The organism is Actinomycetospora lemnae (assembly GCF_028737315.1).
Classification (GTDB): domain Bacteria; phylum Actinomycetota; class Actinomycetes; order Mycobacteriales; family Pseudonocardiaceae; genus Actinomycetospora; species Actinomycetospora lemnae.
The window spans coordinates 1-114,613 of record NZ_JAQZAO010000014.1 but is presented as its reverse complement, the minus strand read 5'-3'; the positions used below and the strand labels follow the sequence as shown (position 1 = coordinate 114,613).

General features: G+C 75.0%; 104 protein-coding genes and 2 pseudogenes (1 of these 106 cut by a window edge). 55 read left to right on the top strand and 51 right to left on the bottom strand.

Annotation, left to right across the window (positions count from 1 at the left end; translation table 11 throughout):
• From PGB27_RS25330 to PGB27_RS25310, 5 genes are all read left to right on the top strand, one after another.
• Positions 1-141 carry the 3' end of an alpha/beta hydrolase gene (locus tag PGB27_RS25330; RefSeq protein WP_274203213.1) on the top strand. 1,668 nt of this gene lie to the left of the window's left edge, so 141 of the gene's 1,809 nt are visible here — the last part of the coding sequence; its start codon lies beyond the left edge, outside the window; its stop codon occupies positions 139-141.
• The gene (locus tag PGB27_RS25325) at positions 138-908 is read left to right on the top strand and encodes a CPBP family intramembrane glutamic endopeptidase (protein ID WP_274203212.1); all 771 of its coding nucleotides are present in this window, start codon (positions 138-140) and stop codon (positions 906-908) included. Before PGB27_RS25330 ends, PGB27_RS25325 begins: the two co-directional genes overlap by 4 nt.
• A 27-nt stretch (positions 909-935) precedes the next feature.
• Positions 936-1,964, top strand: coding sequence for a magnesium/cobalt transporter CorA (gene corA, locus PGB27_RS25320; RefSeq protein ID WP_274203211.1), 1,029 nt, complete (start codon positions 936-938; stop codon positions 1,962-1,964).
• Positions 1,961-2,722 (top strand): class I SAM-dependent methyltransferase, encoded by a 762-nt coding sequence (locus PGB27_RS25315; RefSeq protein ID WP_274203210.1) that lies wholly within the window; start codon positions 1,961-1,963, stop codon positions 2,720-2,722. Before corA ends, PGB27_RS25315 begins: the two co-directional genes overlap by 4 nt.
• 144 nt (positions 2,723-2,866) lie before the next feature.
• A complete protein-coding gene (locus PGB27_RS25310) occupies positions 2,867-3,289 on the top strand; it encodes a hypothetical protein (protein WP_274203209.1) in 423 nt (140 codons plus the stop codon).
• Here PGB27_RS25310 and PGB27_RS25305 read toward each other — a convergent pair.
• On the bottom strand, positions 3,274-3,564 hold the full coding sequence (locus PGB27_RS25305; RefSeq protein WP_274203208.1) for a DUF1540 domain-containing protein: 291 nt from the start codon (positions 3,562-3,564) through the stop codon (positions 3,274-3,276). The two genes, PGB27_RS25310 and PGB27_RS25305, sit on opposite strands and share 16 nt — an antisense overlap.
• 275 nt (positions 3,565-3,839) lie before the next feature.
• Between PGB27_RS25305 and PGB27_RS25300 the strand changes: the two genes are divergently transcribed.
• From PGB27_RS25300 to PGB27_RS25270, 7 genes are all read left to right on the top strand, one after another.
• On the top strand, positions 3,840-6,239 hold the full coding sequence (locus PGB27_RS25300) for a xanthine dehydrogenase family protein molybdopterin-binding subunit (protein ID WP_274203207.1): 2,400 nt from the start codon (positions 3,840-3,842) through the stop codon (positions 6,237-6,239).
• A 103-nt stretch (positions 6,240-6,342) separates the two neighbouring features.
• Complete coding sequence (locus tag PGB27_RS25295) at positions 6,343-6,753, top strand: excalibur calcium-binding domain-containing protein (protein ID WP_274203206.1); 411 nt, start codon at positions 6,343-6,345, stop codon at positions 6,751-6,753.
• A gap of 203 nt (positions 6,754-6,956) precedes the next feature.
• Positions 6,957-7,580, top strand: a complete 624-nt coding sequence (locus PGB27_RS25290) for a class F sortase (protein ID WP_274203205.1) — start codon at positions 6,957-6,959, stop codon at positions 7,578-7,580.
• A 41-nt stretch (positions 7,581-7,621) separates the two neighbouring features.
• On the top strand, positions 7,622-8,527 hold the full coding sequence (locus PGB27_RS25285; protein WP_274203204.1) for a 5-oxoprolinase subunit B family protein: 906 nt from the start codon (positions 7,622-7,624) through the stop codon (positions 8,525-8,527).
• 34 nt (positions 8,528-8,561) lie between these two features.
• Positions 8,562-9,530 (top strand): 5-oxoprolinase subunit C family protein, encoded by a 969-nt coding sequence (locus PGB27_RS25280; protein ID WP_274203203.1) that lies wholly within the window; start codon positions 8,562-8,564, stop codon positions 9,528-9,530.
• Between the two features lie 9 nt (positions 9,531-9,539).
• The gene (locus PGB27_RS25275) at positions 9,540-9,782 is read left to right on the top strand and encodes an acetyl-CoA carboxylase (RefSeq protein ID WP_274203202.1); all 243 of its coding nucleotides are present in this window, start codon (positions 9,540-9,542) and stop codon (positions 9,780-9,782) included.
• A complete protein-coding gene (locus tag PGB27_RS25270) occupies positions 9,779-11,179 on the top strand; it encodes an acetyl-CoA carboxylase biotin carboxylase subunit (protein ID WP_274203201.1) in 1,401 nt (466 codons plus the stop codon). The genes PGB27_RS25275 and PGB27_RS25270 overlap by 4 nt, the downstream gene beginning before the upstream one ends.
• Here PGB27_RS25270 and PGB27_RS25265 read toward each other — a convergent pair.
• On the bottom strand, positions 11,139-11,996 hold the full coding sequence (locus PGB27_RS25265; protein WP_274203200.1) for a methyltransferase domain-containing protein: 858 nt from the start codon (positions 11,994-11,996) through the stop codon (positions 11,139-11,141). The genes PGB27_RS25270 and PGB27_RS25265 overlap by 41 nt on opposite strands.
• A gap of 50 nt (positions 11,997-12,046) precedes the next feature.
• Here PGB27_RS25265 and PGB27_RS25260 point away from each other — a divergent pair, with 50 nt between their 5' ends.
• The gene (locus PGB27_RS25260) at positions 12,047-12,838 is read left to right on the top strand and encodes an alpha/beta fold hydrolase (RefSeq protein ID WP_274203199.1); all 792 of its coding nucleotides are present in this window, start codon (positions 12,047-12,049) and stop codon (positions 12,836-12,838) included.
• A 569-nt stretch (positions 12,839-13,407) separates the two neighbouring features.
• On the opposite strand, the gene PGB27_RS25255 is transcribed toward PGB27_RS25260, so the two are convergent.
• Genes PGB27_RS25255 through PGB27_RS25245 form a run of 3 tightly spaced genes read right to left on the bottom strand, consistent with a single transcriptional unit; the run spans position 13,408 to position 18,769 of the window.
• Positions 13,408-14,172 (bottom strand): LamB/YcsF family protein, encoded by a 765-nt coding sequence (locus tag PGB27_RS25255; RefSeq protein WP_274203198.1) that lies wholly within the window; start codon positions 14,170-14,172, stop codon positions 13,408-13,410.
• An 11-nt stretch (positions 14,173-14,183) separates the two neighbouring features.
• A complete protein-coding gene (locus tag PGB27_RS25250; protein ID WP_274203197.1) occupies positions 14,184-15,467 on the bottom strand; it encodes an aminotransferase family protein in 1,284 nt (427 codons plus the stop codon).
• Positions 15,464-18,769 (bottom strand): BTAD domain-containing putative transcriptional regulator, encoded by a 3,306-nt coding sequence (locus tag PGB27_RS25245; protein WP_274203196.1) that lies wholly within the window; start codon positions 18,767-18,769, stop codon positions 15,464-15,466. The genes PGB27_RS25250 and PGB27_RS25245 overlap by 4 nt, the downstream gene beginning before the upstream one ends.
• 148 nt (positions 18,770-18,917) lie before the next feature.
• Between PGB27_RS25245 and PGB27_RS25240 the strand changes: the two genes are divergently transcribed.
• Entirely contained in the window at positions 18,918-20,570 is a 1,653-nt protein-coding gene (locus PGB27_RS25240) for a phytoene desaturase family protein (RefSeq protein WP_274203195.1), read from the top strand.
• Here the strand turns inward: PGB27_RS25240 and PGB27_RS25235 are convergent.
• Both PGB27_RS25235 and PGB27_RS25230 read right to left on the bottom strand, forming a co-directional pair.
• Positions 20,525-21,967 carry a lipase maturation factor family protein gene (locus tag PGB27_RS25235; protein WP_274203194.1) on the bottom strand — a complete coding sequence of 481 codons (1,443 nt, stop codon included), beginning with the start codon at positions 21,965-21,967 and terminating at the stop codon, positions 20,525-20,527. The genes PGB27_RS25240 and PGB27_RS25235 overlap by 46 nt on opposite strands.
• A 123-nt stretch (positions 21,968-22,090) precedes the next feature.
• Positions 22,091-24,427, bottom strand: coding sequence for a transketolase-like TK C-terminal-containing protein (locus PGB27_RS25230; protein WP_274203193.1), 2,337 nt, complete (start codon positions 24,425-24,427; stop codon positions 22,091-22,093).
• Between the two features lie 152 nt (positions 24,428-24,579).
• Between PGB27_RS25230 and PGB27_RS25225 the strand changes: the two genes are divergently transcribed.
• Complete coding sequence (locus PGB27_RS25225; RefSeq protein ID WP_274203192.1) at positions 24,580-25,050, top strand: Lrp/AsnC family transcriptional regulator; 471 nt, start codon at positions 24,580-24,582, stop codon at positions 25,048-25,050.
• A gap of 45 nt (positions 25,051-25,095) precedes the next feature.
• Here the strand turns inward: PGB27_RS25225 and PGB27_RS25220 are convergent, their stop codons facing one another.
• The 3 genes from PGB27_RS25220 to PGB27_RS25210 are packed head-to-tail and all read right to left on the bottom strand — an operon-like array spanning position 25,096 to position 28,576.
• Positions 25,096-26,568 carry an aldehyde dehydrogenase gene (locus PGB27_RS25220; protein WP_274203191.1) on the bottom strand — a complete coding sequence of 491 codons (1,473 nt, stop codon included), beginning with the start codon at positions 26,566-26,568 and terminating at the stop codon, positions 25,096-25,098.
• A 42-nt stretch (positions 26,569-26,610) separates the two neighbouring features.
• Complete coding sequence (locus PGB27_RS25215) at positions 26,611-27,498, bottom strand: hydroxymethylglutaryl-CoA lyase (protein ID WP_274203190.1); 888 nt, start codon at positions 27,496-27,498, stop codon at positions 26,611-26,613.
• Between the two features lie 16 nt (positions 27,499-27,514).
• Positions 27,515-28,576, bottom strand: a complete 1,062-nt coding sequence (locus PGB27_RS25210) for a hypothetical protein (RefSeq protein ID WP_274203189.1) — start codon at positions 28,574-28,576, stop codon at positions 27,515-27,517.
• Between the two features lie 216 nt (positions 28,577-28,792).
• Between PGB27_RS25210 and PGB27_RS25205 the strand changes: the two genes are divergently transcribed.
• From PGB27_RS25205 to PGB27_RS25180, 6 genes and pseudogenes are all read left to right on the top strand, one after another.
• A complete protein-coding gene (locus tag PGB27_RS25205) occupies positions 28,793-29,950 on the top strand; it encodes a lysylphosphatidylglycerol synthase transmembrane domain-containing protein (RefSeq protein WP_274203188.1) in 1,158 nt (385 codons plus the stop codon).
• Positions 29,951-30,390: 440 nt separating this feature from the next.
• Positions 30,391-31,494: pseudogene (locus PGB27_RS25200) on the top strand (hypothetical protein); the annotation flags it as partial.
• Positions 31,495-31,963: 469 nt separating this feature from the next.
• On the top strand, positions 31,964-33,874 hold the full coding sequence (locus PGB27_RS25195) for a dynamin family protein (protein WP_274203186.1): 1,911 nt from the start codon (positions 31,964-31,966) through the stop codon (positions 33,872-33,874).
• A gap of 242 nt (positions 33,875-34,116) precedes the next feature.
• A complete protein-coding gene (locus PGB27_RS25190; RefSeq protein WP_274203185.1) occupies positions 34,117-35,571 on the top strand; it encodes a dynamin family protein in 1,455 nt (484 codons plus the stop codon).
• Between the two features lie 89 nt (positions 35,572-35,660).
• Complete coding sequence (locus PGB27_RS25185; protein WP_274203184.1) at positions 35,661-36,617, top strand: ICP22 family protein; 957 nt, start codon at positions 35,661-35,663, stop codon at positions 36,615-36,617.
• Positions 36,618-36,686: 69 nt separating this feature from the next.
• Positions 36,687-38,489, top strand: coding sequence for an Hsp70 family protein (locus PGB27_RS25180; protein WP_274203183.1), 1,803 nt, complete (start codon positions 36,687-36,689; stop codon positions 38,487-38,489).
• A gap of 9 nt (positions 38,490-38,498) precedes the next feature.
• On the opposite strand, the gene PGB27_RS25175 is transcribed toward PGB27_RS25180, so the two are convergent.
• On the bottom strand, positions 38,499-41,159 hold the full coding sequence (locus PGB27_RS25175; protein WP_274203182.1) for a LuxR C-terminal-related transcriptional regulator: 2,661 nt from the start codon (positions 41,157-41,159) through the stop codon (positions 38,499-38,501).
• Between the two features lie 352 nt (positions 41,160-41,511).
• Between PGB27_RS25175 and PGB27_RS25170 the strand changes: the two genes are divergently transcribed.
• The 5 genes from PGB27_RS25170 to PGB27_RS25150 all read left to right on the top strand — a co-directional run bounded on the left by PGB27_RS25170 (position 41,512) and on the right by PGB27_RS25150 (position 48,552).
• Positions 41,512-43,746: a serine/threonine-protein kinase gene (locus PGB27_RS25170; protein WP_274203181.1), complete on the top strand. Its 2,235-nt coding sequence runs from the start codon at positions 41,512-41,514 to the stop codon at positions 43,744-43,746.
• A gap of 71 nt (positions 43,747-43,817) precedes the next feature.
• Positions 43,818-44,591, top strand: a complete 774-nt coding sequence (locus tag PGB27_RS25165) for a (Fe-S)-binding protein (RefSeq protein ID WP_274203180.1) — start codon at positions 43,818-43,820, stop codon at positions 44,589-44,591.
• A complete protein-coding gene (locus PGB27_RS25160; protein ID WP_408630120.1) occupies positions 44,588-46,075 on the top strand; it encodes a LutB/LldF family L-lactate oxidation iron-sulfur protein in 1,488 nt (495 codons plus the stop codon). Before PGB27_RS25165 ends, PGB27_RS25160 begins: the two co-directional genes overlap by 4 nt.
• A complete protein-coding gene (locus PGB27_RS25155) occupies positions 46,062-46,703 on the top strand; it encodes a LutC/YkgG family protein (RefSeq protein ID WP_274203179.1) in 642 nt (213 codons plus the stop codon). The genes PGB27_RS25160 and PGB27_RS25155 overlap by 14 nt, the downstream gene beginning before the upstream one ends.
• A 208-nt stretch (positions 46,704-46,911) precedes the next feature.
• Positions 46,912-48,552 (top strand): DICT sensory domain-containing protein, encoded by a 1,641-nt coding sequence (locus tag PGB27_RS25150; protein ID WP_274203178.1) that lies wholly within the window; start codon positions 46,912-46,914, stop codon positions 48,550-48,552.
• A 42-nt stretch (positions 48,553-48,594) separates the two neighbouring features.
• On the opposite strand, the gene PGB27_RS25145 is transcribed toward PGB27_RS25150, so the two are convergent.
• A complete protein-coding gene (locus PGB27_RS25145; protein WP_274203177.1) occupies positions 48,595-50,115 on the bottom strand; it encodes a class I adenylate-forming enzyme family protein in 1,521 nt (506 codons plus the stop codon).
• Positions 50,112-51,083, bottom strand: coding sequence for a phosphotriesterase family protein (locus PGB27_RS25140; protein ID WP_274203176.1), 972 nt, complete (start codon positions 51,081-51,083; stop codon positions 50,112-50,114). Before PGB27_RS25140 ends, PGB27_RS25145 begins: the two co-directional genes overlap by 4 nt.
• 101 nt (positions 51,084-51,184) lie before the next feature.
• Between PGB27_RS25140 and PGB27_RS25135 the strand changes: the two genes are divergently transcribed.
• From PGB27_RS25135 to PGB27_RS25125, 3 genes are read left to right on the top strand one after another with little or no spacing between them, the layout of a single operon-like run.
• Complete coding sequence (locus PGB27_RS25135) at positions 51,185-51,556, top strand: ArsR/SmtB family transcription factor (protein ID WP_332843875.1); 372 nt, start codon at positions 51,185-51,187, stop codon at positions 51,554-51,556.
• The gene (locus PGB27_RS25130) at positions 51,553-52,077 is read left to right on the top strand and encodes an SRPBCC family protein (protein WP_274203175.1); all 525 of its coding nucleotides are present in this window, start codon (positions 51,553-51,555) and stop codon (positions 52,075-52,077) included. Before PGB27_RS25135 ends, PGB27_RS25130 begins: the two co-directional genes overlap by 4 nt.
• The gene (locus tag PGB27_RS25125) at positions 52,074-52,610 is read left to right on the top strand and encodes a class I SAM-dependent methyltransferase (RefSeq protein WP_274203174.1); all 537 of its coding nucleotides are present in this window, start codon (positions 52,074-52,076) and stop codon (positions 52,608-52,610) included. Before PGB27_RS25130 ends, PGB27_RS25125 begins: the two co-directional genes overlap by 4 nt.
• Here PGB27_RS25125 and PGB27_RS25120 read toward each other — a convergent pair.
• The 4 genes from PGB27_RS25120 to PGB27_RS25105 all read right to left on the bottom strand — a co-directional run bounded on the left by PGB27_RS25120 (position 52,585) and on the right by PGB27_RS25105 (position 56,597).
• Positions 52,585-53,058 carry a DUF6010 family protein gene (locus PGB27_RS25120; RefSeq protein ID WP_274203173.1) on the bottom strand — a complete coding sequence of 158 codons (474 nt, stop codon included), beginning with the start codon at positions 53,056-53,058 and terminating at the stop codon, positions 52,585-52,587. The genes PGB27_RS25125 and PGB27_RS25120 overlap by 26 nt on opposite strands.
• A 33-nt stretch (positions 53,059-53,091) precedes the next feature.
• Complete coding sequence (locus PGB27_RS25115; RefSeq protein ID WP_274203172.1) at positions 53,092-53,511, bottom strand: hypothetical protein; 420 nt, start codon at positions 53,509-53,511, stop codon at positions 53,092-53,094.
• Positions 53,512-53,621: 110 nt separating this feature from the next.
• A complete protein-coding gene (locus tag PGB27_RS25110; RefSeq protein ID WP_274203171.1) occupies positions 53,622-56,342 on the bottom strand; it encodes an ATP-binding protein in 2,721 nt (906 codons plus the stop codon).
• 39 nt (positions 56,343-56,381) lie between these two features.
• Positions 56,382-56,597, bottom strand: a complete 216-nt coding sequence (locus tag PGB27_RS25105) for a hypothetical protein (RefSeq protein ID WP_274203170.1) — start codon at positions 56,595-56,597, stop codon at positions 56,382-56,384.
• A gap of 129 nt (positions 56,598-56,726) precedes the next feature.
• Between PGB27_RS25105 and PGB27_RS25100 the strand changes: the two genes are divergently transcribed.
• A complete protein-coding gene (locus PGB27_RS25100) occupies positions 56,727-57,842 on the top strand; it encodes an SPL family radical SAM protein (RefSeq protein ID WP_274203169.1) in 1,116 nt (371 codons plus the stop codon).
• 43 nt (positions 57,843-57,885) lie between these two features.
• Here the strand turns inward: PGB27_RS25100 and PGB27_RS25095 are convergent, their stop codons facing one another.
• Positions 57,886-58,671: an SDR family NAD(P)-dependent oxidoreductase gene (locus PGB27_RS25095; protein ID WP_274203168.1), complete on the bottom strand. Its 786-nt coding sequence runs from the start codon at positions 58,669-58,671 to the stop codon at positions 57,886-57,888.
• A gap of 118 nt (positions 58,672-58,789) precedes the next feature.
• Here PGB27_RS25095 and PGB27_RS25090 point away from each other — a divergent pair, with 118 nt between their 5' ends.
• A complete protein-coding gene (locus PGB27_RS25090; protein ID WP_274203167.1) occupies positions 58,790-59,389 on the top strand; it encodes a TetR/AcrR family transcriptional regulator in 600 nt (199 codons plus the stop codon).
• Positions 59,390-59,422: 33 nt separating this feature from the next.
• Here the strand turns inward: PGB27_RS25090 and PGB27_RS25085 are convergent, their stop codons facing one another.
• Both PGB27_RS25085 and PGB27_RS25080 read right to left on the bottom strand, forming a co-directional pair.
• Positions 59,423-60,451 (bottom strand): aldo/keto reductase, encoded by a 1,029-nt coding sequence (locus tag PGB27_RS25085; RefSeq protein ID WP_274203166.1) that lies wholly within the window; start codon positions 60,449-60,451, stop codon positions 59,423-59,425.
• A gap of 213 nt (positions 60,452-60,664) precedes the next feature.
• The gene (locus tag PGB27_RS25080) at positions 60,665-61,147 is read right to left on the bottom strand and encodes an Lrp/AsnC family transcriptional regulator (RefSeq protein ID WP_274203165.1); all 483 of its coding nucleotides are present in this window, start codon (positions 61,145-61,147) and stop codon (positions 60,665-60,667) included.
• A 196-nt stretch (positions 61,148-61,343) separates the two neighbouring features.
• Here PGB27_RS25080 and PGB27_RS25075 point away from each other — a divergent pair, with 196 nt between their 5' ends.
• Positions 61,344-64,892, top strand: coding sequence for an indolepyruvate ferredoxin oxidoreductase family protein (locus PGB27_RS25075; RefSeq protein ID WP_274203164.1), 3,549 nt, complete (start codon positions 61,344-61,346; stop codon positions 64,890-64,892).
• Between the two features lie 30 nt (positions 64,893-64,922).
• On the opposite strand, the pseudogene PGB27_RS29505 reads toward PGB27_RS25075, so the two are convergent.
• Positions 64,923-65,369, bottom strand: a pseudogene (locus PGB27_RS29505) (OsmC family protein); the annotation flags it as partial.
• A gap of 51 nt (positions 65,370-65,420) precedes the next feature.
• On the opposite strand from PGB27_RS29505, the gene PGB27_RS25070 reads away from it, so the two are divergent.
• On the top strand, positions 65,421-66,263 hold the full coding sequence (locus tag PGB27_RS25070; RefSeq protein WP_274203163.1) for a formate/nitrite transporter family protein: 843 nt from the start codon (positions 65,421-65,423) through the stop codon (positions 66,261-66,263).
• Positions 66,264-66,268: 5 nt separating this feature from the next.
• On the opposite strand, the gene PGB27_RS25065 is transcribed toward PGB27_RS25070, so the two are convergent.
• From PGB27_RS25065 to PGB27_RS25025, 9 genes are read right to left on the bottom strand one after another with little or no spacing between them, the layout of a single operon-like run.
• Complete coding sequence (locus PGB27_RS25065; protein ID WP_274203162.1) at positions 66,269-66,661, bottom strand: DUF3224 domain-containing protein; 393 nt, start codon at positions 66,659-66,661, stop codon at positions 66,269-66,271.
• Positions 66,662-66,697: 36 nt separating this feature from the next.
• Entirely contained in the window at positions 66,698-67,525 is an 828-nt protein-coding gene (locus PGB27_RS25060) for an SDR family NAD(P)-dependent oxidoreductase (protein ID WP_274203161.1), read from the bottom strand.
• Positions 67,526-67,529: 4 nt separating this feature from the next.
• A complete protein-coding gene (locus PGB27_RS25055; protein WP_274203160.1) occupies positions 67,530-67,712 on the bottom strand; it encodes a hypothetical protein in 183 nt (60 codons plus the stop codon).
• Positions 67,713-67,750: 38 nt separating this feature from the next.
• Complete coding sequence (locus tag PGB27_RS25050) at positions 67,751-68,032, bottom strand: antitoxin (protein WP_274203159.1); 282 nt, start codon at positions 68,030-68,032, stop codon at positions 67,751-67,753.
• Positions 68,033-68,042: 10 nt separating this feature from the next.
• Positions 68,043-69,545 (bottom strand): carboxylesterase/lipase family protein, encoded by a 1,503-nt coding sequence (locus tag PGB27_RS25045; protein ID WP_274203158.1) that lies wholly within the window; start codon positions 69,543-69,545, stop codon positions 68,043-68,045.
• The gene (locus tag PGB27_RS25040; RefSeq protein ID WP_274203157.1) at positions 69,542-70,660 is read right to left on the bottom strand and encodes a DUF3500 domain-containing protein; all 1,119 of its coding nucleotides are present in this window, start codon (positions 70,658-70,660) and stop codon (positions 69,542-69,544) included. The genes PGB27_RS25045 and PGB27_RS25040 overlap by 4 nt, the downstream gene beginning before the upstream one ends.
• Positions 70,661-70,698: 38 nt before the next feature.
• On the bottom strand, positions 70,699-71,025 hold the full coding sequence (locus tag PGB27_RS25035) for a putative quinol monooxygenase (RefSeq protein WP_274203156.1): 327 nt from the start codon (positions 71,023-71,025) through the stop codon (positions 70,699-70,701).
• A 57-nt stretch (positions 71,026-71,082) separates the two neighbouring features.
• Positions 71,083-71,673 (bottom strand): DUF308 domain-containing protein, encoded by a 591-nt coding sequence (locus PGB27_RS25030; RefSeq protein ID WP_274203155.1) that lies wholly within the window; start codon positions 71,671-71,673, stop codon positions 71,083-71,085.
• A 10-nt stretch (positions 71,674-71,683) separates the two neighbouring features.
• Entirely contained in the window at positions 71,684-72,178 is a 495-nt protein-coding gene (locus PGB27_RS25025; RefSeq protein ID WP_274203154.1) for an inorganic diphosphatase, read from the bottom strand.
• 171 nt (positions 72,179-72,349) lie between these two features.
• Between PGB27_RS25025 and PGB27_RS25020 the strand changes: the two genes are divergently transcribed.
• Together PGB27_RS25020 and PGB27_RS25015 are read left to right on the top strand one after the other, a co-directional pair.
• Positions 72,350-73,342: a YihY/virulence factor BrkB family protein gene (locus PGB27_RS25020; protein WP_274203153.1), complete on the top strand. Its 993-nt coding sequence runs from the start codon at positions 72,350-72,352 to the stop codon at positions 73,340-73,342.
• A gap of 96 nt (positions 73,343-73,438) precedes the next feature.
• Positions 73,439-74,806 carry a hypothetical protein gene (locus PGB27_RS25015; RefSeq protein WP_274203152.1) on the top strand — a complete coding sequence of 456 codons (1,368 nt, stop codon included), beginning with the start codon at positions 73,439-73,441 and terminating at the stop codon, positions 74,804-74,806.
• Between the two features lie 97 nt (positions 74,807-74,903).
• Here the strand turns inward: PGB27_RS25015 and PGB27_RS25010 are convergent, their stop codons facing one another.
• Together PGB27_RS25010 and PGB27_RS25005 are read right to left on the bottom strand one after the other, a co-directional pair.
• Positions 74,904-75,458, bottom strand: coding sequence for a YceI family protein (locus tag PGB27_RS25010; protein WP_274203151.1), 555 nt, complete (start codon positions 75,456-75,458; stop codon positions 74,904-74,906).
• A 111-nt stretch (positions 75,459-75,569) separates the two neighbouring features.
• Positions 75,570-76,022 carry a hypothetical protein gene (locus PGB27_RS25005; RefSeq protein ID WP_274203150.1) on the bottom strand — a complete coding sequence of 151 codons (453 nt, stop codon included), beginning with the start codon at positions 76,020-76,022 and terminating at the stop codon, positions 75,570-75,572.
• A gap of 175 nt (positions 76,023-76,197) precedes the next feature.
• Here PGB27_RS25005 and ilvD point away from each other — a divergent pair, with 175 nt between their 5' ends.
• The 3 genes from ilvD to PGB27_RS24990 all read left to right on the top strand — a co-directional run bounded on the left by ilvD (position 76,198) and on the right by PGB27_RS24990 (position 79,176).
• Positions 76,198-77,892 carry a dihydroxy-acid dehydratase gene (gene ilvD / locus PGB27_RS25000; protein WP_274203149.1) on the top strand — a complete coding sequence of 565 codons (1,695 nt, stop codon included), beginning with the start codon at positions 76,198-76,200 and terminating at the stop codon, positions 77,890-77,892.
• Entirely contained in the window at positions 77,889-78,305 is a 417-nt protein-coding gene (locus tag PGB27_RS24995) for a GNAT family N-acetyltransferase (RefSeq protein ID WP_274203148.1), read from the top strand. Before ilvD ends, PGB27_RS24995 begins: the two co-directional genes overlap by 4 nt.
• A 136-nt stretch (positions 78,306-78,441) precedes the next feature.
• Positions 78,442-79,176, top strand: coding sequence for a hypothetical protein (locus PGB27_RS24990; protein WP_408630119.1), 735 nt, complete (start codon positions 78,442-78,444; stop codon positions 79,174-79,176).
• A gap of 21 nt (positions 79,177-79,197) precedes the next feature.
• On the opposite strand, the gene PGB27_RS24985 is transcribed toward PGB27_RS24990, so the two are convergent.
• On the bottom strand, positions 79,198-79,512 hold the full coding sequence (locus PGB27_RS24985; RefSeq protein WP_274203147.1) for a protealysin inhibitor emfourin: 315 nt from the start codon (positions 79,510-79,512) through the stop codon (positions 79,198-79,200).
• Positions 79,509-80,609 carry a M4 family metallopeptidase gene (locus tag PGB27_RS24980; RefSeq protein WP_274203146.1) on the bottom strand — a complete coding sequence of 367 codons (1,101 nt, stop codon included), beginning with the start codon at positions 80,607-80,609 and terminating at the stop codon, positions 79,509-79,511. The genes PGB27_RS24985 and PGB27_RS24980 overlap by 4 nt, the downstream gene beginning before the upstream one ends.
• 259 nt (positions 80,610-80,868) lie before the next feature.
• Here PGB27_RS24980 and PGB27_RS24975 point away from each other — a divergent pair, with 259 nt between their 5' ends.
• The 4 genes from PGB27_RS24975 (at position 80,869) to PGB27_RS24960 (ending at position 86,338) form a co-directional block, all read left to right on the top strand.
• Complete coding sequence (locus PGB27_RS24975; RefSeq protein ID WP_274203145.1) at positions 80,869-82,419, top strand: DEAD/DEAH box helicase; 1,551 nt, start codon at positions 80,869-80,871, stop codon at positions 82,417-82,419.
• Positions 82,420-82,689: 270 nt separating this feature from the next.
• Positions 82,690-83,214 (top strand): 2Fe-2S iron-sulfur cluster-binding protein, encoded by a 525-nt coding sequence (locus PGB27_RS24970; RefSeq protein ID WP_274203144.1) that lies wholly within the window; start codon positions 82,690-82,692, stop codon positions 83,212-83,214.
• Positions 83,211-84,230 carry an FAD binding domain-containing protein gene (locus tag PGB27_RS24965; protein WP_274203143.1) on the top strand — a complete coding sequence of 340 codons (1,020 nt, stop codon included), beginning with the start codon at positions 83,211-83,213 and terminating at the stop codon, positions 84,228-84,230. The genes PGB27_RS24970 and PGB27_RS24965 overlap by 4 nt, the downstream gene beginning before the upstream one ends.
• Positions 84,227-86,338: a xanthine dehydrogenase family protein molybdopterin-binding subunit gene (locus PGB27_RS24960; protein ID WP_274203142.1), complete on the top strand. Its 2,112-nt coding sequence runs from the start codon at positions 84,227-84,229 to the stop codon at positions 86,336-86,338. Before PGB27_RS24965 ends, PGB27_RS24960 begins: the two co-directional genes overlap by 4 nt.
• Positions 86,339-86,479: 141 nt before the next feature.
• Here PGB27_RS24960 and PGB27_RS24955 read toward each other — a convergent pair whose 3' ends face one another.
• Positions 86,480-86,995, bottom strand: coding sequence for an Hsp20/alpha crystallin family protein (locus PGB27_RS24955; RefSeq protein WP_274203141.1), 516 nt, complete (start codon positions 86,993-86,995; stop codon positions 86,480-86,482).
• A 160-nt stretch (positions 86,996-87,155) separates the two neighbouring features.
• Positions 87,156-88,553 carry a xylulokinase gene (gene xylB, locus PGB27_RS24950; protein WP_274203140.1) on the bottom strand — a complete coding sequence of 466 codons (1,398 nt, stop codon included), beginning with the start codon at positions 88,551-88,553 and terminating at the stop codon, positions 87,156-87,158.
• 124 nt (positions 88,554-88,677) lie between these two features.
• On the opposite strand from xylB, the gene PGB27_RS24945 reads away from it, so the two are divergent.
• Positions 88,678-89,154: an SRPBCC family protein gene (locus PGB27_RS24945; RefSeq protein WP_274203139.1), complete on the top strand. Its 477-nt coding sequence runs from the start codon at positions 88,678-88,680 to the stop codon at positions 89,152-89,154.
• Positions 89,155-89,230: 76 nt separating this feature from the next.
• On the opposite strand, the gene PGB27_RS24940 is transcribed toward PGB27_RS24945, so the two are convergent.
• On the bottom strand, positions 89,231-90,229 hold the full coding sequence (locus PGB27_RS24940) for a LacI family DNA-binding transcriptional regulator (protein WP_274203138.1): 999 nt from the start codon (positions 90,227-90,229) through the stop codon (positions 89,231-89,233).
• A 216-nt stretch (positions 90,230-90,445) separates the two neighbouring features.
• Between PGB27_RS24940 and PGB27_RS24935 the strand changes: the two genes are divergently transcribed.
• The 5 genes from PGB27_RS24935 (at position 90,446) to PGB27_RS24915 (ending at position 96,176) form a co-directional block, all read left to right on the top strand.
• Complete coding sequence (locus PGB27_RS24935) at positions 90,446-91,822, top strand: ABC transporter substrate-binding protein (protein WP_274203137.1); 1,377 nt, start codon at positions 90,446-90,448, stop codon at positions 91,820-91,822.
• On the top strand, positions 91,819-92,760 hold the full coding sequence (locus PGB27_RS24930; RefSeq protein ID WP_408630118.1) for a carbohydrate ABC transporter permease: 942 nt from the start codon (positions 91,819-91,821) through the stop codon (positions 92,758-92,760). Before PGB27_RS24935 ends, PGB27_RS24930 begins: the two co-directional genes overlap by 4 nt.
• Complete coding sequence (locus tag PGB27_RS24925; RefSeq protein WP_274203136.1) at positions 92,760-93,641, top strand: carbohydrate ABC transporter permease; 882 nt, start codon at positions 92,760-92,762, stop codon at positions 93,639-93,641. Before PGB27_RS24930 ends, PGB27_RS24925 begins: the two co-directional genes overlap by 1 nt.
• A gap of 12 nt (positions 93,642-93,653) precedes the next feature.
• Entirely contained in the window at positions 93,654-94,745 is a 1,092-nt protein-coding gene (locus PGB27_RS24920; protein ID WP_274203135.1) for an ABC transporter ATP-binding protein, read from the top strand.
• A 264-nt stretch (positions 94,746-95,009) separates the two neighbouring features.
• Positions 95,010-96,176, top strand: a complete 1,167-nt coding sequence (locus PGB27_RS24915) for a macrolide family glycosyltransferase (RefSeq protein WP_274203134.1) — start codon at positions 95,010-95,012, stop codon at positions 96,174-96,176.
• 51 nt (positions 96,177-96,227) lie between these two features.
• Here PGB27_RS24915 and PGB27_RS24910 read toward each other — a convergent pair whose 3' ends face one another.
• The 4 genes from PGB27_RS24910 to PGB27_RS24895 form a co-directional block, all read right to left on the bottom strand.
• On the bottom strand, positions 96,228-96,611 hold the full coding sequence (locus PGB27_RS24910) for a VOC family protein (RefSeq protein WP_274203133.1): 384 nt from the start codon (positions 96,609-96,611) through the stop codon (positions 96,228-96,230).
• Between the two features lie 88 nt (positions 96,612-96,699).
• The gene (locus tag PGB27_RS24905) at positions 96,700-97,674 is read right to left on the bottom strand and encodes an aldo/keto reductase (RefSeq protein WP_274203132.1); all 975 of its coding nucleotides are present in this window, start codon (positions 97,672-97,674) and stop codon (positions 96,700-96,702) included.
• A gap of 44 nt (positions 97,675-97,718) precedes the next feature.
• Positions 97,719-98,150: a CBS domain-containing protein gene (locus PGB27_RS24900; RefSeq protein WP_274203131.1), complete on the bottom strand. Its 432-nt coding sequence runs from the start codon at positions 98,148-98,150 to the stop codon at positions 97,719-97,721.
• A gap of 75 nt (positions 98,151-98,225) precedes the next feature.
• Positions 98,226-99,332, bottom strand: coding sequence for an MFS transporter (locus tag PGB27_RS24895; protein ID WP_274203130.1), 1,107 nt, complete (start codon positions 99,330-99,332; stop codon positions 98,226-98,228).
• 175 nt (positions 99,333-99,507) lie between these two features.
• Between PGB27_RS24895 and PGB27_RS24890 the strand changes: the two genes are divergently transcribed.
• Positions 99,508-100,152, top strand: a complete 645-nt coding sequence (locus PGB27_RS24890; RefSeq protein ID WP_274203129.1) for a class I SAM-dependent DNA methyltransferase — start codon at positions 99,508-99,510, stop codon at positions 100,150-100,152.
• A 16-nt stretch (positions 100,153-100,168) separates the two neighbouring features.
• Positions 100,169-102,160, top strand: a complete 1,992-nt coding sequence (locus tag PGB27_RS24885; protein ID WP_274203128.1) for an acetoacetate--CoA ligase — start codon at positions 100,169-100,171, stop codon at positions 102,158-102,160.
• A 7-nt stretch (positions 102,161-102,167) separates the two neighbouring features.
• Here PGB27_RS24885 and PGB27_RS24880 read toward each other — a convergent pair whose 3' ends face one another.
• From PGB27_RS24880 to PGB27_RS24840, 9 genes are all read right to left on the bottom strand, one after another.
• On the bottom strand, positions 102,168-102,839 hold the full coding sequence (locus PGB27_RS24880) for a PAS domain-containing protein (RefSeq protein WP_274203127.1): 672 nt from the start codon (positions 102,837-102,839) through the stop codon (positions 102,168-102,170).
• A 307-nt stretch (positions 102,840-103,146) separates the two neighbouring features.
• The gene (locus PGB27_RS24875; protein WP_274203126.1) at positions 103,147-103,809 is read right to left on the bottom strand and encodes a CoA transferase subunit B; all 663 of its coding nucleotides are present in this window, start codon (positions 103,807-103,809) and stop codon (positions 103,147-103,149) included.
• A 1-nt stretch (position 103,810) separates the two neighbouring features.
• Positions 103,811-104,596, bottom strand: a complete 786-nt coding sequence (locus PGB27_RS24870) for a CoA transferase subunit A (RefSeq protein ID WP_274203244.1) — start codon at positions 104,594-104,596, stop codon at positions 103,811-103,813.
• Positions 104,597-104,607: 11 nt separating this feature from the next.
• Complete coding sequence (pcaD, locus tag PGB27_RS24865) at positions 104,608-105,372, bottom strand: 3-oxoadipate enol-lactonase (protein ID WP_274203125.1); 765 nt, start codon at positions 105,370-105,372, stop codon at positions 104,608-104,610.
• A 51-nt stretch (positions 105,373-105,423) separates the two neighbouring features.
• Positions 105,424-105,705: a muconolactone Delta-isomerase gene (gene catC / locus PGB27_RS24860; RefSeq protein ID WP_274203124.1), complete on the bottom strand. Its 282-nt coding sequence runs from the start codon at positions 105,703-105,705 to the stop codon at positions 105,424-105,426.
• A 75-nt stretch (positions 105,706-105,780) separates the two neighbouring features.
• Positions 105,781-106,881, bottom strand: coding sequence for a mandelate racemase/muconate lactonizing enzyme family protein (locus PGB27_RS24855; RefSeq protein ID WP_274203123.1), 1,101 nt, complete (start codon positions 106,879-106,881; stop codon positions 105,781-105,783).
• Complete coding sequence (locus PGB27_RS24850; protein WP_274203122.1) at positions 106,878-107,888, bottom strand: LysR family transcriptional regulator; 1,011 nt, start codon at positions 107,886-107,888, stop codon at positions 106,878-106,880. Before PGB27_RS24850 ends, PGB27_RS24855 begins: the two co-directional genes overlap by 4 nt.
• 70 nt (positions 107,889-107,958) lie before the next feature.
• On the bottom strand, positions 107,959-108,840 hold the full coding sequence (locus PGB27_RS24845) for a dioxygenase family protein (RefSeq protein WP_274203121.1): 882 nt from the start codon (positions 108,838-108,840) through the stop codon (positions 107,959-107,961).
• On the bottom strand, positions 108,837-110,027 hold the full coding sequence (locus tag PGB27_RS24840) for an FAD-dependent monooxygenase (RefSeq protein WP_274203120.1): 1,191 nt from the start codon (positions 110,025-110,027) through the stop codon (positions 108,837-108,839). The genes PGB27_RS24845 and PGB27_RS24840 overlap by 4 nt, the downstream gene beginning before the upstream one ends.
• 220 nt (positions 110,028-110,247) lie before the next feature.
• Between PGB27_RS24840 and PGB27_RS24835 the strand changes: the two genes are divergently transcribed.
• The 3 genes from PGB27_RS24835 to PGB27_RS24825 all read left to right on the top strand — a co-directional run bounded on the left by PGB27_RS24835 (position 110,248) and on the right by PGB27_RS24825 (position 112,550).
• Positions 110,248-110,742 (top strand): flavin reductase family protein, encoded by a 495-nt coding sequence (locus PGB27_RS24835; RefSeq protein ID WP_274203119.1) that lies wholly within the window; start codon positions 110,248-110,250, stop codon positions 110,740-110,742.
• Positions 110,739-111,935: a CaiB/BaiF CoA transferase family protein gene (locus PGB27_RS24830; RefSeq protein WP_274203118.1), complete on the top strand. Its 1,197-nt coding sequence runs from the start codon at positions 110,739-110,741 to the stop codon at positions 111,933-111,935. The genes PGB27_RS24835 and PGB27_RS24830 overlap by 4 nt, the downstream gene beginning before the upstream one ends.
• Positions 111,936-112,043: 108 nt before the next feature.
• Positions 112,044-112,550 carry an SRPBCC family protein gene (locus PGB27_RS24825; protein WP_274203117.1) on the top strand — a complete coding sequence of 169 codons (507 nt, stop codon included), beginning with the start codon at positions 112,044-112,046 and terminating at the stop codon, positions 112,548-112,550.
• Here PGB27_RS24825 and PGB27_RS24820 read toward each other — a convergent pair.
• A complete protein-coding gene (locus tag PGB27_RS24820) occupies positions 112,547-112,981 on the bottom strand; it encodes an SRPBCC family protein (RefSeq protein WP_274203116.1) in 435 nt (144 codons plus the stop codon). The two genes, PGB27_RS24825 and PGB27_RS24820, sit on opposite strands and share 4 nt — an antisense overlap.
• A 42-nt stretch (positions 112,982-113,023) precedes the next feature.
• On the opposite strand from PGB27_RS24820, the gene PGB27_RS24815 reads away from it, so the two are divergent.
• Positions 113,024-113,278, top strand: a complete 255-nt coding sequence (locus PGB27_RS24815) for a DUF3253 domain-containing protein (protein WP_274203115.1) — start codon at positions 113,024-113,026, stop codon at positions 113,276-113,278.
• Positions 113,279-113,392: 114 nt separating this feature from the next.
• On the top strand, positions 113,393-114,463 hold the full coding sequence (locus PGB27_RS24810; protein ID WP_274203114.1) for an alpha/beta hydrolase: 1,071 nt from the start codon (positions 113,393-113,395) through the stop codon (positions 114,461-114,463).
• Positions 114,464-114,613: the final 150 nt, after the last annotated feature.

Below are 114,613 nucleotides of genomic sequence, written 5' to 3'. Positions count from 1 at the left end.
CTGACGAACTCGCTGTCCGTGCCCGACGGGCACGGCCACCAGTACCGCGCGGTGATGGTCGAGGGCTGGCTCATGATGGGTATGCCCCCGGGGTGGACCCCTGCGGACACGGAGAGGGTGGCAGGCATGCTGGGGCTGTGACCGCTCCCCAGCACACGGCCACGGACGCGCGCCCGCCCTCGGACGACACCGGCACCGGCACCGGCGGCACTCCGACGGCGAAGGCACCCCACTGGCGGCGCCTCGCCCCGCCCGCGGTCGTCGCGCTCCTGCTGCTCGGGTGGAGCAACGTCGCCCTCCCGGCGCTGCCCGCCGACCCGGTGCTCAAGGCCCTGTTCAACCTCGGCGGCGTCGCCGCGCTCGTCACCGTCGCCCGCCTGCTCGGGCTCACGTGGGCCGACCTCGGCATCGGTCGTGGCACGTGGGGCGCGGGCGCGCGCTGGGGCGGCGCGGCGATCGGCGTGGCGATCCTCGGCTACGGCGTGGTGCTCGCGGTCGCGCCCGACCTGCTCGAGAACCCGCAGCTCGCCGGCGCCTCGCCCGGGGCGCTCCTCCTGCGCGGCCTCGTCCTCATCCCACTGGGCACCGTGCTCGCCGAGGAGCTCGCGTTCCGGGGCGTGCTGCAGGGGCACTCGGTGCGCTCGCTGTCCGCCCGCGTCGCGCTGAGCACCACCGCCGTGGCCTTCGGGCTCTGGCACCTCACGGTCGCGCTCGGGCCGTCGGCGGTGCCGCTGCCGCCGACGCTGCAGTGGACCTCGGCGCTCGCGGTGCTCGTGGTGACGGTGCTCGGTGGCTTCGCGCTCGGCTGGCTGCGCCACCGCACCGGCTCGGTGCTCGCCCCGATCGGGCTGCACCTCGGCACCAACGCGGTCGGGCTCGTCGCCGCCGGTGTGGCCCTCGCGCACTGACGTGGGCCGGGGCGCGACAATGCCCTGGTGACCGTCGTCGACAACGCGGTGTACGTCCACGGGGAGCGCTCCAGCGAGCCGGACTCGCTGGACCGCACCCTCGAGATGCTGCGCACGCACGGGCAGAGCGACGACGGGTTCGCCTGGATCGGCCTGCTGCGCCCCGACGCCGACGAGATCGACCGCCTGGCCCAGGAGCTCTCGCTGCCGCCGCTCGCGGTCGAGGACGCGGTGCAGGCCCACCAGCGCCCCAAGCTCGAGCGCTACGACGATGTGGAGTTCGTCGTGCTGCGCCCGGCCTGGTACGTCGACGAGGACGAGGACGTCCAGGTCGGCGAGATCCACCTCTTCCTCGGCCAGGACTTCGTCGTCACCGTCCGCCACGCCGACACCCCGGACCTGTCGTCGGTGCGCGCGCGGCTCGAGGCGGACCCGTCCCTGCTCGCCCAGGGCCCGCGGGCGGTCCTCTACGCCGTGCTCGACCGCGTCGTCGACGACTACCTGCCCGTCACGCGCGGGCTGCGCCACGACATCGACCAGATCGAGACCCAGGTCTTCGGCGGCGACCCGAGCGTCTCGCGGCGCATCTACCAGCTCTCCCGCGAGGTCATCGAGCTGCAGCGCGCCGTCGACCCGCTGCGCGAGGTCCTCGACGGGCTCGTCGCCGAGTCCGCCGACGAGCCGACCCACATCGAGCTGCACCGCGGCCTGCGCGACGTCGCCGACCACACCGCGCAGACCAGCGAGTCCGCCGACAACTTCCGCCAGCTGCTCGGCAACATCCTGCAGGTCAACGCCGCGCTCGTCGGGCAGCGGCAGAACGAGGAGATGCGCCGGCTCTCCGAGACCAGCCTCGCCCAGGGCGAGGAGGTCAAGAAGATCTCCTCGTGGGCGGCGATCCTGTTCACCCCGTCGCTGATCGGAGCGATCTACGGGATGAACTTCGAGAACATGCCCGAGCTCGCGTGGACGCTGGGCTATCCGTTCGCGCTCGGCCTCATGGTGCTCGCGTCGGTGACGCTCTACCTCGTGTTCCGCAAGCGCGGCTGGCTGTGAACCCCGCGCGCGCCCGGTCGTTCGGCGCCGTCGCCGACGACTACGACCGGCTGCGCCCGCCGCCCGTCCTCGCCGCCCTGCGCTGGCTGCTGCCCGCGTCCGACGCGACGGGGCCCACCGTCCTCGACCTCGGGGCCGGGACGGGCCTGCTGACCCGCGCACTGGCCGCCGCGGGCGTCACCGACGTCGTCGCGGTCGAGCCGGACGACGCGATGCGCACGGTGCTCGCGACGCAGAGCCCCGGGGTGCGGGTGCTCGCGGGCACGGCCGAGGACGTCCCGCTGCCCGACGCGTCCGTCGACGCCGTCCTCGTCGCGTCGGCGTGGCACTGGTTCGACCCGGACCGGGCGAGCGCCGAGATCGGGCGCGTCCTGCGGCCGGGCGGGGTGCTGGGCCTGCTGTGGACGTTCGCGGACCCGGCCGAGCCGTGGGTCGCGGCGATGCGCCACGTCGGGCGCGCCGACGACCGGGACGCGACGACGGTGGTGGAGGCGGGGTTCGCGATCGACCTGCCCGCGGACGCGCCGTTCGGGCCGGGCACCTCGGAGGTCTTCCGGGACCGCACGTGGATGGCCGCCGAGGACGTGGCGGCGATGACGGGAACGTGGTCCTCGGTGCTGACGCTGTCCGCGCAGGAGCGGGCGCAGGTGCACCGGGAGGCGCGGGCGCTGGTGGCCGCCGAGGTCGGCACCGACCCGGTCGCCGTGCCCTTCGTGACGGCGGCGTGGCGCGCGTTCCGCCGATCGTCCGAACGCTGAAGAGGACATCCGCGCGAGATCCGCGCAGACCTCGGGCCCGCTCTCGACGTCGACGGGTAGGCGAGGTTAGCCTGCCCTCACTGAGGCGGCACGACGCTGAGCGGGAGCTGCCGCGCCGGAGGCGGACGACGGAGGAGGCGGGCGATGACGCTGCGACTGCCCACGGCCGAGGTGACCGTGCTGCTCGGCGAGCCGATCGTGCGTCGGCGACTGATGGCGATGTGCGACGACGCGTCGGCCGGGGTCCGGCGGATCACCGCCGACCCGTCGTCGGGCGTGCTGGAGCGACGCCGCCGCCTCGAGGAGGCGGGCGGCGCCGCGGTCCTGCTGGTGGACCGGGTCACCGACGGGCTGGACGCCACCGGGCGCCGCGTGGTGCTGGGCGCGCTGGCGGGGCTGGCCGCGCGGGGTGCCGCGGTCCTGGTCGACGACGACGACAGCGTGGCCGCCCTCGCCGTCGCCGACGCGACGCTGCGCGCCGACCCCGCGCGCGGGCTCGTCGTGGAGCCGACGGTCGGGACCGCGGGGTCGGTCGCGCCGCTCGAGGAGCTCTACCGGGCCTCGTAGGTCAGGCAGTCGGCGACGTCCTTGCCGGCACCGATCTCGACCGAGGGAGCGGTGCACTCGAGCTTGTCGTTGTACTTGCACTCCGCACGGTGGCACGCGCCGACCACGCCGTTGCGGTCGACGCCGCCGCGGAACGAGATCTCCACGAAGGTGCCGCAGGCGGCGTTGTCGCCGGCGATGGTGATGGCGCCGGCGTGGCAGGTCGAGCTCTCGTTGTAGGCACACGAGGTCGCGGAACAACCCTGCACGGTGGGCAGGCTCTGGGCTGCGGTCATGGCGACGATGGTGGCGGGCCGGCGAACCCGCTCGCCAGGCAGCGAAGGCTGCCCTGAGCAGGCCGGACGGGTGTCCCGGTGTCGGCCGACCTGCGGGAACGACGGCGACACCCGCGACAAACCGACGGAAGTGTGACGACGGTCACGTTGCGCCCCACCCGTCCGGGCCTGGCGAACGAAGGTTGGGCTCGCCTCAGCCGGAGGCCCTTCCCAATCAGGATCATCCGGGCCACGGTGACCCGTACCACCACCGCCGGCCACGGGAGTGCCTTCGGATGACCGACACCGTCCCCCAGCCCACCGCGACCACCCCCCACGTCGGACAGAGCCTGCCGCGCCGGGAGGACGCGGCGCTGATCACGGGCCGGGGTACCTGGACCGACGACATCGCCCCGCTCGGCACCGTCCACCTCGCGCTCGTGCGCAGCCCCGTCGCCCATGCGCGGATCGGCAGCATCGACACGACCGCCGCCCGCGAGGCCACCGGCGTCGTCACGGTCCTCACGGGCGCCGACCTGTTCGACGAGTTCGTCGCCGGCATCCCCTGCGGCTGGCCGGTCACCGAGGACATCCTCGTGCCCGACCACCGCCCGCTGGCCCGCGACGAGGTCAACCACGTCGGCGACGCGGTCGCGGTCGTGGTGGCGACCGGCGCGGCTGCGGCCCGGGACGCCGCCGAGCTCGTGGTCGTCGACTACGAGGAGCTCCCCGCGGTGGTCGACGTCGAGGCGGCGCTCGCCCCGGACGCCCCGCTGGTCCACGAGGAGTTCGGCACCAACCACTGCTACACCTGGCCGCTCGCGGTCGGCGACGTCGACGCCGCGCTGGCGCAGGCCGACGTCGTCGTCGAGGGCCGCTACATCCAGCAGCGCGTCATGGCCTCGCCGATGGAGCCGCGCGCGGTGGTGGTCACCCCGGACGCCGTCGGCGGCGGGTTCACCATCCACACGTCCACCCAGGTGCCGCACTTCGTGCGCGACATCCTCGCCGCGATCTGCGGCATCTCCGACACCAAGCTGCGCGTCGTCGCCCCCGACGTCGGCGGCGGCTTCGGGGCCAAGCTCAACGTCTACGCCGAGGAGGCGCTCGCGCTGGTCCTGGCACGCCGGCTGCGCCGGCCCGTCAAGTGGACCGAGACGCGCTCCGAGCACCACATCGCGACCACCCACGGCCGCGGGCAGGTCCAGTACATGACCGTCGGCGCGACGCGCGACGGGAAGATCCTCGGCATGAAGGTCCGCCTCGTCGCGGACATGGGCGCCTACCTGCAGCTGCTCACGCCCGGCATCGCGGTGTTCGGGGCGTTCACCTACTGCGGGCTCTACGACTTCGGCGCCTACGACTTCTCGTGCCAGGGCGTGTTCACCAACCTCACCCCGACCGACGCCTACCGCGGCGCCGGGCGCTCCGAGGCGGCCTACGCCCACGAGCGGGTCCTCGACGACCTCGCCCGCGCCCTCGAGATGGACCCGGCCGAGCTGCGGCTGCGCAACCTGCACCCGCCGTTCTCGGAGCCCCGCACCGTGCCGTCCGGCGTGCAGTACGACTCCGGGGACTACGAGCCCTGCATGCGCCGCGCGCTCGAGCTCGTCGACTACGAGGGCCTGCGCGCCGAGCAGCGCCGCCGGCGTGAGGCCGGCGAGACGGTCGAGATCGGCGTCGGCATCGGCAACTTCACCGAGTCCGGCGGGCTCTCGCCGTCGAAGGTGGCCGCCGGGGTGCGGCTGCAGAGCGGCGGCTGGGAGGCCGCGACGGTCCGGATGACGACGGCCGGCCGTGCCGAGGTCGTCACCGGCACCAGCCCGCACGGCCAGGGCCACGAGACGGCGTGGGCGCAGATCGTCGCCGATTCCCTCGGCATCGATCCCGCCGACGTCGAGGTGTTCCACTCCGACACCATGATCGCGCCGTTCGGGCGGGACACCTACGGCTCGCGCAGCCTCGCGGTGGGCGGCTCGGCGGTGTACGGGGCGGCGGAGAAGGTCGTCGACAAGGCCCGGAAGATCGCCGCGCACCTGCTCGAGGCGTCCGAGGACGATCTGCAGTTCTCCGGCGGCGTCTTCTCGGTGGCCGGCACGTCCGGCCCGTCGATCACCATCCAGGAGGTGGCGGGCGCGGCGTCGCTGGCCGCGGACCTGCCCGAGGGCATGGAGCCCAACCTCACGGCCGACCACCACTTCGACCCGCCCAACTTCACCTGGCCGTTCGGCACCCACATCGCCGTCGTCGAGGTGGACACCGAGACCGGGGACACGCGGGTCCGGCGCTTCGTCGCGGTCGACGACTGCGGGCGCATCGTCAACCCGCAGATCGTCGACGGCCAGCTGCACGGCGGCATCGCCCAGGGCATCGCGCAGGCGCTCTACGAGCAGGCCACGTTCGACGAGGCGGGCCAGCCGACCGCGGCGACGCTCGCCGACTACGCGGTGCCGGCGGCCAGCGACCTGCCCGGCTTCGACCTCGACCAGCGGGTCACGCTCTCGCCGACCAACCCCCTCGGCGCGAAGGGGATCGGCGAGTCCGGGGCGATCGGGTCGTCGCCGGCGGTGGTGAACGCGGCGATCGACGCCCTCGCCGCCCGCGGCGTGACGCACCTCGACATGCCGCTCACGCCGCAGCGGGTCTGGCGCGCGCTCAGCGAAGGGCCCGTCCGTGGAGCGAGCATCGTCAGCTGAGCGCAAGGTGATGCGGGTAACAAGTTGCTCACCGTGAGCGACGACCCGGACGAGGGACGTGATCACGTCCCGTTCCACGATCCGGGAGGACACTCCGTTGTCGATGATCCGCCGTGCCACTGCGGTCGCCGTGCTCGCCGTCGGCGCCATGGCTCCGCTGTCGGGGTCCGCGTTCGCCGCTGACCGCGACTGCTCCGACTTCGACACCCAGCAGGAGGCCCAGGCCGTCTACGACCAGGACACCAGCGACCCGCACCGCCTCGACGACGACGGCGACGGCCAGGCCTGCGAGAGCCTGCCGCGGGGGTCGGGCGCCGAGAACGGCGACGAGGAGGACGCGGAGTCGTCGGGTCAGGTCTCGCACGTGCCGCAGGGTGGGGCGGACACCGGCGGCGGTTCCGCGGCGGCCGGGGCCGGGGACACCGCGCTCTACGCCGGCGGCGGTGCGGTGCTGGCCGCCCTCGGCCTGGCCGGCTGGTCGAGCGCCCGCAGCCGCGTGTCGCACCGCGTCTGATCACCGTGTCGCCGCTGCCGCCCGCCCCGCCCGCGTGCCCCGAGCGCGTCGGGCGGCCGGCGGGCGGCCGGCACCGGGCCTCCGGACGGGCCGAGCCCGTCCGGGGCCCGGGCCCGACGGTCGGGCGCCGCCCCGCGGCGCCTCCCGGGCACGTGGCGCCGACGGCGGCGGACGCACCGCGCGGTCGCGGCGGGCCACGACCGATGGGCGTCGCGGCCTTCTGGCTGGGCGCCCTCGGGCTCACCGCCGTGGCGCACGGCCTGGACACCCCCGTCGCACCCGCGCCCCCGAGCATCGCCGTCGGCGCGACGACCGCGGCCACCCCGGAGGCCGCCGGCGTGCGCCCCCTGCCCGCCTCACCGCCGGTGCGGCTCGACGTCGCCGCGGCGGGCGTGCACACCGACCTCGTCACCCTGGGCCTGCGGCCCGACGGGACCGTCGAGGTGCCGCCGCACGCCGCGCGGGCGGAGTCGCGGGCGGGCTGGTACCGGTACTCGCCGACACCGGGCGAGCGCGGCCCGTCGGTGCTGCTCGGGCACGTCGACTCCGCGCAGGACGGCCCGGCGGTGTTCTTCGAGCTCGGTGCGGTACGCCCCGGGCACACGGCCGAGGTCACCCGCGCCGACGGGAGCCGTGCCCTGTTCCGGGTGACGCGGGTGGCGACCCACCGCAAGGACCGGTTCCCCACCGAGGAGGTCTACGGCGACCGCCCGGGGGGCGAGCTGCGGCTCATCACCTGCGGCGGCGCCTTCGACCGGGCCGCCGGCAGCTACACCGAGAACGTGGTCGTGGACGCCGTCCTGATCGGGGTCACGCCCGATGCGTGAGGGCTCTGGACCCGCCGACGCGGACGGGCCAAGGTGATCGCATGACCGCCACCGAGGCCGAGACGGAGACGCGGTACGACCACGGAGGCGACGAGTTCGTCTACGTCGAGCTCTCGGCGGCGATGAGCCTGCCGGTGCACTTCACGTCGCTGGCGATCACCCGGCGCCTGGGGGAGGAGGCGATCCCCGGCGTCGAGGAGATCTGCCCGTCGAACGCGTCGTACATGGTCCGCGTCGATCCCGATCGGTTGCACCCGCGCGACCTGGTCCGCGAGCTGCAGCGGATCGAGGGCGAGGTCGGGTCGCTGTCCGACGACCTCACCGTCGCGACGCGCATCGTCGACGTCCCGATCATGCTGAACGACCCGTGGACCCACGAGGTCCTCATGAAGTTCCGCGACCGCCACCAGGACCCGACGGGCACCGACCTGGACTACGGCGCCCGCATCAACGGCTACGAGACGACCGACGCGTTCATCGACGCGCTCGCCGCGTCGCCGTACCTGGTGACGATGATGGGCTTCGTCCCCGGGCTGCCGTGGTGCTTCCAGCTCGTCCCGCGCGAGCGGCAGGTGGAGGTGCCCAAGTACGTGCGTCCGCGCACCGAGACCCCGGAGCGCGCGTTCGGGTTCGGCGGGGCGTTCGCGGTGATCTACCCGGTGAAGGGCGCGGGCGGCTACCAGCTCTTCGGCTCGGCGCCCGCACCGATCTTCGACGGCGAGCAGCGGCTGCCCGACTTCGCCGAGAACGACTCGGTGGTGTTCTTCCAGCACGGTGACGTGATCAACTATCGGCGCGTCGACCGCGAGGAGTACGACGACGTCCGCGCCCAGGTCGACGCCGGGACGTGGCGCTACTCGTACAAGGAGCTGGAGTTCTCACCGAGCCGGTTCCTCGCCGACCCGGACGGCACCAACGCCGCGATGAAGGAGGTGCTGTACGGGTGACGATCCGGGAGACGCAGCGGAGCGGAGCTCGACCATGATCAGGGTGCAGGACCCGGGGCTCGAGACGACGGTGCAGGACACCGGGCGGCTGGGCTACTACAGCATCGGCTTCCCGCCCTCGGGCGCGCTCGACTCGTTCGCCTACCACGTCGGCAACGCGCTGGTCGGCAACGAGCCCGGCGCCGCGGCGCTGGAGGCGGTCTACCTCGGGCCGACGCTGGAGTTCACCGTCGACACCGTCATCGCCGTGACCGGGGCGGACATCCCCGCGTTCGTCGACGGCGAGGAGATCCCGACGTGGGAGTCGGTGGCCGTGTCGTCGGGGTCGGTGCTGTCGTTCGGGCAGCTGCGCGCCGGCGCCCGGCCGTACGTCGCGGTCGCCGGCGGCATCGACGTGCCGCTGTACTACGGCAGCCGCTCGACCTACACGCTCGTCGGGATCGGCGGGTTCCAGGGGCGCGCGCTGCGGGCCGGGGACGAGCTGGCCCTCGGCGCCGACGCGCGCGACCCGAAGGCCGGGCGGCGTCTCGACGGCGCCGACGTCCCGGTGCACCCGTCGACCGCCGAGGTGCACCTGCTGGTGGGGCTGCACAGCTACCGGCTCACCGAGGACAGCCTCGCCCGGTTCACCGACACCGAGTGGAAGGTGACCCCGGACGCCAACCGCGTGGGCTACCGCTTCCGCGGCGCCGAGCTGGAGTTCGTGCCGCGCGAGCAGCCGTTCGGGGCGGGCAGCGACCCCGCGAACGTCACCGACTGCGGCTACCCGGTCGGGTCCGTGCAGGTCCCGGGCGGCGTCGAGCCGATCGTGCTGCTCCAGGACGCCGTGACCGGCGGGGGCTACGCGACGCTCGGCACCGTCGTGTCGGTCGACCGCGACCGGCTCGCGCAGACGAAGACCGGCGACAGGACCCGCTTCGTGCCGGTCGACCTCGACGGGGCGCTGGAGGTCCGCAGGGACCGCCTCGGCGCGCTCGACCGCATCCGTTCCGCGCTCACCTAGGGAGTCCGAGTGGGAAGCCACACGATCACGTCCCGGACGCCGGGCGTCTTCTACCACCGGCCGTCGCCCGACGCCGACCCCTACGTGACTGAGGGTGCGTCGGTGTCCGAGGGCGACACGGTCGGGCTGGTGGAGGTCATGAAGACGTTCCACGAGGTCAAGGCGGACGCCGCGGGCACGGTCTCGCGGTTCCTCGTCGAGAACGAGGACGAGGTGACGATCGGCCAGGAACTGGTCGAGCTGGAGACGTGACGGCCGCGGCACGCAGCGGAGCGGAGCTGCCGCATCGAGGACTGCAGAGCGTCCTCGTCGCCAACCGCGGGGAGATCGCCCTGCGCGTCGTGCGGGCGTGCCGGGAGCTCGGCATCCGCGCGGTCGCGGTCTACTCCGACGCCGACGCGTCGGCCGCGCACGTGCGGATGGCCGACGACGCGGTGCACCTCGGAAAGTCGGCGGCGTCGAAGAGCTACCTCAACGAGGACGCGGTGCTGGAGGCCGCGCGCTCCGCCGGGGTCGACGCGATCCATCCCGGCTACGGCTTCCTCTCCGAACGTCCCGGGTTCGCCGCGGCGGTCGAGGAGGCCGGCCTGGTGTTCGTGGGCCCGCCGTCGTCGGTGATCGCGACGATGGGGGACAAGGCCGCCGCGCGCGCCGTGGCCCGGTCGGCGGGCGTGCCGGTGGTGCCGGGCAGCGACGAGGTGTCGTCGGTGGACGAGGCGGTGGCCGCGGCCGAGCAGGTCGGCTACCCGGTGCTGGTCAAGGCCTCGGCGGGCGGGGGCGGGCGGGGCATCCGGCCGGCGGGGTCGGCGGACGAGCTGCGCACCGTCGTCGCCGAGGCCCAGCGGGAGGCGGCGTCGGCGTTCGGGTCGGACAAGGTCTACCTGGAGCGCGCGCTGCAGGGCCCGAAGCACGTCGAGGTGCAGGTCCTCGCCGACACCCACGGCAGTGTCGTGCACTGCTACGAGCGGGAGTGCTCGCTGCAGCGGCGGCGGCAGAAGATCCTGGAGGAGGCGCCGGCGCCGGGGCTGTCCGCGTCGTTGCGCGAGGGGCTGTGCTCGGCCGCCGTCGACCTGTCCCGCGAGGTGGGCTACGTCGGCGCGGGGACGGTGGAGTTCCTCGTCGAGGGCTCCGGAGACGCGGCCGAGTTCTTCTTCATCGAGATGAACACCCGCATCCAGGTCGAGCACCCGATCACCGAGTGGGTCACCGGGCTTGATCTCGTCGCCGAGCAGCTGCGCATCGCCTCCGGCGACCCGCTGTCGGTGGCCCAGGACGACATCGCCTGCCGGGGCGCGTCGATCGAGTTCCGGGTCAACGCCGAGGACCCCGACCAGGACTTCCTGCCCTCGCCGGGCACCGTCGACGCCCTCGAGCTGCCGGGCGGGCCGGGCGTGCGCGTCGACACCGCGCTGATGGCCGGCGATGCCGTCCCGCCGTTCTACGACTCGCTCGTCGCCAAGCTCTCGGTCTGGGCGCCGACCCGCGAGCAGGCCCTGGCCCGCGGCCGGCGGGCGCTCGCGGAGTACCGCGTCGACGGCCTGCCGACGACGATCGGCCTGCACCGCCGCCTGCTCGACGAGCCGGCCGTCGTCGACGGCGGCTACGACATCACGACGCTGGAGACGTGGCTGGCGGGACGCTCGCCGTGAACAGGTAGTAGCCGACCGCGCCGAACAGCCGCCCCTCGCGGTGCAGCGTCGCGATGGTCGAGGTCCAGCGGCGGCCGTCCTCGGCGTCGATCGCGCCCGCGGTGGCCGCCGCCGCACCGATGCCGGCGAAGTACTGCGCGGCGAGGTCCGGCGAGAAGACCACCATCCGGCTGTCCACCCGGACGTCGGTGAGCCCCAGCGCGCCGAGGTCGCCGCGCAGGTCGCGCACCAGGCGCGGGTTGACGACGGCGGTGTCGGCCTCGTGTGCGAGCACGGTGCGCACGAGGTGCGCGTCGTCGACGTTGACGGTGTTGGTTTCGAAGTCGGGCTCGATGATCGCGATCCGCCCGCCGGGGCGGGTCACGCGGGCGAGCTCGGCGAGGGCGCGGCCCGGGTCGTCGAGGTAGATCAGCACGCGCTCGGCGCGGGTGAGGTCGAAGGCGTCGTCGGGGAACGGGAGCTGCTGCGCGTCGCCGGGCACGAGGTCGACGTCGAGCCCGGCCGCGGCGGCGCGGCGGCGGGCCTCGGCGACGAAGTCGGCGGACAGGTCGATGCCGGTCACCGCCCCGCCGGGCGCGACGAGCCGCGCGAGCCGGAGGGTCTCGAGGCCGAAGCCGCACCCGACGTCGAGGACGCGGCGGCCGGGGCCGGTGCCGGTGCGCTCGATCGCGAGCGCCTTGAGCTCGCGCAGGAGCGGCAGCCGGTCGAACGCCTCGAGGGCCGCGACGTAGGTCGACTCCGCGGAGTGGTCGATGTCGGTGAAGTCGTGCAGGGAGATCGCCGGTGCGGCGGGCTCGGGCGCATCCTTCGTGGGCACGGCTCCTCCGGGCGTTCCTCGGTGACGTGGGTCACGCTAGCGTCGCCGGGGTGGGTACGGGGGTGGACGTCCTCGAGGCGGGCGCGGGGCCGCCGGTGGTCCTGCTGCACAGCTCGGTCAGCGGCAACCGGCAGTGGACGGCGCTCGTCAACGACCTGCGCGACCGCCACCGGGTGCTCGCGCCGAACCTCCTCGGCTACGGCGCCACGCCGCCCTTCGCCGAGCCGCGTCCGCAGCGCCTGGCCGACCAGGCCGCCCTCGTCCACGCGGTGCTCGACGGGGTCGACGAGCCGGTCGCGCTCGTCGGGCACTCCTTCGGCGGCGCGGTCGCGATGCGGGCCGCCGTCGAGCTCGGTGACCGCGTCCGTGCCCTCGTCCTGCTCGAGCCCAACCCGGTCGCGCTGCTGGACCGGGTCGGCCGCCGCGACGCCTTCGCCGAGGCGTGCGCCCTGCGCGACCACGTCCAGCGCCACGGCACGGCCGGGACCTGGGCCGACGCCGCCCCGCGCTTCGCCGACTACTGGCTCGGCGACGGCTCCTGGGACGCGATGCCGGACTCCCGGCGCGCCGCGTTCGTCGCCGCCCTGCCGCCGAACCGCCACGAGTGGGACGCGGTCACCGACCCGGAGATGACCGTCGACGACGTCGCCCCGCAGGGCGTGCCGACCCTCGTCGTCCACGACCCCGCCACGCGCCGCCCGATCCGCGAGGTGGTCGAGGTGCTGGCCGCGGTGCGGCCCGACTGGCGGTTCGCGACGCTGCCGGAGGGCGGGCACATGGCCCCGCTCGTGCGCCCGGACCTCGTCACCCCGGTGGTGACGTCGTTCCTGGCGGCGTCGTGAGCGGGCTCGGGGTCGGCCTGACGCCGATGGAGACCCGCCGCGAGGTCGTCCTGCACGTGGCGCGGCGGGCCGAGGAGCTGGGCTACGACCGGTTCTCGGTCGCCGAGGCGTGGGGGTGGGACGCCGGGGTGCTGCTCGCCGAGGGCCTCCACGACGTCCCGTTCGACCGGCCGGTGGAGCACCTCGCGGCCGTCACCGTCCAGGTCCGCCGGCTGTTGCGGGGCGAGCGCCTCGAGCCGACGACGGGTGCGAGGGGCCTGCGGCTGGGCGTCCCGCCGTGCCCGCACGTGGCCCTCCACCTCGCCGCCCTCGGCCCCCGCTCGGTCCGCCGGGCCGGTGCGCTGGCGGACGGCTGGGACCCGTTCTTCGTGCCGGTGTCCGGTCTCGGGCGTCTCTGCGAAGGGCTGCGGGAGGGCACGGCGGACGCCGCTCACGATCCACGGCGACGCCGCGCGGGGCCGTGCCGCGCTCGAGCGCTGGCGGGACGCCGGCGCGGAGGAGCCCGCGATCGTGCTGCCGCCGGGACGTCCCGTCGAGGAGCTCGACCACGTCCTCGAGGCGCTGGCGCCTCAGCCGCGCAGCAGCTGAACCGCCGGCACGCGCTCGACCCCGAGGTCGTCGAGGCGCCGCACCAGCGTGTCGGCGATCTCGACGGCGTTGGGGCGGTCCCCGTGCAGGCAGATGGTGTCGACCTCGACGTCGAGTCGCTTGCCCGTCGTCGACGTCACGTGCCCCTCGAGGAGGTCGACGGCCTGCTGCGCGACGGCGTCGGGGTCCTTCGCCTTGGGCTCGGGCTCGACGATGATGTGCCCCTCGTCGGTGTAGTCGAGGTCGGCGAAGCCCTCGCGGGCGACGGTCGCGCCCAGCGAGCGGGCGAGCTCCGCGGTCGGCCCGGCCAGCCAGAAGATCATGAGGTCGGGGTCGAGGCGCAGCACGGCCTCGGTGATCGCCGACGTGATGTCCGGGTCGGTCAGCGCCATGCCGTAGAGCGCGCCGTGCGGCTTGACGTGCACGACCTCGGCGCCCTCCGCGCGGGCCGTCGCCTGCAGCGCGCCCGTCTGGTAGACGACGAGCTGCGCGGCCTCGTCGGGGCGCAGCGCCATCCGCCGGCGGCCGAAGCCGACGAGGTCGGGCAGGCCCGGGTGGGAGCCGATGGCGGTGCCGGTGGCGACGGCGGTGCGCACCGAGTCGCGCATGGTGACCGGGTCGCTCGCGTGGAAGCCGCAGGCGACGTTCACCGAGGTCACGTGGACCATCAGCTCGCTGTCGTGCCCGAGCTTCCAGCGCCCGAGGCTCTCGCCGGCGTCGGCGTTGAGATCGACGCGTGTCTGCATGTCGTGGCTCCTCAGGCTCCGGGGGCGGACGGCACGGGGGTCTCGACGGGCAGGTCCTCCAGCCCGGACCGGATCGCGCGGGCGAGCAGGTCGATCTCCTCCTGCCCGACGACCAGCGGCGGCGACACCGCGACACCCTTGCCGAGCCCGCGCACCAGCACGCCCGCCTTGCGCACCGCGCGCAGCAGAACGTTCGGCGCGTCCGGCACGCCGTCGAGGACGTCCTGCTCGAGCTCCACCGCCGCGAGGAAGCCGAACCCGGCGCGCACCTCGTGGACGTAGGGGTGCGAGGTCAGCGGGGCGAGGGCCTCGAAGAGCGGGTTCTCCAGCTCCTGGCCACGGGGGATGAGCCCCTCGCGCTCGTAGATGTCGAGGGTCGCGAGGCCGACCGCGCAGGCCGTGGGGTGCCCGGAGTAGGTCGGGCCGTGGCGCAGGGTGCGCTCGCCCGGCGTCGTCCACCACGGGGCCGCGACGTCGCCCGCCGCGATCACGCCGCCGAGCGGCAGGTAGCCGCTGGTGACGCCCTTGGCGAAGGTGATCATGTCGGGGCGGACGCCGAAGCGCTCGATGCCGAACCAGGTGCCGAGGCGGCCGAACCCGGCGATCACCGCGTCGATGATGAGCAGGACGCCGTGGCGCCGGCAGAGCTCCGCGACGCCCTCGATGTAGCCCTCGACGGGCAGGTGCACCCCGCCCGCGCCCGTCACCGGCTCGATGACGAAGGCGGCGATGCGCTCCGGCCCGACCTCGGCGAAGACCTTCTCGACGCCGTCGAGGTCGTGCAGCGGCGCGACCGTGTTCTCGCCGGCGAGCACGCCCCAGCCCTCGCGGTTCGGCGGGATGCCGGTGATCGAGGTCCCGTAGCCGTGGGTGCCGTGGTAGCCGGTCTCGCGGGACACGACGTGCACGCGCTGGTGCTCGCCCCGCGCCTGCCAGTAGCCGCGGGCGAGCTTGACGGCGGTGTCGATCGCGTCCGCGCCGCCCGATCCGAAGAAGACCTTGGCGTCGTCGACGGGCGCGAGGCCGGCGAGACGGTCGGCGAGCTCGAGCGCCGGGCGGTTGGCGATGTCGGCGAAGCACGAGTAGGCCTCGAGCTTGCCCATCTGGGCCATCGCCACCTCGGCGAGCTCCTGCCGACCGTGGCCGATGTTGGCGTACCAGAGGCTCGCGCAGCCGTCGAGGTAGCGCTGCCCGGCCTCGTCGAAGACCCAGGGCCCCTCGCCCCGGTCGACGACGAACTCGTGGCCGTCCACGGCCGCCATGTCGGAGAACGGATGCCACAGGCGGGTGCTCATGGCCCGGATTCTCCGCGTTCGGCGCGTTCGGCGGCACCCCCGGCGGCGAGCTGCGCCGGCCGATCGCCACGCGTGGTGGGTCGGTGGGGCACCGAGCGTGAGCCAGGCGCCGGGTGGCTCCCGCCACCCAGCCCCAGCGGCAGCGACGCCGACGGGTCCGACAGCGACGCGAGGCACTGCCGCGCGGCCGCCGCCCAGGGGGCCCAGCCGGCGCGGTCGGCGAGGGCGACGGCGGCGGTCCAGTCCCGCGCGGCGGTGTCGGGGTCGTCGAGGGTCCGGGCCGCGAGTCCCGTCCAGAGCGTCACCGGGCCGAGGACCGCGCCGCCGAAGCCGACGAGGACGGCGGCGTCCGGGTCCGCGGGCAGCACGTCGCGGACGTGGGACGCGGTGGCGCGGTCCCCGAGGCGGAACGCCGCCGCTGACGCGAGCGCCGCCGCCGCGCGCGCGAACCACATCGCCGGGTTGACCGCCCGCCGCGCGTACTCCGCCAGGTGCTCGCGCGCCCGCCCGTCGTCCCCGGCGCACGACGCGGCGTACGCCGCCGCCGCGGACCACGCCGCGGTGTTGAGCGCCTGGGTCGCGGCGTGCGCGGCGAGGGGAGCGAGGTCGGCGACGGTGCCGAGCAGCAGGTGCTCGACGAGCAGGTGGGCGCCGGCGGCGTAGGGCGCCGCCGGGAGCCCCAGCGCCTGCCCCCGCTGCGCCGCGCGGGCGGCGGCGGCGTCGGCGCCGGGGTCGCCCTCGGCCAGCAGCATCGCGGCCTCGGTGGTCTGGGCGGCCCAGATCGACCGCGGGCGGAACCACCGCTCGGCGGCGGTCTCGAGCTCGACGCGCAGCTTGTGGGCCTTCTCGGAGTGGCCGACGGTGAGCTCGGCGGTCATCAGCAGCTCGGTGCTGTCGAGGTGGAGGGACGGGTCGTCGGTCGCGAGCGCGAGCCGGTGGGCGTCCGCCGCGACGGCCAGCCGGTCGAGCGCGGAGCCCGACGCGTCGGCGAGGTGGCGGGCCTCGAGCGCCCGGACACGGGCCTGCACCTCGGGCTCGTCGCGCGCCAGCGTGTCGGCCAGCGCCCTCGCCTCGGCCACGAGGGTCGGGGCGTCGTCCTGGGCGGTCGCCGAGGCCTCGCGGACGGTGGCGACGAGCAGGTCGAGCCGGAGCCGCGGTGCCAGCGGCCGGTCGAGGAGACGGTGCAGCCGGGCGTGGCGACGCGGGTCGCCCCGGACCGAGAGCCCGAGCGGCTCGTCGCCGATCGCGACGAGCGCCGCGAGCTCGTCGTCCCCGGCGGTCAGGGCCGCGTCGAGGGCGTCGTCGAGGGCGTCGTCGAGGTCCTCGGCCGGTGCGGTGCCGACGTCCTCGTGGGTCCCCCGCACCGCGGACCGGCAGAGCGCACGGTGACCGAGCAGCCGTGCGCGGGCGCCGGCCGCGGCGGCCGGGAGCGCCTCCTCGAACAGGGCCAGCGCCTCGGGGAGCGCCCGCCGACGGTAGGACGCGACGCCCGCGTCGACCTGTGCCGCGGCGCGCCGGGTCGGCGCCAGCAGCGACGCCGCGCCCTCGGTGTGGCGCAGCACGGTGAACGCGTCCGCGTCGTCGTCGAGCGCCTCGAGCCGGGCGAGGTGCAGGTGGGCGGCACGGACCGGGGGCACGCCCGCGCGCAGGCCGTCGGCGTCGAGGTCGTGGCGCAGCACGTAGCGATCACCCTCGCCGGCGACGAGTCCGGCGCGGGCGGCGACCTCGAGGTCGTCGGCGACGTCGAGCGGGCGCCGTCCCAGCACGTCGGCCAGGTCGGCGAGGTCGATCGGGTGCAGCACCGCGAGGGCCTCGAGCGCCCGGCGCGTCGCGTCCGGGAGCTGCGCGGCCTGGTGGCCGACGACGGCGCGCACCTGGTCGGGCACCGCGGTGACGGCGTCCCGGGCCTCCTCGAGGGTGGTGCAGCGCCCGAGCAGGTCGAGCAGCGCGCTGACGTGGAGGGCGAGGCCGCCCGAGCGGTGGGCGACCGCGGCCGCGAGGTCGTCGTCCGGGCGGAGGTGGGCGAGGCGGCGCCGGACGAGGACGGCGACCGCCGCCGGTGCCAGCGGCCCGACCTCGACGGTGTCGACGGCGTCGTGCCCGCGCAGCTCGGCGAGGGCGCGCTCCCAGCGCGGGTGCGGGACCGCGTCGGGGCTCCGGGCCGCGACGACCACGACGACCCCGGCGGGCAGGCCGCGGCGTGTGAGGGCCCGCAGCACGTCGAGCGAGGCGGAGTCGGCGCGGTGCGCGTCGTCGAGGGCCACGAGCACGGGCGCGTCCCGCGCGCGGCGCCCGAGCCGGGCGTGGAGCCAGGGCCCGAGGTCGCGGTCCGGAGCGGGCCCCCGGATCTCCAGGTCGTCGGTCACCTCGTGCCAGGGCGCGGCGGGCGTGTCGTGCTCCCCCCACGCCGACGCCGCGGTCGACGCACCCCGCGTCCGCGCGGTGTGGGCCACGGCCCGCAGCACGGCGGTCTTCCCGGCGCCCGCGCGCCCGTGCAGGACGATCAGCCGGCCGTCGCCGTGCAGGGCGTCGAGGACGGCGTCGGTGAGGGCATGACGCCCGACGAGCCCGGGCGGCGGGGCCCGCTCGGGGCGCGGCGGGGCGAGCGAGCCGTAGAGCGACCGGAGCTCCGGACCCGGCTCGACGTCGAGCTCGTCGCGGAGCCGCCGACGGACGTCGAGGTAGGTCTCGACGGCGTCGCGGTGCCGGCCGGCGTCGCGCAGGGCCCGGACGAGCAGCGTCGCGAGCTCCTCGTCCAGGCGGTCCTCCCCGGTCAGGAGGTCGACGGCGTCGCCGTGGCGACCGGCGTCGAGGAGCAGCCCGGCGTGGCGCACGACGAGGGCACGCCGACGGTGGTGCGCGTTGCGCCGGGCCTCGGCGAGCCGGTCGGTGTCGAGCCCGAGGAACGGCGTCCCGTGCCAGGCCGACCGGGCCTCCTCGTGCGCGGCGAGGTCCCCGCCGTGCAGGGCGACGTCGGCGCGCTGGTCGAAGCGCAGGAGGTCGACGGCGTCCCGGGGGAGGTGCAGCGTGTACAGGCCGTTGCTCGCCGTGATCCACGGCGCGGGACGCTCGCCGAGCCACGCGCGCAGCCGGGTGAGCGCGACCTGGAGGGCGCCCCGGGGGTTCTGCGGCAGGTCCTCGCCCCACGCCTCGTCGATGAGCGCGTCGCCGTCGACGGCCACGCCGGCGTGCAGGGCGAGCAGCGCGAGGAGGGCGGTGTGGGTGCGGCTGCGGCGCGGCTCCGGGATCCCGTCGCGCACGACGGCCACCTCACCGAACAGCCGGATCCCGACCGACGCCATCCATCCCCCCGGACGTCACGTCACGTGATCACTTCGCGGAAGGGTACGTCCTCCGGCGGAGCCCCTGGTGCGGCCGACCGGAGGAATCGATCGCGTCCGGCGCCGGACGAGCGGGGGTGCGCCGCCGCCGACCGGGAACACTGCGCCCATGACATCGCCCGGCACCCTGACCACCAGCACCGAGACCGCCGACGCGGTGGTCGTCGGCGCCGGGCACAACGGGCTGGTGGCGGCGAACCTGCTCGCCGACGCCGGCTGGAGCGTCACGGTCCTCGAGGCCTCCGACGCGCCGGGCGGGGCGACGCGGACCGAGGAGATCACCGAGCCCGGGTTCCTCAACGACCTCGGCAGCGCGTTCCACCCCATGGGCTACGTGTCGCCGGTGCTGCGCGGGCTCGGCCTCGGCGCCCACGGCCTGGAGTGGAGCCACCCGCACGAGCCGCTCGCCCACGTCCTCCCCGACGACCGGGGCGTGCTGCTCTCCCGCGACGTCGACGTCACCGCGGCCTCGGTCGACCGCTTCGCGCCCGGTGACGGCGACGCCTGGCGACGGCTGGCCGACGAGTGGCAGCGGCTGCGCGACCCGCTGATCGCCGCGTTCCTCGGCCCGTTCCCGCCGGTCAAGGACGCGACGCGGGTGCTGCGGACCCTCGGCGGTCCCGACGCGCTGCGCCTGGCCCGGCGCATGCTGCTGCCGGCGACGCGCTTCGGCCAGGAGGAGTTCGGCGGCGAGGGCGCGCGGGCGCTCGTCGCCGGCAACGCGCTGCACACCGACCTCGGCGTCACCCAGACGGCGAGCACGGCCTTCGGCTGGCTGCTCTCGATGCTGGCCCAGGACGTGGGGTTCCCGGTGCCGGTGGGCGGGTCGCGCTCGATCGCGCAGGCCCTCGTCGCGCGCCTGGCCTCCCGCGGCGGCGCCGTGCACAGCCGCCGGCCCGTCACCCGGGTGCTCGTCGAGGGCGGCCGGGCGGTCGGGGTGGTCGACGCGGAGGGCGGCGTCGTGCGGGCACGGCGGGCGGTGCTCGTCGACGTCCCGGCGCCGCTGCTGCTGCGCGAGCTCGTCGGCGACGAGCACCTGCCGGCCCGCCTCGTCGCCGACCTCGAGCGCTTCCAGTGGGACGACGCGATCCTCAAGGTCGACTGGGCGCTGTCGGGCCCGATCCCGTGGACCGCGCCCGAGCCCCGCGTCGCGGGCACCGTGCACCTCGGCGGGGACCTCGCCGGGCTCGTCGACTTCGGCGCCGACCTCGACGCCGGCCGGATGCCCGCGAACCCGTTCATGCTGCTCGGGCAGATGACGCTCGCCGACCCGACGCGTTCACCGGCGGGCACCGAGTCGGTGTGGGCGTACACGCACCTGCCGCACTCGCGCGAGCACACCGACGCCGAGCTCGACGAGCAGGTCCGGCGGATGACCGCGTGGATCGAGCACCACGCGCCCGGGTTCGCCGACCTCGTCATCGCGCGGACGGTCTCCCGCCCGGCGGACCTCCAGGCCCGCGATCCGTCCCTCGTCCGTGGCGCACTGATGGCCGGGACCGCCCAGATCCACCAGATGCTGGTGTTCCGCCCGACGCCCGGCCTCGGGCGCCCCGACACCCCCGTGGACGGGCTCTTCCTCGCCGGGGCGACCGCGCACCCGGCGGGGGCGGTGCACGGCGCGCCGGGGGCGAACGCGGCGCGGGCGGCGTTGGCGCGGGCGGGACGCCTCGGCCGCGTCTACGCCGCCGGGATCCGCGCCGGGCACCGGTTGGTCTACGGCGCCGCGGACTCCCGCGGCAGGGTCCTCGCGGGCAGGTAGTCGCCGATCAGCTCGCGGTGCCACCACGCCCCGGTCGCGCGGCGCTCGGCGCGCGTGGTGAAGCGGTAGCGGTAGAGGCGCGCGCGCACCCAGGCCGGGCGCTCGCCGTCGAACGGGTCGCGGCGCAGCAGCCGCAGCGTCGGGCGGTCGGCCTCGAGCAGGCGGTCGAGCAGCGTCGGCAGCCAGGTGCGCGCCATCCGCGGGGCGAGCGGGGCGAACCACATCAGCCAGTCGAGCCGCCGGTGGTACGGCGCGGTCTGGGGCGGGCGCCGGTACGGGTCGCCCGGCTTGGAGCGGAACTCGTACTCGCGCCACGTCGCGTCCTCGGCGCCGTCCGGGTCGTCGGTGCCCTCGAGGACCACCTCGTCGCGCTCGCGGGTCACCGACCCGAACGCGCCGTAGCTGTTGCCGAGGTGCACGGGCGTGATGCCGGCGTTCATCTTCTGCCGCGGGCTGAGCATGTTCATCGCCGGCCACACCGACAGGGCCAGCATCAGCCCCGTCACCGCGAGCACGACGACTGCGAACCACAGCGGGATCGGTGCGGGCTCGGGCAGGGGGATCGGCAGCAGCCGGCGCAGGCGTGCGTCGTCGATCGCGATGACCGCCAGCGAGATCGTCAGGAAGTTCAGCCAGGCGAAGTTGCCGCTGCTCACGAGCCAGCCCTGGGTCACGATGACCACCGCGGCGCCGATCGATGCAACCGGCTGGGGGAGGAACAGCAGGAACGGGACGGCGAGCTGCGTGACGTGGTTCGCCAGGACCTCGACACGGTGCAGCGGGCGGGGCAGGTGGTGGAACCACCAGCTCGTCGGGCTCGGGAGCGGCTGGGTCTCGTGGTGGTGGTCGAGGCAGGTCAGGTCGCGCCAGCAGCGGTCGCCGCGCATCTTGATCAGCCCGGCGCCGAACTCGACGCGGAAGAGCAGCCACACGAGCAGCCAGACGATCGGCGCGGGCGGGGCGACGTCGGCGGGCCCGAGGAACGTCACGAGGAACCCGGCCTCGAGCAGCAGCGACTCCCAGCCGAACCCGTACCAGACCTGGCCGACGTTCACGATCGACAGGTAGAGCACCCAGAGCAGCCCCCACAGCGCGATCCCGGCGCCGAGGGGCAGGACGTCGGTGGCGCCGGCCAGGGCGGCGAGGGCGAGCACCAGGCCGGCGCCGGCGACGAGGCGGAAGAGCGTGTCGGAGTAGCGCAGGTGGAAGACGCTCGGGTGGCGGCGGAAGGTCGTGCGCGCGAGGAAGCGAGGGATCGGGGTCAGTCCGCGCTCGCCGATCAGGGGGCGGAACTGCGCCAGCGCGACGGTGAACGCGATGACGTAGACCAGGGCGACGAGGTGCTGGAGCACCCAGCGGGCGGTGGCGTGGTCGGGTGCGGCGAGCCAGTCGAGCACGGCGCCTCCCTCCGCGTGTGAAGGCGCCGTGTACCCGCTGGGCCGGTCGGACGATGCCTGCCGGTGATCGAAGTACCGATACGGACGTTGAGTGTCAGCGAAGGCACTTCGCTGACACCGGGGTCAGGCGAGGGCGGCGGCCACGATCGCGTCGGCGTCGAGGTGGTGGTGGGCCCAGGACGCCGCGAGGTCCGACGACCGGCCGAAGTCGGTCACGCCGAGGTGGGCCGCGCGCACGCGGTGGATCCCGGCCAGGAACGCGAGGGTGTGCGGGTGGCCGTCGAGCACCGTCACGAGCCTCGCCGCGCGATCGGCGGGGAAGGCGGCGTCGAGGATCCAGCTCGGCGCGTCCTCGGTCGGGCCGGTCGCCGCAGTGCGGGCGCGCAGGGCGCGGAAGAGCCGGTCCGGGCTGGTCACGACGACGACGTCGGCGCCGACGCCCTGCTCACCGAGGCGGTCGGCGGCCGCGAGCGCCTGCCCGACGAGCGCGCCCATCACCGCGATCGTCACCTGCGGGGTGCCCGCGGCCCGGCGCAGTAGGTAGGCGCCGGCGGTGACCTCGCGGCGCCGCTGCGCGCGGGCCGCCGGGTCGGTGGGGACGTCGGCGAGGCTCTGGTCGACGGGCACGGTCGACAGGCGCAGGTAGGTCGACGACCCGCCGGGCCGGCCGAGGCGTGCCAACCCGTCGAGCAGGCACCAGCCCACCTCGACGCCGAACGCCGGCTCGAACGCCACGCAGCCGGGCTGCTCGAGGCCGATCGACGGCGTGGTGATCGACTGGTGCGCGCCGCCCTCGGGCGCCAGCGACACCCCGGACGGTGTGCCGACGAGGATCGACTGCCCGCCCGCGTACATCCCGAACGCCCACGGCTCGAGGGCGCGCGAGACGAACGGGTCGTAGAGCACCCCGATCGGCAGCAGCGGCTCGCCCCACCGCGACCACGTCGCGCCGAGCTCGCCGAGCAGCCCGACGAGGTTGGTCTCGGCGATGCCGAGCTCGATGTGCTGGCCGCTGGGCAGCTCGTGCCAGTGCAGGATCGTCTCGGCGTCGTCGGCGAACCAGTCGCGCCGCTCGTGCGGCGACCACGACCCGACCTTGTTCAGCCAGCCACCGAGGTTCGTCGACGACGTGACGTCGGGGCTGACCGTCACCACCCGGCGGGCGGCCTCGGGCGCCGAGCGCGTCAGGTCGAGCAGCGCCCGGCCGAGCGCCTGCTGGGTGTGCCCGGTGCCGGTGGGCGTGCGGTCGAGGTCGACGGGGACCTCCGGCGGCGGTGCCGGGGCGGCCGGGCGGCGGCGCAGGCGCTCGGCGACGGTGCGGCACAGGTCGGCGGCGGGGCCGTCGGGCAGCGGCGCCCAGGGGTCGTCGAGGTCGGTGCCGAGGCCGGTCGCGAGCGCGCGCATCTGGGTCTCGGTGAGCAGGCTGGAGTGGTTCTGCGGGTGACCCTGCGTCGCGAGGCCGTAGCCCTTCACCGTGTACGCGAAGATCACTGTCGGGCGCGTGTCGTCGATGGCGTCGTAGGCGTCGGCGAGCGCGCCGAGGTCGTGGCCGCCGAGGTTGCGGATCGCCGCGTGCACCGCGCCGTCGTCGACGCTCCGGAGCAGCGCCGCGATCGCCTCGGCGTCCGGCCCGTCGCCGGGCAGGCGCTCGCGCAGCTGCAGCGGGGTGCAGCGCAGGAGCCGCTGGTACTCCGGGTTGGTCATCTCGTCGATGCGCCGGCGCAGGGCGTCGCCACCCGGCTTCGCGTAGAGCTCGGCGAGCAGCCGCCCGTACTTGACGGTGATGACCTGCCAGCCCGCCGCGGAGAACAGCCCGTGCAGCCGGGTGGCCGAGATGTCAGGGACGACGCGGTCGAGCGACTGCCGGTTGAAGTCGACGATCCAGCAGACCTCGCCCAGCTCGCGCACCATCGGGTCGAGCACGGCCTCCCACACCGCGCCCTCGTCGAGCTCGGCGTCCCCGACCAGCGAGAACTGCCGGCCCGTCCCCGCGGTGTGCGCGATGCCCTCGACGTACCGGCGCGCGATCGTCCCCCAGATCGGGGCGGTCGCGCCGATGCCGACGGAGCCGGTCGAGTAGTCGACGGGGTCGGGGTCCTTGGAGCGCGACGGGTAGGACTGCAGGCCGCCGGCCTCGCGCAGCGTGGTCAGGTACTTCGCGTCGAGCTCGCCGAGCAGGTGGTTGATCGCGTGCAGCACCGGCGAGGCGTGGGGCTTCACCGACACCCGGTCCTCGGGGCGCAGCGTGTGGAACCACAGCGCGGTCATGATCGAGACGATCGACGCCGACGACGCCTGGTGGCCGCCCACCTTGAGCCCGCTCGGGTTCGGGCGCACGCGGTTGGCGTGGTCCACGATCGCGGTGGACAGCCACAGCACCCGGTCCTCCACGGCCTGCAGCGCCTCGCGCTCGGGTCCGGGGTCCGCGATCGGTGCGGGGGCGGGACGCGTGGATGTCATCGATGGCCTCCGGGGTCCACTGCCGTGTCCACTGCCGTGTCCACTTCGGTGCCGGAAGCGTTCGTCATGGCGTCGAAGTGCGCAAGCGGGCCGGACGGAGCTGAGCGCTATGTTCAGCCCGACGCCGTCGCGACCCCGCGGGAGTGAGCAGGATGGAACCCGTCGACGCCCTCGACGCGCGGTTGCTGCAGGCGCTCGCGGCGGAGCCGCGCGCCACGGTCGTCGCGCTCGCCGAGCGCCTCGGGCTCGCCCGCAACACCGTCCAGGCCCGCCTCGCGCGCCTCGAGAGCCGCGGTGTGCTCGGTGACTTCGGGCGGCGCATCGAGCCCGCGGCGCTCGGCCACCCGCTGCGCGCCTACGTCACCACGCGCGTCGACCAGCGTCGCCTCTCCGAGGTGACGACGGCGCTCGCGCGCATCCCCGAGGTCGTCGAGGTCGTGGGCCTCGCGGGCGACGACGACCTGCTGGTCCAGGTCGTCGCCCGCGACGCCGACGCGCTCTACACGATCGCCGGCAGCCTGCTCGCCGTCCCGGGTGTCGAGCGCACCTCCACCGCGCTCGTCATGCGCCAGCTCGTCCCGTTCCGCCTCGACCCGCTCCTGGAGCGCCGCGCCTCCTCGTGAGCAGTTGGCGCGCCCATAGGCGTGCCAACTACTCACGTAGGGCGGTCAGCCCAGCGTGAACGGGTCGCGGGTGCCGCCGGTGAGCTCGACCCACACCGACTTGGTCTCGAGGTAGGCGTCGATGGCGTGGGTGCCGTTCTCGCGCCCGATGCCGGAGTCCTTGTACCCGCCGAACGGCACGCTCGGGGCGACGACGCGGTAGGCGTTGATCCACACCGTGCCCGCCTTGATCCGCGCGGCGACGCGGTGGGCGCGGTGCACGTCCTTGGTCCACACCGCGCCGGCCAGGCCGTACGGCGTGTCGTTGGCCAGCTTGACCGCCTCGTCCTCGTCGGTGAACGTGGTCGCGGCGAGCACCGGCCCGAACACCTCCTCGCGGAACACGGTGTCCGTCGGCTTCACCGAGAGCACCGTGGGCTGGACGAAGTAGCCGCCCAGCGACTCCTCGGACGAGCCCCCGTACGCGATGGTCGCGCCCTCCGAGCGCGCCGTCTCCAGGTAGCCGACGACCTTCTCGTACTGCATCTTGTTGGCGACCGGACCCATCTCGGTGTCCGCGCCGAACGGGTCGCCGAGCTTGATCTGCGACGCGCGCTCGGCCACCAGCCGTACCAGCTCGTCGTGCACGTCGGCGTGCACGATCAGCCGCGAGCCCGCCATGCACGTCTGCCCGGTCGCGGCGAACACGCCGGCGACGAGCCCGTTCGCCGCGGCCTGCAGGTCGGCGTCGGGGAACACGACCTGCGGGGACTTGCCGCCGAGCTCGAGGGTCGCGGGGTGGAGCTTCTCCGCGGCCGCGGCGGCGACCTTGCGCCCGGTCGCGGTCGACCCGGTGAACGCCACCTTGTCGACGTCGGGGTGTGCGGCCAGGTGCGCGCCGACCTCCCCGGAGTTCGCGGTGACGACGTTGACCACGCCGTCGGGGATCCCGGCCTGCGCGATCAGCTCGGCGAACCCGAGCGTCGAGCCCGGCGCGTGCTCCGAGGGCTTGATCACCACGGTGCAGCCGGCGGCGAGCGCCGGCGCGACCTTCCAGCTCATGAGCAGCAGCGGCGAGTTCCACGGCGTGATCGCCGCGACGACCCCCACCGGCTCGCGGCGCGTGTAGACGAGGTAGTTCGGGTTCGGCGAGGGGATCTGCGCGCCCTCGATCTTGTCCGCGAGCCCGGCGTAGTAGTGGTACCAGCCGCCCAGGCCCTGGAGCTGCCCGAGCATCTCGCGGTAGAGCTTGCCCGAGTCGTTGACCTCGAGGCGGGCCAGGCGCTCGGCGTTCTCGGTGATGAGGTCGGCCAGGCGGCGCAGGCGCGCGGCGCGGGCGAAGCCCGTCATCTGCCCCCACTCGCCGTCGAGCGCCGCGCGGGCCGCGGCCACCGCGGCGTCGACGTCCTCGGTGCCGCCGTCGGGGATCTCCGCCCACGCCTGCCCGGTGTAGGGGTTCTCCGACGGGAACGTCCGGCCGGAGACCGCACCGGTCGGCTTGCCGCCGATCAGCATGGACAGCTGCTCGAGCTCGCTCACGTTCGTGCTCCTTCGGCGTGGAGGGGTCAGCCGGGGCTCGTGTCAGCCGGGGAAGCTGCCGGCGCGCGGCAGCAGGGCGGGGACGCGGTAGCCGAGCTGGTCGGACAGGAAGCCCGCGATCGGGAGCAGCGCGTCGAGGTCGAGGCCGGTGGGGTGGCCCATGCGGTGCAGCAGGTAGACGAGGTCCTCGGTGGCGATGTTGCCGGTGGCCGCCGGCGCGAAGGGGCAGCCGCCGATCCCGCCGTTGGACGAGTCCAGCCAGTCCACGCCCCACTCGAGGGCGGCGACGGCGTTGGCGAAGCCGGTGTTGCGGGTGTTGTGGAAGTGCGCGCGCATCAGCGCGTCCGGGGCCACCGCGCGCACCCCGTCGAGCAGCGTGCGCACCTGCGTCGGCACCCCGACGCCGATGGTGTCGGCGATCGCGATCTCCTTCGCCCCCGCTGCCGCACCCCGGCGGGCCACCTCGACGACCCGCTCCGGGTCCACCTCGCCGTCGAACGGGCAGCCGAACGACGTCGCGATCGTCAGCGACGCGAACAGGTCCCGCGACGCGGCCTCGGCCAGCACCTCCTCGGCGACCTCGGTGAGCGCGGCCGTCGTCGAGTTCTGGTTGGCCTTCGCGAACCCGTCCGAGGCGGGCACGACGACGTTCACCTCGTCGACCCCGGCCGCCACCGCCCGGTCGTAGCCGCGCCGGTTGAGCACCAGCCCGATGTAGGACACCCCGTCCGCGCGGGTCAGGCCCTCCATCACCGCCTCGGCGTCGGCCATCGCCGGCACCAGCTTGGGGTGCACGAACGAGACCGCCTCGATGCGCCGCACCCCGGCGGCGGTGGCCTGTTCGATCAGCTCGATCTTCGCGCCCGTCTCCAGCAGCGCCCGCTCGTTCTGCAGCCCGTCGCGCGGGCTGACCTCCACGATCCCGACCACGCGCCCGATCCTGCCCCTACCCGCGGACCGCGGCCACCGTCGCGGCGTGCTCGCGCAGCGTCGCCGCGGGGTCCTCGCCGCGCTGCCGGCCCATCCCGCAGTACTGGGCGACGCCGAAGTCGGCGAGGTGGCGCGACGCGGTGGCCTGCCGGCGCCGCAGCCCGTCGACGCCGTCGATCGGCAGCACGATGCCGAGGAAGACGCGCGAGTCGGGGGCGTCGAGGTCGGCCAGCGGGGCGAAGAACGCGTCGTCCTCGCTGCGCAGGTAGCGCGGACCGGCGAGGTGGACCCAGTCCAGCGGGCGCCCGGCGTGCGCCACGGCGTGGTTGGCCATCCGCACGATGAGGCCCATGTCGCGGGCCTCGAACATCGGCCACTCGGGGAACGTGCCGTAGCAGAGGTGCAGGCCCATGAGGACGTCCTCGGGCACCTGCGGGGCCAGCCGCGACCACGGCCCGGCGAAGCGCTCCCAGGCGTCCCCCTCCGTCCACCCGAGCACGCCCTCGAGGTCGATCACCTCGTAGGCGAGGTCGAACTGCAGGGCCAGGTCGCCGGGCGGGATCGTCGCGAGCAGCTCGTCGATCGCCCGCGACCACAGGTCCTCGAGCGCCGGGCCGACGATCGACCAGTTGCGGGCGTAGTCGTCCTTGAACGCGCCGGTGAACACGCTCGACGGGCCCGGCAGGCCGACCTGGAAGCGCAGGTCCGGCGGGATCACGCCGCCCCCACGCATGGCCACGAACCGCTCGTAGGAGGCGAGGGTCTCGGCGATCCGCGGCCAGGCGTCGAAGCGCAGGGTCTCGACGCCCTCGGCGACGGTCAGGCGCGCGGTGTCGTAGGCGTGACGCGCGCGGCCGGTCGGCGACGGCGAGGGGGCGAGGACCGTGATGTCGGGGTGCGGTTCGAGCAGCGTCGTGCGGTCGTGGCCGACCCAGGCCCCGCGGGCCCCGGACTCCCCGTCGGGCAGGGCCGCGACCCGGTCGCCGAACAGCTCGGCGCCGGCCCGGAAGCCCTCGTCGGGCGAGTCGATGGGGAGGCTCCCGACGAGCAGCAGGTCGGCGTCCACACGGCGGCTCATCGCGGGTGTCCTCTCGATCGACCCGGGGGCGCGTCGAGGCGCCGACGTCGTCGGGCAGCATGTCACCGCTGCGGTGCGGGATCACCCCGTGTCCGCGGCCAGGACCGCTCGTCGCCGGGCCCGCACCGGTCGTGTGGTCTCCGTCGGCGCCATGCGTGCCGCCGGGCGTGATCGGTCACCCACCGGTGATCGGGCCGGCAGGAGGACACTGGAGGGGTGAGCGCGACCGTGACCACCGCGTCGACGGGCCTGACCAGCGCCACCCCGCGGACCCGCCGGGTGCTGCGCATCACCACGGGGATCGTCGTGGCGGCCGTCGTCACCACCGGCGTGGTCATCGTGTGGCCGACGGTCCAGGCCGCCGGCGCCGCGCTGCTCGGCGCCGACCCCTGGTGGGTCGTCGTCGCCGTCGCCAGCGAGGCCGGGGCGCTCGTCGCCTTCTCCGTGCTGCACCACCGCCTGCTGGTGGCCGCGTCGGTCCGGGTGTCGCTGGGCGCGGTGACGATGGCGACGCTCGCCGCCAACGCCCTGCACCTCACCGTCCCGGGCGGCGCCGCGCTCTCGACGGCCTACACCTACAAGCGCCGCCGCGCGTGGGGCGCCACGGTGCCCGCGACGACCTGGACGATGGTCGCGGGCGGTGTGGCGGCCAGCCTCGCGCTCGCCGCGATCGCCTTCGGCTCGGCGCTCGTGGTCGGCGGACGGCCGACCTCGCTGACCTGGCTGGTGCTGCAGATCCTCGGCGTCGCGGCCCTGGGCGCCGGCGTCGTGGTCGTCGCGCGCCGTCCCGGGCTCCTCGTCGCCGCCGGCTCGTGGGGCCTGCGCCTGGTCAACCGCGTGCGCCACCGTCCGCGCGAGACGGGCGTCGCCGAGCTCGCCGACCAGATCGCCGCACTGCAGCTCATCGAGCTCCGCGGGCGCGGGCGGGTCGTCGTCGGGGGCGCCGCGCTCGCGAACTGGCTGCTCGACATCGCCTGCCTGGCTGCCTGCTGCGTGGCCGTCGGCGCCGAGGGCATGACGCTCGCGCTGGTGCTCGTCGCCTACGCCGCCGCCACCGCCGCCTCCAGCGCGGCGTTCCTGCCCGGCGGGCTCGGCCTCGTCGACGGTGCGCTGCTCGCGGCGCTGGTCGCCGGGGGCGTGCCGTCGCACCCCGCCCTCGCCGCGGTGCTCCTCTACCGCCTCGTCAGCTTCGTCGGGGTCGCCGCCGCCGGGTGGGTCGCGTGGTTCGTCGTCCACGCCCGGGAGACCCCGACGGCCGTGCCCGGCGACGAGGTCGCCGACGACCGCGGGACGCCGGACGGCACGCGGGCCGACGACGCCCCGGCGGCCGGCGAGCAGGACGCGCCCGCCGGGCGCCCGCCCCGCACGCGCTGACCGACCCGCGGCGCACGCGGCCCTGCGTGAGTAGCGCCGACGCCCGCCGGCGCGCGCTACTCATGGCCGCGCACGGCACCCACGGGCCCGGCCCCGTCCGGACCGAGTAATCCCCGGGCAACCGCGGTGGCTGTCGAGTAGTGCGCTGCTCATGACCGGGGGTGCCGGGGCCCGCAGTCTTGTCCCGAACCGAGAGAGCGGGGCCACACCGGTCCCCCGGAACGGAACGAGACCGCCATGACCTTCCCCGTGAACCCCGCGACCGTCCCCGCCCAGCCGGTCATGCAGCCCGCCGGCGACCCGGTGAGCGACATCGACGACATCACGGTGCCGCCCCCCGTCGGTGAGGGACCGACCCCGCCCGGGACCGAGACGCCGCCGGGCGAGACGCCGCCGGGCGAGACGCCGCCCGAGGAGCCGACCTCCGAGGAGCCGACCTCCGAGGAGCCCACCTCCGAGGAGCCCACCTCCGAGACGGAGGAGGAGTACGGCGAGGGCGCGTGGGGTCACCAGCCGCCGGGCGACGAGTACATCAAGGACGACTGCCCGCCCTACGACAGCTGCAGCACCTACATCGAGCAGGGCTGCCTGCCGCGGGACTACAACTGCCCCGCGCACGCCACCTACTGCGGCCCCGACTGCAGCTACCTCTACGACAACCTCGAGCCCTCCGGCCACTACGGCGACCCGTACGAGTACGACCCGGTGTGGAACCCGCACTGCTACCACGAGGTCCACAACCCGTGGGGCTTCCACCCGGTCCAGAACCCGTACTGCTGGCACCCGCACTACAACCCGGACTGCTACCACCCGGTCCACCGCCCCGACGGCTACAACCCGGACTACTGCCCCGACGCGCCGCGGCCGCCGTACTGCCCGGACCCGGAGGAGTGGTACCAGACCCACCCGCACCACCAGCCCGTCCCGCCGGTGACGCCCATGCCGCCCATCGACGAGGAGGGCCTGCCCACACACACGCCGGGCACCGAGACCTGGCCCGAGACCTGGCCCGAGCCGCCGGAGTCCGAGACGCAGACGGAGCCGACCGGCGAGACCGAGACGGAGACCCGGCCGGAGGGGACCGAGACCCGGCCCGAGGAGGAGCCGACGGAGCCGGTCGGCGAGACCGGGACCCGGCCGGAGGAGACCGAGACCCGGCCCGAGGAGGAGCCGACGGAGCCGGTCGGCGAGACCGCGCCCGAGACCCCGCCCGAGACCAAGCCCGAGACCAAGCCCGAGACCGAGACCGAGACCGAGACCGAGCCGGGGACGACGCCCGTCGGCGAGACCGAGACGGAGGTCGTGCCCGAGCCGGAGACCGTGCCCGAGCCGGAGACCGCGCCGGTGACCGAGCCGACCGGCGAGACCGAGACCGTGCCGGCCGGCCAGATCGAGACCGAGCCGACCGGCGAGATCGACGGGGAGCTCCAGCCGGTGCCGGCCGGCGGGATCGACGAGGAGTTCCTGCCGACGGTGCCGGCCGGCGGGATCGACGAGGAGCCCGCACCCGAGCAGGAGATCGAGATCGAGCCGGCCGGCGGTGACCTGGTCTTCCACGGCAACGGCGGCGGGGACGGCGGCCCGTCCACCACCGAGGAGCCGATCGACGACTCGTCGGGCTCGGGTGGCGGCTTCGGGGAGAGCCAGCAGGAGGAGCAGCCCGTCCTCGAGACCGTCGGCGGCGGCAGCAGCGGCGGCGAGGACTTCGGGTCGGGCGGCGGCTTCGAGTCCGGCGGTGGCGGCTTCGAGTCCGGCGGCGGCTCCAGCGGCGGCTCCGACGGCGGGTCGAGCGGCGGCGACGGCGGCGGGGACGGCGGCGGCAGCTCGGACACCGTCGACGGCTGATCCCCGTCACCGCGACCCGCACCGATGGTCCGGCACGGTCCCCGCGACCGTGCCGGACCGTCGTGCGCGCGGACACGGCCGGAGCACGCTCCGGACACGAGTAGTCGCTACTCATGACGATCACGCCCGGGAGGCGCAGGCTCGTCCCGCGCGGGTGAGAGGAGAGGCATGGCGGTCCAGCAGCAGCAGAGGAAGCAGAGCGCCGCTGCGCGCCACGCCGTCGAGAGCATCGACATGGCGATCCAGGGCGCGCAGGCCTACGAGCGCGAGGACCTGGTCGCCCGGCTCCGGGGCGCCAAGCAGATCCTCGGCGACTCGTCGGTCACGGTGCACGTCGTCGGCGAGTTCAAGCAGGGCAAGAGCTCGCTGATCAACGCGCTGCTGTCCGCCCCGATCTGCCCCGTCGACGACGACGTGGCCACCGCCGTGCTGACCGAGGTGCGCTACGCCAAGGCCCTCACCGCGAGCGCGGTCTTCGAGCCGACGTCCGGCGCCTCGGGGGCCGGCTGGAACGAGACGATCGCCCCGTCCGACGTCGCCGAGTACGCCTCCGAGGCCGGCAACCCCGGCAACAGCCGCGGGCTGCGGCGCGTCACCGTCGGTCTCGACCGGCCGATCCTCTCGAACGGCCTGGTGCTCGTGGACACCCCCGGTGTCGGCGGGATCGGGTCGGTGTCGAACGCGTCGACGATCAGCTCGCTACCCCGCTCGCACGCGGTGCTGTTCGTCAGCGACTGCTCGCAGGAGCTCACCGAGAGCGAGGTGACGTTCCTCAGGACCGTGCGGGAGCTGTGCCCGACGGTCCTGTTCGTGCTGACCAAGACCGACCTCTACCCGCACTCCGACCGCATGCTCGAGCGCGACCGCCAGCACCTGCAGCGGGCGGGGATCGAGATCGAGTCGCTGGCCGTGTCGTCGGAGGTCCGGTCGCTCGCGGCCAGCACGATGAGCAAGGAGCTCAACGTCGAGTCCGGCTTCCCCACCCTCATCGCCCGCCTCAACGAGATCGTCGCCGGCGGCGAGCGCCTCGCCCTCGACGCGGCGATCACCCACGTGCACTCCGCGGTGGAGCAGATGGCGGTCGTGGCCCGCGCCCGCCTCGCCGCCCTCGCGGACCCGCAGCGCTCGGCGGCACTCGTCGCGGAGCTGACGCGGGCCAAGGAGCAGGCCGACGCGCTGCGCGACCGGTCGTCGAAGTGGCAGTCGGTGCTGCAGGACGGGTTCGCCGACATCTCCTCCGACGTCGACTTCGACCTGCGGCAGCGCACGCGCAAGGTCGTCCACGAGGCCGAGGAGTCGATCGACCAGGGCGACCCGGCGAAGAACTGGGAGGAGTTCGAGGCGTGGCTGCGCCAGCGCCTGGCCGGCGAGGCGCTCGAGAACTACGCCCTGTTCGTCACCCGCGCGAAGGAGGTCGCGATCTCCGTCGGGCAGCACTTCGACATGGCGGAGTCGCAGGTCGTGCGGGCCCGTGAGGTCGCCGCCCCGGTGGAGCTGCTCGACGGCATGACGACCGACGCGAGCTTCGCCGAGAAGAAGGCGAAGGGCGCGGGGATGGCCGCGTTCCAGAAGTCCTACGGCGGCTTCCTCATGTTCACGATGCTCACGAGCATGACCGGCCTCCCGGTGCCGATGGGGCTCGGCCTCATCCCGGGCCTGCTGCTCGGGCGGATGGGCTGGAAGGAGGAGCAGAAGCGCGCCCTGGAGAAGCGCCGCAGCGAGGGCAAGGCCGCCGTGCGCCGGTTCGTCGACGAGTTCAACCTGCACTTCGGCAAGGACTCGCGCGACGCCGTGCGCCACGTGCAGCGGGAGCTGCGCAACGCCTGGTCCCAGCGCGTGGCCGAGCTCCAGCGCTCGGCGACCGAGGCGCTCGCCGCGGCCACCGAGGCGGCGAAGAGCAGCGAGTCGGACACCGGCGCGCGCTCCCGCGCCGAGACCGACCTCGCCTCCCTGGCCGCCCTCAAGGCCCGGGTCGAGGACCTCTCCGCCCACCTCGAGCGCACCCGCGCGTCGGGCCTCGCCGCCGGCACGCCGGCCCCGACGCCGGTCGCCGCCGCACCCGCGAAGGCCGCCCGGTGAACCGTGACGACCGGCCGCGCCCGCGCCCGTCCGGCACCCCGCCCCGCGGCTTCCCGGCCGCCCCCGGTGGCCCCGGCCGGCGGCCGGGCCCGGGCGGCTTCGGGGGTCCCCCGGGCGTCGGCGGGCCGCCGGGTCCGGGCGGACCGCCCCGCGGGTTCGCCCCGCCCGGACCCCCGCCGCCGGGGTCCCCACCCGGACCCCCACGCCCGGCGCCGCCACCGCCCTCGACGCTGCTCACCCGCGTGCGGGGCCTCCTGCAGCAGGCCCAGCAGATCTACGCGGGTGGGCCCGCGCTGCCCGGACTGCAGGCCGCGGCGGGCCGGCTCGAGGAACCGCTGCGCGTGGCGATCGCCGGCCGGATCAAGTCGGGCAAGTCGACGCTGCTCAACGCCCTGGTCGGCCAGGAGCTCGCGGCCACCGACGCCGGGGAGTGCACGCGGGTCGTGACCTGGTACCGCGACGGCCTGACCTACCGGGTGACGGCCTACCCGCGCCAGGGCCCGCCCCGCCAGCTGCCGCCCGGACCGGCCGGGGGCCTGCTGGACAGCGACCTGGGCGGGATGCGCGCGCAGGACGTGGACCGCCTCGTCGTCGACTGGCCCTCGCCGTCGCTCAAGACGATGACGCTCATCGACACCCCGGGCATGGACTCGCTGACCACCGAGCTCGCCCGGCGCACCGAGACCGCCCTCGACGAGCACGGTGGGGGTCCGAGCACCGCCGACGCGGTCGTCTACCTCATGCGCCACATCCACACGTCCGACGTCCGGTTCCTCGAGACGTTCCGGGACGACCCGACCGATCGCCGGCCCATCAACACCCTCGGCGTGCTGGCCCGTGCCGACGAGGTGGGCCACGGCCGTCCCGACGCCCTCGAGAGCGCCGCCCGCGTCGCCGACCGCTACCGCGTCGACCCCCGCGTGCAGGCGCTGTGCCAGACCGTCGTCCCCGTCGCGGGCCTGCTCGCGTCCACCGCCGCGACCCTGCGCGAGGACGAGTTCCGCGCCATCGAGAAGCTCGCCGAAGCGCCCGAGGACGACGTCGAGGCGCTGCTCCTGACCGCCGACCGGTTCGCGAACCGGGAGATGCCGGACCTCGACCTCACGCCGGCCCGCCGTGCCGCGCTCCTCGACCGCTTCGGCCTGTTCGGCATCCGGCTCTCGGTGCGCCTGCGCTACACCGGCGTGGCGGGCACCGCCGGCGCGCTGTCCCGCGAGCTGCTCACCCGCAGCGGCCTGCAGCCCCTGCGCGAGGCGCTGCTCAGCCGGTTCGCCGGACGCGCCGAGGTGCTCAAGGCCCGGTCCGCGCTGCTCGCCGTCGAGTCCGCGATCCGGCGCTACCCGGTGCCGGCGGCCCAGCAGCTGCTGCACGAGCTCGAGATCGTCAACTCCGGGGCGCACGAGTTCGCCGAGGTGCGCCTCCTCGACGGCCTGCGCGTCGGGTCCCTCATGCTCACCGAGACCGAGCGGGAGTCCGCGGAGCGGCTGCTCGGGGGCGGGGGCGTCGAGATCTGGCAGCGGCTGGGGCTCGAGCCCGACGCCCCGCCGGCGGAGGTGCAGCGGGTGGCGCGCGCCGCGCTCACCCAGTGGCAGCGCCGTGCCGAGCACCCGGCGTCGGCCCGCGACGTGCGCCAGGCCGCGCGGGTGCTGGTGCGCACGTGCGAGGGCCTGCTCGTCGGCTCGCTGGGGGCGTGGTGACGGCGATGAGCAACACGCCGCCGGGGCGCACCCGAAACCGAGTAGCGGTTGCTCATGACCCCCGGACCGGTCCCGCCGAGACTCGTGCCGTGACCGCCGCCCGCACTCCCGGTGCCGTGCCGCCCGGGATGCCCGCGCATCTCTGGGAGGCCGCGAAGCGCGACGTGCGCGGCGTGATCCCGGACTGGCTGCGCAGCGCGAAGGAGAACGGGGCGGACGCGCCGGCGCACATCCGCGAGGTCGCCCGGCGCGCCGCGAAGGCCGGCGCGGGGCTGGGGATGGCGATCGCCGTCGGCAGCCAGGTCGACGCCGCCGCGGCGACCGACGGGGCGACGGTCGCGACCGTCGCCCACACGACCCCCGACGTCCCGACCGTGCCGGGCGACGCGCCGCCGCTGGCCGAGTCGTTCCGCGTGCTCGACCCGCAGGGGGTCGGCGACGGCTGGCTCGCGGTCGAGATGTACCAGGACGTCGTGGTCAACGAGGGCGCCGACGCGGCGTACAACGTCGACGCCTTCCAGTACCTGGTCATCACCGACGACGCGGGGCAGCGCTACGTCTTCAAGGAGCACCACCACGCCGCGGTGTCCGAGCCCCCGGCCCGCGAGACCGACCTGCTCATCCACGAGCGCGGCCAGGTGCACGTCGTCGAGAACCCGGACGGCAGCTTCTCGGTCGACACCGTGAGCTACGACCGCAGCGTCAACGGCGTCAGCGACCCGGCGCCCGACAGCGGGCTGGACGACGAGCCCGACGACGTGCCCGTGCCCGAGGGCTGGACGCCGCCGGCCGGGTTCGCGACGGTCCCGGCACCCACGAGCGCCCCGGAGGACGAGGTCCCGGCCGATCCCCGGGCCGATCTCCCGCCACCGGACGGCGCCCTCGACGGCCTCGGCGCCCCCGACGCCCTCGACGCCCTCGACCCGACACCCGGGTCCGGCGAGCCCGCGGAGAGCCTCCACGAGCCGACGGCGGCCGCCACGGGGCCGCCCGACGACGACGGCCCCGGTAACGACCCGCCCGACGCGGGCGAACTCGCCGTCTGACCGGCCACGACACCCTCGACGAACGCGACCGCACCCGATACGACACCACGAGCGAGAGAGGAGATTCCGGTGGGCTACGGACTCGGAGTGGATCTCGGAACCACCTTCACCGCCGCGGCGGTCGACCGGGACGGCCGCGTGGAGATGGCCACCCTCGGCGACCGCGCCGCCGCCGTGCCCTCGGTGATCCTCATCCGCGAGGACGGCGCCGTCCTGACGGGCGACGCCGCGGAGCGCCGCGCGGCCACGGAGCCCGACCGCGTCGCCCGCGAGGTGAAGCGGCGCTTCGGCGACCCGATGCCGCTGATCCTCGGCGGTTCGCCCTACGCGGCCGGCGACCTCATGGCCCACCAGCTGCGCGACGTCGTGCGGGCGGTCAGCGAGCGCGAGGGCGGGATGCCCGACGTCGTGACGCTGACCCACCCCGCCAACTGGGGTCCCTACAAGCGCGAGCTGTTCGACCAGATCCCGCGCCAGGCGGGCCTGCGCAACGTCCAGATGATCACCGAGCCGGAGGCGGCCGCCGCCCACTACGCCACCAACCAGCGCCTCGAGGACGGCGCCACCGTCGCGGTCTACGACCTCGGCGGCGGCACCTTCGACGCGACGGTGCTGCGCACGGCGGGCAAGGGCTTCGAGCTGCTCGGGACGCCGGAGGGCATCGAGGGCCTCGGCGGCATCGACTTCGACGAGGCGGTGTTCGCGCACGTCGACCGCGTGCTCGGCGGCCCGGTCTCCGCGCTCGACCCCTCGGACCCGCACGCGACCAGCGCGGTGATCCGCCTACGCCAGGACTGCGTGCTCGCCAAGGAGGCGCTCTCGGCGGACACCGAGACGACGATCCCGGTGATGCTGCCCTCGCTGCAGACCGAGGTAAGGCTGACCCGCGGCGAGTTCGAGGACATGATCCGCCCGTCGATCACGGCGACGATCGCGTCGCTGCGCCGGGCGCTCGAGTCGGCGAACGTCCGCCCCGAGCAGCTGACCACCGTCCTGCTCGTCGGCGGGTCGTCGCGGATCCCACTGGTCGCCCAGATGGTGTCCGCGGAGCTGGGCCGCCCGACGGCCGTCGACGCCCACCCGAAGCACGCCATCGTCCTGGGCGCCGCCGGCATGGCGCACACCGAGTACCGCCACGGTGGCCCGGCGCCGGCCGGGGCGACGGGCCCGCAGGTCCGGCGTACCGCGGCGGCGGCCACCACCGTCGTCGGTCCGATGACCGGCCCGTCGTCGGGCACCTTCCGGCGGCCGGGCACACCGCCGCCGCCACGGCGGACCGGCCCGCCGTCCGGGGCGATGCCGGTGGTCGGCGGCGTGCCCATCACCTCGGTGATGCCCGGCGTGGGGAGCCCCATCCCGGCCCGCGGGCCGGCACCGGCCGGGACGCCGGCGGCGGGGATGCCGGCGCCGGCGCTGCAGGGCGGCGACGAGCCCGAGCCCAAGCGGCGCCGGCGCGTGCCGATGGCCGTCGGGGCGGCCCTGCTGCTGGCGCTGCTGGCCGGCGGCGGCACCTACGTCTACCGGGTCGCGTCGGCCGAGTCCCCGGCGCCCACCGACGCCTCGATCATCGCCCCGCCGCCCGCGGCGGTGGTGCCCGCCCCGGTGTCGGTCGCGCCCGCCTCGCCGCCCGCCCCGGCCGCCGACGCGCCGGCCTCCGGCGGGACCCAGCAGGGCGGCCAGAGCCAGGCGCGCCGGACCCCCAGCGCCGGGAGCGGTGGTGGCAGCGGGGGGAGCCAGCGCCGGACGACGACCCGCACCACCGACCGCTACACGACCCCGCCGGAGCCCTCGTGCTGCGAGACGGGCAGCGGCACCGGCGGTGGGACCGGCACCGACGGCGGCGGCAGCGGCTCGGGGAGCAGCGGGCCCTGACGCCCGGGGTCAGCGGGCGACGTGCAGGCCGGCGACCTGCGAGAGCTCCCCGCGCCCGGACACGCCGAGCTTCGCGTAGACCGCGCGGAGCACGTTGTCCACGGTCCGCACCGAGACGACGAGCTGCTCGGCGATCGCCTTGCTGGTCAGGCCGGTGGCGGCGAGCGAGGCGATCTCCAGCTCGCGGCGCGTCAGCTCGGTCGAGGCCTCGAGGAGCCCGAGCGCCGGGGTCCGCGCGTCCTCGCACTCCTGCACCCAGGCGCGGGAGCGCGCCGCCGACGCCCGGGCGGGCGCGGTGCTGCCGTCCGCGCGGTGCACGGCGGAGGCCTGGGCGGCCACCTCCGCGGCGAGCAGGAGCGACCCGAGCGCCTCGAAGCGCGCGGCGACCTCGTCGAGGGTGGCGCCGTCGCGCGCGCTGAGGGCCCGGGAGTGGGCGACCATCGTCGCCGGGAGCGCGCCGTCGAGGTCGGCCGCGAGGACCTCGAGCTCGTCGGCCACCACGCCGGTGGCCCGGAGCCGGATGACGGTGTGCAGGGTCTGCAGGCGGTGCCCGGGGTCGTCGGGGGTGGCGACGGCGGCGATCGCGGCCTCGGTCGCGGCCGACACCCGGCCCTCGACGCCGAGGAGCCAGACGCGGGCGGCGGTCTGCCAGCCGGCGAGCATGCCGCCACCGGCGACGTCGTCGGCGGTGGCGAGCACCGTGCGGGCCTCGGCGAGCTCGCCGGACGCCGCGAGGGCCATCGACAGCTCGGCGGCCAGCGGGACCGCGAAGCAGAACCGTGAGGCGGACACCGCGGCCGCGGCCTCCCGCAGCCAGCGCGCGGCCGTCTGGACCCGGCCCCGGCGGCCCGCGACGATCCCCTGCCACGTCGCGTAGATGGCCACCGGCGTGCGCAGGCCCCGGGCGAGCGCCTCGGCGTAGCCGTCGCGGGCGAGCTCGTCGGCGCGGTCCAGGTCGCCGGCCTGCAGGTCGGCGTACCAGGACGCGGTGAGGAGCTGGAACCGCAGCCACCCGCCGCTCGGGTCGCCGTCACGCTCGATCATCGGCAGCCCGCGCGCGACGAGCTCCCCGGCGCGGCCCAGCAGGCCCGCGCGGGCGCTCGCGAACGCGGCGACCGACAGCGCGGCCACACGGACCTCGCGCGGCTCGGGGTCGGCGGCGTCGGCCGCGATCAACGGCTCGAGGCGCTCGAGCGCGGCGCGGGGCCGGCCCTCGAGCAGCGACGAGACCGCCCGCAGCCAGGTGACGCCGGCCGGGGCCTCGTCGGCGGGGATCGTGTGCTCCAGCGCGCGCAGGACGTCGCGGGCCCCGACGACGTCGTGCAGGCCCCACACGGCGTTCGGCACCCGCACGAGGGCCGAGGCGACCAGCTCGGCCGCGGTGGCCGACGCCGTCTCCGGGCGCGCCGCCACCTCGGCGAGCACCGCCTCGGCCTCGGTGAAGCGGTCGGCGGCGACGAGGGCGCAGGCGAGCTGGAGGCGCACCTCGACGGTGCCGCCGGAGTCCGCGGCCGCGCGCAGCAGCTGGTCGGCGAGGCCCGCGTCGGCGGCCGCCGCGTCGCGGGCGGCGGCGAGCAGCTCGTGCGCGTCGGCCTCCTCGCCCTGGCCGACCCGGAACCCGAGCAGCCGGCTGCGGTCCTCGCCGCGCCGCGTGCCGTGGGCCTCCATGGCCTGGGCGAGGCGGTGGTAGGCCTGGCGCTCCTGGAGCGGGGTGGCCTGCTGGCGCAGGATCTCGGCGTAGAGCGGGTGCTTGAGGTGGACGTTGACCCGCCGCCCCTCGCGCGTCGACTCGACCAGCCCCCGGCGCTCCAGCGTCGCGAGCACCGACGGCGAGACGAGCTCGGCCGCGACCTCGCTGCCCAGCGGCTGCCCGAAGGCCAGCAGCCGCAGCAGTTCGCGTTCCGGGGCGGCGAGCGAGCCCATGCGCGCCTCGACCATCTCCACCAGGCGCGACGACGGCTCGAACGGCCCCTCCCACCGCCACACCGCCCCCTGCTGGCGCAGGGTGCCGTTCTCGCGCGCCCCGTCGACGAGCTCGCGCAGGAAGAGCGCGTTGCCGAGCGCGTACCGCCACAGCCGCTGCAGGGCCGCCCCGTCCACGTGCCCGCCGAGCGCCCGGGCGACGAGCTGGTCGCTCTGGGCGCGGTCGAACTCGTGGATGTCGAGGCGATCGATGAGCCCTTCCTTCCACAGCGCGAAGATCGGGTCCGGGACGGAGAGCCCGGTCGGCGCGGTCACGACGAGGAAGGCGTCGCCGGAGACGGCGAGCTGCTGGAGCAGGACGGCCGAGGTGGTGTCGAGGACGTGCGCGTCGTCGACGGCGAGGACGAGCTGCGTGCCGGGCTCGGGGTGCAGGGCGCGCCGCGCCTCGTGCAGCAGGTGGCCGGTGAGGGCCGCCTCGCCGTCCGGTGCGGCCTCCATCCGCGGCAGCAGGTGGCTCATCGCGCCGAGCGGGATGTCCTGGGTGGAGCGGCTGGCCATCACCCAGACGGGCGAGACGTGGGGACCGTCCGTGGTCGCGATCGCGGCCAGCGTCGCCCGGGCCAGACGGGTGCGGCCGACGCCCGGCGGCCCCACGAGCATGACGCCGGCGCATTGCCGGGTCTGCGCGAGGTGGACGATCGAGGACAGCGTCTCGGAGCGCCCGACCAGCGGCCAGACCTCCGGCATGCCCCCGTACCCCTTCGCTCCGCGCTCCCACCCGCGCCCCGTGTGCCCTCCGTATGGTTCACGGACCGTACGCGGAGGACAAGGAGTCTGATCGAGCGGGCCACCCGGACGGGTCGGCCTCGCCAGGCTCATGACCAGCGAGATCGTCCGGTGACGGGGTCGGTCCCGCCCGCGTCCGGATCGACCGGGCCTCCGGCACCCGTGGCCCCGGGAGTCACCCGGACGGCGGAACGATCGGTCGCCGGCCCGCTCGGCGACGGTCGGTGCGGAACGGGTCCGTCGCGCAGGGGACGGCGTTAACCTACGGCGCGGGTCGCCCGGGGGGCGCCGGCCGGGACAGGGGTGTGATCAGGTGGCCGCCGAGGGCGAGGTGTTCGGCCCGTACGAGCTGAGGCGTCTGGTCGGGCGCGGCGCGATGGGTGAGGTCTGGGAGGCCTTCGACACGCGCCGTGAGCGCCCGGTCGCGCTGAAGCTCCTCGGCGGGGCGGTGGCCGAGGACCCCTCGTTCCGCGCGCGGTTCCAGCAGGAGGCGCGGGTGACCGCTCGGCTGTCCTCGTTGCACGTCATCCCGATCCACGACTTCGGCGAGATCGACGGCCGTCTCTTCGTGGACATGCGGCTGGTCGACGGCGGCGACCTCGCGGCCGTCGTGCGCGCCCACCCGACGGGTCTGCCGCCGGCGCGCGCCGTCGACATCGTCAGCCAGATCGCCGAGGCCCTGGACGCGGCGCACGCCGCCGGCCTCGTGCACCGCGACGTCAAGCCGTCGAACGTGCTGCTGACCGGGCAGCGCGCCGGCGACTTCTGCTTCCTCGTCGACTTCGGCATCGCCCGCATCGCCGGGGCGGGCGGCCAGCACCTCACCAGCACCGGGACCGTGCTGGGGACCACCGCCTACATGGCGCCGGAGCTGTTCACCGGGGAGACGGCGACCTTCCGCAGCGACGTCTACGCGCTGGCGTGCCTGTTCTTCGAGCTGCTCACCGGACGCCGGCCCTACGCCGGCCCCGACCCGGTGGCGCACATGGGTCAGCACGTGCACCAGCCGGTACCCGTGCCCTCGTGGTCCCGCGCGGACCTGGCGGTGTTCGACCGGGTCGTCGCCACCGGGATGGCGAAGGACCCCGCGCACCGGTTCCCGACGCCCGGGGCGCTCGCCGACGCGGCGGTCGCGGCCGGACGGCCCGGGCCGGGGCCCGCCCCGGGCGGGACCGCGACGTCCCTGCTCGGGACGGGACGCGGCGGGCCGCCCCCCACGCCGACGCGCCCCGGCCCCCCGACCTCCGGGTGGCCCGGCGCGACCGGGACGCGCACGGGCACCGTCACGGGCCCGGTCACGGCGTCGTCGCCCTCCCCGCCGCCTGCCTCGCCGCCGGTCGCCTCGACCTCCACCGCGTCGACGACGCCGTCCTCGGATGCGGCGGGCGGGCCGGGCTCCACCCGCCGCGGGACCCCGACCCCCGGAGCGCCCCCGCCCCCGCCCGCCCTGGAGGAGCCGCGGCGGCGCCGGCCGTGGCGATGGGCCGCGGTCGGGCTGGCGGCCCTGGTGGTCGTCGCCGGCGGCCTGATCGGCGCGGACGCGGCCTTCGACCTCGTGTCGCCGGGCGCCGTCCCGACGGCCCGTGCCGTGGCCCCGCCGGTGCAGAGCCCGCGCTGGGTCGAGCTCAGCCCCGACGGGCGCCGGGCCTTCGTCAGCGGCCTGGGCGGCAGCCCGACGCCGTCGCCGTCGGTCGCCGTCGTCGACACCGCGACCAACCGGCTCACCGGCACGGTCCCGGTCGGCACCTTCCCCGGCGACCTCGCCGTCAGCGGCGACGGGACACGGCTCTACGTCAGCGAGCGGGGCTCCGACGCGGCGCCCGGGAGCGCGCTCGCGGTCATCGACACGGCGTCGAACCAGGTGACGGCGCAGATCGAGCTGGGCACGGCGGCTCCGTCGGGGCTGGCGCTGAGCCCGGACGGGCGGCGCGCCTACGTGGCGAACGAGGGGACGAACGCCGCGCCCGGCAGCACCGTCTCCGTGGTCGACCTCGCGACCTCGACGGTGGCGGCGACCGTGCCGGTCGGCCAGGGGCCCAGCGGCCTCGCGATCACCCCCGACGGGCGCAAGCTCTACGTCGCGAACGAGGGCGTGCTGACCGGCGTCGGCAACACCGTCTCGGTCGTCGACACCGCCAGGAACGCGGTGACGGCCACGATCCCGGTCGGCGACACCCCGCGCGGGCTCGCGGTCCGCCCCGACGGGCGCTACGCCTACGTCGCGAGCCAGGGCACGCAGCAGGCGCCGCAGGGCTCGGTCAGCGTCGTCGACACGGCCACCGACACCGTGACCGCCACGATCACCGAGGGCCTCGGCGGACCGATCGGCGTCGCGGTCACGGGCGACGGCCGCAACGTGCTCGTCACCAACTACGGCAACGACACCGCGCCGGGCTCGACGGTGGCCGTCATCAACAGCCGCGACGACGTCATCGGGACGGTCCCCGTCGGCCAGCTGCCCTTCGGCGTCGCGGCCGGCCGTGACGGCACCCGCGCCTACGTGACCAGCCGCTCGGAGTTCTGGCAGCTCGACTTCCCCGCCCGCTGAGCCTGCGGCCGACGCACGGCACGGGGGACACTCGGGGGACCACCACCACCACCACGATCGCGAGGAGTCCGTTGCGGATCGCCCTCGTCGCCACCTGCCTGGGCGACGCGATGTTCCCGCAGGCGCCGCGGGCCACGGTCGAGCTGCTCGAGCGCCTCGGGCACGAGGTCGTCTTCCCCGCCGACCAGACGTGCTGCGGGCAGGCGCACGTCAACACCGGCTACCTCGACATGGCGCTGCCGCTCGTGCGCCACCACGTCGACGTCTTCACCGGCGTCGCCGACGTCGTCGTCGCGCCGTCCGGGTCGTGCGTGGGGTGCGTGCGCCACCAGCACGCGATGGTCGCCCGCCGCGGCGGGGACGAGGGCCTGGCCCGGGCGGCCGAGGACCTCGCCGGGCGGACCTACGAGCTCTCCGAGCTGCTCGTCGACGTCCTGGGCGTCACCGACGTCGGCGCGTACTACCCGCACCGCGTCACCTACCACCCGACGTGCCACTCGCTGCGCATGCTGCGCGTCGGCGACAAGCCGCTGCGGCTGCTGCGCGAGGTCCGCGGGCTGACGCTGACCGAGCTGCCCGACGCCGAGGTCTGCTGCGGCTTCGGCGGCACGTTCGCGGTGAAGAACGCCGAGACCTCGACGGCGATGCTCGCGGACAAGATGGCCAACGTCCTCTCGACGCACGCCGAGGTCTGCACGGCGGGGGACACGTCGTGCCTCATGCACATCGGCGGCGGGCTCTCGCGGCTGCGCTCCGGGGTGCGCACGGTGCACCTCGCGGAGATCCTGGCCTCGACCGAGGAGTCGCCCCGGGTCCCCGACGCGATCATGAGCGAGGCGCGATGACGACCACCCACCTCGGCATGCCGACCGTCGCGTCGGACCCGCACGGGCACCTGCGCGGCACCGAGTCGTTCCCCGTCGCGGCGCACCGCGCGCTGGCCGACACGCAGCTGCGCCAGAACCTCGGGCACGCGACCCGCACCATCCGCGCGAAGCGGGCCGCGGTCGTCGGAGAGGTCGACGACTGGGAGGAGCTGCGCCGCGCCGGCGAGTGCCTCAAGGCCGACGTCATGGCGCGCCTGCCGGAGCTGCTCGAGCAGCTCGAGGCGTCGGTGACCGCGCGCGGCGGGGTGGTGCACTGGGCGCGCGACGCCGAGGAGGCCAACCGGATCGTCGTCGACCTCGTGCAGGAGACCGGGGCCGACGAGGTCGTCAAGGTCAAGTCGATGGCGACCCAGGAGACCGGGCTCAACGAGGCGCTGGGCGCGGCCGGGATCGCGGCGCTGGAGACCGACCTGGCCGAGCTCATCGTCCAGCTCTCCGACGACCGGCCGTCGCACTTCCTCGTGCCCGCGATCCACCGGAACCGCTCCGAGATCCGCGACATCTTCCTGCGCGAGATGCCCGACGTGGACCCGGACCTCACCGACGAGCCGCGCCGGCTCGCGATGGCGGCCCGGGCGCACCTGCGGCGGAAGTTCCTGTCGGCGAGGGTGGGCATCTCCGGGGCCAACTTCGCGGTCGCGGACAGCGGGACGATCTCGGTGGTCGAGTCCGAGGGCAACGGGCGGATGTGCCTGACCCTGCCCGACACCCTGATCACGGTCATGGGCGTCGAGAAGATCGTGCCGACGTGGTCGGACCTCGAGGTGTTCCTGCAGCTGCTGCCGCGCAGCTCGACCGGCGAGCGGATGAACCCGTACACGTCGACGTGGAGCGGGGTGACGCCCGGCGACGGCCCGCAGACGTTCCACCTGGTGCTGCTCGACAACGGCCGGTCCAACGTCCTGGCCTCGCCGGACGGGCGGCAGGCGCTGCACTGCATCCGGTGCTCGGCCTGCCTCAACGTGTGCCCGGTCTACGAGCGTACGGGCGGGCACGCGTACGGGTCGATCTACCCGGGCCCGATCGGGGCGGTGCTCTCGCCGCAGCTCACCGGCATCTCCGGCCCCGACGACGTCAACGCCTCGCTGCCGTACGCGTCCACGCTGTGCGGGGCGTGCTTCGACGCGTGCCCGGTGCGCATCGACATCCCGCACCTGCTCGTGCAGCAGCGCGCGGCGGCGGTCGACGCGCACACCCGCCCGACGGCGCAGGATGTGGCGATGCGGGCCGCGGCGGCGGCGATGGCCACGCCGGGCCGGTTCTCGCTGGCCGAGCGGGTGGTGAAGCTCGGGCGGCTGCTCGGGCGGTCGGGGCGCATCCGCTCGGTGCCCGGGCCCGGCGCCGCGGCGTGGTTCGGGGCGCGGGACATGCCACCGCCGCCGGCGGAGACGTTCCGGGAGTGGTGGGCCCGACGTGAGAGGACCCGGCGTGACCGCACGTGACGAGGTCCTGGCCCGGCTGCGGGCCGCACGGGACGCGGGCGGCTCGACGTCGCCCGCCGTGCCGCGCGAGTACCGGCGCACCGGGACGCTCCCGCCCGGGAGCGCGGCGGCGGTGGCGCGGCTCGACGAGACGCTGACCGACTACAAGGCGGCCGTGCACCGCGTGCGCACCGAGGACGAGGTGCCGGGCGCGATCGCCGCGGTGCTGCGGGACGCCGGGGCGACCTCGATCGTCGTCCCCGCCGGGCTCCCCGCCGCCTGGCTGACGGCGTACGACGGCGAGGTCCGCACCGACGGCCCGCCGCTGTCGGTCGCCGACCTCGACGCCACCGACGCCGTCGTCACCGGCGGGGCGGTGGCGATCGCCGACACCGGCACCTTCGTCCTCGACGCGCGGGCCCCGGACCAGGGGCGGCGGGCGATCAGCCTGGTCCCCGACCACCACGTGTGCGTGCTGCGCGCCGACGCCGTGGTGTCGTCGGTGCCCGAGGCCCTCGCGCGCCTCGACCCGGACGGCCCGCTGACCTTCGTCTCGGGACCCTCGGCCACCAGCGACATCGAGCTCGACCGCGTCGAGGGCGTCCACGGCCCCCGCCGGCTCGACGTGGTGCTGGTCGGCCCCGTGTGAGCACCGTCCACGGCGAAGGCCGTGGACAGTGCTCACGAGAGGTGACCGACCGTGACACGGGCAGTGGCGGGCCGATCGGGTGACGGGGATCTCGTCGTCGCGCGGGGGCGGCCGGTCGTCGCTCGGATCCGCCGAACCGGATGAGCGGGCCTGGCGACGGGGAAGGGGCGGGGCCACCCGCTCCGATCCCGGACGCCAGGAGTCCTCGGTGACCTCTCACCCGAACGGCAGTGCACCCCTCGCTGTCGTGCCCACCGTCCCGCCCGTTCCCGTCACCGCTCCCGTGCCCGCCGGCGGGACCCCCGGCGTCGCCGGCCCGCTGTCCCAGGCGGTCGCCGAGGCCACGGCCCGGGCCACGCGCTCGCGCCTCGACCACGAGCCGCGCCGCACGTGGGAGCACGCCGCGGGCGGTCAGCCGACGGCGGTGCCGAAGCGCCTGCTCGTCGCGGTGTCGCACGCGATCGAGAAGGCCGTCGTGTCCTGCCCGATCCCGGGGACGGCGGACGGGACGCCGCCGACCGTCGTGCTCGCCCTCTTCCAGCGCCTCGAGTTCTTCGAGCGCGAGCGGGTCGTCTACGAGCGCCTCGCCGAGGCCGGCGCGGAGGTCGTCGTCGGCTTCGTCCGCGGCGAGGAGCACAGCCCGCCGCGCGGGGTCCACACGGTGCTCCTCGAGCCGGACGAGAAGCTCGCCGACGAGTGGACGGTCGTCGCCGTGGGCCCGCGCGCGGGGGCGTTCCTCGTCGCCACCGACCAGCACGCCTACGACGCCCACGAGCACGGCACCGAGGCCGGCCGGCGGTTCAGCGGGCGTTGGGGCTACGCGCACGCGCAGGCCGGCGCGGAGCTCGCCCGGCTGCGCCTGGCGCTCGGCAGCCGCCTGCCCGACCCGCTGCTGCGCAGCATCGACACCCTGCTCGGCGAGGTCATGGCCAGCGGCGGGGAGGTCGCCGGCAGCGCCGGCACCCCGGGCGAGGCGTGGGCGACGGCCTCGCTCGCGCACATGATCACGCGGATGCAGACCGCGCAGGCCGGCAGCCGGGCCCTGCGCGAGCAGCTCGCCGACGCCCACCGCGCCGCCGACGCGCACCGCTCCGCCGACGTCGACCCCTCCAGCGGGCTGCCGACCCCGGACTTCCTCGAGCGCTGGTCGACGCCCGGCGGGTCGACCGAGCTGCCCGTCGGGCTGGCGCTGGTCGACGTCGCGGGGCTCGACCCGTCCGTCGGGAGACGGAGCGGAGCGGAGCTCGACCCGTCCGTCGGGAGACGGAGCGGAGCGGAGCTCGACCCGGTGGTCGAGGACCCGCGCGCCGAGTACCACGCGGCGCGCAAGGTCGCGGCCGCGCTGGGCCAGCCGCTCGGGCCCGTCGACGCAGCGGTGCGGCTCTCGCGCCGGGAGTTCCTCGTCGTCGTCCCCGGCGCCTCGCCGCGCCACCTCGCGGGGCTGGGCGACGAGGTCGCCGAGCAGCTCGAGCTCGCCTCCGACGGCTACCCGCACATCCCGCTGACCGCGGCCGTCGCCACGATCGTCACGCACACGCGGCCGCTGCCCGTCGAGGACCTGCGTGCCGCCCTGTCCCGCCTGCCCGCCGACGCCACGGGCGCGGTCGACGCGGGCCGGACGGTGGCCGGCGAGCGGATCGCGGTCGTCTCCACGCGCGCCGGCCGCGTCCTCCCCGGGCCCGGGCGGCACGAGCCGGAGCAGACGGCTCCCGAGGCGCCCGAGACGCGGCCGTTCGCGACCGTCGCGGCCGACCACCCCTGGTTCGGCCCCGACGGGCAGCACCCCGACGACCTGCTCCCCGGCTCGCACGGCGTCGCCGCCGCCGGAGTGCCGCACCCCCGCTCGTGAGCGGACTTTCGAGCTATACCTCGGAAGTCCGCTCACGTGGGGTCAGCGGCCCCGGACCGGCGAGCCCCAGTCGGTGCCGTCGCGCAGGGTCCGCTTGAGCAGCTTGCCGCCCGGGTTGCGCGGCAGCGGGTCGGACGAGACGACGACGTACTGCGGCACCTTGTAGTCGGCGATCTGGGTGTCGAGGTACTCCAGGACGGCGCCGACGTCGATGTCGCGGCCCACGAGGACTGCCCCGACCTTCTCGCCCATGACGTCGTCCGGCACGCCGACCACCGCCGCGTCGGCGACCCCCGGCGCGCCGGCCAGCGCGTTCTCGACCTCCACCGAGTACACGTTCTCGCCGCCGCGGTTGATGACGTCCTTGGCGCGGTCGACGATCCGCACGATCCCGTCGTCGACGCGCGCGAGGTCGCCGCTGTGCAACCAGCCGTCGACGAACGTCCGCGCCGTCGCCTCGGGCGCCTGCCAGTAGCCGTCGACGACGTTGGGCCCGCGGATGAGCAGCTCGCCGACGCCGGCGTCGTCGACGTCGGTGAGCGCGAGGTCGACGACCGGCGCGGCGAACCCGACCGCGTCCACGTTGTCCGCCGTGTACTCGTGGGGCAGGAACGTCGAGATCGACGCGGTCTCGGTGAGCCCGAACCCGTTGCCCAGCCGCGCCTGCGGGAGCCGTTCCATGAGCCGGCGGACCAGCGCCGGCGCCATCGGCGCCCCGCCGTAGGTCAGGCGCCGCACATGGGACAGGTCGGCGTCGAGGTCGCCGCGCGCCAGCGTCAGGCCGTAGATCGCCGGGACGCTGACGAGCGTGTCGATGCGCTCGTCGACGATCGTCCGGACGAACGCGCCGCCCTCGAACACCGGCAGCACCACCGTCGTGCCGCCCAGGCCGAGCTGGACGAGCAGCTGGGAGTTGCACCCGGTGACGTGGAACAGCGGCACCGAGACGAGGTTGCGCAGCCGTGGGCCCTCGGCGCGGTCGATCCCGATGACGCGGATCGCGGTCTCGACGTTGGACAGGAAGTTGCCGTGGGTGGTCCGCGCGCCCTTGGGGCGGTCGGTGGTGCCGCTCGTGTAGAAGATCGCGGCGAGGTCACCGGGGACGAGGTCGTCGAGCGCCTCCGGGTGCCCCGACGGCAGGGCCTCGCCCGGCCGCAGCACGGCGGCCGCCCCGCTGTCCTCCAGGACGTACCGGACCTCGGGCTCCGCGAACCGCGTGTTCACCGGCACCGCGACGGCCCCGGCGAGCAGGGTGCCGAGGAACCCGACCACCCACGCCAGCCCGGCGGGCAGCAGCGAGGCGACCCGGTCGCCGCGCCCGACCCCCTGGGACACCAGGCCGCCCGCCACCCGCGCGGCGCGGTCCCAGAGCTCGGCGTAGGTCACCCGCTCGCCGCCCACCTCGACCACGGCCTCGACGTCCGGGTGGCGCTCCACCGACGCGCGCACCATCGCGACGACCGACGGCATGAGGTGGTCGTAGCGGGCGATGCCGTCGCGGCCGCGGGTGATCCCGGACGTGTCGAACGGGTCCGGGCCCCGGTCGAGGGGGGTGGGGCTCACGAGAAGTACCGCCGCGGGTTGTCGACGAGCATCGTGGTGATCTGCTCGTCGGTGACGCCCTGCTCGCGCAGCGCCGGCAGGACGTCGTGGTGGATGTGCTCGAAGTGCCAGTTCGGCAGCATCTGCTCCTTGACCGCCTGGCTCTCCCCGGAGAAGAAGTCGATGTAGCAGGACGCGTCGTGGGCCAGCACGATCTTCTCGGCGTAGCCCTGCGCGCAGAGCGCGGCGATGGTGGCCACCCGCTGGTCGGTGGGGTTGAAGACGTCGATGCCGAAGCGGTCGGCGCCGATGATCGCCCCGCGGTCGGCGATCTCGCGCAGGTAGTCGAGGTCGTTGCTGTCGCCCGCGTGCCCGATGACGACCTTGGTGAGGTCGACGCCCGCCTTCTCGTAGAGGTCGAGCGCGAGCCGGCCGGTCTGGTGCGCGGCGTTGGTGTGCACGGTGATCGGCACCCCGGTCTCGACGTGCGTCGCCGCGATCGCGTGCTGGATGCGGGTCTGGTCGGGCGTGAGGCCGCGCTCCTCGACCACGCCCTTGAGGAACGCGGCCTTGATGCCCGTGCCGCCGATGCCCTCGCGGATGTCGCGCAGGAACAGGTCGGTCATCAGCTCGTCGCCGCCCAGGACCGTGCCCGGGCCGCGGTAGTGCAGGAAGTGCGGGATCTCGTCGAACGTGTAGAGGCCGGTGGCGACGACGATGTTGAGGTCGACCTCGGCGTTGATCCGGGCGATGCGCGGGACGTAGCGGCCGAGCCCGACGACGGTGGGGTCGACGATCGTCGTGACGCCCAGCTCGCGCAGGCGGCGGAGCTTCTCGATCGCGTCCGCGACCCGGACCTCCTCGTCCCAGTACTGGTCGCCGTAGTTCTGCATCATGTCCGGCGTCAGCACGAACACGTGCTCGTGCATCAGCGTCGTGCCCAGGTCGCCGACGTCCACCGGCCCCCGCACCGTCTCCACCGTGGGCATGCCGCACCCCCACCTCGTCGTGCTGTTGTCACCCGGAGCACTCTAGCTCCGGATCGTCGATTCGCTCGACAGCTATATAGCTCTGTGGCAAAGTACGGATCGTGGACGTGTTCCAGGCGGTGGCCGACCCGGTGCGGCGCTCGATGATCGAGCGGCTCGCCGACCACGGCGAGGCGACGGCGGGCGAGCTCTCGGAGCTCGCCGCCCAGCGGTTCGGGATCCGCCAGCCCACCGCGTCCAAGCACCTCAAGGTGCTGCGCGAGGCCGGGGTCGTCACCAGCTCGGTCGACGCCCAGCGCCGCGTGTACCGCCTCGAGCCCGGCCCCCTCGACGACCTCGCGGGGTGGGCCGCACGGCAGACCCGCTTCTGGACCGGACGCCTCGACGCCCTCGAGCGCCACCTCGACGCCGAGACCGCCGAGACCGCCGAGATCACCGACCCTGCGACCACCGACGAAGGGACCTCGTCATGACCACCGACCTGCTGGGCACCGTCGACCGCGCCGCCGGCACCGTCACCCTCGAGCGCCGCCTGCGCGCGCCCGTCGAGCAGGTGTGGGCGGCCCTCACCGACCCCGCCCGCCTCGGCGACTGGCTCGCGCCCGTCGAGTCCGGCGCGCCCGGCCCGGACGGCCGCTTCGTGCTGCGCATGAACGCCGACGAGACGGCGACGTGCACCGTGACGACCTGGGACCCGCCCCACGCGATGCGCGTGACCTGGGACTACACCGGCGAGCCGGCGTCGGAGCTCGCTCTGGCGCTGATCGCGGACGGCGCCGGCACGCTCCTGCGGCTCGAGCACACGCGGATCGCCGTCGACGTCGTGCCGTACGGCGCCGGGTGGCACGTGCACCTCGACAACCTCGACGTGCACCTGGCCGGCGGGGACGTCCGCGCCGAGGGCTGCTGCGGCGAGGCGTTCATGGCGGCGTGGGAGTCCCTCGCCCCGCGCTACGCCGCGACCGACCGTGGCGCGCCCAGCCCGACCGCGTGAGGGTCCCACCGCGCCTCGCGGCCGCCGTCGACGTCGTCGACCCCGCGCCGGACGCCCGCGTGCTCGAGGTGGGCTGCGGGCGCGGGGTGGCGGCGGTCCTGCTCGTCGACCGGCTGCCGCGCGGGCGGTACACCGGCCTCGACCGCTCCGCGACGGCGACGGCGGCCACCGCCGCGCGGCTCGCCGGCCGCGGGACGGTGCACACCACCGCGCTCGCCGCGTTCCGGCCGGCGCCCGGCACGGTCGACCTCGCGCTGGCGATCAACGTCAACGTCTTCTGGACCGGCGCGGCGCGCGCCGAGCTCGCGGTGCTGGCGACGGCCCTGGACGCGGGCGGCGTGCTGCACCTCGTGTACGGCTCGGACGGCGCGGCTCCGCGCGGGGACGTCGCCGACCGCCTGCGCGACCACCTCACCGCGGGCGGCTTCGCCCCGACCGTCACGACGCCGACGCGGCGCGGCGTGCGGTTGCTGCACGTCCGCGCCGCGCTCGGCGGGGGAGGGCCGGTCAGGACGCCACGGTCTCCCGGCTGACGGGCGCGGCGCCGCGGCGCGCCCGCTCGGAGGGCCACGAGCGTCCCGCCACCGCGATCCAGACGGCGACGAGCAGGTCGAAGCTCAGGCACGGGATCGTGTAGGTGTCGGGAGCGAAGGCCCGGCCGGGTCCGGCGTAGTGCAGCACCATGTCCCAGACCGGGTGGGCGGTCCAGCCGGCGACGAGCCACCAGCGCGAGCCGCGCAGGCCCAGGGCGCCGAGACCGCCGTAGAGCAGGACGCCGGCGAGCTCGCCGGCGATCCACCCGCCGCCCTCGTCGGCGGCGAACACGACGTACACCGCCGCCGCGACGACGAGCACGGCGAGCAGCAGGGCGCGGATCCAGATCTCGGCGAGGACGCGGGACAGCGCCCAGGCGACGGCGATGAACACGAGGGCCAGGACGACGCCGTCGACGAGGCCGCCGAACTCCGGGGGGATGGACACGGGAACTCCTTCGGGGACGGGAGGGCAGGGGCGTCAGTGGTGGTGGCGCGTGTACTCGTCGGGGCGCAGCAGCATGGCCAGCGCCATCGCGACGAGCATCAGGACGTGGCCGGCGACCATCAGGGTCCGTTCCGGGATGAGGCCGGCCCACCACGGCACGAGCAGGACCAGGAACGGCAGGTACATGGCGGCCGCCATCTCGGCGGTCGCTCGCCACCGGTGGCCGCGGTAGCGCATCCACAGGGTCATCGCGATCGTCATGTCGGTCGCCATGACGAGGACGTGCAGGTCGGGGCGTTCGAGCAGGACCGGCAGTCCCACGGCCGGGAGCACGACGCCCCACACCGGCTCGAGGGCGACCATGCCGACGACCATCGCGACGACCATCTCGGCGTAGTGCCGCAGGAAGGCGCGGGGGCGGGAGGGGGTGCGGGACGGCGGGGCGAGGGTCACGGTGACCTCCGGGACGCGGTGTCGGGGACCGCACGAGCGTCGCCCCGCGGAGGCCGTCGTCGCGCCGGTGCGATCGCCGGGTCGGTTGCCGGGTCGGTCGCGGGGGTCCGTCAGCCGAGGGGGAGGTGCGCGAGCTCGGCGCGCGAGCTGACCCCGGTCTTCGCGAAGACGTTGCGCAGGTGGAAGTCGATCGTGCGCGGGCTGAGGAACAGCTGCGCCGCGACCTCGCGGGTGGAGGTGCCGCTGCCCACGAGCCGCGCGACCTGCAGCTCCTGGGGCGTCAGGGCGACGGCGACGTCCGCGTCGCGCCGCCGGGCGCTCTCACCGGAGGCCCGGAGCTCGCTGCGGGCCCGCTCCGACCACCGCGTCGCGCCGAGCTCGTCGAACAGCTCGAGCGCGCGGCGCAGGTGGGTCCGCGCGTCCACCCGGCGGCGCGACCGCCGGAGGTGCTCGCCGTAGGCCAGCGCGGTGCGTGCGTGGTCGAACGGGTGGCCCGCCTCGTCGTGCCGGGCGAGGGCCTCCTCGAAGAGCGGGCCCGCGTCCCCCGCGTCGGCGAGCAGGGCCCGCCCGTGTGCGGCGGCCGCGGCCACCCACGGGGTCCCGACGGTGGCGGCGAACCCGGCGAGGTCCGCGACCCAGCGCCGCGCCGTGTCGGCCTCGCCGGCGTGGACCGCCGCCTCGAGACGGTCGACCGCGGCGAGGCGCGCGACGAGCCCGGAGGTGATGCGGGAGAGGTGCCGGAGGGCGCGGTCCGGGGAGGACGCCCGCACGCCGTGCGCCCAGTGCAGGACGTCGCGGATCGGCAGGTCGAGGATGCCCATCGGCCCGCACGCGGCGACCTGCTCGACGGCGGCGGCGTGCTCGTCGGCCCCGTCCTCGTCGCGCAGGACCGCCACGAGGGCCCGGACGGCGAGCGGGAGGCCGAGCAGGCCCGGCTGGCCGGTGTCGCGGGCGAGCTGCAGGGCGCGGTCGGAGGCGGCGCTGCCCGCGGCGGTCCACCGGCCGGTCGCGAACTCGGTGAGGCCGAGGCGGGTCAGGGAGTAGAGCACCATGACCATCGCGCCGGTCGCGCGGGCGCGGGAGAGCAGCAGCTCGTGCCAGCGCTGGGCCGCGTCGTCGTCGCCGAGCTGGAGCGCGGCGATCCCGAGGTTGGGCAGCAGGTCCTGGTCGTCCTCCCCGAGCTCCTCGGCGACCGCGAACGCCGCCCGCAGCTCGGTGCTCGCGGTCGCGCCGTCGCCCCGGGCGATCGCGTCGAGGCCGACGAGGAGGTGGTCGAAGCAGCGCCGCCGCGGGGTGTCGTCCGCCGCGGGCCGGGGCACGAGGCCGACCGGGTCGACGCGCACGCCCGCGTCGACGCCGAACGAGGCGAGCGCCGCGGCGAACATCGCCATCTCGCGGGCCCGGTCCGGGTCGGTGGGAGCGACCTCGCGGGCGGCCAGCAGCACCATCCGCTGGCCGACGTCGGGGGAGCCGGTGTTCCACTCCACGCGCGCCCGGAGGCGGGCGACGTCGGCGCGCGACGCGGGGTCGTCGAGGTCCCGGAGCGCGGTGTCGGCGAGGTCCCGCGCGAGGCCGGCCCGCCCGGCCAGCCACGCCGCCCGCGCCCCGGCGTAGCGCAACCGGCCCCGCTCGGAGCGGACCGGGCACAGCTCGGCCGCCCGCGCCCACGCCGCGGCGGCGGCCTCGAGCCCGCCGGTGCGCTGCGCCCGCCGCGCGACCCCGTCGAGCGCGGCGACCGCCTCCGGATCGGGACCGTCCGCGGCCGCGGCGAGGTGCCACGCGCGGCGATCGGGGTCGTCCTCCGCCGCCAGCACCGTGGCCAGCGCGGCGTGCACCTGCCGGCGGCGGCTGCTCGTGGCCGCGTCGTGCACGGCCGACCGCACCAGCGGGTGGCGCAGCTCGACCCGCCCGTCCGTCGCGCTGAGCAGGCCGGACCGCTCGGCGGCCTCGAACGCCGGGTCGCCGACGTCGAGCAGGGCGGCCGCGCGGCGCACGGTGGTCGTGCGCGCGGAGTCGTCGAGCGCCGCGACGAGCAGCAGGCTCTGCGCGTCGTCGGGGAGCCGCCGGTAGCGGTCGAGGAAGCCGCGTTCGACGGCCTCGGTGCGGGGCAGGCGGTCGGGCAGGGGGTCGTGCCCGGCGAGCTGCTCCGGGGTCAGGGCGTCCGGGAGCTCGAGCAGGGCCAGCGGGTTGCCCCCGGTGCGCTCGACGAGCTGGCGGTGCACCGGCGCGGCGACCGGGCCTCGCGCGTGCTCGGACAGGAGCGCACCGGCCGCGCGGTCGTCGAGTCCGGCGAGGGCCAGGACGGGCAGGTCGTCGCTCGCGAAGTCGCGGACGTCGCCGTCCCGCGCGGCGAAGAGGACGGCGATCCGCTCGAGGTGGACCCGGCGAGCGACGAAGAGCAGGGCGGCCGCGGACTCGTCGTCGAGCCAGTGGGCGTCGTCGACGACGCAGAGCACGGCCGTCTCCTCGGCGGCCTCGGCCAGCACGCTGAGCGCGGCGAGGAAGACGAGGAACCGGTCGCCCCCGTCGCCCTCGACCTCACCGAACGCGGCCCGCAGCGCGCGGGCCTGCGGGGCGGGCAGCGCCGGGATGTGCCGGGCGACCGGGCGCAGCAGCCGGTGCAGGGCGGCGAACGCCAGTGGCGCCTCGGACGCGATGCCGCGGGTGCGCAGCACCTGGAGGCCGTCGGCGCCGGCGGCGGCGTCGTCGAGCAGCGCCGACTTGCCGACCCCGGGGTCGCCGCGGACGACGAGCGCCCCGCCCCGACCGTGGCGGGCGTCGTCGACGAGCGCGCCGAGGCGGGCGCGTTCGGGGTCACGCCCGTGCAGCACCACGTCAGGGTACGGACGGGCGGGGTGACCCCGACGCGATCAGACCTGGCGGAAGGCCAGCAGCCGCACGCCGAGGTCGGCCTCGGTGCGCTGGATCTCCGCGAGCTGCTCCTCGCTGAGGTCGGCGTAGGGGCTGGCGGCCTCGTAGGCGACGACCGGGGTGCCGAGGCGCTGCTCGAGGCGGTGGATCGCGTCGAGGGCGGCGTCGTCGAGGGCGGCCGGACGCAGGTCGGGGCCGGTGGGCGGGGCGGACACGGGAGCCTCCCGGGGGTGGTGGTGTGATCGGCGACACGCCGGACGTGGGCGAGTATCCCGCCACCGATCGGCCCAGTCACACCGACCGGACGGAAGTCGCCGACCGTGTCCGGCGTTGACGTGGACGCGATGACGACACCCCTCCCGGCAGCGCCGCCGGTCATGCCCCGGACCCGTCTCTGGACCCCTCAGCACGTCCTCGTCACCCGCTCCGCCCAGGAGCACCCGCACACCGCCGAGATCCTGCGCCGCTGCGAGGCCGCCGGCGTCGACGACGTCGAGCTGCTGCGCGGCGACCGCATCACCGGGGTGCGGGGCGAGACCGACCGCGAGACCTACGCCCGCGCCAAGTCCACCCTCGCCGTGGTCACGAGCCCCGCGTCGGCGCGCAGGCTCGACCCGATCCCGCCGAGCGCCGACTGGCGCGTCGACCTGGCGCGCGGCTGCCCCGCGCACTGCCAGTACTGCTACCTCGCCGGCTCGCTGTCCGGGCCGCCGATGACGCGCGTGTACGGCGACCTCCAGGAGATCCTCGCCGGCCTCGACGCCTACGTCGGCCACGGCACGATCACCTCGACGAGCGCCGCCCGCGCCGACGAGGGCACGACGTTCGAGGCGTCCTGCTACACCGACCCGCTCGGCATCGAGCACGTCACCGGCAGCCTGTCGGCCGCGATCCGCCACGTCGGCACCCACGACTTCGGCGGGCCGGTGCAGCTGCGCGCGACGACGAAGTTCGCCGACGTCGCCGGCCTGCTCGACCTCCCGCACCACGGGCGCACGCGGCTGCGGTTCTCGCTCGGGCCGGAGTCGGTGGTCGGGCGCTTCGAGGGCGGCACCGACCCGGTCGGCCGGCGCATCGAGGCCCTGGCGACGATGGCCCGGGCGGGCTGGCCGGTCGGCCTGACGATCGCGCCGATCATGCCCGTCGGCGACTGGCGCACGGCCTACGGCGACCTGCTGGCCCGCGTGGCGACGGCGCTCGAGGGGGTCGCTCCCGGCGACCTCGACCTCACCGCCGAGTGCATCACCCACCGCTTCACGCCGGGCAGCAAGGAGACGCTCGAGACCTGGTACCCGCGCACGCGGCTCGAGATGGACCCCGAGCAGCGCCGGACCAAGCGCGGCAAGTTCGGCGCGGTCAAGCACGTCTACCCCGACGACGTCATGGCCGACCTGCGCCGGCACGTCACCGACGAGCTCGCCGAGCACCTCCCGGCCGCCCGCGTCCTGTACTGGACGTAGGTGGCTCACCTGCGCATCAAGACCAGCACGCCGACAGGGCACCTCACACCTTGACGCTGCCGGCGTCCACCGCCCAGTCGGCGCCGATGACGCTCGGCACGGTCGGGGAGGCGAGCAGCAGGACCACGCGCGCGACCTCGGCGGGCTCGATGAGCTCGCCGGTGAGCATGCCGTTCTGCCGCGGCATGGCGGCCAGCAGCGTCTCGTGGTCGAGGCCCATGTCCGCCGCCATGCGCGCGACGAACGTGTCGGGACCGGTCAGCAACGGGGTGCGGATGCCGGCTGGGGACACCGTGTTGACGCGGACCCCGGAGGGCGCGACCCGCTCGGCGAGGCTGCGGGAGAACGCGTTGAGCGCGGCCTTCGCGACGCGGTAGGGCAGCGGCTCGGGGCCGACGCGCCGCGCGCTGTCCGAGCTGATGGTGACGACCGCGCCACGCGCCTCGGTCAGGGCGGGCAGGGCGGCGCGGGTGGTCCGCCGGGCGGCGTCGAGGTTGAGGGCGAAGGCGGCGGCCCAGACGTCGTCCTCGCCGTCGAACACGTCGACCGCGTGCTCGGGCGGCATGTCGCCGCCTCCGGCGTTGTTGATCAGCACGTCCAGGTGCGGGTCGGTCGCGAGCGCGGCCTCGACGACGCGGCGCGGGCCGTCGGGCGTGGTGAGGTCGGCCGGGAGGAACGTCGCCCCGGTCGCCTCGATCTCCGGCGTGCTGCGTCGCGCGGTGGCGACGACGGAGCTGCCCTCGGCGAGGAACGCCCGCACGATCTCGAGTCCCAGGCCCCGGCTCGCGCCGGTGACCAGGACGCGCTTGCCGCGCAGCTGGAGGTCCATCTCGTGCTCCTGTTCTCGGGGACACCGTCGCTGTAACTGCGACACCAGAGTTGCACATCGACGACCAAGTGCGCCACCACTGTCGCAGTTGCTAGGGTTGCCGGACAGCGGAGGTGGCATGGACGACGACGCGGCGCCCCGGCGGGTGCGGGCCGACGCCGAGCGCAGCACGGCACGCATCCTGGAGGCGGCCGAGGCCGTGCTCGCCGAGGACGAGACGGCCCCGCTGGAGCGGATCGCCGACGCGGCGGGGCTGGCCCGCGCGACGGTCCACCGCCGCTTCTCCTCGCGCACCGCGCTGCTCGACGCCCTCGCCGCGCAGCTCGCGCAGCGCTACGTGCAGGGCCTCGCCGAGGCGCGGGTGGACTCGGCGCCACCGGTGGCCGCGATGCTGCGCATGACCGAGACCGCCTTCGCGCTGAAGATCGCCCACCGGTTCGCCGTGCAGCTCAGCGCGTCGATGACGCCGGAGGTGCTCGACGGCCTCGACCGGCTCTTCGCCCGCCTGCGCGACGCCGGCGCGATCACCGCGCCGGACCCGACGTGGGGGCGCCGCGTCTACCTGGCGCTCCTCCACGAGGTCAACGACCTGCCCGCCGACTCGCCGATGCTCGCCGGCGGCTCCGACGAGGTCGCGGCGCGGGCCGCGCTGCTGGTCACCACCGTCCTGCAGGCGCTCGGTGGCCTCCGGCCAGGTGAGCAGGAAGAAGGGCTGTAGCCCTTCTTCCTGCTCACCTGCGCGGAGCGCACCTCACGCGGCGGCGCGCTCGTCGACCGGGCGGCGGCGCCGCGCGGTCGTGGTCAGGGCGGGCGGGAGGTAGTCCTGGTCGAGCCGCCCGACCTCGGTGCCCGGCGGGACGATCTCGTCGATGCGGTCGAGGACGTCGTCGGGCAGCACGACGTCGAGGCCGGCGAGCAGGTCGTCGAGCTGCTCCTGGGTGCGCGGGCCGAGCAGGGCCGTGCTGACGCCCGGGTGCGTGATCGCGAACGCCATCGCGAGGTGGGTGAGGCGCAGGCCCGCCTCGTCGGCCAGGGTGATGAGCTGCTCGATCGTCGCGAGGCGGGCCTCGTCGTGGAACACGCGGAAGAGGTCGGCGCGGACGAGGTCGGTGGGCTGCCCGCGCCGGGCGCGGCCGGTGAGCATCCCCTGCGCGAGCGGGCCCCAGACCAGCGTCCCCATCCCGTAGCGCTCGGCGACCGGCAGCACCTCGCGCTCGATGCCGCGGTTGAGGATCGAGTAGGGCGGCTGGTCGGTGCGGAAGCGCTCGAGGCCGCGGCGCTCGGCCACCCACTGCGCCTCGACGATGTCCGACGCGGGCATGGTCGACGACCCGATCGCGCGGACCTTGCCGCTGCGCACGAGGTCGGTGAGCGCCGAGAGGGTCTCCTCGACGTCGGTGTCCGGGTCGGGCCGGTGGACCTGGTAGAGGTCGATGTGGTCGGTCTGCAGGCGGCGCAACGACTCCTCGACGGCGGTGGTGATCCAGCGCCGCGACGCCCCCTGGCGGTTCGGGTCGTCGCCCATCGGGCGGCCCATCTTCGTGGCGAGGACGACGTCGTCGCGGCGCCCGATCAGGGCCTTGCCGAGGACCTCCTCGGACGCGCCGCCGCCGTAGACGTCGGCGGTGTCGACCAGGTTGATCCCCGTGTCGAGGGCGCGGTGGACGAGGCGGATCGAGTCCTCCTGGTCGGGGTTGCCGCGCGCCGACCCGAGCAGCAGCACGCCGAGTGAGTAGGGGCTGACCTTGATGCCTGTCCGGCCGAGGGTGCGGTAGCGCATGTCGTCCTCCGGGGTGCACGCGAAACGGAACGTTCTTCCGGAACTATACGGAAGGACGTTCCGCTTTCGCCACCGCCCCGGTCGGAGCAGCGCCCCAGCGCCACGCTGAGCTGGTGACCGCCGCCCCGCCGGCCGTCGTCGAGACCCCATCGGTCCGACAGGGTGCCCTGCGGTCAGGTGAGCAGGAGGAAGTGCTGTGGCACCTCTTCCTGCTCACGTGCGCGGACGCGCACCCCGCGGCAGGGCGCGCACGAGCGGCAGCACGCGGTGGGCCACGCGCTCGGTCAGCGCGATCTCGGTGCGGGTGCGCTCCACGCCCGGGGTGCCGATGATCCCCTGGACCACGTGCTCCAGGTGGGCGTTGGTCCGGGCGACCACGCGGGCCCACAGGTCGCCGTCGCCGGTGATGCTGTGCGCCTCCACGACCTCCGGGATCGTCGCGAGGTGCTCGGCCACGGCGTCGAGCCGGCCCTGGGTGATGTGCAGGGTGACGAACGCGGTGACGTCGTAGCCGAGGGCCTCCGGGTCGACCTGTGGCTCGAACCCGACGATCACCCCGCGCTCCTGCAGGCGCAGGAACCGGGCCTGCGCGGTGCCCCGCGCGATGCCGAGTGCCCGCGCGTGCTCGCGCAGGCCGACCCGCGGCCGTTCGAGGAGCGCGAGCAGCAGCGCCCGGTCGAGGTCGTCGAGGTCCATGCCGGCTCCTGGCTCGTCCATTGGCCGAAGGGGATCAGCGCGGAGGCCGATCGACTGGGCCAATGGCCCAGTCCTGGAACACGACGATAGACCACTGGCGAGTAACTCCCTAGCTTCTCGGTCACCGCCACGACGTGTGGCCCGGGACACGGGACCCACCCCGCGCCCGTGCGCCGGTCCACCGAGGAGGTCCGCCATGACCGTCGACGTCCGCCCGCCCGTCTTCGACGTCCCCTTCGGGGGCGCCGGGGACGAGCCGCCCCGCCGTCCGGTGTCGCTGCGCGACCGCTACGCGATGACGCACGGGCGCGTGCACCTCACCGGCGTGCAGGCGCTGGTCCGCCTGCCGCTCGACCAGCACCGCGCCGACCGCGCCGCGGGCCTGCGCACCGGCGGCTACGTCTCGGGCTACGAGGGCTCGCCGCTGGCCGGCTACGACCTCGAGCTCGCGCGCCACCGCGACCTGCTCGCCGAGCACGACGTCGTCTTCGCACCGGGGCTCAACGAGGAGATCGCGCTGACCGCGGTCGAGGGCACCCAGCTCGCGGCGGCCACCGGCAGCCTGACCCGCGACGGCGTCGTCGGCTACTGGTACGGCAAGGCGCCGGGCCTCGACCGCGCCACCGACGCCCTGCGCCACGCGAACCTCACCGGCACCCACCCCCGCGGCGGCGCCGTCGCGTTCGTCGGCGACGACCCGGCGGCGAAGTCGTCGAGCGTGCCCAGCGCGTCGGAGGCCGCGCTCGCGGACATGGCCGTCCCGGTGCTCTACCCCGCGGACTCCCAGGACGTCCTCGACCTCGGCCGCCACGCCGTCGCGCTCAGCCGGGTGAGCGGGCTGTGGACCGCGCTGAAGATGGTCACCGCGGTCGCCGACGGTTCGGGCACCGTCGAGCTCCACCCCGACCGGCTGCTCCCGGTCGTCCCCGACACGACGATCGACGGCCGCCCGTACGTGCACACCCCGTCGGCGGTGCTCCTGCAGCCCTCGCTGGGGCCGATCGAGCGCGACCTCTACCGCGCCCGGCTCGAGCTCGCCCGTCGCTACGCCGCCGCCAACGGCCTCGACCGGATCGTCGGCACCGGACCGGCGCGGATCGGCGTCGTGGCCGCGGGCAAGAGCTGGCTCGACCTGCGCCAGGCGCTCGACACCCTCGGCCTCGACGACGCCGAGCTCGTGCGCCGCGGCGTGCGCCTGCTGCGCGTCGGCATGCCCTGGCCCCTCGACCACGACGTCGTCGACCGCTTCGCCGAGGGCCTCGACGAGATCGTCGTCGTCGAGGAGAAGCGGGCGTTCCTCGAGACGCAGATCAAGGACCGGCTCTACGGGCGCCACGACGCCCCGCGGGTGCACGGCAAGCGCGGCCCCGACGGCGCGGCGATGTTCCCCGAGGCCGGCGACCTCGACCCCGACGTCGTCGCCCGCCGCCTCGGCGAGCGCCTGCTCGCCCACGGCGACGTGCCGTCGGTGCGGGCGTGGCGCGACGAGAAGGCGCGGCAGGCCCGAGAGAGGAGCCGCATCGACCTGTCGCTGACGCCGGTCGACGGCGCGAAGCGCACGCCGTTCTACTGCTCGGGCTGCCCCCACAACACCTCGACCACCGCGATCCCCGACGGCTCGCTGGTCGGCGCCGGCATCGGCTGCCACACGATGGTGCTGCTGATGCCCGAGGAGCAGGTCGGCGAGGTCACCGGGCTGACGCAGATGGGCGGCGAGGGCGCGCACTGGCTCGGCATGGCGCCGTTCGTCGACGCCGACCACTTCGTCCAGAACATGGGCGACGGGACCTTCCACCACTCGGGCTCGCTCGCGGTGCGCGCGGCCGTGGCGGCGGGCGCGCACATGACCTTCCGCCTGCTGCACAACGGTGCGGCCGCCATGACCGGCGGGCAGGACGCCGTCGGTGCGCTGTCGATGCCGGCACTCACGCAGAGCCTCGCCGCCGAGGGCGTCACGCGGATCCTCGTCACCACCGAGGACCGCTCGCGCTACCGCGGTGTGCGGCTGGCGAAGGGCGTCGAGGTCTGGGACCGCTCGCGCTACCCCGAGGCCCAGCGCGTCCTCGCGGACACCCCGGGCGTCACCGTGCTCATCCACGACCAGGAGTGCGCGGCCCAGAAGCGGCGCAAGCGCAAGCGCGGCCAGCTCGCCGACCCGTCGACCCGCGTCATGATCAACGAGCGGGTCTGCGAAGGCTGCGGCGACTGCGGGCAGACGTCGAACTGCCTGTCGGTGACGCCGGTCGACACCGAGTTCGGCCGCAAGACCCGCATCCACCAGGCGTCGTGCAACAAGGACTACTCCTGCCTCGACGGCGACTGCCCGGCGTTCCTGACCGTCGAGCCCGGCACGGCCGCGGGCCCGCCGGTGCTCGAGCCGCTGGGCGCCGACGCGCTGCCGACGCCGCCCGCGGTGGTCGACGACGAGTCGTTCACGGTGCGCCTCGCCGGCATCGGCGGGACGGGCGTGACGACGGTGTCGCAGGTGCTCGCCACCGCCGGGCTCGTGGCCGGGCGCCACGTGCGCGGCCTCGACCAGACCGGGCTGGCCCAGAAGGGCGGCGCGGTGGTGTCCGACGTCAAGGTCAGCCGTCGCCCGGGCGAGGCGGCGGGGCGCGCCGCGGAGGGGGAGTGCGACCTCTACCTCGGCGCCGACCTGCTCGTCGCCGCCGACCCGGCGAACCTCGCGACCTGCGCGTCGTGGCGGACGGTCGCCGCGGTGTCGTCGGCGAAGATCGCGACGGGAGCGATGGTCGTCGACCCGTCGGTGTCGTTCCCGGATGCCGACGCGGTGCTGCGGCGGATCACCGACCGGGTGCGGCGCGACGTCGGGGTCGTCGTCGACGCCCGCGCGCTGGCCGACGCCCTGTTCGGCGACGACCAGTTCGCGCTGACGTTCCTGCTCGGCGCCGCGTTCCAGGCCGGCGCGCTGCCGCTGCCGGCGTCGGCGATCGAGGAGGCGTTCACGCTCAACGGCGCGGCGGTGCAGCAGAACCTCCAGGCGTTCCGGCGCGGGCGGCAGTCGGTGGCCGACCCGGAGGCGTTCGCGGCGGTCGTCACGCGGGTCACGGGCACGGGTCCCGACACCGGGGTCCCGGGCCTGACCGCGCGCGGGGCGGCGGAGGCCGCGGAGATCGTCGCGTCGATCGGGGCGCCGGCGGGCAGCGAGCTGGAGCGCCTGGTCGCGATCCGGGTGCCCGAGCTCGTCGCCTACCAGGACGCCGACTACGCGCGGTCCTACGCCTCGGTCGTCGCCGGGACCGTCGACGCCGACCCGCGGCTCGCCGAGGCGATCGCCACCGGGCTGTACAAGCTCATGGCGTACAAGGACGAGTACGAGGTCGCCCGCCTGTCGCTCGACCCGGCGCTCGAGGCCTCGGTGCGCGCGCAGTTCGGCGAGGGCGCCCGGTACGCGTGGAAGCTCCACCCGCCGGTGCTCCGGGCGGCGGGCATGCAGCGCAAGATCACGCTGGGCCGCTGGTTCCGGCCGGGCTACCGGACGCTGCGCGCGATGCGCCGCCTGCGCGGGACGCGCCTCGACCCGTTCGGCGTGGCCGAGGTGCGGCGCGTGGAGCGGGAGCTGGTGGCGGAGTACCGGGCGCTGGTGCCGCAGCTGCTGGCGCTCGACGACGTGGATCGCGCCGTCGAGATCGCCGCCCTGCCGGACATGGTCCGGGGCTACGAGCAGATCAAGCTCGACAACGTCGCCCGCTACCGCGCCCGCCTGGCGGAGCTGCTGCCCTGACCCCCTCGTGAGCACCGGATCCACCGTGACCGGGGTGGCGAGGCTGTTGGCGATGTAGCACTCCTGGTGGGCCAGGTGCACCAGCCGCTCCACCCGCGGGACGCTCGGGCCCGCCGCCACGGTGATCTGCGGGTGCAGCACGATCGCCGCGATCCGCGCCGGGCCCTCGCCGTGCGACATCGTCGCCTCGGCGTCGTCCCGGTAGGCGGTGACGTCGATGCGCGCCCGCGCCGCGATCGCGAGGAACGACAGCAGCTGGCACGACGACGCCGCCGCGAGGACCAGCTGCTCGGGGTCCAGGAGCGCGGCGTCGCCGCCCAGCGTCGGGTCGTTGGACAGTGCCAGCGCGGTCGCGGCGGGCGGGGCCTCGACGCGGTGGGCGCGCCCGTAGCCGTCGTAGCCGGCCCCGGTCGAGCCGGACCACGTGCACGTCGCGCGGTAGCGGTGGGTGCCGTCGGGGTCGGTCGTGAACGCCATCGGCCGACCGTAGGTGTCGGCGGGTGGATCCATCGGGCAGACCGGGCGCTCATGAGTGCCGAGGACGACACGACGGCGGTCGAGCGTGACTCCCAGGGCCGCCACGACGCGATCCGCGAGCACGAGGTGGAGCGCACGTTCGACCAGGTGGTGGAGAAGGGGCGGCCCCGCCTCTACCGCACGCCGGTCGAGCTGCTGGCCAGCGGGACGATCGCCGGGGTCGAGATCGCGCTCGGTGTCCTCGCCTTCCTCAGTGTCGAGCAGGCGACCGGGTCCAAGCTCCTCGCCGGTCTCGCGTTCTCGATCGGCTTCATCGCCCTGCTGCTCGGCAACAGCGAGCTGTTCACCGAGGGCTTCCTCGTCCCGGTGGTCGTCGTCGCCGCCAAGGAGGCGACCTACGGACAGCTGGTGCGCTTCTGGGCCCTGACGCTGCTGGGCAACCTCGTCGGAGGGTGGGTCACGATGTGGGCGGTGGTCACCGCCTTCCCGGCGATCCGCTCCGGCGCCGTACGGAACGGCGCCACGTTCGCGACGTCGTCCCTGACCCTCTCGACCTTCCTCCTCGCCGTCCTCGCCGGCGTCGCCATGACCCTGCTGACCCGCATGCGCAACGGCACCGACAACGACGTCGCGAAGGTCGTGGCCTCGGTCGCCGTGGCCTTCCTCGTCGCGGGGCTGTCGATGTACCACTCGGTGCTCGACACCCTGTTCATCTTCGGCGGCATCCACGCCGGCGGTGGGTACGGCTACGGGAACTGGATCGTGTTCTTCGCCTGGTCGGTCGCCGGGAACGTGGTGGGTGGGCTGGGGGTCACCACGGCGCTGCGCCTCCTGCGCAGCAGCGAACGCCTCCAGGAGTGGCGGACCCACCCCGGCCCGCACCACGACACGTGACCCGCTCAGGGCAGCTCGTAGTCCAGCGTCAGGCGCTCGTGGGCGACGACGCCGGTGCCGCGCAGGCCCTCGAGCCCGCCCGTCCCCGAGCCGGCGACGACGAACGCCCACTGCCGCATCTCGTGGCCGTCCCCGCCGGACGCCCCGTGCTGGAGGACGAAGCTGCCCGCGCGGCCCTCCAGCTCGCCGACCACGCGCTCCTGCGCGAGGTAGGCGGCGCCGCCCTCGCCCTGGGTGGTCAGCAGCTCGGCGACGGCCGTGCCCTGCAGCGGGCCGGAGTAGGTCTTGCGCAGCAGGGTCCGGCCGGTCGCGGGGCCGCGGCCCTCCGGCTCGGCGAGGGCGTCCCCCTCCGCGGGCTCCCAGACGTCGATGGTGAAGGCGCTCTCGAGGTGGGTCACGTCGCCATCCTCGCGGGGAGAGGCTGACATCTCCCGTCAGGGTCGGGTCAGCTCGTCGGCGATGGCGCGCAGGCGGGCGCGCGCGAGCGGGTCGTCGGCCTGCGGGTCGGGCTCGGCCTCGCGCACGCCGTTGTAGTACCGCCCCGTGACGCCCGCGAGCTCCGGGTCGACCGCGAGCCGCGCCGTGGCCGCCACGCCCTCGGCGATCGTGCTGATCGGCGAGGGCACGATCTTGGTCGGCATGTACGTCGCCGGGTGCAGCGCGGTCGCGGTGACGACGGCCGGGTCGAGCTCGTCGGCGAGGTCGAACGCGTCGAGGATCTGCGCGAGCTTGCTCTGGGTGTAGGCGCGCCAGCCGGAGTAGTCCCGGCGGAGCATGAGGTCGTCGAAGTCCAGCGCCGCCTGGCCCGCCGACGACACCATGACGATCCGCGAGGGGTCGCCCGGCGACGCGGCCGCCTGCAGCGAGGGCAGCAGGCGCCGGGTCAGCAGGTGGCCGGCGAGGAAGTTCACCGCGAAGCGGAGCTCGTGGCCGTCGACGCTCTCCTGGCGCTCGCCGCCGCCCGGGACGTCGGCGCCGATGCCGGCGTTGTTGACGAGCACGTGCAGGCGCGGGTGGTCGGCGGCGACGCGGTCGGCGAGGTCGCGGACCTGCGCCAGCTCGGCGAGGTCCGCGCGGTACCAGGACAGGGCGTCGTTGCCGGTGGCCGCCCGGATCTCCTCGAGCGTGGCCTTGCCCCGCTCGTCGTCGCGGCCGTGCAGCAGGACCTGCATCCCGCGCCCGGCGAGGTCGCGGGCGAGCCCGCGGCCGAGGCCGTCGGTGGCGCCGGTGACGAGGACGGTGCGGGTGTCGGGGGTGCTCACCGCGTCAGTCCGCCCGATAGGACCAGTTGCCGGGCAGGTCGACGGTCTTCTTCTTCGTGCGGCTGTTCCAGCTCACCCCGAAGAGCTTGACCGTCCACGAGGTGGTCTTGCCCTTCCCCGAGCGCGACACGTTCCGCCACACCGGCAGCGGGCCCAGCTTGCGGCGGCCACGGTAGTTCAGTCCCATGTCCGTCCTGTGCCCGCTGCCGACGCGGGGATCACGCGTCAGGGCCGGTCGGTGCGCTGGCTCGGGTAGCGCGTCGCCGACTGCGGCCCGTAGTACTGCGGCTCCGGGAACGGCACGGTGCGCCCCGGGACGCTGGTCTGCTTGCGGACCTGGCGCACCGCCGAGTCGATCTGCTTCTGGTACCTCCCGCCGGTGCGGCTGTTGACGAAGGCCGCGGCCTGGTCGGCGTAGCGGTTGACCGTCTCGGGGTTCTGGCGGGCGAATCGCCGCGCGGCCGCCACGGCCGCGCCGATGGCCGCGACCCTGCGCATCAGGGGCATCGGTTCCTCCTCAGGGGTGTCCACATCGAGTGTGCCCGTTTCCTCCGGAACAGGTGGTGCCCGACGGTCGAGCTCCGCTGCGCTCCGTCTCCCCCAGCACGACCGTCGGCCCGGCGCCGGGGGAGTGCGGGGGCCAGGGCAGGTCGTCGGTCCACGGGTTCCCGTGCCGCACGAACGCGAGCCACGCCCCGCGCAGCACGGCGCCGAGCGGCTCGACGTCGGCGTCCCAGTCGGCCCCGCGCAGCATCGGCGCGTCCGCCCACGCCTCCCGCGCGCCGAACAGGAACGGCAGCTCGATGCAGTGGCACGCGCCCAGGCGCGAGGCGGGCGCGCGCCAGGCGAAGCGGTAGCTGAAGGTGCGGGCGCCGCCCCGCGCGGCATCCGGCCTTCGGCGCCGCAGCTCCGCTGCGCTGCGTGCCGCATCGTCCGCGAACCGGTCGGCCGGGCCGGTGAACACCCGCCGGGTCACCACGCCCCCGGCCGCCGAGGCGAGGCGCCCGACCAGTGGCAGCCGCCGGGCCGCGCGCAGGGGCGGGCTGATGGCCAGGAACGTCTCGATCTCGTCCGCGGTGGCGCCGACGAGCACGTCGTGACCGGACGACGCGGCGTCGCTCCAGGTCATGCCCGCCGCCAGCGGAGCGACGCCCGCGGTCGGGGCGAAGGCCGGCGACGAGTCGAGCCCGCCGGGTCCCGCCGCGCGGACCACCGCGTGGCGCTGGGCCGCCAGCAGCGCGTCGACGCCCGCCGTGCGCGGGTCCGCGCCGTCGAGCCCCTCGGTGACGTATCCCGCGACCCGCGCCGCCCGCTGCGGCGAGGAGAGCCCGAGGCCGAGCTGGCCGCTCTGCAGGATCGCGCGCCGGAACAGCGGGCGGGCCTCGGGCACGGTCATGAGGCAGGCGATGGCGTGCGCGCCCGCCGACTGGCCCGCCACCGTGACCTGCGCCGGGTCGCCGCCGAACGCCGCGACGTGCTCCTGCACCCAGCGCAGGGCGGCGATCTGGTCGAGCAGTCCGAGGTTGCCGTCGGACACCCCGGGCGCGGCGAGCCAGCCGAGCACCCCGAGCCGGTAGCCCACGCTCACGGTGACGACTCCGCCTTCAGAGCCCTCGGCGACGAGGCGGGCGGTGTCGTACCAGGAGGTCGACGCCGAGCCGATGACGTACGCGCCGCCGTGCAGCCACACGAGCACCGGGCGGGGGACGCCGTCGGTCAGCGCGGCGGCGGGGGCGCGCACGTCGAGGCGTAGGCAGTCCTCGTCCTGCGGGGCGTCGTCGTCGGACGAGGGGCCGGTGACCGAGGCGACGCGGGCCGGCAGCTGCGGGCTGATCGGGCCGGGGTCGAGGGCGTCGCGGACCCCGGACCACGGCGCGGGCGGCTCCGGCGGCGCGAAGCGGGGCGCGGCGGCGTAGCGGATGCCGCGGAACTCGACGATGTCGACGACACCACCGCGCCGTCGCCCGCGCAGCGTGCCGGTCGACAGCGTGACGGTCGCGTCGGGGACCGCCCCGGTCACGGGTGGTGCTCGGAGTGGTGGAGCGCGAGGTGCTCGGCCAGCAGGTCGAGCCCGAAGTCGCGCTCGGGGTCGCGCCAGACGGAGTGGGCGTGGTTGACGCCGCGCTGGGTGTTGTCCCACTCCGCGAGCAGGTGGGGGCCCTGCAGGCGGTAGTAGTGCGGCTCCCCGCGCTCGGCCCCGCCGGCCCACGCGAAGTGCACGGCGTCGAGGGCGCCACCGTCGAACCGGGCCCGCTCGCGCTCGACGAGCCCGGGCGGCATCCGCCCGACGTAGGTGTCGAGGAGGCGGCGCAGGATCTCCTGCTGGCCCGCGTCGAGGTCGGCCCCGGCGATGCCGCGCGGGGCGGCGGTGAGCTCGGTGGCCGCGCGGTCGGCCTCGGTGACGCCGAGCTGCGCCTCGAGCCCGTCGTGCATCGACCACAGCCGGTCCTCGAGGTCCTGCTCGAAGTGCCCGCGCCACAGGTCGGGCAGCGGGATGAGGCGGTCGCCGGGCCCGGGCCGCACGCGGTTGGCGCCGATGATGTCGGCGGGCGCGGTCGGGGTCAGCACGGCGCGGGGGCGCTGGTCGGCGTCGAGCGCGTGCAGCAGCTCGCGGGCGGTGTCCTCGATCCCGCCGAGCGGGCGCAGCTCCCGGCCCCCGAGCAGCGGCGAGACCATCGGGTCCGCGCCGAGGAAGCAGGGGCTGCCGGCGACGGCCTCGCCGCCGACGACCAGGTGGTTCACCGACACGTGGTGCCCGCCGAAGCGCCAGGACCAGGGCCCGTCACCCGACGGGTCGCCGAAGACGCGCAGGTAGTACATGCCGGGGTCGCGGCCGCGATCGCGGGCGAACCCGGTGGCGAAGCCCTCGGTGCGGTCGAGGACGTTCTCCAGCCCCATGATCGTCGCCGCGCTGACGTAGCCCGGCTCGGACAGCCCGGTGGCGAGCAGTCGCATCCCCGCCCGCTGCTGGTGGGGACGCTGCTGGTGGACGGTCAGGCCGCCGTGGTCGGTCGGCGTGTAGTACCAGCGCACGCGCTCGGCGTCGGCGGCCTTCGACCCCGGCCAGTCCCACACGCCGATCGCGCGCTGCTCGTCGTCGAGACCGTCGATCCACGCCACGGCCGCCTCGGCCATCGCCGAGGCGACCGTGCGCGGGCTCGGATCGCCGGAGGTCACTGGATCCGCTGCAGCTGCGTGATCACGAGGCCGTCGGCACCACCCTGGAGGTACTCGTCGAGCTTGCCGGCGAACTCCACGAGGTGGCTGTTGGCGAGGTGCGCCTCGAGGTGCCCGGGGCTCGTCCAGTTCTCGTAGAAGAAGAACGTGCCGGGGTCGTCGACGGCGACGTGCAGGTCGTAGTTGACGCACCCGTCCTCGGCCAGCGTCGGCTCGACCAGCTTCTCGAGCTCCGAGCGCAGCTCCTGCTCCTTGCCCGGCAGCGCCTTCATGTGCGCGATGACGGTGAGCAGGGTGCGGTCGTCGTCGGTGGGGGTGGCCACGGTGCCTCCAGGGATCGACGGCACGGTCGAGAGGGCTCTACCCCCGGCCCCGGGCCCTCACGCGTCGCGGCGGGCGTCGGGGTCGTTCGGCACGCCGGTGCCGTCCTCGGCCTCGGCCGCGCCCGTCCAGGGGCCCTCGCGGTCGTGCTCGACGACCTCCGGGCCGCCGCTCGAGCCGTCCCGGTCGCCGTCCTCGCCGGAGCCGCCCGCGTCGTCCGACCCCGACGGGCCCGACGACCCCGACGACCCGGACCCCGTCGACCCCACCGCGGCCTCGGCGCCCTGGTCGTCGCCGGTGTCGGACGGGCCACCGGTCGGGTCGTCCGGAGGACCGGGCGTCGGGCCGGCGGTCGCCGACCGCGGCGGCCCGGGGGTGGACCGGGGCGGCCGGCCCGCCCTCGGCGGGTCGGCGGGCGGCGCGGGCGCGTTGGTCAGGGTCCGCGAGGCGCGGATGGCCGAGCGCGCGCGGACGTCCTGGATGCCGATCAGCGCGACGCCGAGCACCAGGGCGAGCACACCGAAGATGACGATCGCGAAGACCGTCGCGACGGCGCCGACGAGGATCGCGAGCCCGCCCGCGACCGCCCACACGATGCCGATCGTGCGCATCGTCGCGACGGTCGGCGGCGGGTCCGGCGGCTCGGTCACGGTCGCACCCTCACGTGGTGTAGCCCTCCTTCTCGGCCCGCTCGAGGGAGGCGCGCACCTCCTTCTCGGCCTCGGCGCGTCCGACCCAGGAGTGGCCCTCGACCTCCTTGTCGGGCTCCAGCGCCTTGTAGACCTCGAAGAAGTGCTGGATCTCCATGCGGTGGTACTCGTCGAGGTGGTGGATGTCGCGCAGGTGCTCGAGGCGCGGGTCGTCGCTCGGGACGCAGAGCACCTTGTCGTCACCGCCGGCCTCGTCGGTCATGCGGAACATGCCGATCGCGCGGCTGCGCACCAGACACCCCGGGAACGTGGGCTGCTGGACGAGCACCAGGGCGTCGAGCGGGTCGCCGTCCTGGCCGAGCGTGTTCTCGATGTAGCCGTAGTCGGCGGGATAGCGGGTGGCGGTGAACAGCGTGCGGTCCAGCCGCAGGCGCCCCGTCTCGTGGTCCATCTCGTACTTGTTGCGGCTGCCCTGCGGTACCTCGACCAGCACGTCGAACTCCACGCTGCTCCTCCCGGTGATCGCCGTGGGGCGCCAGTGTGGCGCCCACGGGCGGGGCGAGCCACTCCGCCCCGCCCCGCGCGTCCGGGGAGTGCCCGTTCGGCGGCAGCGACTGCTCCGATGACGGGGGCGTCGAGGGGGTATCCGTTGCTCGCGCGTGTCGGGGAGGTGGGGATGGGCGTCTCGAGGAGGTTCGACGCCTTCCAACGTCGGCATCGCTGGGCGGCGCTGCCGCTGGCCGTGGTCTACAAGTTCGTCGACGACCAGGGCGCCTACCTCGCCGCCCTGCTGGCCTACTACGGCTTCGTCTCGCTGTTCCCGCTGCTGCTGCTCGCGGTGACGGTGCTGGGCTACGTCCTGCACGACGACCCGGCCGCCCAGCAGGCGGTGCTGTCCTCGGCGCTGCGCAACGTGCCGGTGATCGGGGACCAGATCCGCGACAACGTGCACACGATGAGCGGCAGCGTCGTCGGCCTCGTCGTCGGCGTCGTCGTCGCCGTGTACGGCGCGCTCGGCGTGACCCACGCGGCCCAGCACGCGCTCGACGAGGTCTGGGCGGTGCCGCGGGCCGAGCGCCCGAGCATCTGGACCGCCTACGCGCGCGGCGCGTACGTCGTGCTGCTCGTGGGCGTCGGCGTGCTGGCCACGGCGGGGCTCTCGGCGGTCGGCGCCTCCGCCGGTGCCCTGCTGGGCTGGAGCGACCTCACCCGCTGGGCCACCACCGTCGCCGGCCTCGTCGTCAACGTCAGCCTGTTCCTGCTGGCCTACCACCTGCTGACCGCCCACCGGGTGCCCGTCCGCGAGCGCTGGATCGGTGCCGTCACCGCCGGCGTGACGTGGCAGGTGCTGCTCGAGATCGGCACCTGGCTGGTGCGCACCCGGCTGGCCGGCGCGAGCGCGACGTACGGGTTCTTCGGCATCGTGCTGGGCCTGCTGGCCTGGATCTACCTCGCCGCCGCGGTGTTCGTGCTCGGTGCCGAGCTCGACGCCGTCCTGGCCCGCCGCCTGCACCCGCGCAGCCTGTTCAGCATGTACCCCGACGACCGCGACACGACGGCCGCCGACATCCGCGCCTACGAGTCCTACGTCGAGTCGGAGCGGCAGAAGGACCACCAGACGGTCGACGTCCGCTTCACCGACGACCCCGGACAGAACACGCACCACTGATCCGGGCCTGACACGTGTGGGGTACCGGGACGGGTGGTATTCGGCTCCGCTGCAACAGCGCGGCGCCCCTGTCGTCCTCCTCACGAAGGAGCCCGCGTGACGTCGACGCGCCCGACCGCGGCCGGTGAGCGCTATCTCCCCGGCGACCGCCTCGGCGGTCGTGAGAACCCGGTCCACCGGGCCCACGACCTGCTGCTGCAGCGCGACGTGGTCATCAAGTCGTTCCCGGGCGAGGACGGGCCCGCGCGCTGGGAACGCGACGCGCTCCGCCGCGTGCAGCTCGGGCCGGGCCAGGCCATGGAGGTCCTCGACGGCGCGCCCGACGGGCCCGACGGGCCGTTCGTCGTCATGCCGGTCGCCCGCGGCGGCAGCCTGGACCGGGCGGTCGACCCATGGGACCCCGCCTCGGCGGCACTGCTCGTCGCCCGCCTCGCCGTGGGGCTGGGGCGCCTGCACCGCCTCGGGCTCGTGCACGGCGGGGTGGGCACCGACGCGGTCCTGCTCGACCCGTCCCTGGGCCCGCGCTGGACCGGCCAGGGCGCGGAGGTCCCGGCCGCCGCGAGCCCCGAGGACGACGTCGTCGCGCTGGCGGGCATCGCCGTCGCCGCCGCCACCGGTCCGTCGGCCGTCGTGGCCGACCCCGCGCCCGAGGTCGTGGAGGCCGTCCGCGCGCTGGTGGTCGGGCCCGTCGACGCGGCCGCCCGGCTGCGGCTGTGCACGGCCCTGACGGCGCAGACGGCCCGCCTCGGGGTCGCGTCGCGCGCCGCCCGTGTCCTGCCCGTCACGCGGCGTCCGCGCCGTGCCCGGCGTGCCGTGCTCGCGGCCTGCGTCGGGGCCGCCGTGCTCGGCGGGGCGTTCGGCGCCGGCATGGCGAGCACCGGCGGCCACGCCGACGCGACCGTCGTGGCCGGGAGCGTCGGCGGGCCGGCCGTCGGCCCGACGCCGCCCGCCGCGGTGCTCGCGGTGCCGGCGGCCGGCGTGTTCTCGGGTCCGGCCGCGGACCGCGTCGTGCCCGGACCGACCGGAGGGGCGCCCGACGCGACCGCCGAGCCGGCCGACGACGAGATGGCCCGCCCCGCGCCCCGCAGCTCCGACCGTCCCGCGACCCGCGCGGGGAGCCGCCCGGCCGCCACGGGCGAGGCACGGGCGGACGACCGGGCCGACGACGCCGTGGACCGGGGAGGCCGGGCCGACCGGGCCGAGGACGGCGACCGGGGCGAGGACCGGGGCGAGGTCCGGGGCGAGGACCGGGGCGAGGACCGGGGTGAGGACCCCGGTGAGGACCGGCAGGAGGACCGGCGCGGCGACGACGACGGCGGCTCCGACCGTGACGACGAGCGGGGCGGCGAGGACCGTGGGCGCGACGGCGGCGACGCCGGCGGCGATGGTGCTGGCGGCCGGGACCCCGACGCCGGCGGATCCGGCGGCGGGTCGCTCGGCCGCGCGCTGGACGACGCGGTCTGAGGCCTCCCGGGCCATCCGGACACACGACGGCCCGCGTCCCCGGTGTGGGGGCGCGGGCCGTTGTCGTGGGCCGTCGAGCGCCGTGGCGCCCGTCGGGTCAGGACTGCTTGACCGCCGAGACGTCGAACTCGAGGCCGACCTTCTCCGACACGAGCACGCCACCGGTCTCGAGGGCGGCGTTGAACGTGATGCCGAAGTCCTTGCGGTTGATCGTGGTGGCGCCCTCGAAGCCGGCGCGCACGTTGCCGAACGGGTCCTTGGCGAGGCCGGTGAACTCGAACGGGATGGTCACGGACCGGGTGACGTCGCGGATCGTCAGGTCGCCGGTGATGTTCCAGGTGTCGCCGTCCTTCTCGACCGAGGTCGAGCGGAAGGTGATCTCCGGGTAGACGTTCACGGCGAGGAAGTCGTCGCCCTGGACGTGCCCGTCGCGCTGCTCCTGGCCGGTGTTGAGGCTGTTGGCGGCGATGACGATCTCGACGCCCGAGCGGGCCGGGTCCTCACCGATGGTGGCGTCGCCGCGGAACTCGCCGAACGTGCCGCGGACCTTGGTGACCATCGCGTGCCGGGCGGTGAAGCCGATGCGCGTGTGGGCGGGGTCGATCTGGTAGGAGCCCGCGAGCTCGAGGGTCGGCGCAGCGGTCTCGGTCATGGCGTCCTCCGTGGAGACTTGAAGCATCAACTTTCAAGGCAGAGCCTAGCACCATCAGTTGAGACGTCAACTATTGGTCCGGCGTGTGACGCGGCTCTCGCGGGAGCGGGGTCAGGTGCGGGTGTCGAGGTCCGCGTCGCCGGCCACGACGGGGCCGTCCCAGCGCGCGGTGAGGGCGCCGGCGAAGGCCTCGTCGACGGACGGGGCTCCGGCGCCGCGCACCTGCACGATCAGCCGGTCGCCGACGAGGCCGGCGGCGCTGCGCGCGAAGAGGGCGATGGCGTCGGGCTCGCCGGCCGCCGGGTCGACGGTGACCGCGACGCGCACCGACGTCGTGGCGAGCAGGACGGCCAGGGCCTGCGCGGTGGCGGGCCAGTGGTCGCCCGGACCGCCGGGCGGGACGACGACCACCGCGGTGCCGGCGGCCTCGGCGGCGCGGGCCCGGTCGACGAGGGCGTCGAGGTCGCGGGACCCGCCGGCGGGACCGAGCCCCTGGCCGGGCCGGTGCGGTCGGTCGAGGTGGACGACGTCGGGGACGGCGGGCGGTGCGGCGAGGGTGGTCACGGTGACGGGCTCCGTCGAGGTGGCGCGGGTGGGACGCGGGTGTCAGCGGTCCCGGCGACAGAGCTCGTCGAAGGCGTCGGAGCGGCGGCCCGGCCAGAACGGCTCGAGCGGCTCCCCGGTCATGCGGCCGAGTCTGGTCCCGGCCTCCGGGGGCGACAAGCGTTACCTTCGCCTCATGGAGCCGGCCGACCTCAAGCCCCGCAGCCGCGACGTCACCGACGGCATGGAACGGGCCGCGGCCCGCGGCATGCTGCGCGCGGTCGGGATGCGCGACGACGACTTCGCCAAGCCGCAGATCGGCGTCGCCTCGTCGTGGAACGAGATCACGCCCTGCAACCTGTCGCTGGACCGCCTGGCCACCGCGGCCAAGGAGGGCGTGCACCGTGCCGGCGGCTTCCCGATGGAGTTCGGGACGATCTCGGTCTCCGACGGCATCTCCATGGGCCACCTCGGCATGCACTACTCGCTGGTCAGCCGCGAGGTCATCGCCGACTCGGTGGAGACGGTGGTGTCGGCCGAGCGGCTCGACGGCACGGTGACGCTCGCGGGCTGCGACAAGTCGCTGCCCGGCATGCTCATGGCCGCGGCCCGCCTCGACCTCGCCTCGGTGTTCCTCTACGCCGGCTCGATCATGCCCGGCACCGTCGACGGCAAGGAGGTGTCGATCATCGACGCCTTCGAGGCCGTCGGCGCCTGCGCGCGCGGGCTGATCAGCCGGGAGAAGGTCGACGAGATCGAGCGCGCGATCTGCCCCGGTGAGGGGGCCTGCGGCGGCATGTACACCGCCAACACCATGGCCTGTGCCGCCGAGGCGATGGGGATGGCGCTGCCCGGGTCGTCGTCGCCGCCGTCGGCCGACCGTCGTCGTGACGGCTTCGCCCGCGCGTCCGGCGAGGCCGTCGTCGGGATGCTCGCCCGCGGCCACACCGCGCGCGACGTCATGACCCGCGAGGCGTTCGAGAACGCGATCGCCGTCGTCATGGCGTTCGGCGGCTCGACCAACGCGGTGCTGCACCTGCTCGCCATCGCCCGCGAGGCCGAGGTGGAGCTCACCCTCGACGACTTCAACCGCATCGGCGACAAGGTCCCCCACCTCGCCGACGTCAAGCCGTTCGGGCGCTGGATGATGAACACCGTCGACCGGGTCGGCGGCGTGCCGGTGGTGATGAAGGCGCTGCTCGACGCCGGGCTCGTCCACGGCGACTGCCTCACGGTGACCGGGAGGACGGTCGCCGAGAACCTCGAGGAGCTGCGCCCCGAGGGCCTCGACGGCGAGATCCTGCGCCCGCTGTCGAACCCCATCCACCCCACCGGCGGGCTGACGATCCTGCGCGGCTCGCTCGCCCCCGACGGCGCCGTGGTGAAGTCCGCGGGCTTCGACACCGCCTCGTTCGAGGGCACCGCGCGCGTCTTCGACGGCGAGCAGGGCGCGATGGACGCCGTCGAGGCCTCCGGTCCGGACGGGCTGCAGCCCGGCGACGTCGTCGTCATCCGCAACGAGGGTCCCCGCGGCGGTCCCGGGATGCGCGAGATGCTCGCGGTGACGGGCGCGATCAAGGGCGCGGGCCTCGGCAAGGACGTCCTGCTGATCACCGACGGCCGGTTCTCCGGCGGGACGACGGGCCTGTGCGTCGGCCACGTCGCGCCCGAGGCCGACCACGGCGGGCCGATCGCCTTCGTCCGCGACGGCGACCGCATCCGCCTCGACCTCGCCGCCCGCACCCTCGACCTCCTGATCCCCGACGAGGAGCTGGCCGCCCGGCGCGAGGGCTGGACCGCGCCGCCGCCCAAGCACCGCACCGGCGTGCTCGGCAAGTACGCCCGCCTCGTCGGCTCCGCGGCCGAGGGGGCCGTGGTCGGCTTCGCGTGATCCGGCGGGGCTTCGCCGAGCTGACCCCCGCCGAGCTCTACGACCTGCTCGCGCTGCGGGTGCGGGTGTTCGTCGTCGAGCAGGAGTGCGCCTACCAGGAGCTCGACGGCCTCGACGCCGCCGCCGAGCACGTGTGGACCCGCGGGCCGGGCGGGGAGATGGCGGCGTACCTCCGGGTGCTCGACGAGGGTGGTGGGGTGACGCGCCTGGGGCGGATCGTCACCGCGCCCGAGCACCGCGGCACCGGCGCCGGGGCGGCGTTGGTGCGCGCGGTGCTCGCCGCCGTCGACGGCCCGGTGGTGCTCGGTGCGCAGGTGCAGGCGCAGGGGTTCTACGAGCGGCTCGGGTTCGCCGTCGACGGCCCCGGCTACGACGAGGACGGCATCCCGCACGTGCCGATGCGCCGCCCCTGAGCGAGCCGCCAGAGCGACGCCCGGAGATCGCGTAGGGGCCCGCGAGCGGCAACCCGGCGACGGCGCGGTCGACTGCCGAGCGGTTTTCTCGCTCGCTCACAGCTGCGTCTCAGGAGCCGCGCGGACCATCGGTGACGTGGAGATCCTGCTCATCCTGCTCGTCGTCGGCGGCCTGGTCGCCCTCGTGGCCACGCGCGGGCGCGGCCGGGGCACCACCGCCCAGAGTCAGCTCGGTGACGCCGAGGCCGAGGCGCGCCGCTGGTACGAACGCCTCGGCGGCCAGGTGCTCAACCTGACCGGGTCCGACGAGCCCTCGAAGCAGGCGCTCGCCGACGCCGCCGAGCGCTACACCGCCGCCGGTTCCCAGCTGGAGCAGGCGTCCACCGCGCCGCAGTACCAGCTGGTCACCGACACCGCGCTCGAGGGCCTCTACTACGTGCGCGCCGCCCGCACCGCCATGGGCATGGACCCCGGCCCGGAGCTGCCCGGCTCCGCCGAGCGGTCGCGGGCCGGGGAGCTGGCGTCCGCGCGGGAGGTCGACGTCGACGGCCGCAGCGTCACCGGCTCGCCGCAGCCCTCGGCGCAGAACAGCCACTACTACCCGGGCGGCATGGTCGGCGGCCGTCCCGTGCCCGCCGGCTGGTACTCCGAGCCGTGGTGGCGGCCGATGCTCCTCGGCGGCGTCGGCGTCGTCGGCGGGATGATGGTCGCCAGCGCCCTGTTCTCCGGCTTCGGCGCCGCCGCGGTGGGTGGCGACGCGATGGGCGCGGACATGGGCGGGACGGACCCGGGCATGGATCCGGGGATGGACCCGGGGATGGACCCCGGCATGGACGGCGGCTTCGACGGTGGGGGCTTCTTCGACTGGTGAGTCGTCAGCGCAGGTCCTCGATCACCAGCGTCCGACGTGTCGGTGTCCGTGCGGGCCGTCGAGGACCCACGCCACGAGGGCGTCGGCTCCCGGCGGCGCCGCGCCCTGGCCGAAGCGGGTCCGGCGCACGGCGCCGTCGTCCCGCTCGACGGCGAGCTCGTAGTCGAAGGTGTCGGCGCGACCCTTGGTGGCGGCGGGCGGGGTCTCCGGGAACTCGCAGGCGTCGACCAGGCCCGTGAGCTGCGCGGTCGCCTCCGCGTCGAGCTCGCCGGCGTCGACCTCGACCGTCAGCACCATGCCCGCGACCCCGCCGGCGCGGACCACGGTGACCTTCACCGCGGGTCCGCCGGCAACCGCACCTTGACCGCCTCCCAGCCCCCGCGCACCGCGTCCTGCTGCGCCGACCCCTCGCCGTAGCGCTCGCCCGCCACCCTGACGGTGAGCGCGGCGCAGGCGGCGAAGTCGGCGGTCGGGGCGAGGCGTCCGCCCGTCAGGACCTCGTACCAGACCGGTCCCACCGTCTCCCACGCGCGACCGCCGAGCGTGCGTGCGGCCTCGGCGAAGGCGCGGTTGGGGATGCCGGAGTTGATGTGCACGCCGCCGTTGTCGTTGCGCGGGTCGTCGTCGACGGGCAGGTCGGCGTAGGCGTCCATGTCCGCGGGCTGGTCGTCGCCCGAGTACGCCGTCCCCGGCGCGATCATGTTGCGCAGCGCCCCGCCGAGCGACGGCTCGAGGATGCCCTCGCCGACCAGCCAGCTCGCCGACGCGGCGTCGACGTCGCCGGCCCGGTGCTCGACCAGCACGCCGAAGACGTCGGAGAACGACTCGTTGAGCGCCCCGCTCTGCCCCCGGTACGCGAGGCCGGCGCTGAACTGCGTGACGCCGTGGGTGAGCTCGTGGGCGATGACGGCGAGCGAGCGCGTCAGCCCGCCCGGGACGAACACCCCGCCGCCGCCGTCGCCGTAGACCATCTGGTCGCCGGTCCAGAAGGCGTTGTCGTAGCGCCGACCGAAGTGCACCGAGGAGACGAGGTCGAGCCCGCGGCCGTCGACCGAGTCGCGCCCGAAGACCTCCCGGTAGAACGTCGCCGTCGTCGCGGCGCCGTCGAAGGCCTGGTCCACCGCGGCGTCGCCGGTCGGCGGGTCGTCCGTGCCGCGCACCCGGCGCCCGGGCAGCGCCTCCTCCCCACCGCCCGCGACGTCGTACACGGTGTTCTCCGGGCCGGTGGCGGGCGCCTGCGCGGGCAGGAACTCCAGGTCGGCGGGCGAGAGCCCGAAGCGGCGCAGCGTCGCGCCGAGCGCCGTGCGCCGCGAGCGCAGGGCCGCCGAGGTGAGCAGCGTGCGCAGGGCCGCGTCGCGCGCCTCGCGCCCGCCCCGCTCGGCCACCCGCAGCAACAGCGACGGCGGCGCGATCTCGCAGCGGCAGCTGATCACGGCGGTCAGTGTGCCCGAGACGTCCGACACCCCCCGCCGTCCCACCCGGGCGATCGACTTCTGGGACACTGGAGGTGTACGCGGCGCCGGTCCGGCGCCCGTGGGTCGTCAGCGCACCGCGCACGACGCGGTCCTCCCCTCCACCGTGGACGGGCCGAGCTCGCGGCCCAACGCTCCCCGTGGAGAGGTTCCCGACATCCCGACGACGTCCGTCCCCCGGTCCCGCACGCCCTTCGCCGACCTCGGCATCCCCGTCGACGTGGTCGACGTGCTCGCGGCACGCGGGATCACCGATCCCACCCCGATCCAGCAGGCCGCGATCCCGGACGCGCTGTCCGGGCGCGACGTGCTCGGCCGCGGGCGCACCGGCAGCGGCAAGACCCTGGCCTTCGGGCTGCCGCTGCTCGCCCGCCTCGCGAGCGGGCGCACGATCTCGAAGCGGCCCCGGGGCCTCGTGCTGCTGCCGACGCGCGAGCTCGCGAGCCAGGTCCGCGACGCCCTCGCCCCGCTCGCCGAGGCCCTCGGCCTGCGCCAGACCGTCGTCTACGGCGGCGTCGGCCAGGGCCGCCAGGCCGACGCGCTGCGCAGCGGCGTCGACCTGCTCATCGCCTGCCCCGGCCGCCTCGAGGACCTCCTCGGGCAGGGGCTCGTGGACCTCGACCGGGTCGAGGTCACGGTGCTCGACGAGGCCGACCACATGAGCGACCTCGGCTTCCTGCCGGCCGTGCGGCGGCTGCTCCGGCGCACCCCGGGCGACGGGCAGCGGCTGCTGTTCTCGGCGACGCTCGACGGCGAGGTCGACCGGCTCGTGCGGGAATTCCTGCACCAGCCGGTGACCCACAGCGTCGACGCCGCCCAGGAGCCGGTGCCGGACATGACCCACCACGTGTTCACGGTCGCGCCCGCCGACCGGGCCGCGGTGGTCAGCGAGCTCGCCGGCGGGCAGGGGCGCAGCATGCTGTTCACCCGCACCAAGCACGCCGCCCGCAAGCTCTCCCGCCAGCTCACCGCGGCCGGGATCCCGGCGACCGAGCTGCACGGCAACCTGTCGCAGCCCGCCCGCGACCGGAACCTCGCGGGCTTCGCGGCCGGCGACGTGCGCGTGCTCGTCGCCACCGACATCGCCGCCCGCGGCATCCATGTCGACGACGTCGCGCTCGTCGTGCACGTCGACCCGCCCGCGGAGCACAAGGCCTACACCCACCGCTCCGGGCGCACCGCGCGCGCCGGCTCGGCGGGTGACGTCGTGACGCTGGTGGCGCCGTCGGAGCGGTCCGAGGTGGCGTCGATGACCCGCAAGGCCGGCATCAAGCCGCGCACCGCGGAGGTCACGCCCGGCGCCCGCGAGATCGCCGCGCTGGTCGGCGAGCCGGCGCCGCACGTGGCGCCCGAGGACGGGCCGGAGTCCGCGGCCCGCAAGCCCCCGCCCCAGCCCGTCGCGGGCTCGGGGCGGTCCGGGGGTTCCCGGTCCGGGAGTTCGCGGTCCGGAGGTTCGCGGTCCGGGGGTCCGCGGGGTGGCGGTCGCCCCGGGGACGGCTCGGGTGGCGAGCGCTCCGGCGGCGCGCGGTCCGGGGGCTCGCGCGGCGGCGGCGGTGGCCGTCGGCGCGGGGGCGGGTCGCGCACCGACGGCGGAGCGGCCGCGAGCACCGGCGCGAGCGCCGGCGGCCGGGGCGGCTCGCGGGGCGGCGGCACGGGCGGCGCGGGCGGCGGGCGGCCGCGCGCGGCCGGCAGCGGTGGGCAGAGCGCCCCGAGCCACTCGGCGGCGGCCCACTCCGCGCGCTCGGGCGCGGGTCGAGGCCGTCGTCGCTGAGGCGATTCCTCACGCTCGGTAGCTGATCGCTAGACCGAACGAGCGGGCTCGCTGGCTGTCCGCGGTCTCCGCGGGCACCAGTGCGCCCGAGCGCGCCGCGGGTGCGGCCGCCACTCCGCACCTCGACGCGTGGATCGCCGCGCACCCCCGGCGGACGGGGACCTCGATGCGCGGGGACACCGCCGCCTTCGTCGCGAGCCTGCCCCGGCGGCGACGTGGTCCGCTCCGTGGACGAGGAGTGCGGACCAGGGCCACCGGTCACCCTGAACGGTGGACGCCACCATCACCCTGACCGTCGACGGACGGGAGCGCACGCTCACCGTCGACACGCGGACGACCGTGCTCGACGCGCTGCGCGAGCACCTGGACGTCACGAGCCCGAAGAAGGGGTGTGACCACGGGCAGTGCGGGTCGTGCACCGTGCTCCTCGACGGGCGCCGTGCCCTGCCCTGCCTGGCGCTGGCGGTGGCCCACGACGGCGCCGACGTGACCACGGCCGACGGGCTCGCCACCGACGGCGAGCTGCATCCCGTGGCCAGGGCGTTCCTCGACGCCGACGCCTACCAGTGCGGCTACTGCACGCCGGGCCAGGTCTGCTCGGCGGCGGCCGTCCTCGCGGAGGCCGGTGAGGGCTGGCCGAGCGCGGTCACCCCCGACCTCGACGCGGAGCGCGTCACGCTCGACCGCAGCGAGATCGCCGAGCGCATGAGCGGCAACCTGTGCCGCTGCGGCGCGTACGCGAACATCGTCGACGCCGTGGCGTCGGTCGCCGGCACCGACGGGGGTGCCCGGTGAGGCCCTTCACCCACCTCCGCCCGGACACCGCCGGGGACGCGGTGGCCACGGTCGCCGCCGATCCCGACGCCGTGTTCCTCGCCGGCGGCACCAACCTCGTCGACCACCTCAAGCTCGGCGTCGCCACCCCGGGCACGCTCGTCGACGTCACCGGTCTGACCTCCACCGCCGTCGAGGACCTCCCCGACGGTGGGCTGCGGGTCGGCGCCGGCGTGCGCAACAGCGACCTGGCCGGCGACCCGCGGGTGCGCCGCGCCTACCCGGCCCTCGCCGCGGCCCTGCTCGCCGGCGCGTCCGGGCAGCTGCGCAACATGGCCACCACCGGCGGCAACCTGCTCCAGCGCACCCGCTGCGCCTACTTCCAGGACGTCACCACGCCGTGCAACAAGCGCGTCCCCGGCCAGGGCTGCGCCGCCCGTGACGGCTGGACGCGCTACCACGCGATCCTCGGCGCCGCGCAGGACTCCGCGGGCCTGCAGCACTGCGTCGCCGCCCACCCCTCGGACATGGCGGTGCCGATGCTGGCGTTCGACGCCGTCGTCCGGCTCACCGGCCCCGACGGCGACCGCGCGGTCCCGATCACCGAGTTCTACCGGCTGCCCGGGGACGACCCGTCGCGTGACACCGTCCTGCGCCGTGGCGAGCTGATCACCGCGGTCGACCTGCCGCCGTCGCCGATCGCCGCGCGCTCGACGTACCGCAAGGTCCGCGACCGCGCGTCGTACGCGTTCGCGCTGGTCAGCGTCGCGGCCGCGGTCGCGGTGGAGGACGGCACCGTCACCGACGCGCGCGTCGCGTTCGGCGGCGTCGCGCACGGGCCGTGGCGCGCGACCCGTGCCGAGGACGTGCTGCGGGGCGCGCCCGCCACCGACGACACCTACCGCGCCGCCGCCGACGCCGAGCTCGCCGACGCCGCCCCCCTCGACACCGACGTCGGCGGCAACGCGTTCAAGGTGCCGCTGCTGCGCGGCACGCTCACGTCGACGCTGCGCACGCTGGTGGAGGGAGCCGCATGAGCACCCCGGAGATGCTGACACCTCGCGCGATGGGCACGCCCCGGCGCCGCGTCGAGGGCCCGGCCAAGGTCACCGGCACCGCGCGCTACGCCGCCGAGCACCCCCTGGACCGACCGGTGCACCTGCACCCGGTGCTGGCGACGATCCCGCGCGGGCGGGTCACCGCGATCGACACGTCGGCCGCCGAGGCCGTCGACGGGGTCGTCGCGGTGCTCACCACCCGCGACGCCGACGCGCTGGCCGACACCTCGGACCGCGAGTTCACGGTGCTGCAGGACGACGAGATCGGGTTCCGCGGCCAGTACGTGGGCGCGGTGCTCGCCGACACCCCGGAGGCGGCGCGGGAGGGCGCCGACCGGGTCGAGGTGACCTACGAGCAGGACGACTTCCGGGCCGTGCTCGACCCGGACGCGGGCGAGCTCTACGCGCCCGACGCCGTGAACCCGGCGTTCGCGACCGACTCGGTGATCGGCGACGCCGACGCGGCGCTCGGCGAGGCCGAGGTCGTCGTCGACGCGACCTACACGACCGCGACCACGCACAACAACCCGCTGGAACCCCATTCGTCGATCGTGGTGTGGGAGCCCGACGGGGGCCGGTTCACGATCTTCGACTCGACCCAGGGCGTCAGCACCACCCGCAGCAACGTCGCGACGGTGTTCGGGATGGACGAGGCCGACGTCGACGTCATCAGCCCGCACGTGGGCGGCGGCTTCGGGTCGAAGGGCAACCTGCACGCCAACGTGGTCCTGGCGTGCCTGGCCGCGCGGCGGGTCCCGGGACGGCCGGTGAAGTACCCGCTGACCCGCCAGCAGATGTTCTCGCTGGTCGGCTACCGCACGCCGACGATCCAGCACGTGCGGCTCGGGGCGACGCGCGAGGGGCGGCTCAGCGCGCTGGTGCACGACGTCGTCGAGCAGACGTCGCGGACCAAGGAGTTCGCCGAGCAGACCGCGACCTACAGCCGCTCGGTCTACGCCGCGCCGCACCGGCGCACCACCCACCGCCTCGACATGCTCGACGTGCCGGTGCCGTCGTGGATGCGCGCGCCGGGGGAGTGCCCGGGCAGCTTCGCCGCCGAGGTGGCGATGGACGAGCTGGCCGTCGCGTGCGACGTCGACCCGGTGGAGCTGCGGATCCGCAACGAGCCCGACGCCGACCCGGAGACGGGCAAGCCGTTCTCCAGCCGCCACCTCGTGGAGTGCCTGCGCCGCGGCGCCGACCGTTTCGGCTGGTCGCGGCGCGACCCGACGCCGCGGGCGCGCCTGGTCGACGGCTGGTGGTCGGGCACCGGGGTGGCGGCGTCGGCCTACCCGACCAACCGCTCACCGGGCTCGGGCGCCACGATCCGCTACCACCGCCCGGCCGCCGACGGTGCCGAGCACTGGGACGTCGAGATCGCCGCCGCGGACATCGGCACCGGCGCCCGCACGGTGCTCGGTCAGATCGCGGCCGACGCGCTCGGTGTCGACGTGGACACCGTCGAGGTGACCGTCGGGGACACCGCGGTCCCGCCCGCGACCGTGGCCGGCGGGTCGTCGGGGACGGCGTCCTGGGGCTCCGCGGTGGTCGACGCGGCGCAGCGGTTCCGCGCGAAGTACGGGACCGACCCGTCGGACGGCGACGAGATCGAGGGCGCGACGCCGGAGAACGACTGGTCCGAGCACTACGCGATGTCGGCGTTCGGAGCGCAGTTCGCCGAGGTCCTGGTGCACGCCGACACCGGCGAGGTCCGGGTGCCGCGGATGCTGGGGGTGTTCGCCGCCGGGCGGATCCTCAACCCGGTCACGGCCCGCTCGCAGTTCATCGGCGGCATGACGATGGGCCTGTCGATGGCCCTGCACGAGGACAGCGTGATGGACCCGCGCTCGGGGCACGTGGTCAACCACGACCTCGCGAACTACCACATCGCGTCGTGCGCCGACGTCGGCGACATGGACGCCGAGTGGATCGACGAGGAGGACCCGTACGTGAACCCGATGGGCTCCAAGGGCATCGGGGAGATCGGGATCGTCGGGGCCGCGGCGGTGGTGGCCAACGCGGCGTACCACGCCACCGGGGTGCGGGTCCGCTCCGCGCCGATGCTGGTGGACCACTTCCTCGACTGAGTCCCGGACCGCCCCCCCGACACGACGACGCCCGCGGGACCGTGCAGGTCCCGCGGGCGTCGGTCGTCGATCACGTGGTAGTCAACGGGGCCTTCGTGCGCGTAGAAGCAGCGAACAGCGCGTTCGCTGCGTCCGGGCTCGTCAGGCGGCCTTGCCCTCGCCGGCCCCGCCCTCGGCCGATTCGGCCGACTCGGCCGAGTCGGCCGACTCGGTCGACTCCGGCGCGGAGACGCCGTCGATGGCGATGCGCCGGGCGCCGGCCTCGACCGACGCGTGGGCGCCGGCGACGCGGACCGTCAGCACGCCGGCGTCGTACGACGCGGACACCGCGTCGCCGTCGACGTGCTCGGGCAGCGTGAAGGTCCGGCGGAACGAGCCGTAGCGGCTCTGGCGGAAGCCCTCGCCGGACTGCTCGTCACGGCGCTCGCCGCGGACGGTCAGGCGGCCGCCCTCGACCTCGACGGTGACGTCCTTGGCCACGTCCACGCCCGGGAGCTCGAGGCGGACGACGGCGTCGTCACCCTCGCGCACCACGTCGGTGGTCGGGGCGTACCAGGCGGTGCCGCGGTCGCCGCGGGCGGCCGGGCGGCGGAACAGGGCGTCGGTCAGCGCGAACGGGTCGACGAAGCGCGGGCCCCAGGGGATCAGCGTGCTCATGGTGTTCTCCTCGAGTACCGAAGGCGGCCCGGCCTTGCGGGCCTACAACTCACTCAACATGAGTCGGGCGCGCTCAATTCCCGGCTTCCGGCGCATCGACATGGCGGATTTCCTGACGTTGAACGCCAGCGTGGACGCCAGGCTGGAACGACCTCGCGAGCTAGGGCGCGCGGCCGTCCCGGACGTCGGCGTAGCGCGCGCGGACCTGCTCGGAGATGGTCGCGTCGGTGACGTCGCGGCTGGTCTCGCGCGGCACGCGCCAGCTCGGCTCCTCGCCCTGCAGCGCCCAGGAGGCCTGGCGGGCGGCGCCGAGCGCCACGTACTCCTGCGGCGCGAGCACCTCGACCGGCAGGCCCAGCACGTCCGGCGCGAGCTCCGCGACGGCGGCCGACCGCGACCCGCCCCCGATCAGCAGCGCCCGGCGCGCCGGTACGCCCTGCGCGGTCAGGGCGTCCACGCCGTCGGCGAGCCCGCAGAGCATGCCCTCCACCGTCGCGCGCGCCAGGTTCTCCCGCGTGCCATTGGCCGTGGTCAGCCCGACGTAGCGGCCCTGCGCCTGCGGGCGGTCGGGCGTGCGCTCGCCGTCGAGGTAGGGCAGCAGCACCAGCCCGCTGGCGCCCGGCGACGCCGCGCGGGCGAGCTCGTCGAACCCCGCGGGGTCCACGCCGAGCAGCCCCGCGCCCACGCCCAGCACCCGTGCCGCGTTGAGGGTGGCGATCAGCGGCAGGTAGCCCCCACGCGCATCGGCGAACCCGGCGACCAGCCCCGAGGCGTCGGTGGTCGGCCGGTCGTACCCGGTGAACACCGTCCCCGAGGTGCCGATCGACACGATCACCTCGCCCGCTCCCGGCCCGATCGCCAGCGCCGCGCCCGCGTTGTCGCCCGTGCCCGGGGCCACGGCGATCCCGCCCTCGGTGTGCCCGACGACCTCGTCCGGCCCGGCCACCCGCGGCACGCCGAGCGTGCGCCCGAACGCCAGCTCGAGCAGGTCGGGGCGGTACTCGCCGGTGACCGTCGACCAGTAGCCGGTGCCCGAGGCGTCGCCGCGGTCGGTCACCGGCTCGTCCGGCATCCCGCACAGCCGCCAGGTCAGCCAGTCGTGCGGCAGCATCACCGAGCGCGCCCGGTCGGCGTTCTCCGGCTCGGCGCGCGAGGTCCAGCGCAGCTTCGTCGCGGTGATGCTCGCGACCGGCACCGTGCCGACCGCCTCCGCCCACGCCTCGGCCCCGCCGAGCTCCTCGATCAGCGCCCGCGCGTCGGGCGCCGAGCGGGTGTCGTTCCACAGCAGCGCGTCGCGGACCGGCTCTCCGGCCTCGTCGAGCAGCACCATCCCGTGCTGCTGACCGGCGACGGCGATCGCCGCGACGTCGTCGGTGCCGACCTCCCCGAGCGCCCCGGCCAGCGCGTCCCACCAGGCCCGCGGATCGACCTCCGTGCCGTCGGGATGGGCGCGGCGGGCCTCGCGGACCACGCTCCCGTCCGACGGGTCGACGACGAGGACCTTGGTCGCCTGGGTCGAGGAGTCGACCCCGGCGACGTACGTCGCTGAGCGCGCCATGCCCGCAGTATGGCCACGATCGTCGACGGCGACGCCCGCCGAACCGCCGTCGACCCCTCTTGTCCTTTCGAGCAACTCACCGATACGGTTCCCGTACCGAACACGGAGACGGGGAGGACCGACGATGAGCACCGGGACGGCCACCGAGGTCATGAGCGTGGCGCGGCACGTCGACGCGTCGCCGGAGGCGGTCTTCCGGGTCCTCGCCGACCCCGGCCGTCACGCGGCGATCGACGGCACGGGCTGGGTCCGCGAGCCCCTGGACGACGGCGCGATCAGCGGCGCGGGTCAGGTGTTCGGCGTGGGCATGTTCCACAGCAACCACCCCGACGGCGACTACCGGATGCACAACCGCGTCGAGGTGTTCGACCCGCCGCGCGCGCTCGCCTGGCAGCCCGGCCAGTACGGACCCGACGGCGAGATCGGCTACGGCGGCTGGATCTGGCGCTACGACCTCGAGCCGGCGGGTGGCGGCACGCGAGTGACGCTGACCTACGACTGGTCGGCGGTCCCGGCCTTCCTGCGCGAGCACATCAGCTTCCCGCCCTTCGGTGAGGAGCACCTGACCCGCTCGCTCGACAACCTGGCCGCCCTGGTCTGAGAGGTCGGGGTCGTCCCGGCGACGAGGAGACGGCCCGACAGCGCTCCTCCGTCGCGCTGCCCTGCCGTTCCGCGCCTCAGGGCGGGCAGCCGCACGACTCCCGGATCCGCAGCTCGGGCGCGATCCGCCGCGTGTGCGGCGGGGTGTCGGGGTCGGCGATCCGGGCGAGCAGCAGGTGCACGGCGGTCCGCGCGATCTCGTCGAACGGCTGCGCGACGACGGTCAGGCGCGGAGAGAACAGGTCGGCCCAGGCGAAGTCGTCGAACGCGGCGACGGCGACGTCGCGGGGCACCACGAGCCCGGCCGCCCGCAGCGCCTGCATGGCGCCGATGGTCATGCTGTTGTTGCCGACGACGATCGCGGTCGGCGGGTCGTCGAGCGCGAGCAGCGCCGCGGTCGCCACCCGCGCCCCCTCGGTGGACGACGAGCCGCTGACCTCCAGCGCCGGGTCGACGGGCAGCCCACGGGCGACCAGCGCGTCGCGGTGCCCGTCGCGGCGCTCGACCGTCGTCGCGAGCCCCTGCAGGCCCGCGACCAGGCCGATGCGGGTGTGCCCGTGGTCGGCGAGGTGGCCGGTGAGCGCGGCGGTGGCCTCCCGGTTCTCGCTGCCCACCTGGTCGTGCGCGGGGTCGATGAGCCGGTCGAGCAGCACCGTCGGCACCCGGTGGCGCGCGAGGTAGGCGAGCGCCTCGTCGGGGCGGGCCGACGGGGCGAGCACGACGCCGTCGACCCGGTGGTGGTGCAGGCGGGAGACGACGGTGAGCTCGTACTCCGGGTCCTCGTGGGGATCGACGAGCAGCAGTGTGTAGCCGGCGTCGGCGGCCGCGCACTCGGCGCCGTGGAGCAGCTCGCCGAAGTAGGGGTTCGAGATCGCCGAGAGGACCAGGCCCATCGTCGTCGTGCGCGCGGTGGCCAGGGACCGGGCGACGGTGTTCGGCGTGTAGTGGGTGGCCGCCACCGCCGAGAGCACCTGTTCGCGGGTCCGCGCCCGCACCGGACGGGTGCCGTTGAGGACGTGCGAGACCGTGGCCGTGGAGACGCCGGCCATCCGCGCCACATCGGCCATCGTCACCATGACCGGCTCCCGTCCTCCGGCGGCGTCGAGCCACGACCCACCGCGTGCGCGCTAGTTGTACCCCGCGCACACCGTGCGCGCTCCACCCGGAACTGAAGTGGTTAAGCGCTTGCCTCTCACGGAGCGCAGCTTTACGGTCACCCCACCGCACGTGGCCCACATCACGGTCGCCGCGGTGCGGCTCCACCATGGTGGTCGTTCGGGGCGGGAGGCGCGATGCAGGGCGCGGCGGCACGGCGACGGAGCCGGCTCCCGGTGGTGGTCGGGGCGGTCCTCGCGACCCTGGGGCTGCTGGCCGGGTGCTCGGGCGCCGGCGCACTCGGCGGCGCGGAGGGCGTCGAGACCGTCACGGTCGCCATCGTGTCCAACCCGCAGATGGAGGACGCGATCTCGCTCGCCCCGGAGTTCGAGGCGGAGAACCCGGGCATCCGGCTGCGCTTCGTCTCGCTGTCGGAGAACGAGGCCCGCGCCAAGATCACGGCCTCGGTCGCGACCGGCGGCGGCGAGTTCGACATCGTCATGATCTCGAACTACGAGACGCCGCAGTGGGCGCAGAACGGCTGGCTCACCGATCTGGAGCCCTACATGGCGGCGACGCCGGGCTACGACCGGGCCGACTTCATCCCCACCGTGCGCGACTCGCTGTCGTACGAGGGCCGGATGTACTCGGTGCCGTTCTACGGCGAGTCGTCGTTCCTCATGTACCGCCGCGACCTCTTCGAGCAGGCCGGCATCCAGATGCCCGCGCAGCCGACGTGGCCGCAGATCGCCGAGTTCGCCGCCCGGCTCGACCAGGGCGAGGGCCGCCAGCGCGGCATCTGCCTGCGCGGCAAGCCCGGCTGGGGCGAGGTGATGGCCCCGCTCGACACCGTCATCAACACCTTCGGCGGCCGTTGGTACGACCCGCAGTGGCGCGCGCAGCTGACCTCGCCCGAGGTGCGGGGCGCGGTGCAGTTCTACGTCGACCTCGTCCGCCAGCACGGCCAGCCCGGCGCCTCGCAGTCCGGCTTCTCGGAGTGTGCGACGCAGTTCGGGCAGGGCCAGGTCGCCATGTGGTACGACGCGACGTCGGCCGCGGGCACGGTCGAGGACCCCGCGGAGTCGACGGTGGCGGGCCGCATCGGCTACGCGCCGGCGCCCGTCGTCGCCACCCCGTCGTCCGGCTGGCTGTACACCTGGTCCCTGGGCATCCCGCAGACCTCACCGCGCAAGGACGCGGCCTGGCGGTTCATGTCCTGGATGACGAGCAAGGAGTACATCCAGCGGGCCGGCAACGACCCCGAGATCGGGTGGACCTCGATCCCGCCCGGCTCCCGTCAGTCGACCTACCAAATTCCGCAGTACCAGCAGGTGGCGAACGCCTACGCGCCGCTGATCCTCGACGGCCTGCAGCGGGCGAACCCCCAGCAGCCGACCGTGCAGCCGGTGCCGTACCAGGGCGTGCAGTTCCTCCGCATCCCTGAGTTCCAGGACCTCGGCACCCGCGTCAGTCAACAGGTCAGCGCCGCAATCGCGGGCCAGATCACCGTCGACGAGGCCCTGGAGCAGTCGCAGAACTACGCGGAGACGGTGGGGGAGAGCTACCAGCGATGACAGCCACCATGGAACGTCCCGCCGCACCGGAGACCACCGGCGGCGCGCCGATGATCGATCGGGCCGAGGGCTGGCGCCGCCGGGCGCCGCTGCTCCCCGCGCTGATCTTCACGATCATCGTCACGCAGATCCCGTTCATCCTGACGCTCTGGTACTCGCTGCAGTCGTGGAACCTGGTGCGGCCGGGGTCGCAGGAGTTCGTCTGGTTCTCGAACTACGCCGACGTCTTCGCCGACAGCCAGTTCCGCACCGTCGCGCTGAACACGGTGATCATGACGCTGGGCTCGGTGCTCATCGCCGTGGTCCTGGGCCTGCTCCTGGCGCTGCTGCTCAACCGCCAGTTCGTCGGCCGGGGCGTGGTGCGCACGCTGCTCATCACGCCGTTCCTCATCACGCCGGTCGCGGCGGCGCTGCTGTGGAAGACGGTGCTGCTCGACCCGACGCTCGGTCTGATCAACTTCGTGCTGACGCCGTTCGGGGCGTCGGGCACCGAGTGGATCAGCAACTACCCGCTCGCCTCGGTGATGGCCGCGTTGATCTGGCAGTGGACGCCGTTCATGATGCTGCTGCTGCTCGCGGGGCTGCAGAGCATGCCGACCGACCAGCTGGAGGCGGCGCGGGTCGACGGCGCGAGCGCGTGGTCGACGTTCCGGGAGCTGACGCTGCCGCACCTGCGCCGGTTCATCGAGCTCGGCGTCGTGCTCGGCACGATCTACCTGGTCAACATCTTCGACCAGGTCTACATGATGACCCAGGGCGGTCCGGGTGTGGCCAGCGCGAACCTGCCCTTCTACATCTACCAGCGCGCCTTCCTGGGCTTCGACATCGGCCAGTCGGCGGCGATGGGCGTGGTCGTGGTGATCCTGACCCTCATCGCCGCGAACTTCGCGCTGCGCCTGATCTTCAAGTCGTTCAGTGGCGAGGAGGAGGCGGCCTGATGGCGGTCACGACGAGCACTCCACCCGACACGCAGGGGCCCGCGGCGCCGCCCGAGCCCCGCCGTCAGAAGCGCAGCGCCGCCAACGTCTGGCTGGGCGTCATCGCCTGGGTCGTCGGCATCGCGTTCTTCTTCCCGGTCTTCTGGATGGTGCTGACCTCCTTCAAGCAGGAGACCGACGCCTACACCACGACGCCGAAGATCATTTTCGAGCCGACGCTGGAGCAGTACGAGGGTGTCTTCTCCGCCGGCGTCGGCCCCTACCTGGCGAACTCGCTGATCGCCACGGTGTTCTCCACCCTGCTCGTGCTGCTCCTGGGGATCCCGGCCGCGTTCGCGGTCTCGCTGCGCCCGGTGAAGAAGACCCAGGACGTCCTGTTCTTCTTCATCTCCACGAAGATGCTGCCGGTGGTCGCGGTGATCGTGCCGATCTACGTCGTGGTCAACCAGATCGGCATGCTCGACAACATCTGGACCCTGGTCGTCCTCTACACCGGGATGAACCTGCCGATCGCGGTGTGGATGATGAGGTCGTTCTTCCTGGAGGTGCCGGGCGAGCTGCTCGAGCAGGCGAGCATCGACGGCGCCCCGCTGTGGCGCACGCTGCGCGAGATCGTCCTGCCGATCATCTCGCCGGGCATCTTCGCCACGGCGCTGATCTGCGTGATCTTCGCGTGGAACGAGTTCTTCTTCGCGGTCAACCTGACCGCGGCCAACGCCGGCACCATGCCGGTCTTCCTGGTCGGATTCATCACCTCGGAGGGCCTGTACTGGGCCCAGCTCTCCGCCGCGGCGACCCTGGCCGCGCTGCCCGTGATCCTCGCGGGCTGGGTGGCGCAGAACAAGCTGGTGCAGGGCCTGTCGTTCGGCGCGGTCAAGTAGGGAGCTACAGCGATGGCTGAAGTGGTGTTCGACCAGGCCTCACGCATCTACACGCCGGGCGCGAAGCCGGCGGTCGACAGCCTGGACCTGACCGTCGCCGACGGCGACCTCGTCGTGCTGGTCGGCCCGTCCGGCTCGGGGAAGTCGACGGCGCTGCGCATGCTCGCGGGGCTCGAGCCGATCGACGCGGGCTCGGTGCGCATCGACGGCCGCGACGTCGTCGACGTGCCGAGCAAGGACCGCGACATCGCGATGGTGTTCCAGAACTACGCGCTCTACCCGTCGAAGACGGTCGCGGAGAACATGGCGTTCCCGCTGAAGATGCGCGGGATGGGGAAGGAGGAGCGCGCGCAGCGGGTCCGCCAGGCCGCCGAGATGCTCGGGCTCACCGACTTCCTCGACCGCAAGCCCAAGGCCCTCTCCGGCGGCCAGCGGCAACGGGTCGCGATGGGGCGCGCGATCGTGCGGGAGCCCCAGGTCTTCCTCATGGACGAGCCGCTGTCGAACCTCGACGCGAAGATGCGCGTGCAGACCCGCGCGCAGATCGCCGAGATGCAGAACCGGCTCGCGGTGTCGACGGTCTACGTCACCCACGACCAGGTCGAGGCCATGACGATGGGCGACAAGGTCGCCGTGCTCGCCGACGGCAAGCTGCAGCAGTACGCGACACCGCCGGAGCTCTACGACCGCCCGATCAACTCCTTCGTCGCCGGCTTCATCGGCTCGCCCGCGATGAACCTGCTCGACCTGCCCCGCTCGTCGTCCGGGGTCACGCTCGGCGGGATCGAGATCCCGCTGCCGCGCGAGGTCTCCGACGCGGCCGGCTCGCGCGACCGGCTGACCGTCGGCATCCGGCCCGAGGACTGGGTGCTCGAGAGCACCGGGTCGGACGCGGGCTCGGTGGTCAAGGCCGTCGTGGACGTCGTCGAGGAGCTCGGCAGCGAGTCCTACCTCTACGCCCACCTCGCCGAGGACACCTCGACCTCGATCGTCGTGCGCGGGCCGGGACGCGTGCAGGTGCGCTTCGGCGACCCCATCGCGGTGCGCCCGAACCCCGACGCGCTGCACGTCTTCGACGCCGAGACCGGGCAGCGTCTGCCCTGACCCGGCAGGGTCGCCCTGCCCGACCGAGGGGTGTCGGCGACGCGCCCCGACCGGCGTGCTGGGTTGATCGACACCCGGTGTCCGTCCCGGTACTCCGATCACCGGAAACCGGTGGCCCCGAGGCGCCGGGTCCTCCTAGCGTCGGCGTCGTGATCCAGCAGATCTACGGCTGACGAGAGCCCGCCCGCGGCACCGCCGGACGACCTCCGGCGGTGGTCCGCGTGCCCGCCGCTGCCCTCGTCCACTCCGTACCCGGAGATCTCCATGGCCCACGTCCTCGTGGTCGGCGTCGCCGCGCACGGCCACACCCACCCCCACCTGCCCGTCGTCGCCGAGCTCGTCGCGCGCGGCCACCGGGTCACCTACGCCATCCCCGCGTCGTTCGCCGAGATGGTCGCCGAGACCGGGGCGACGCCGCTGCGCCACACCTCCGTGCTGCCCGACCAGGGCCGCGGCGAGCAATGGCCGGTCGACCCCGTCGCGGGCACGGCGCTGTTCCTCGACGAGGCGGTCCACGCGCTGCCGCAGATCGAGGCGGCGCTGGGTGACGACGTCCCCGACGTCGCGCTCCACGACATCGGCGGCTATCCCGCGCTCGTCCTCGCCCGCCGCTGGGGCATCCCGGCGATCCAGCTCTCCCCCGCGATGGTCGCGTGGGAGGGCTTCGAGGACGACCTCGCCGACGACCTCGCGTTCCGGCGGGAGCCCGGCTACCAGGCCTACCTCGCGCGGTTCGCGGCGTGGCTCGCGGAGCAGGGCATCGACGACGACCCGGAACAGTTCGTCGGTCGCCCGCGGCGGTCGATCGTCGAGATCCCGCGCACGCTGCAGCCGTTCGCGGACAAGGTCGACCCGGACGTCTACACCTTCGTCGGACCCGACCTCGACCGCCGGGCGGCGCAGGAGCAGTGGCCGGCGCCGGAGCGGCCGCTGGTGCTCGTCTCGTTCGGGTCGGCGTACCACGACCACCCCGACCTGTTCCGGGCCTGCGCGGAGGCGTTCGCGCCGCTGGGCTGGGAGGTCGTGCTGGCCGTGGGCCCGCACGTCGACCTCGCGGCGCTCGGTGAGCTGCCCGAGCACGTCACCGCCCACCGCTGGGTGCCGCAGCTCGGGGTGCTCGGGCGGGCGAGCGCGTTCGTCACCCACGCCGGGATGGGCGGGTGCGCCGAGGGGCTCTACCAGGGCGTTCCCATGATCCCGATCCCGCAGGCGGTCGACCAGTTCGGCAACGCCGCGCTGCTCGAGGCGGCGGGCGTGGCCCGCACGGTGCCGACCGAGGAGGCGACGCCGGAGACGCTGCGGGCGGCGCTGCTCGAGCTGACGTCGTCGCCCGAGGTCGCGGCGCGCCTGGCCGAGCAGCGCGACCTCGTCCGCCGCGGGGGCGGGGCGCCGGCCGCCGCGGACGTCGTGGAGGCCGAGCTCGCGCGGTGATCGAAGTCCCGTTGCGGACACTCAACGTCTGCAACGGCACTTCGCTGACACCTAGACCTGGACCACCGCGATGTGGTTGCCGTCGGGGTCGCGCATCATGAACAGCGTCGGGGCGCCCGGGGCGTCCATGACGTCGTCGACGTCGACGCCGAGGTCGCGCAGGCGGGCGTGCTCGGCCCGCGCGTCCGGGGTCTCCACGCCGATGCCGCAGCCACCGGGCTCCCCGCCCATCGGCGGGTTGAGCGCGAGACGCGCGGTGGAGCCCGGCGGGGCGACCTCGACCCAGCGGTTCTCGCCGTCCTCGCCGAACCGGGTGTCGCCGCGCAGCTCCCACCCGAGCTTCTCGGTGTAGAAGGCGATCGCGGCGTCCTGGTCGGCGACGGCGAACATGGCGACGCCCAGGTTCGTGACGGTGGTGGCGGTGGACGCGGTCATCGGGACTCCTTCGTCGGCGAGGAAGACCCGACGTACGGTAGTGGGACTCCGTGATCCTGGACAAGGACCACGATGGGTGCCCGTCCCGCTACGCGACGCCCTCGGGCGAGGCGCCGCTGACCTGCACGCCGTCGGCGGTGATCCGCTCGATCTCGGCGAGGTCGTCGGTCGAGAGCTGCACGTCGACCGCGGCGAGCGAGCGCTCGATGTTCCTGTCGGAGCGGGCCCCGACGATCGCGACGTCGATGCCGTCCTGGGCGAGCACCCATGCGATCGCGAGCTGCGAGACCTCGCAGCCCTTGTCCGCCGCGAACGACTTGAGCCGCTCGACGACCTCGAGGTTCGTCCGGAACTGGTCGCCGTGGAAGGCGGACGCCTGCGAGCGCCAGTCGGAGTCCTCGAACGTCGTCGAGGAGTCCATCGTCCCCGTCAGCAGCCCCGAGCCGAGCGGGCTGTAGACCAGCGTCCCGATGTCGTGCTCGCGGACGTACGGCAGCACGCCGTCCTCGATGTGCCGGCGGAACAGGTGGTACGGCGGCTGCAGCGTCTCCACCGGGCGCCGGCGGTCGAACGCGGCCATCTGGTCCTGGTCGAAGTTCGACACCCCGACGTGGCGGATCTTGCCCTCGTCGACGAGCTCCTGCAGGTAGCCCGCCGTGTCCTCGAACGGCGTGTCGGTGTCCGGCCAGTGCACCTGGTAGAGGTCGATGTGGTCGATCTTCATCGCCTTGAGCGACGACTCCACGCCCGAGCGCAGGTACTCCCGGCTCGAGTCGCGCGGCTTGTCGCTGCCCGGGTTGATGCCGCCCTTGGTGGCGATGACCACCGAGTCGCGGTCACGGTCCAGCTCGCCGCGCAGCGCGTTCGCGAGCACCTCCTCGGCCTGCCCGAACCCGTAGGCCTGGGCGGTGTCGAAGAAGTTGACGCCCAGGTCCAGGGCGTGGCGGATCGCCCGCTGCGCCTGCTCGGCGTCGTAGGAACCCCACTCGCCCGAGACCTGCCAGGTCCCGAACGCGATCCGCGACACCTGCAGCTCGGTCTTGCCCAACCTGGTCATGTCCATGCCGGTCGCGTACCCGCGGCCGCGCCACCCGGAACGGTGACGTGTCAGCCCGAGATGTAGGCCTCGAGCTGGCTGCGGTGCTCCTCGAGCTGGTCGATCCGGCTCTTGACGACGTCGCCGATGCTGACGATGCCCGCGAGCCTCTCCTGCTCGTCGAGCACCGGGACGTGGCGGATGCGACGCTCGGTCATGGTGCGGCTCAGCGACTGCACGTCGTCGCCGGCGCGGCAGGTGGCCACCACCGTCGTCATGATCTCCGAGATCGGGGCCTCGAGCAGTGACGCGCCGCGGTGGTGCAGGTGCCGCACGACGTCGCGCTCGGAGACGATCCCGGCCAGCCGGTCGTCGTCGTCGCACACGACCGCGGCGCCGACGTTGCGCTCGGCCAGCACCGCGAGCAGCGACGCCACGGGATCGTCGGGGGAGACCGTCAGCACCGCGGTCCCCTTCCGTGCGAGCAGGTCCGCGATGCGCATGGTCCGTTCCCTCCGTCGGGTTCGCGACGTGATGAATATGGCAGCAACCGTCCGGGTTCGACCAGACCCGGACGGTCACTCCCGGGACACGACCACCGCCAGGACCAGCAACGGGACGGTCAACCCCGCGATCAACGCCGGGAGCGCGATCCACACCGAGCCCGTGCCGACCACGGCGAGCACCCCGAGCCCGACGGCCTCGGAGCCCAGGCCGGCCATCGAGGTGACGGTGGCGCGGGCCTCGCCGACCACCGCGTCCTGCACCCGGGTCTCGACGACGACGAGCAGCAGCTGCAGGACGCCCCACCCCGCGGCGATGAGCGCGAACCCGGGCCCGAGCGGCAACAGGGCGCCCGTGCCGACCGCGATCGCCGAGCCGGCCAGCAGCGCCCCGAGCACCGGACCGCGGGCCCGAGCGACGCGGCCGGCGAGGGTCACGCAGGCCGTCTCGGCGACACCGACCGCCGTGAGGGCGAGCGCGGTGGCCGCGGGCGTCGCGCCGTGGTCGGCGGCGAGCAGGGGCAGGTACTCGTCGACGGCCATGAGCCCGGTGAGGAGCGCGGTGAGCACGACGGCTCGGCGCAGCAGCGCGACCCGCGACACCTCGCCGACCCCGTCGCGCAGCATCGCCCACCACGCGACGAGCGCGGCCCGGACGGTGGATCGCGCCGACCGGGGCCCGCGGGCCTCCTCGGGCAGCGTCAGCGCGAGCGCGGCGGAGAGCAGCGTCGCACCGGCCCCGACCAGCCCGGGCAGGACGTAGCCGCCGATCGCGACCAGCGGCGCGGCGAGGGCGGTGGCCACGAGCGTCGCGCCGAGGTAGCCGGCGCGGACACGGCCCATGAGGGTGGCGTAGCGGTCGGTCGCGTCCCACCGCGCGAGGGCGTCGTAGGCCAGGGCCTCGAGCGTGCCCGAGGCCAGCGCCGTCCCGACGCCCCAGAGCACGAACCCGAGCGCGAAGACCGGTGCGCTCGGCAGGAGCACCCACAGTGTGAACGCCGCGGTGGACAGCACGCCGGACGCCGCGAGCATCCGGCGTCGGGACGTGACGTCGGCCCAGGCGCCCGAGGGCACCTCGAGGACCAGCGTCGTCACCGACCACAGGGCGAACAGCGCGGAGATCGCCGCGTCGGACAGGCCGTGGTCGGCGAAGAGCAGCGCGTAGAGCGGGTAGAGCGGCACGGCCTGGCCGAGCGCCTCGACGGCGACGACCCGGGCACCGAACCCGCGGGGGACCCGCGCATCACGCGGGACCGGGTGTCAGCGGCGGCGGAAGAGGTTCTGCACGCCCTCATCTTATGTGAGCGGACTTCGGAGCTATAGCCCAAGAGTCCGCTCACGGACCAGACTCGCCCCCGTGACCGAGCAGCCCACGACCCCGACCGGCGGCAACCCGCGCATGGAGCGGGCCTACACCCTCCGCGGTCCCGACGACGCGCGGGCGTTCTACGACGACTGGGCCGAGAGCTACGACGACGAGCTCGCCGACGCGAGCCAGGACTACGTCGCGCCGGGCCTGGCCGCCGACACGGTGGTGCGCGTCGCGGGCACCGGCGTCGCCGTGCTCGACGCCGGGTGCGGGACGGGCCTGGTCGGGGTGGAGCTCGCCGCGCGCGAGGTCGGCCCGATCGACGGGGTCGACGTCTCCCCGGGCATGCTCGAGCGCGCCCGCGCCACCGGGGCCTACCGCTCGCTGGAGCCCGCCGACCTCACGCGTCCGCTGCGCACGCCCGCCGACAGCTACGACGTCGTCGTCTGCGTCGGCACCCTGACCCACGGCCACGTCGGCCCGGAGGCGCTGACGGAGTTCGTGCGCGTCACCCGCCCCGGCGGGTACGTCGTGGCCACCGTGCTCGACGACGTCTGGGAGTCCGGCGGCTACCGCGCCGAGGTGGACGATCTCGTCTCCGCCGGACGGGCGGATCTCGTGTCGGCCGATCCGACGCCCTACCGCGCGGGCGTCGGGGTGGAGGCGCGGATGCTGGTGCTGGCGGTCCGCTGAGGATAGAACGGTGCCCATGAGCACCCCGTCCGAGAGCACCGAGCCCGAGATCCTCTGGCGTCCCGACGAGACGACGGTGCAGAACGCGCGGATCACCGCGTTCGCGCAGCGGGTGGCCCGCGAGCACGGGGTCACCGTGGACACCTACGACCAGTTGTGGGCCTGGTCGACGTCGGACCTGCCGGCGTTCTGGGGCACGATCGTCGACGTCCTGGGCGTGCGGTTCCACGACCGGCCGAGCACGGTGCTCGGCTCCGACGCGATGCCCGGTGCGGAGTGGTTCCCGGGCGCGACGCTGAACTACGCCGAGCACGCGCTGTGGCCCCGCGAGGGCGGCGCCGACGGGGACACGGCGATCGTCGCCGTGCGCGAGGACGGCCGGCGGGTCGCGCGCACCTACGGCGAGCTGCGCGCCGACGTCGCCCGCGCCCGCGCCGGGCTGGTCGCGCTCGGGGTCGGGCGCGGCGACCGGGTCGTGGCGCTGTCCCCGAACACCGTCGAGACGCTCGTGGCGTTCCTGGCCGCGGCGTCGCTGGGGGCGACGTGGTCGTCGTGCTCGCCGGACTTCGGGGCCCGCGCCGTCGTGGACCGGTTCGCGCAGATCGAGCCGTCGGTGCTGGTCGCCGTCGACGGCTACCTCTACAACGGCAAGGGCTACGACGTCCGCGGCACCGTCGACGACCTGCGCGCCCAGCTGCCGACGCTGCGCGCGTTCGTCGGCATCGACTACCTCGCCGACGACGCCTGGGGCGGGCGCGACGACGTGGTGCGCTGGGCGGACTTCACCGACCACGCCGACGCCGAGCTCACGGTCGACCCGGTGCCGTTCGACCACCCGCTGTGGATCCTCTACTCCTCGGGCACCACCGGCCTACCCAAGGGCATCGTGCACTCGCACGGCGGGATCGTCGTCGAGCACCTCAAGTCCCTGGCCATCCAGCACGACCTGGGCCCCGGCGACCGGTTCTTCTGGTTCACCACCACCGGCTGGATGATGTGGAACCTGCTGATCAGCGGGCTGCTGGTCGGCTCGACGGTCGTCGCCTTCGACGGCAGCCCCGGCTACCCCGACCTCGACGTGCTCTGGAAGATGGCCGCCGACGAGGGCGTGACGCTGTTCGGGACCTCGGCGTCGTTCGTGCAGTCGTGCCTCAAGGCCGGGCTCTGCCCGAAGGACGCCTTCGACCTGTCGGCGATCCGGTCGGTCGGCTCCACCGGCTCGCCGCTCTCGCCGGAGGGCTTCGACTGGCTCCGTGACGCGGTCGGTGGGCACCTCCAGATCGCGTCGGTCTCCGGGGGCACCGACACCTGCGCGGCGTTCGTGGGGGTCGCGCCGACCGTGCCCGTGTGGCGCGGCGAGATCTCCTGTCGCGCGCTGGGCTGCGCGGTCGAGGCGTTCGACCCGCAGGGCAACCCGGTGATCGACGAGGTCGGGGAGCTCGTCATCACCCGCCCGATGCCGTCGATGCCGGTGATGCTGTGGAACGACGAGGACGGGTCGCGGATGCGCGAGTCGTACTTCGAGGACTTCCCCGGCATCTGGCGCCACGGCGACTGGATCCGGATCACCCCGCGCGGCTCGTGCGTCATCCGCGGGCGCAGCGACTCGACGCTCAACCGCGGCGGCGTGCGCATGGGCACCGCCGAGTTCTACGAGGTCGTCGAGTCGTTCGACGAGGTCCTCGACTCGCTGGTCATCGACACCTCCGGGCTCGAGGGCGCCCGCGACGGCGGCGAGCTGCTGTGCTTCCTCGTGCTCGGCGAGGGCGTCGCGTTCGGCGACGTCGAGGGGCAGCTGAAGAAGGCGCTGCGCTCACAGCTCTCGCCGCGGCACGTGCCCGACCGCTTCCTCGTCGTCGCCGACATCCCGCGCACGCTCAACGGCAAGAAGTCCGAGGTGCCGGTCAAGCGCATCCTCGCCGGCACCGACCCGGACAAGGCCGTCAGCAAGGACGCGCTGCGCAACCCCGAGGCGCTCGAGGACGTCGTGGCGCGGGCCCGGGAGTGAGCTGCCGTCAGGCACCCGTGGCCGCGGCGACGACCTCGGACAGCGTCACCGTCGCGCCGAGGACGTCGCCGCGGTCGTCGCGCCGCGTCGAGATGAGCACGTCGAACACGCGAGGACGCTCCGGGGCGTCGCAGGGCACCTCGACGCGCGCCGGTGCCGGGAGGTCGCCCTGCAGGGCCGCGCGGATCGCCGCGGCCACGGTGGCGCTGTGCGGGTCGCCGGCGGCGTCGCACAGCGCGAGGAACGAGCGCCCGACGCCGGCCTGCGCCGGGTCGCCGCCGTTGGCCACGCAGAAGTCGTGCCAGGCCTGGTCGACCCAGACGATCACCCCGGCGGTGTCCAGGAGGGCGGTCTCGACGGGAGGCTCGGGCGGCGCGTCGTCCGTCGCCTCCGGCCGGGCGTCGACGTGCTGGGTCTCGTCCCACGGCGCGAACAGGACGTCGCGGGCGGCCCGGACCGCGGCGTCGAGCTCGTCCGCCTCGGCGCGGAGGGCCTGTCGTGTCTCGGGGTCGGAGAGACCGGCCCGGGCGAGCAGCCGGAGCACGACTCGCTGCACACGGTCCAGCGAGCACCGGGTGAGCTGCTGCGCCACCTGCTCGCTCACCGCGAGCCGGTCGCTGCGCAGGAGGGCGCACACCGCGTCGTCCGACAGGAGGGCCAGGTCGCGACGTTTGATCATTCGGCACCTCTCGTGGGCCGGATGGTGGTGGACGTCCGCCGGGGACGAGGGGCCGTTCCTCCCGACGTGTCGGAAATGTCCGGCGGGGAATGCGCAGACTCTCCACGCCGTGCACGGCGCCAGCAACCGGGGGTGGCCGCCGGCTCGCTGACCGCGCAGCGAATTCGCTCGGCGGACATGGTCTTTGCCTTTTCCACGTCCCGACGCGCAGGTCAGCGTCTCGTCGCGGCGTGGACCCGTCGCAAAGGTTGACTTCCTGCGAATCGTGCAGAATGCGTCGCTGAACGATTCCTCGTTGAACGCGGACTCAGGCGGGAACGGCCATCTCGGTGAGGTCCTCGGCGTCGAGGAGCGGCGCGCCGGTCTGCTCGCGGACCTCCTCGATGGTGACCCCCGGCGCCAGCTCGCGCAGCACGAACCCGCCCGGCGTGACGTCGACGACGGCGAGGTCGGTGATCACGCGGGAGACGACCCCGCGGCCGGTCAGGGGCAGCGAGCAGGACTCGACGAGCTTCGCCGCGCCCTTCTTCGTCACGTGCTCCATGACGACGAGCACGCGCCGCGCGCCGTGGACGAGGTCCATCGCCCCGCCCATGCCCTTGACCATCGCGCCGGGCACCGCCCAGTTGGCGATGTCGCCGGTGACCGCGACCTGCATCGCGCCCAGCACCGCGGTGTCGACCTTGCCGCCGCGGATCATCCCGAACGACAGCGCGGAGTCGAAGAACGAGGCGCCCTCGCGGACGGTGACGGTCTCCTTGCCGGCGTTGATGAGGTCGGGGTCGACCTCCTCCTCGAGCGGGTACGGGCCCACGCCGAGCAGGCCGTTCTCCGAGTGCAGCAGGACGTCGACGCCCTCGGGCAGGTGGTTCGGGATGAGCGTCGGCAGCCCGATGCCGAGGTTGACGTAGGAGCCGTGGGCCAGCTCGCGGGCGGCGCGGGCGGCCATCTGCTCGCGGGTCAGGGCCATCTCACGCCTCCCGGGTCGTGCGCTTCTCGATGTGCTTGGTCGTGACCTGCTCCGCGGTCAGCTCCACCACGCGGTGGACGAAGATGCCGGGCACGTGGACCTCGTCGGGGTCGATCTCGCCGGGCTCGACGAGCTGCTCGACCTCGGCGATCGTCGTGCGCCCGGCCATCGCCGCGAGCGGGTTGAAGTTCCGCGCGGAGCGGTGGAAGACGAGGTTGCCGTGCCGGTCGCCCTTGGCCGCGCGCACGAGGCCGAAGTCGCAGACCAGCGAGAGCTCGAGGACGAACGGCACACGCTCGCTCGTCCCGTCGTCCCGGCGGACCTCGAACTCGCGGACCTCCTTGGGCGGCGAGGTCACCGCCACCGATCCGTCCGGGGCGTAGCGCCAGGGCATCTCGCCGTCGGCGACCCAGGTGCCGACGCCCGCGGGGGTGTAGAACGCCGGGATACCCGAGCCGGCGGCGCGCAGCCGCTCGGCGAGCGTGCCCTGCGGGGTCAGCTCGACCTCGAGCTCGCCGGCGAGGTACTGGCGCCCGAACTCCTTGTTCTCGCCGATGTAGGAGGCGACGACGCGGTCGATGCGGTGCTGCTCGAGCAGGATGCCCAGGCCCCAGCCGTCGGTGCCGCAGTTGTTCGACGCGACGTGCAGGCCGGTGGCCGAGCCGCGCGAGATCGCGTCGATGAGCACGATCGGCACGCCCGACAGCCCGAACCCGCCGACGGCCAGCGACGCCCCGTCCGCGATGTCGGCGACGGCCTCGTCAGCCGACGCGACGGTCTTGTCGATGCTCACCCCGCTCACCGAGCCCCCTTGGCGTGCTCGCGCAGCAGCGGCGTCACGACGTCGGGGCGCTGGAACGACGCCAGGTGCGCGGCGTCCGTGACCGACTCGAGCCGCGCGTCCGGGATGCCGTCGGCGAGGATCTGCTGGTGCTCGGGCGGGGTGGCCGGGTCCTCGACGCCGCTGACGACGAGGGTCGGCGCGCTGATGCCGCCCAGCTCGTCGACGACGTCCCAGTCGGCGACGGCCTCGCAGCAGGAGGCGTAGCCCTCGGCGGGCGTCGCGGCGATCATGTCGCGCATCCGGGCCACCGTGTCGGGCTCGGCGTCGGCGTAGTCGTCGGTGAACCAGCGCGCGACGACGGCGTCGGCGATCGACGCGACCCCGTCGGCGCGGGCGGTCTGCGCGCGCTGGCGGAACGTGTCGGCGTTGGGGAAGCGGGCCGCCGTGCAGAGCATCGCGAGCGAGCTCGCGCGCTCCGGGGCGTACAGGCCGACCCACTGCGCGATCGCGCCGCCGAGGCTGACGCCGGCGAACGACGCGCGCTCGACGCCCAGGTCGTCGAGGGTCTCGAGGACGTCGCGGGCGAGCTCCTCGACGCGGTACGGGCCGTCGGGCACCGGCGAGCCGCCGTGCCCGCGGGTGTCGACCGAGATCAGCCGGAACTCGTCGGCCAGCTCGCGGCGCTGGGGCGCCCACATGTCGACCGTGCTGCCCAGCGAGCAGAGCAGCACCAGCGGCGGCGCGTCGGCGGGACCCTCGAGGACGTGGTGCAGCTTCACGCCCTCACCGTGCCCTCTGACCGGCCGCGGTGAACCCGGGGATTCCGCCCATCAGGAGTCGAGCTTCGACGGATGCACGGCCAGGGCGGTGACCTCGATCTCCATGTACGGGAACAGCGGCAGGCTGGAGAGCAGCTGGTGGAGCTCGTCGCCCGACTCGACGTCGAAGCGGCTCACGTTCGCGTAGCGCCCGACCACGCGCCAGAGCTCCGGCCACTTGCCGCTGCGCTGGATCTCGTGGGCGCGCTCCCGCTCCCGGGCGCGGAGGTCGTCGGCGACGTCCTGCGGCATGTCGTGGGGGAGGCGGACGTCCATGCGGACGAGGAACTGCACGGGGTGCTCCTCGGTGATCGAAGGAGGATTGCGGACGTTGAGTGTCAGCGACGGCACTTCGCTGGTACGGGGCGGCTACCGGTCGGCGCGGTAGTGGGCGAGCTTGTCGGGGTCGATGGTGACGCCGAGGCCGGGGGCCTGGCGGGGGGCGGCGCGGCCGTCGACGATCACCGGCGGCTCGGCGAGGACGTCGTCGGTCATGAGCAGGAAGTTCGTGACCTCGACCGGGTGGCGGGCGAGGGCTCGCTGCCCGCAGGCCAGGGCCGTCGAGGCGACGGTGCCGAGCATCCCGTCGATCTGGTTGCCGACGACGGTGGTGATGCCCAGGCCCTCGCACAGCCCGACGATCTTCGCGGAGTCGGTGAACCCGGTGCGGGCGACCTTGACGCTGATGGCCTGCGCGTCGCCGTCGAGCAACGAGCGGGCCACGCCGCCGAGCGTGATCGTCGACTCGTCGCCGACGATCGGGATCGGGCTCTCGCGCACGATCCGGCGCCGGCCGAGCACGTCGTCGGCGGGGTTCGGCTCCTCGAGCATGGTGACGTGGAAGTCGGCGAGGCGGCGGGCGGCGACGATCGCGGTGTCGGCGTCCCACCCGCGGTTGGCGTCGGCGTAGAGCTCGACCGAGTCGCCGAGCTCGCGGCGCAGTTGCCGGACCGCGGCGAGGTCGTGGGCGAGGTCCCGGCCCACCTTGACCTTGAACGCCTCGACGCCGTACCGATCGCTCATCTCGACGGCGTCGGCGACCATCTGCGCCGGCGTGCCCAGCCCGATCATGTGCGCGGCCGCCACGTCGTCGGCGGCGTGCCCGAGCAGCACGTGCACCGGCTGCCCGCAGGCCTGCCCGGCGAGGTCCCAGAGCGCGACGTCCACCGCGCCCTTGGCGGCGTTGTTGGCGACGGTGCGGGCGAGGTCGGCGCGCAGGCGCTCGCGGGCGAACGGGTCGGCGCCGACGAGGAGCGGGGCGAACACGTCGCGGACGACGGCGACGATCGAGGTCGCGGTCTCGCCGTAGGTGTAGGGACGGGGTGGGGCCTCGCCGTGCCCGACCAGCCCGTCGTCGGTGGTGATCCGCACGAGGACGTGGTCGGCGCTGGTGGCCACGCCGCTGGCGAAGGCGAACGGCCGCCGGTAGGGGACGGCGAGGGGGACGGCCTCGACGGAGCTGATCTTCATGCGGGAGCGGTCTCCGGGTGGTCGGGCCGGCACAGGACGGCGAGCGCCCGGGCCAGGGCCGGCTGGGGGTCGTCGCGGCGCCAGGCCAGCGCGACGTCGGTGGTGACGGGATCCGGGTCGGCGAGCTCGACGTAGCGCACACCCTCGACGGCGACCGCCAGCACCGACGACGGCAGCAGCGCCACCCCGACGCCGGCGGCGACGAGGGCGAGCACGATCGAGGTCTGGTCGGCCTCGTGGGTGGCGCGTGGCGTGAACCCGGCCGCGCGGCACGCCCGCGCCGCCGCCTCGCCGACCACCGAGCCCGGCGGCGCGTAGACGACGAAGTCCTCGTCGGCGAGGTCGGCGAGGTCGGCGAGGTCGGCGAGGTCGGCGAGGTCGGCGAGGTCGGCGAGGTCGGCGAGGTCGGCGAGGTCGGCGAGGGGCGCCGGCGGCGGGGCGTGGACCGAGCGAGGGCGTTGCTCCCTGCCCGGGGTCGCGAGCCGGTGGCCCGCCGGGACCGCCAGCACGAGGTGCTCGCGGGCGAGGAGGTGGTGGGCGAGCGACGTGTCGCGCACCGGCGGGCGCAGGACCGCGAGGTCGATGCGGTGGTCGGCGAGCGCGGCCTCGAGCGCGGGGGTGAGCATCTCGCTGGTGACGGTCAGCGCGAGGCCGGGCAGCTCGGCGGCCAGCCGGCGGACCAGCTCCGGGACGTGCCGGTAGGCCGCCAGCCCCGTCGCGCCGATCCGCAGCCGCCCGAGCGCGCCGGCGGCGACGCGGCCCACCTGGTCGCGGGCCGCGTCGAGCGACGCGAGGATGCGCACCGCCTCGGGCAGCAGCGCCTCGCCCGCGGGCGTGAGGTCGACCCGGCGGGTGGTGCGCTCGAACAGCGGGGCGCCGAGCTGCGACTCCAGCTGCCGGATCGCCTGGGACAGCGGCGACTGGGCGATGTGCAGCTGCTCGGCCGCCCGCCCGAAGTGCCGCGTCTCGGCGACCGCGACGAAGTAGCGCAGCTGGCGCGTCTCCACTGGTCGTCCGACCTCCTCCTCTGGTCGAGCTCCGCTGCGCTCCGTCTCCCGCTTCGATGGTCGAGCTCCGCTACGTCTCCCGCTCCAGCACGAAGTCGCGGTCGGCGCGGATCTCGTCACCGTTCCCCGTCGGCTGCGGGTCGAGGGTGAGCTCGGGCTTGTCGGCCGAGGCGACGTCGTTGCCCAGGTAGGGGTCGCCGGTGAAGAACAGCTGGCTGGTCAGCGTCCGGTGGCCGGGCGCGGCGACGAGCAGGTGGATGTGCGCGGGCCGCCACGGGCTCCAGCCGGCGGCCTGGGTCATCTGCCCGGTCGGGCCGTCGAGCGGGATCGTGTACGGCGCGGGCTTGCGGGTGTGGATCTCGAAGCGGCCCTGGTCGTCGCAGCGCACCACGCCGCGCAGGTTCCCGGCCGGCGGCTTGGCGGCGAAGCCGGAGTACCAGCCCTCGTCGTCGGTGTGCCAGATGTCGACCGTCGCGCCGGCCAGCGGCGTGCCGTCGGTCGAGGTCACCTGGCCGGCGAGGATCATCGGCGTGCCCGGCTCGTCGTCGCGCATCGGCAGCGTGGCCGGGGTGTCGAGCCGGGCCTGCTCGTCGAGCCAGAACGGGCCGAGGATCGTGCCGACCGAGCCCTGCTGACGCTTCGCCGCGACCTTCTCGACCTCGTGCTCGAGGTAGACGTCGAGGAACAGCGGCCACTCGCCGGTGTCGGAGACGGCGATGAGCCAGCGCTTGAACGCGTCGAACTCCTCGTAGGTGACCTCGTGCTCGCGGATGGCCGACCGGATGCCCTCGAGCGCGGCGCCGACGACGGTGGCGACCCGCTGCTGGTCGACCTCGCCCGAGCCGGGGCCGCGGAGGTTGGAGAGCCCGGAGCGGGCGGACTCGGTGGCGTGGGAGCCGGCGGTGACGGCGTCGGAGACGGACTGGTCCGCGCCCGGCTGGGTGGTGGTCAACGGGTTCTCCTCAGGTGGTGGTCGCGGGCGGCGACGTCGTGGTCGTGCACCCAGGCGTTGTCGGGCAGGTAGCCGGCGAAGCGTTTGTCCCGCTCCGGTACGCGGGGGTGGTCGTCGGCGAGGTGCAGCAACGTCCCGGTCTCCCAGGCGCTGCGGGCGATCGCGCGCGTGCGGGCGCGGCGGTGGCGGGGGTAGGCGGCGAGCGCCTCGTCCGGCCCGGTCGTCGCGAGCAGGGCGCCCAGGTGCGCGGCGTCCTCGATCGAGGTGCCCGCGCCCTGGCCGTGGTGGGGCAGCATCGCGTGGCAGGCGTCGCCGAGCAGCGCGACCCGCCCGCGGGTCCAGGTCGTGAGCGGGGGCAGGGCGAGCAGCGGCCAGCGGGGGCTCTGCTCGACCGCGCCCAGCATCTCGAGCACGGCCGGGTGCCAGCCGGCGAAGGCCGCGAGCAGCTCGCCGGGTGGGGCGGGCCGGTTGCCGCCGTCCCAGGTGTCGGGGCCGCAGAGCACGGCCAGGAAGTTGACCGTGTCGTCGCCCGCGCGCGGGCCGCCGAGCGGGTAGTGCAGCAGGTGCGCGTCCGGCCCGGCCCAGAACTGGATGGCGAGCGGGTCGGGCAGCGCGGTCAGCGCGTCCCGCGGCACGAGGCCGCGGAAGCCGCTCGTCCCCGTGTACACCGGGCGGGCGTCGGGACCGGCGACGTGGGCGCGCACCAGCGAGTGCACGCCGTCCGCGCCGACGACGACGTCCGCGCCCGCCGTCGACCCGTCGGCGAACGTGACCGTCGCGCCGCGGTCGTCGGAGTCCACGGCGGTGACCGCCGATCCGAGGTGCAGGTGCTCGGCGCCGAAGGCGCGGGCCAGCGCCTGCTGCAGGTCGACGCGGTGGATGCCGAGGTAGGGCGCGCCGAAGCGCCCGCGGTACGCGGCGCCGCCGGGGTGGGCGGCGATCCGCTCGCCGCTGCGCCCGTCGCGGAAGACCAGCTCGGTCGGCGGGGTGCCCGCCGCCTCGAGCTCGGCGCCCAGGCCGAGGCGGGCGAGCACGCGGGTGCCGTTGGCGGAGATGGCGACGGCGGCGCCGACCTCGCGCAGCTCCTCGGCGCGCTCGTGGATCTCCACCGGCACGCCCGCGCGCTGCAGGGTGATGCCGAGGGTCAGCCCGCCGATGCCGGCGCCGACGACGAGGACGCGCGTCACGGGCTGCCCTCCGTCCGACGATGACCGGGCCGCGACGAGCGTGACACGAGCCATCCCGGACGAAAAAGAGCGGAGTGCAGATCGATCGAGACGTGCAGCGTCTGGATCGCCGGCGGAGTCGGCGTCCCGTCATCCCGCGCGACGTGCGCGGACTCATGCCTGCGGCGCGTACACGGGGGCAATACGGTGCGGAGAGGCACAGCTCCCCGGGAGGCAGCGAATGAGCGAGGGCACCGACCCCTCGACGATGCGGCAGGTGCTGGGGCACTTCCCCAGCGGTGTCACCGTCGTCACCGGCACCACCCCCGACGGGCCGGCGGGCTTCACGTGTCAGTCGTTCTCGTCGCTCTCGCTCGACCCGCCGCTCGTGCTCGTGCTGCCGGGGCGCTCCTCGTCGAGCTGGCCGAAGATCGAGGCGACGGGCCGGTTCGTCGTCAACGTGCTCTCCGCCGAGCAGGAGGCGCTCTCGACGCGGTTCGCGGTCTCCGGCGGCGACAAGTTCGCGGGCGTCGACTGGCGCCTCTCCGGGCTGGGCTCCCCGATCCTCGGGGGCGCCACGGCGTGGATCGACTGCACGCTGCACGCCGTGCACGACGGCGGCGACCACCTCATCGTCGTCGGCGCCGTGCACGACCTCGGCGCGCCGGGCGACCCGCCGCTGGTGTTCCACCGCGGGAGCTACGCCCGCACGAGCCCCGCGGCGGCGGCGGAGTGACCGGTCCGCTGGCCGACGTCCGTGTGCTCGAGCTGGGCACGATCGTCGCCGGGCCGTTCGCCGGGCGGCTGCTCGCCGACTACGGCGCGGACGTCGTCAAGATCGAGCCGCCGGGCGGCCAGGACCCGATGCGCGACTGGGGCCAGGAGTCGTACAAGGGCCACCGGCTGTGGTGGACCGTCCACGCCCGCAACAAGCGCTGCATCACCCTCGACCTGCGCTCCGAGCGCGGCCAGGAGCTCTTCCTGCGGCTCGTCGAGGGCGCCGACGTCATCGTCGAGAACTTCCGGCCGGGCACGCTCGAGCGCTGGAACCTCGGGTGGGACCGGCTGTCGGCGGTGAACCCGGGGCTGGTGCTCGCGCGGGTGTCGGGCTACGGCCAGACGGGCCCCTACGCGGACAAGGCGGGCTACGCGTCGGTGGCCGAGGCCCTCTCGGGTCTGCGCTACATCAACGGCTACCCGGGGCAGGCGCCGCCGCGGCAGGCGATCTCGCTGGGCGACTCGCTGGCCGGGATGGTCGCGGTGCAGGGCGTGCTCGCCGCGCTGCACCACCGCGAGCGCACGGGGCAGGGGCAGGTCGTCGACGTCGCGCTGACCGAGGCGTGCCTGTCGGTGCTCGAGTCGATCATCCCCGAGTACGACAAGCTCGGCCGCATCCGGCAGCCCGGCGGCACGCGCCTCGAGGGCATCGCCCCGTCGAACGTCTACCTCACCGCCGACGAGCTGTGGCTGGTCGTCGCGGCGAACCAGGACACCGTGTTCCGGCGGCTGTGCGGCGCGATGGGGCGCCCGGAGCTCGCCGACGACCCGCGCTTCGCCGACCACCGCGCCCGCGGCGAGCGCCAGGACGAGCTCGACGGGATCGTCGGCGACTGGGTGGGCTCGCTGCCCGCGGACGAGGTGCGCCGCGTGCTCGACGAGGCGGGCGTCATCTGCGGGCCGATCAACACCGCGGCCGAGGTCGTCGCCGACCCCCAGTTCCGCGCCCGCGGCATGCTTGCGCCGCACTTCGACGAGCGCTTCGACGAGGACGTCCTGGGCCCCGGCGTCGTGCCGGTCTTCTCCGACACCCCGGGCGCGGTGCGCTGGGCCGGCCCGCCCGTGCCGGGGCACCACAACGCCGAGGTCTACGGCGAGCTGGGGCTGTCGGACGAGCAGCTCGCGGCCCTGGCCGAGGAGAAGGTGGTCTGAGGGCCGACGCCGCGGCGCGTGGCCACTCGTCATTCATAAGCCTGGACTGATACGAGTGCGGTCGCCTAGCGTGCCCCCGTCCACCAGGGGTTCGGGGAGCGCGCCGCCATGGAGTACACCGTCTCGATCGAGATCGCCCTCCCGCGCGAGGAGGTGGCGCAGCTGCTCGCCGACCCCGCCCACCTGCCGAAGTGGCTGCGGGGCCTGGTGCGGCACGAGCCGGTGCGGGGTGGGCACGGTCAGGTCGGGACCGAGTCGCGCGTCGTGATGCGGATGGGTCAGCAGGAGATGGAGGGCACCGAGACCATCACGCGCCGGGAACCGGCGGACCTGCACGGGATCCCGAGCGACAGCATCGTCCGGTTCGACCGCGAGATCGTCGCGGAGGGCATGTGGAGCGTCGTGCGGGACCGGCTGACCGAGGCCGGTCCGGGGACGACGCTGTGGGCGAGCGAGAGCGAGTACCGGTTCAGCAGCCTGCCGATGCGCCTGGCGGCGCCGTTCATGCGCGGCGCCTTCCGCCGGCAGTCGCGAAAGCACATGCAGGACTTCAAGGCGTTCGCCGAGCAGGGGACGGACGTCCGCGAAGCGGCGGGCCGGCCCACCCGTGACTAGCCCTCCGCGTCCTTCTTGATGGACGCGAGGTTCTTCTCGGCGCTGGAGCCCATGGCCCGGTCCAGGCCCCAGCGGGGGACGCGGACGCTGACCTCCATCGTCGAGGACATGACGAGCCGCGTGCGCGCGCCGCCCTCGTCGTGGGCGGTGTAGGCGATGGTGCTCTCGCGGATGAGGCGGGCGTCGACGCAGGTCAGGGTCACCGAGCCGTCGCCGTAGGTCACCTCGTACGTCGCGTCGGTGGTGAAGCGCAGGGCGCCGAGGGTGACGACGATCCGCGTCGGGCGGCCCTGGTCGTCGCGGGACCTGATGGACGCGGCCTTCGCCTCGCTGGCCCAGCGGTCGGTGTTCTCGAGGTCCTGCACCGCCTCGAGCACCTTCTCCACGGGGGCGTTGATCGTCACCTCACGGACCACCGGCTCCGAGCTCACCCGGTCCCGGTACCCCGCGGGGCCCGCGGGTACCCCGAGGGCGTGGGTGACATCGAGAGCGCGTTGGCCGACGCCATCGTCGACCTGCTCGACCGCCGGGCCGCGGGCACGACGATCTGCCCGTCCGAGGCCGCGCGGCGCGTCGACCCCGACGACTGGCGCGAGCTCATGCCCGACGTCCGCCGCGTCGCGGGCCGGCTGGTCGCCGACGGGCGGATCGAGATGACCCAGGGCGGCGAGGTCGTCGACCCCGCCACCGCCCGCGGCCCCGTCCGCCTGCGCCACCCGGGCGACTGAGGCACCGGCCCCGGTGCCAGCCTGGCGTCCACGCTGGCGCCAGATGCCAGGAAATCCCCCAGGTGGGGTGCGCCCCCGATCCCGTCGCGCCGTCGCACCTAGGGTCGGCGGGTGATGTTCCGGCTCCTCCGTCGCGTCCTGCGCGCCTTGATCGCACTGCCCCGACCCGTCCGCCGGCTGCTGGCCGGGCCGAGGGTGACGCGGGACGGGCAGACCCTCGATCTCGACGTCCAGCTCGTGCTGCGCCTGCTCGGGCTGATCGCCGGCGGCGAGGAGCCGTCGCTGGTCGAGCAGCGACGCGCCACCGATCGCGCGGCGGGCCTGGCGGAGTCGGTGACGCCCGGGATCGCGACCCTCCCGGTGCAGATCCCGGTGCCGGCGGGTCCCGGGCGGGACGAGGCGGGCACCCTCACGGCGCGCCTCTACACGCCGGCGGAGGTCACCGGCCGGCCCGCGCCGCTGCTCGTCCACTTCCACGGTGGCGGGTTCGCCCTGGGGAGCATCGCGTCGAGCGAGCCGCTGTGCCGCGTGCTCGCGAGCCAGGCGAGCGTGCGCGTGCTCTCGGTGGAGTACCGGCTCGCGCCCGAGAACCCGTTCCCCGCGGGTCTCGCGGACGCGGCGGCGGCGCTGCACCACGTCCTCACCCACCGCGACGACTTCCACGCCACGGCCGTCGCGGCGGGCGGCGACTCGGCCGGCGCCAACCTCGCCCTCACCGCCGCGCACCAGCTCGCCCGCCACCGCGACGAGACCGCCGCGTTCGTGCTCGCGCTCTACCCCGTCACCGACGCCGGACGCGTCGGCGGGTCGCGGGAGCTCTTCGCCGAGGGCTTCGGGCTGCGGACCGTCGACATCGAGGTCTTCGAGCGCTACTACCTGCCCGACGGCATCGAGCCGATCCGGCCCACCGGTCTCCTGGAGGTCGACGACCTCGCGATCATGCCGCCCTGCTACGTGGCGACGGCCGGGTTCGACCCGCTGCGCGACGAGGGCGAGGAGCTCGTGGCGGCGCTGCGGGCCGCCGACGTGCCGGTCGTCGCCCGTCGCTTCCCCGGGCTCATCCACGGCTACGCGGGCATGGCGGGCGTCGTGCCGACCGCGCGCAACGCGGTCCTCGACGCCGCCTCGGCCCTGCGTGCCGGTCTCGCCCTGACGACGCGCGAGCAGGTGGCACGCCCCCTGTGAGCAGTTGCCGCGCCCATGGGCGCGTGCTCGTGCTCAGGACATCGGAGACAGGTGATGTCTCAGCACATCGCGGACACTGAGTAGGCCCGCCGGGTGGGCTGGTCGTGATCGTGGCCAGCCTGCCGGGTTGTGGGCAGAACAGGGTTCGAG

Excerpts from the sequence above, each read along its gene's own strand:
- PGB27_RS25055 (WP_274203160.1), bottom strand. The coding sequence starts at position 67,712 with ATGGGACTGAACTACCGTGGCCGCCGCAAGCTGGGCCCGCTGCCGGTG.
- PGB27_RS25230 (WP_274203193.1), bottom strand. The coding sequence starts at position 24,427 with ATGACATCCACGCGTCCCGCCCCCGCACCGATCGCGGACCCCGGACCC.
- PGB27_RS25095 (WP_274203168.1), bottom strand. The coding sequence starts at position 58,671 with ATGGACCTCCAGCTGCGCGGCAAGCGCGTCCTGGTCACCGGCGCGAGC.
- PGB27_RS24960 (WP_274203142.1), top strand. The coding sequence starts at position 84,227 with ATGAGCACCCCGGAGATGCTGACACCTCGCGCGATGGGCACGCCCCGG.
- PGB27_RS25195 (WP_274203186.1), top strand. The coding sequence starts at position 31,964 with ATGGCGGTCCAGCAGCAGCAGAGGAAGCAGAGCGCCGCTGCGCGCCAC.
- PGB27_RS25080 (WP_274203165.1), bottom strand. The coding sequence starts at position 61,147 with ATGGACCTCGACGACCTCGACCGGGCGCTGCTGCTCGCGCTCCTCGAA.
- PGB27_RS25210 (WP_274203189.1), bottom strand. The coding sequence starts at position 28,576 with ATGAGCCGCCGTGTGGACGCCGACCTGCTGCTCGTCGGGAGCCTCCCC.
- PGB27_RS24955 (WP_274203141.1), bottom strand. The coding sequence starts at position 86,995 with ATGAGCACGCTGATCCCCTGGGGCCCGCGCTTCGTCGACCCGTTCGCG.
- PGB27_RS25050 (WP_274203159.1), bottom strand. The coding sequence starts at position 68,032 with ATGCCCCTGATGCGCAGGGTCGCGGCCATCGGCGCGGCCGTGGCGGCC.
- PGB27_RS25010 (WP_274203151.1), bottom strand. The coding sequence starts at position 75,458 with ATGACCGAGACCGCTGCGCCGACCCTCGAGCTCGCGGGCTCCTACCAG.
- PGB27_RS25085 (WP_274203166.1), bottom strand. The coding sequence starts at position 60,451 with ATGCGCTACCGCACCCTCGGCCGGACAGGCATCAAGGTCAGCCCCTAC.
- PGB27_RS25295 (WP_274203206.1), top strand. The coding sequence starts at position 6,343 with ATGATCCGCCGTGCCACTGCGGTCGCCGTGCTCGCCGTCGGCGCCATG.
- PGB27_RS24810 (WP_274203114.1), top strand. The coding sequence starts at position 113,393 with ATGTTCCGGCTCCTCCGTCGCGTCCTGCGCGCCTTGATCGCACTGCCC.
- PGB27_RS25160 (WP_408630120.1), top strand. The coding sequence starts at position 44,588 with ATGACGACCACCCACCTCGGCATGCCGACCGTCGCGTCGGACCCGCAC.
- PGB27_RS24825 (WP_274203117.1), top strand. The coding sequence starts at position 112,044 with ATGGAGTACACCGTCTCGATCGAGATCGCCCTCCCGCGCGAGGAGGTG.
- PGB27_RS24875 (WP_274203126.1), bottom strand. The coding sequence starts at position 103,809 with ATGGCCCTGACCCGCGAGCAGATGGCCGCCCGCGCCGCCCGCGAGCTG.
- PGB27_RS24940 (WP_274203138.1), bottom strand. The coding sequence starts at position 90,229 with ATGGTGACGATGGCCGATGTGGCGCGGATGGCCGGCGTCTCCACGGCC.
- PGB27_RS25250 (WP_274203197.1), bottom strand. The coding sequence starts at position 15,467 with ATGAGCACCCGCCTGTGGCATCCGTTCTCCGACATGGCGGCCGTGGAC.
- PGB27_RS25130 (WP_274203175.1), top strand. The coding sequence starts at position 51,553 with ATGACCACCGACCTGCTGGGCACCGTCGACCGCGCCGCCGGCACCGTC.
- PGB27_RS25090 (WP_274203167.1), top strand. The coding sequence starts at position 58,790 with ATGGACGACGACGCGGCGCCCCGGCGGGTGCGGGCCGACGCCGAGCGC.
- PGB27_RS25300 (WP_274203207.1), top strand. The coding sequence starts at position 3,840 with ATGACCGACACCGTCCCCCAGCCCACCGCGACCACCCCCCACGTCGGA.
- PGB27_RS24910 (WP_274203133.1), bottom strand. The coding sequence starts at position 96,611 with ATGACCGCGTCCACCGCCACCACCGTCACGAACCTGGGCGTCGCCATG.
- PGB27_RS25290 (WP_274203205.1), top strand. The coding sequence starts at position 6,957 with ATGGGCGTCGCGGCCTTCTGGCTGGGCGCCCTCGGGCTCACCGCCGTG.
- PGB27_RS25140 (WP_274203176.1), bottom strand. The coding sequence starts at position 51,083 with ATGCCCACGGTGGAGACGGTGCGGGGGCCGGTGGACGTCGGCGACCTG.
- PGB27_RS25310 (WP_274203209.1), top strand. The coding sequence starts at position 2,867 with ATGACGCTGCGACTGCCCACGGCCGAGGTGACCGTGCTGCTCGGCGAG.
- PGB27_RS25245 (WP_274203196.1), bottom strand. The coding sequence starts at position 18,769 with ATGGCGTCGGTCGGGATCCGGCTGTTCGGTGAGGTGGCCGTCGTGCGC.
- PGB27_RS25020 (WP_274203153.1), top strand. The coding sequence starts at position 72,350 with ATGGGCGTCTCGAGGAGGTTCGACGCCTTCCAACGTCGGCATCGCTGG.
- PGB27_RS24885 (WP_274203128.1), top strand. The coding sequence starts at position 100,169 with ATGAGCACCCCGTCCGAGAGCACCGAGCCCGAGATCCTCTGGCGTCCC.
- PGB27_RS24905 (WP_274203132.1), bottom strand. The coding sequence starts at position 97,674 with ATGGACATGACCAGGTTGGGCAAGACCGAGCTGCAGGTGTCGCGGATC.
- PGB27_RS24930 (WP_408630118.1), top strand. The coding sequence starts at position 91,819 with ATGACAGCCACCATGGAACGTCCCGCCGCACCGGAGACCACCGGCGGC.
- PGB27_RS25280 (WP_274203203.1), top strand. The coding sequence starts at position 8,562 with ATGATCAGGGTGCAGGACCCGGGGCTCGAGACGACGGTGCAGGACACC.
- PGB27_RS25240 (WP_274203195.1), top strand. The coding sequence starts at position 18,918 with ATGACATCGCCCGGCACCCTGACCACCAGCACCGAGACCGCCGACGCG.
- PGB27_RS25100 (WP_274203169.1), top strand. The coding sequence starts at position 56,727 with ATGACGACACCCCTCCCGGCAGCGCCGCCGGTCATGCCCCGGACCCGT.
- PGB27_RS25305 (WP_274203208.1), bottom strand. The coding sequence starts at position 3,564 with ATGACCGCAGCCCAGAGCCTGCCCACCGTGCAGGGTTGTTCCGCGACC.
- PGB27_RS24925 (WP_274203136.1), top strand. The coding sequence starts at position 92,760 with ATGGCGGTCACGACGAGCACTCCACCCGACACGCAGGGGCCCGCGGCG.
- PGB27_RS25070 (WP_274203163.1), top strand. The coding sequence starts at position 65,421 with ATGAGTGCCGAGGACGACACGACGGCGGTCGAGCGTGACTCCCAGGGC.
- PGB27_RS24880 (WP_274203127.1), bottom strand. The coding sequence starts at position 102,839 with ATGATCAAACGTCGCGACCTGGCCCTCCTGTCGGACGACGCGGTGTGC.
- PGB27_RS25255 (WP_274203198.1), bottom strand. The coding sequence starts at position 14,172 with ATGCAGACACGCGTCGATCTCAACGCCGACGCCGGCGAGAGCCTCGGG.
- PGB27_RS25175 (WP_274203182.1), bottom strand. The coding sequence starts at position 41,159 with ATGCCGGAGGTCTGGCCGCTGGTCGGGCGCTCCGAGACGCTGTCCTCG.
- PGB27_RS24855 (WP_274203123.1), bottom strand. The coding sequence starts at position 106,881 with ATGAAGATCAGCTCCGTCGAGGCCGTCCCCCTCGCCGTCCCCTACCGG.
- PGB27_RS25075 (WP_274203164.1), top strand. The coding sequence starts at position 61,344 with ATGACCGTCGACGTCCGCCCGCCCGTCTTCGACGTCCCCTTCGGGGGC.
- ilvD (WP_274203149.1), top strand. The coding sequence starts at position 76,198 with ATGGAGCCGGCCGACCTCAAGCCCCGCAGCCGCGACGTCACCGACGGC.
- PGB27_RS24915 (WP_274203134.1), top strand. The coding sequence starts at position 95,010 with ATGGCCCACGTCCTCGTGGTCGGCGTCGCCGCGCACGGCCACACCCAC.
- PGB27_RS24900 (WP_274203131.1), bottom strand. The coding sequence starts at position 98,150 with ATGCGCATCGCGGACCTGCTCGCACGGAAGGGGACCGCGGTGCTGACG.
- PGB27_RS25225 (WP_274203192.1), top strand. The coding sequence starts at position 24,580 with ATGGAACCCGTCGACGCCCTCGACGCGCGGTTGCTGCAGGCGCTCGCG.
- PGB27_RS25040 (WP_274203157.1), bottom strand. The coding sequence starts at position 70,660 with ATGGCCGAGGCGGCCGTGGCGTGGATCGACGGTCTCGACGACGAGCAG.
- PGB27_RS24920 (WP_274203135.1), top strand. The coding sequence starts at position 93,654 with ATGGCTGAAGTGGTGTTCGACCAGGCCTCACGCATCTACACGCCGGGC.
- PGB27_RS24835 (WP_274203119.1), top strand. The coding sequence starts at position 110,248 with ATGAGCGAGGGCACCGACCCCTCGACGATGCGGCAGGTGCTGGGGCAC.
- PGB27_RS25285 (WP_274203204.1), top strand. The coding sequence starts at position 7,622 with ATGACCGCCACCGAGGCCGAGACGGAGACGCGGTACGACCACGGAGGC.
- PGB27_RS24945 (WP_274203139.1), top strand. The coding sequence starts at position 88,678 with ATGAGCACCGGGACGGCCACCGAGGTCATGAGCGTGGCGCGGCACGTC.
- PGB27_RS24935 (WP_274203137.1), top strand. The coding sequence starts at position 90,446 with ATGCAGGGCGCGGCGGCACGGCGACGGAGCCGGCTCCCGGTGGTGGTC.
- xylB (WP_274203140.1), bottom strand. The coding sequence starts at position 88,553 with ATGGCGCGCTCAGCGACGTACGTCGCCGGGGTCGACTCCTCGACCCAG.